This is a genomic window from Pseudomonas libanensis (assembly GCF_001439685.1).
GTDB lineage: Bacteria > Pseudomonadota > Gammaproteobacteria > Pseudomonadales > Pseudomonadaceae > Aquipseudomonas > Aquipseudomonas libanensis.
On record NZ_JYLH01000013.1, the window covers coordinates 1 to 114,632 of the forward strand.

Sequence of the window (114,632 nt, forward strand, 5' to 3'; positions counted from 1 at the left end):
CTGACTCCACAAGCACCCACACGAATTGCTTGATTCAGTTGTTAAAGAGCGGTTGGTTAAGATCTTTCGTCTCAACCGAGGCGCGCATTCTACAGCAGCCTCATTTGCTGTCAAGTGATTATTTTCAGAAGCTTTCGAAGATTTCTTCAACAACTTCAACCACTTGCGCTTCTGATCTCTCATCAGCGGGAGGCGAATTCTACAGGTATCAGCATGTGCGTCAAGCCATTAAATCAAAAAAGATGAAATTCCTTCGGCACTGTTAATTTGCCCCCGATTTCCTAGCCCTTCCCTATAGAGGAAAACAGGTGCGCTTCGGTGAAGTGCCAGAATCGTCCGATCATCCACCTGCGAAAACCTGACAGCCCCCCCTTCAACTACCTGACAGCCGATAGAAAGCGACTTCAGGCTTGTAATAAACCAAAGCTATATAGAAGGAATGTCTGAGTGGCGAAATCGGCGAATACCGACAACAGAAGGAGCTAGCAACAAGGAGCTAGCAACATGGATGGTGTCCCAGGGCCGGTTCGAACGGCCAACCTTCCCCTTAGGAGGGGGATGCTCTATCCAATTGAGCTACTGGGACGAATACTGCCGTCAGCGCAAAAAGCCTGCCATGCGTTGATCGGCGAGCATGTTAACGGCCAAGGCTGGTTTTGTCATGTCGTCCGCAGGCTTTTTGATTGTAGGCAGATACTTTGTGGCATTGCCAACTGCAACCCGACCTCCCGCCACCACGCATCGGTCGTGCAAATTGCACTGCCTTCAAAATGCCATACTTGCAAACTGCAAGCCCAAGAGACCGAACCTAAAGTTAACCTATTGATTTTATTGGCATAAAATATTGGCACGGCATCTGCAATGGTTCTATTACAAAAAACCAATTGATCCAGGCATCCACGGAGTAGACCACCATGAACAGCGCCCTTCTGCTAGGCCTTAATACAGTGGCATTAACTGCCTTGGTGATGCTCCAATTCCAATCGCCTACCGAAGACACTTCGCAAATCAGCCAAGCGACCCCGCATTACCTTCAACAGCAACAACGCCCTCAACTCGCAGTGATGAACTCCACGCCGCAGTCACCTGTCAGATTGGTCCAGGACGCACAAGGCGCGCCAGCCTCCGAACACTGGGTTTTCTGAGAACGCTGCTCATGTCCAAGCTTGCCTGGCTATTACTTTGCCTCACTTTCGCCGCCACACTGCTCGGCTTGGCCTCAACGACCCAGGATGATCAAACCCCTGCCTTTATCGCCAGCGCTGTGTTTGGCACCCTGCTACTCCTGACGCTCATCGTAGGCCGTCGAATCAAATTCGACCCTGTCCTGCGCTGATATCCCTACCTTATGTCGCCTGACATTAGCAAATAAGCAAACTGCCACTAGTCTTAAGCTTACGGGCAAAAGGCCATATTCCTTAGGGTGTGCGCCCTTCGAATCGGACGCGGGACAGTCATGGGCGAAGATCCGCCACCCTCAGCTGATTGCGAAAAGTTTTCTAACCAGTCCGCAAAAACGCAAATCAGTGCTGGCATAAAGCCTGTAGGCAGTTCAATATTTGTCACAGAATTGACGCCAATGAAATGTCAAATCTGAGGCATGATGCGGCCTCTTTGCAATTCGGGTTGAACTTTGGTCGTGAGCCTTGTCTTAACACTCATCTTGCGGCCAATTCCAAAAACCGCTCCCCTGAACTAACCGGTTAAATATATGCGCCCATTGAAACAGGCAATTTATTCCAGCCGTACGGCTGACAAGTTCGTCGTACGTCTGCCAGACGGAATGCGGGAACGCATTGCCGAGGTGGCTCGCAATCATCATCGCAGCATGAACTCCGAAATCATCGCACGCCTGGAACAGAGCCTTATTCAGGAAGGTGCCTTGGGTGAAGAGTTGAGCATGCGCCTGGACAGCCCCGAGCTGTCACTGCACGAACGCGAACTGCTGCAGCGTTTTCGTCAGCTCTCCCATCGCCAGCAAAACGCCCTGGTCTCGCTGATCGCACACGACGTCGAGGCAGCCGCAGAAGCCAATTGATTGACACCAGAAAGCCGAAGCCAGCCATGTGCTGGCTTTTTTTTGCGCGGAATTTGGAAGGGCATGACGTGGACGGGGGCAGATTTGCCCCCGCCGGAAGGAATCAGAGCAGGAAGATAGTCGCCAGCCCCAGGAAGATAAAGAAGCCACCACTGTCAGTCATCGCCGTGATCATCACACTGGCCCCCATCGCCGGGTCACGCCCAAGACGTGCCAAAGTCATAGGAATCAGAACGCCCATGAGCGCTGCCAGGAGGAGGTTTAGAGTCATCGCAGCGGTCATGACCACACCCAGGGACCAACTGTCGTACAGCAGGTAGGCGACGATACCAATCACCCCACCCCAGACGACGCCATTGATCAGCGCCACTGCCAGTTCTTTGCGCATCAGGCGTGAGGTGTTGCCGGTATTTACCTGATCAAGGGCCATGGCACGCACGATCATGGTAATGGTCTGGTTGCCGGAGTTACCGCCGATACCCGCTACGATCGGCATCAGCGCCGCCAGCGCCACCAGTTTTTCGATGGAACCCTCGAACAGACCGATCACTCGCGAGGCGATAAACGCAGTGATCAAGTTGACCGCCAACCAGGCCCAACGGTTACGCAGCGAGCGCCATACCGAGGCAAATATATCTTCCTCTTCACGCAGGCCCGCCATGTTGAGGACTTCTGTTTCGCTTTCCTCACGAATCAGGTCGACCATCTCATCGATAGTCAGACGACCAATCAGCTTCCCGTTCTTGTCGACAACCGGCGCGGAGATCAAGTCATAACGCTCAAACGCTTGGGCGGCATCATAAGCATCCTCATCCGGATGGAAGCTCACCGGATCACTGGCCATTACGTCTGCGACTTTCTTTTCCGGATCGTTGACCAGCAGACGCTTGATCGGCAGTACGCCCTTGAGAATCCCCTCGTAGTCGACCACAAACAATTTGTCGGTATGACCTGGCAGTTCCTTGAGACGGCGCAGGTAACGGAGCACCACTTCCAGGCTGACGTCTTCACGGATGGTGACCATCTCGAAGTCCATCAGCGCGCCAACCTGATCCTCGTCGTAAGACAGCGCCGAACGCACGCGCTCACGCTGCTGCGAGTCGAGCGCCTCCATTAACTCATGGACGACGTCACGGGGCAGCTCAGGGGCCAGGTCGGCAAGTTCGTCCGCATCCATCTCCCGGGCAGCAGCCAGGAGCTCATGATCGTCCATGTCGGCGATCAGGGTTTCACGAACGGAATCAGAGACTTCTAGAAGGATATCGCCGTCGCGATCAGCCTTGACCAACTGCCAAAGGGTCAGTCGATCATCCAGTGGCAGGGCTTCGAGAATATAGGCAACGTCGGCGGAGTGCAGGTCATCGAGCTTGCGTTGCAACTCGACCAGGTTTTGCCGGTGAACCAGGTTTTCAACGCGGTCGTGATTCGGACCTTCCTGGCGGTGCGTAAGGTCTTCGACCACGCGCTGGCGCTGTAGCAGCTCGATCACTTGAGCCAGGCGATCCTGCAGGCTTTCTTGTGTTTTCTTTACTTCTACTTCGGTCATAGGCGAACTCCACTCCCAGCAGCGGGGCACGCCGGAAGGATCAATCAGTCAATTCATGATTGGTAAAACGGGGTACTGAGTAACTACTGGGTAAGTCCATGGAGGTATTCCACAAGCCCCGGCGGAGCTGACGGGCGCATGATACACCGCCCGGAAGTTTTAAACGTTAAAAAACTGGAAAGAACAAGTGCTTGCGCGTCAAAGCTCAGCATTGGCTAACGTCCATGATCTGCGACGCCACAGACGGAGGGGAAAACACATGGGCAGGAGAAAAAGATTGAATCGAGGGATAAAACCTACACAAACCCCAGACGGCAAAAAGCCCGCACTAGGCGGGCTTTTTGTTTGTATGGTGCACTCGACAGGATTCGAACCTGTGACCGCTCGGTTCGTAGCCGAGTACTCTATCCAGCTGAGCTACGAGTGCAGATTGTGTTTTTAGACCAGATCACAACTGGTTAAAACCGAATCACCTGCATTACTGCAGCTGACTCTTAAATGGTGCACTCGACAGGATTCGAACCTGTGACCGCTCGGTTCGTAGCCGAGTACTCTATCCAGCTGAGCTACGAGTGCATTTGTTGCCGCGCATTATAGGCCGTTCAATCTCTATGTAAAGCTATTTTTTCGAGTATTTTCAACAACTTACCGAAAAAACCAGATTGCAACGTACTAAGCAAATAATGGCGGAGAACGGGGGATTCGAACCCCCGACACCCTTTTGAGGTGTACTCCCTTAGCAGGGGAGCGCCTTCGGCCACTCGGCCAGCTCTCCGCAACACGGGGCGTATATTAACCACGTTCTTCCCCGTTTGCAAACATAAAAAACGATAAAAATTAAAGGCTTGGTTCTTCGTCCTTCTCTTTCTTGATCCGCAGGTAGATTTCCTCGCGATGGACCGCTACCTCTTTCGGAGCGTTAACCCCGATACGTACTTGATTGCCTTTGACGCCGAGCACGGTCACGGTGATTTCGCCATCACCGATAATCAGGCTTTCTGCGCAACGACGAGTCAGAATCAGCATGCCTTTCTCCTCACGCATTTCAGTTCAGGAACAACAGTCTGCAAAAAAAAGGCATTCGACCTACAACCGAAAGGCCATAGCCCTACCTGCCTAAGTATTGTCGAGCCCACGCAAAAGAGCACGCGCCCCACAAAAAATGAAAGGCGCGGTAAAACCGCGCCTTTCTGGCTATACATCACTCGCCCTGTCGGGCCGGTGCGTCCAGCTCAAAAGCGGTGTGCAGCGCACGCACAGCCAGCTCGAGGTATTTCTCTTCGATCACTACAGACACCTTGATCTCCGACGTGGAGATCATCTGGATATTGATGCTCTCCTTGGCCAACGCCTCGAACATGCGGCTGGCAACGCCAGCATGGGAACGCATGCCCACGCCCACGATCGACACTTTGGCGATCTTGGTATCACCCACCACCTCACGGGCGCCAATCTCGCTCGCGGTGTTCTGCAGGATCCGCTCCGCAGCATCGTACTCGTTGCGATGCACGGTGAAGGTGAAATCGGTGGTGTTATCGTGCGAAACGTTCTGCACGATCATGTCGACTTCGATGTTCGCGCCGCTGATAGGGCCGAGAATCTTGAAAGCCACGCCCGGAGTGTCTGGCACGCCACGGATCGTCAGCTTGGCTTCATCGCGATTGAAAGCGATGCCGGAAATGATCGGCTGTTCCATGGATTCCTCTTCATCAATAGTAATGAGGGTGCCCGGACCCTCCTTGAAGCTGTGCAATACGCGCAGCGGAACGTTGTACTTGCCGGCGAACTCCACCGCACGAATCTGCAACACCTTGGAACCCAGGCTGGCCATTTCCAGCATTTCTTCAAAGGTAATCTTGTCCAGGCGCTGGGCCACTGGCACAACCCGCGGGTCAGTGGTGTAGACGCCATCCACATCGGTATAGATCTGGCATTCGTCAGCCTTGAGCGCTGCCGCCAGCGCCACACCCGTGGTGTCCGAACCGCCACGGCCAAGGGTAGTGATGTTGCCTTGCTCGTCCACGCCCTGGAAACCCGCTACAACTACCACGCGCCCTGCTTTCAGATCAGTACGAATTTTCTGATCGTCAATCTGCAGAATACGCGCCTTGGTATGTGCGCTGTCCGTAAGGATGCGTACCTGGCTGCCAGTGTAGGACACCGCAGGCACGCCACGTTTGTTCAGCGCCATGGCCAACAGCCCAATGGTTACCTGCTCGCCCGTGGACACGATCACATCCAGCTCACGCGGCAGCGGCTGTTGATCCCCGCTGATGGCCTTGGCCAGTTCGATCAGCCGATTGGTCTCGCCACTCATGGCCGACAGCACCACCACCAGGTCATCGCCGGCATCGCGGAACTTCTTAACCTTGTCGGCGACCTGCTCGATTCTTTCGACAGAACCGACCGAGGTGCCTCCAAATTTCTGTACGATCAAAGCCATTTCCAAGCCGCCTCAGCCCGTAAAGGGGCGCCTAATATCCAATCCACCCGCACTGAACAAGCCCGTGACTAGACCACGGGCCGATTAACAGTGCCTTAAATACCTGCCTCGACAAACGGCACGGCCAAGGCGAGGGCCGCGTCCAGGGCCCCAGCGTCTACACCACCGCCTTGGGCCATGTCCGGACGACCACCACCCTTGCCGCCCACTGCCGCAGCGGCTTGCTTCATTAAATCACCGGCTTTGAGTTGGCCAGTCAGGTCCTTGGTTACACCGGCAACCAGAACGACCTTATCCTCATGGACACTGCCGAGCAGGATCACTGCGCGGCCGAGCTTGTTCTTCAACTGATCGACCAGGGCCAACAGCGCTTTGCCGTCCTGACCGTCCAGGCGCGCCGCCAGGACTTTTACATCCTTGACGTCCACGGCCGAGGCTGACAGGTCGTCGCCCGCAGCACTAGCCGCCTTGGCCTGCAACTGCTCCAGCTGTTTCTCCAGCGCACGGTTGCGCTCCAGCACGGCGGACAGCTTGTCGATCAGGTTGTCGCGGCTGCCCTTGACCAAGGTGGCCGCTTCCTTGAGTTGTTCTTCAGCCGCATTGAGATAGGCCAGGGCCGCAGCGCCGGTGACCGCTTCAATGCGACGTACACCGGACGCCACACCGCCTTCGCTGACAATTTTCAGCAGGGCAATATCGCCGGTACGGTTGGCGTGGATACCGCCACACAGCTCCACCGAGAAGTCACCACCCATACTCAGTACGCGCACGCTGTCGCCGTACTTCTCGCCGAACAGTGCCATGGCGCCCTTGGCCTTGGCAGTCTCGATATCGGTCTCTTCGGTTTGCACCGCAGTGTTCTTGCGAATCTCAGCGTTGACGATGTCTTCCAGGGCCTTGATCTGCTCAGGCTTGATCGCTTCGAAGTGACTGAAGTCGAAACGCAGGCGCTGGCTGTCGACCAATGACCCTTTTTGCTGGACGTGCTCGCCCAACACCTGGCGCAGTGCCGCGTGCAGCAAGTGGGTGGCCGAATGGTTCAGCGAGGTGGCATGGCGCACATCCGCATCTACTTGGGTTTCCACTGGGGAACCTACGGTGAGACTGCCCGACGCTAATACACCGTGGTGCAGGAACGCACCGCCGGTCTTGGTAGTGTCACGCACGTCGAAGCGACCGGAGCTCGCCTTGAGGAAACCACAGTCACCGATCTGGCCACCGGACTCGGCATAGAACGGCGTCTGGTCCAGCACCACCACGCCATCGTCGCCTTCATTCAAGACGTCGACGGACTGACCGTTCTTATACAGTGCAACCACCTTGGCCGAACCGCTGGTGGCCTTGTAGCCAGTGAATTCGGTGGCCACATCGACTTTGACCAGGCTGTTGTAATCCATGCCGAAAGAGCTGGCGGAACGCGCACGCACACGCTGGGCTTCCATCTCGAGCTCGAAACCTTCCTCGTCGAGGGTCAGGTCACGCTCACGGGCGATGTCGCCGGTCAAGTCCATCGGGAAGCCGTAGGTGTCATAGAGCTTGAATACCACGTCGCCTGGCACCACGGTGCCTTGCAGGTTGGCGAGGTCTTGCTCGAGGATTTTCAGGCCCTGTTCCAGGGTCTTGGCGAACTGCTCTTCTTCGGCCTTGAGCACGCGCTCGATGTGCGCCTGGTTCTGCTTGAGTTCAGGGAAGGCTTCGCCCATCTCGGCGACCAGGGCCGCCACGATCTGGTAGAAGAAGCTGCCATTGGCGCCCAGCTTGTTACCGTGACGACAGGCGCGACGGATGATGCGACGCAGCACGTAGCCACGGCCTTCGTTGGACGGTAATACGCCGTCGGCAATCAGGAAGCCGCAGGAACGGATGTGGTCAGCCACCACTTTCAGCGACGCCTGGTCTTCATTGGCGCAGCCGATGGCCTTGGCCGCGGCAGCCAGCAGGCTCTGGAACAGGTCGATTTCATAATTGGAGTGCACGTGCTGCATCACCGCACTGATCCGCTCCAGGCCCATGCCAGTGTCTACCGACGGCGCCGGCAGCGGATGCAACACGCCATCGGCGGTGCGGTTGAACTGCATGAACACGTTGTTCCAGATTTCGATGTAGCGATCGCCGTCTTCTTCCGGCGAACCCGGTGGGCCGCCCCAGATGTCGGCGCCGTGATCGTAGAAGATCTCGGTGCAGGGGCCGCATGGGCCGGTGTCACCCATGGTCCAGAAGTTGTCGGACGCGTACGGTGCGCCTTTGTTGTCGCCGATACGCACCATGCGCTCAGGCGGCACACCGACTTGCTTGGTCCAGATGTCGTAGGCCTCGTCGTCAGTGGCGTAGACGGTGACCCAGAGTTTTTCCTTCGGCAGTTTCAATACGCCGGTCAGGAAGGTCCAGGCAAAGTTGATCGCGTCCTGCTTGAAATAATCGCCAAAGCTGAAGTTGCCGAGCATTTCGAAAAAGGTGTGGTGACGGGCGGTGTAGCCGACATTTTCCAGATCGTTGTGCTTACCACCGGCGCGTACGCACTTCTGGCTGCTGACTGCGCGGGTATAAGCGCGTTTTTCCTGGCCCAGGAAACAGTCCTTGAACTGGTTCATCCCCGCGTTAGTGAACAGCAGGGTTGGGTCATTGCTTGGGATCAATGAGCTGGAGGCTACACGGGTGTGGCCTTGCTCTTCGAAGAAGCGAAGGAAGGCTTCACGGATTTCTGCGCTTTTCATTAGGTTCTTCCACGGAGGCTGCGGCCAAAGGCCAGTGCGCAACATCATCAGACGGAGCGACGGCAAAGGGCCGCATTATATCGGCCCTTTGCCGGTGGTACAGCGTGTTTATGTGATAGAAACACTCAATTAGACGGCCTGCACTGTCATTTTCGCGAAAACTCGACGAATGTCTGCACCACTTGCTCGATCTGAGCCCGACTGACGTCCAGGTGCGTGACCATGCGCAGACGCGGTGCGGCGCTCAACTTGACTCCGCGCTCGGCGGCAAAGGCTTTCAGGGCCTGCGACCGGTCACCGACCTGCACATACACCATATTGGTCTGCACCGGCTCCACGGTGTAACCGACCTTGCGCAGCTCATCCCCCAGCCATTGCGCGTTGGCATGGTCGTCAGCCAGGCGCTGCACCTGATGATCCAGGGCATACAGCCCCGCCGCCGCCAGGGAGCCGGCCTGGCGCATGCCACCGCCGACCATCTTGCGCAAGCGCCGCGCCTTGGCGATCAAGGCCGTAGAGCCGCATAACACCGAGCCGACCGGCGCACCGAGGCCCTTGGACAGGCACACCGACACCGAATCGAAATGCTGGGCAATTTCCCGCGCATCGACGCCCAGCTTGACCGCAGCGTTGTAGATCCGCGCACCGTCCAAGTGCAAGGCCAAGCCGTGCTCACGAGTGAAGGCGCGGGCTTTGGCCAGGTACTCCAGCGGCAGCACCTTGCCCTGCATAGTGTTTTCCAGCGCCAGCAGGCGCGTGCGGGCAAAGTGGAAGTCGTCGGGTTTGATGGCTGCGAGCACATGATCCAGATCGAGCGAGCCGTCTGCCTGTACTTCCAAGGGCTGTGGCTGAATCGAGCCCAGCACGGCCGCGCCACCGCCCTCGTATTTGTAGGTGTGGGCTTGCTGGCCGACGATGTATTCCTCGCCACGCTCACAGTGGGCCATCAGCGCCAACAGGTTGCTCATGGTGCCAGTGGGCACGAACAACGCCGCAGCAAAACCAAGGCGCTTGGCCAACTCGGCTTCCAGACGGTTGACGCTGGGGTCCTCACCATAGACGTCATCACCACTGACGGCGCTGGCCATCGCGTCGAGCATGCCGGGGGTGGGTTGGGTCACGGTATCGCTGCGCAGGTCGATCACGGTCATGAAGGGGGCCTCTAACGGAGTGGATAAGTCCTTTTGTGTGTGATTACTGCGGGCAAAGCCACGGAATATCAAGCCCCTATTGCATTCATTCGAATACCAACCAAACAAACCGATATAAGTTATCGATACGGCAATCGTGCAGTTTTTGAAAAACCATGTTAAAAACTCTCCGCCGCCAGGGTTCTGGCGGCAACGTTCTCAGGGCGGGGTGCAATTCCCCACCGGCGGTAATTGCACGCAATGTGCATAGCCCGCGAGCGCTTGACGCCTCGAACCGCTCACGCGGGACAGCGACAAGGTCAGCAGACCCGGTGTGATCCCGGGGCCGACGGTCATAGTCCGGATGAAGAGAGAACGGGATTGGCACCTAAGGGCCGCACACTGACCTCATGCTTGCATGACGACGTTGTTCGTACCCTTAAATCCCATTCGATTCATAACGCCCTGTTTTTTTCTTAAACAGGAGTCAGAACATGCAACCCACCGCAATCGACAGCAAAAGCAAAAACCATCACGGCGAGCGCGTCGCATTTATCCAGGCCTGCTGGCACAAGGATATTGTCGATCAATCGCGCAAAGGCTTCCTCGCTGAAATGATCGCCCAGGGCTACCAGGAATCGGACATCGATTTCTTTGAAGTCGGCGGCGCCTTTGAACTGCCCCTGCACGCCAAGCTGCTGGCCAAGACCGGCCGTTACGCCGGCATCGTTGCCGCCGCCCTGGTGGTGGATGGCGGCATTTATCGTCACGAATTCGTCGCACAGTCGGTGGTCAGCGGGCTGATGCAGGTACAACTGGAAACCGAAGTGCCGGTGTTCTCGGTGTCCCTGACGCCGCATCACTTCCATGCCGGCAGCGAGCACACCACGTTCTTCTACGAGCACTTCGTGCACAAGGGCCAGGAAGCGGCGCGCACCTGCGCCGACACCCTGCACAAGGTGCGTGCGATCCGTCGTAGCGAGCCGCGCGCTGTAGCGGTCTAAATCCAAGCCTCACCGCAAACCAGTGTGGGAGCTGGCTTGCCTGCGATACAGACACCTGGGTGTATCAGTGATACCCAGGTGATGCTATCGCAGGCAAGCCAGCTCCCACATTTGATCGAGCCAGCCTTGGCTCTTAGGCCAGGCCGGCATCCGTGATTGGCACGATCAATATCCCGGCGCGCAAACCATTCTTCACCTTCGGGTTGGGGAAAATGATACGGGCGCCCTCCTCCTCGATCACCCAGCGGGTCTTGGCCACGTCTTCGGCCAGCAGGTAGCCCCGCTCCAGCGGCGAAAAGTTTTCCACGTCCGCCGGCAGGTGCATCAGGAAGGCATCGCTGTGCTTGATGACTTCACGGGAAACGGCAAACAGTTGCAAGCCATCCAGGGTGTCAGTCTCCGGCTCGCTGCCCTCAATCATCTGCTTCAGGCGAGTTTCCAGGCGTGACACGTCCACGCCTTCGTTCTGCCCGAACGGCCGCGCCTTGCCCAGTTCGAGGGTGAAGGCCTCGGCTTCCAACTGCTCGTAGGTATAGGCGGTGAAGGTGATCGAGGTTTTGTTCTGCAACAACACCGCTTGCATCCCGGCTGCGCTCAGGCGTGCCAGTTCACGACGTGAATGCTGGCGCCCCTCCTTCCACGGGTAAAGGGCAAACTGCTCGATCTTTGAGCCACGAATCGCGGTGTGCAGGTCGTAGTGCAGGCGTGAACGACCTGGCAGGCTGAAAAAGCTTCGGGCCAGTTGTTCAAGCTCGGCGGCGCGCATGGCTTCGGGGCCGATGTTTTTTTCATGCCGGCCGTTGAACAACCGGTTGACGTCCAGTTCGAGGTAACGCTCACCGCGACGCATGGCCTCGGGGTTGCCGAACAGGAACAGAATACGGGTGCGGGGCTTGATCTCCCCGCGGGCAATACCATGCAACAGGCGGTCGAGCAACTCGATCGGAGCGGTCTCGTTGCCATGGATGCCGGACGACAGCAGCAGGTCGCTGCCATTGTCACGCGCCTCAGGTGGGCGCACTTCAAGCGCGCCCTCACTGAGCCAGCGCATCTGCACGCCGTCGACAGTCAGTTGAATTTTTTGCGCCGGTTCACGACCGGCGAGGGTCAGTTCAAGCAGTTTGCCGAGGGCGAGCATAAGCAGCTTCCTTAGTGGTTGCAGCCTGGGCCATGGACGTGATCGTCGTCATCACCTTCAACGTCGGCCGGTTCCATTTCCAGTTGCAGGCTCATCAGGTTGGTGGCCAATGGGCGCATCAGCAGGTTGGCGTACTCGGCGTCGCCCTCTTCCACATCCACACCGATCAGCAGTTGGCCACGACCGTCGTGCTGGATCCAGATCTCCTTGCCCTGCCACACCACGGCAACGCGAGTGCAGGACGTTTCCAGCTGGGTGCCGTCGGTATCTTCAAGGATCAGTTTCAGGGTGTCGGTGGTCATAAATAGTTCTCAGCCGTACGGCGTTAATTGATCTGGAAAGGATAAACCGAGCCCAGTTTAAGGATTTGCGTCAGTTCATCCAGTGCCGTCCGGCACTCAAGCAGCAACTGCGGGTCAGCCAGGTCGGTTTCGCGCAGGCTGTCGCGGTAGTGTTTGTCGACCCATTGGGTCAGCGTGTCGTACAACGGCGCCGTCATGATAACGCCTGGATTCACCGCTGCCAGTTCGGTTTCGTTCAATGCCACGCGCAGACGCAGGCATGCCGGTCCACCACCGTTCTGCATGCTTTGCTTGAGGTCGAAGACCTTGACCTCGCGGATCAGCCCTCCGGCGGCGGTCAAGCCCTGCAGGTATTGCCACACGCGCTCATTGGCGCGGCACTCTTCCGGCACAATCAGCAGCATCGAACCGTCAGGGCGGGTCAGCAACTGGCTGTTGAACAGGTAGGAGCGCACCGCGTCCTCGACACTGACCTGGGCACGGGGCACACAGACGGACTGGAAGTTGCCGCCCAGCTTGCCCAACTTGGCTTGCAGCTCGGCGAGCATCTGTTCGGTGTTGAGGAATGCGTCCTCGTGATAGAACAGCACCTCGCCGTTACCTACCGCGATGACATCGTTGTGGAACACGCCGGCATCGATCACCGCCGGGTTCTGCTGGGCGTAGACCACACCGTCATCCTTCAGGCCGTGCAGGCGCGCGACCGCCTGGGACGCTTCAAGGGTCTGGCGCGCCGGGTACTTCTGGGGGGCCGGGTAGCGGGGGTCGAAGGCACTGCGGCCGAACACGAAAAACTCGACGCCCGCCTCACCGTACTCACGGCAGAAACGCGTGTGGTTGGCCGCACCTTCATCGCCAAATTGCGCCACGGCCGGCAAGGCGGCGTGATGAGCGAAATGCTTGCCGTCGGCGAACATCGCCCCCAGCACGCGGCTGGTGGTGGGGTGCTCGATGCTGCGGTGGTATTTGCAATTGAGGTTGGCGGCAGTGAAATGCACACGGCCGTCTGCGGTGTCGGCGCTTGGGCTGACGGTGGCGGCGTTGGCTACCCACATGCTGGATGCCGAGCAACTAGCTACCAGCAACGGCATGGCCTGCTTGGCCGCCTGCTGAATCACCTGGGCGTCAGTGCCACTGAAACCGAGGTTGCGCAACGCGGCCACGTCCGGACGTTCCTGAGGGGCCAACACACCTTGCACAAACCCCATGTCCATCAGGGCTTTCATTTTCTGCAGGCCCTGCAACGCCGCTTCCTTCGGGTTGGAAGACTGCTGGCTGTTGCTTTGGGATGCGACGTTGCCGAAGGACAAACCGCCGTAGTTATGGGTCGGCCCCACTAGACCGTCAAAATTGACTTCACAGGATTTCATCGGCGAGGCTCCACGAACATCTGTTTTTATAGGCATCAACTACAGGTCTATATCTGTTAACCCGACCCGGTGTGGGAGCTGGCTTGCCTGCGATGCAGGCGACTCGGTCTTTCAGGCAAACCGAGGTGATGCCATCGCAGGCAAGCCAGCTCCCACATTAGATCGTGTCACCCTTACTTCAGCGTTATGCCGGGGGTCAGCGTGGCTGGCACGACCAGGCTTGGAGTCTCCAGCGACGCCACCGGGTACGCGCAATAATCCGCCGCGTAATATGCACTGGCGCGATGGTTGCCCGACGCCCCTACCCCACCAAATGGCGCGGTGCTGGCGGCGCCGGTCAGTTGCTTGTTCCAGTTGACGATGCCGGCGCGGCTTTCCAGCCAGAACTGCTGGTAACGCGCTTCGGAATCCGACAACAACCCAGCGGCCAAGCCGTATTGAGTGTTGTTGGCCTCGGCGATCGCTGCGGCAAAATCAGCGTAGCGGATCACCTGCAACAGCGGGCCAAACAGTTCTTCGTCTTCGCGCTCGGTCATGCCAGTCACGTCGATAATGCCTGGGGTGAGCAGAGCCGCTTGATCCTGTGGCTGGGTCATCTCCAGCAGCGCCACGGCGCCATTGGCCAGCATCAGTTCCTGCGCGTCCATCAGCGCTTTGGCCGCGGCAAGGGAAATCACCGAGCCCATGAACGGTGCCGGTTGCTGGTCGAATGCGCCCACTTCAATGGTCGCGCTGACCGCCACCAGCCGCGCCAGTAACGCATCGCCCCAGGCACCTTCCGGCACCAGCAAGCGACGGGCGCAGGTGCAACGTTGGCCCGCCGAGATAAACGCCGACTGGATGATGGTGTAGACCGCCGCATCCACATCGGCCACTTCGTCCACGACCAGCGGGTTGTTGCCGCCCATTTCCAGGGCCAGGATCTTGTCCGGGCGCCCAGAGAACTGCTGGTGCAGATGATTGCCGGTGCGGCTGGAGCCTGTGAAGAACAGGCCGTCGATGCCAGGGTTGGCCGCCAGGGCGATGCCGGTTTCCCGCGCGCCTTGCAGCAAGTTCAGCACGCCCGCCGGCAAGCCGGCCTCGACCCAGCATTGCACGGTCAGCTCGGCGACTTTCGGGGTCAGCTCACTTGGCTTGAACAGCACAGTATTGCCCGCCAGCAGCGCCGGGACGATATGGCCGTTGGGTAAATGCCCGGGAAAATTGTAAGGGCCAAACACCGCCACCACGCCGTGAGGCTTGTGGCGCAACACGGCGGTGGCGTCGCCCAGCGGGCCGCTCTTCTCGCCGGTACGTTCGCGGTAGCTCTGTACCGAGATCGCGATTTTGTTGGCCATGCTGGTGACTTCAGTCGCCGACTCCCACAGCGGCTTGCCGGTTTCCTCGCCGATGCAACGGGCGATTTCATCGGCGCGGCTTTTCAGCGTGGCGGCGAACGTTTCCAGCACACGGATGCGTTCTTCCAGCGGGCGCCTGGCCCAGGCCGGGAATGCCTGGCGCGCGGCCTGCACGGCGGACTCGACCTGTTCGAGGGTGGCGCCATTGCCGGCCCACAGCACCTGCTGGGTCACCGGGTTGCGCGATTCAAACAGTTCACCCTGGCCGGCCAGCCAGCTACCTGCGATATACAACGAATTCATTATTTCGACTCCCGAGCAGCGGACAACGGAACAGCACGTACTTGATCCCCCACCACCAGTTGCAGGCGCTTGGCGGTCTGCGGATCGACCACCAGGGTGCCTGCGGCCAGGCGAGCTGGAGCGGCGGTAATACGGCACTCTTCACGCTTGCGGTTATGAATCAGGAACGGCGTGGCATCGTCCCCCGGCGTGCCGATGGCCAATACCAGTGACTGGCTGTCGCGCACCGCGCGGATTTTGCTGGTCTCACACTCCACCGCCGGGCCGGCGTCAAAAATGTCGACATAGCCCTGGTAGCTGAAGCCTTCGCTCTTGAGCATGCTCAGCGCCGGTTCGGTGTCCGGATGCACCTTACCGATGACATTGCGCGCGTCCTCGGAAAGAAAGCAGCTGTACAACGGAAACTTCGGCATCAGCTCGGCGATAAACGCTTTGTTGCCCACCCCAGTGAGGTAGTCGGCCTGGCTGAACTCCATCTTGAAGAAGTGCCGGCCCAGGCTTTCCCAGAACGGCGAACGTCCGGCGTCGTTGGACACTCCGCGCATCTCGGCAATGATCTTGTTGCCGAACAGTTGCGGGAATTCGGCAATAAACAACATGCGCGCCTTGGCCAGCATTCGACCGTTGAGGCCATTGCGGTAATCGGCGTGCAGGAACAACGAGCACAATTCGGAATTGCCGGTGAGGTCGTTGGCCAGGAACAGCGTCGGTATCTCACGGTAGATATTCAGTTCCTGGGACGCGCTGACGGTCAGCCCGACCCGGAAGTTGTACCAGGGCTCACGCAGGCCAACGGCACCCGCAATGGCGGAAATCCCCACCACGCGGCCTTCGTCGTTTTCCAGCACGAACAGGTAGTCGGCATCGCCGCGCCCGGCTTCGCCGCGAAAGGTTTTTTCCGCCCAGCCAACCCGGTGGGTCAGGCGCTCTTCGTTGGCCGGCAAGGTGGTGAGGCCGGTGCCGGTGCTGCGCGCCAGATCAATCAGGGCTGGTAAATCGCTGCTGCGTACGGGACGAACGATCATGCTATCTCCTCGAACGGGTCGCTTTACAGCCACCCGCGAAACTCTGTTTATACCGGCGCTTAAACTGCAACCAGACGCACACTCGCGCCTTCGCCGACGCCCAGGGCTTCAGCGGTTGCAAGGTCCAGGATCACCGGTTTGCCCGGCGCGTAGTCCAGTTCCAACATCACCGCACGGTAGTCCTGCAACTGCGCGTTGCTCACCAGGTACTGGCGGCCGACGCCCTTGATCATCTCGCCGACTTTCACCGGCACCACGCGGCTCTGGGCAATCGAGCGAATGCCCGAAACCTTTGCGTGCAAGGTCGGGCCACCGTCGAAGATGTCGATGTAGTGATCGGTCTCGAAGCCTTCACGCATGAGGATATCGAAGGTGATCTGTGCACGCGGGTGTACCTGGCCCATGGCTTCCTGCGCTGCGTCCGGCAGCAGCGGCACGTAGATCGGGTAATGGGGCATCAGCTCGGCGAGGAAGGTACGGCTTTTCAGCCCGCACAGGCGCTCGGCGGCGGCATAGTTGAGGTCGAAGAAGTTGCGCCCGATGGCGTCCCAGAACGGCGAATCACCGTTCTCGTCGCTGTAGCCGACAATCTCGGTCACCACCGAGTCGGCAAAGCGCTCGGGGTGGCTGGCGACAAACAACAGGCGACCACGGGAATTGAGCTCCGACCACGGCGAACCGACCAGTTCCGGCACCACATAGAAACTGGTGAGCAGGCTGTTGCCGGTGAGGTCATGGCACTGGGAAAGCACGTGGATCTTGTTGTGGATCTTCAGCTCGCGGGAGGCATGCACGAAGGTTTCGTTACGGAAACTGTAGAACGGCTCGGAGTAACCCGCCGAGGCGACGATCGCCGAACAACCGGCGAGCTTGCCGGTCTCGGTATCTTCAAGCACGAAGAAATAACTCTCTTCACCGTTGAAGCTTACCTCGGCCGCGAAGGAGGCTTCGCTGGCGGCGATCTTGTCGCTCAGGCGTTCCACATCATCGGGCAAGGAGGTGACACCAATCGGGCTGTCCGCAGCCAGACGCTGTACCTCGCCCAGATCAGCCATTTGCGCGGGGCGCATCACCAGCATGGTGTCACTCCTTAACTCGAAAAACTCATAGGAAAAAATACCGGGCAGGCCTGAAAACAACACCTATCCCCATGTAGGGCCAACTCCAATGTGGGAGGGGGCTTGCCCCCGATAGCAGTGTGTCAGTTGATGAATCAAGTGACTGACCCACCGCTATCGGGGGCAAGCCCCCTCCCACATTTGACCCGGTCAAGCCAATCAGGCTTGCGTCAATGCTTTTACAGCACGTTCGAAGCGATCCAGGCCTTCGTTGATGTCCGCCTCTTCCACCACCAGGCTCGGCGCGAAACGCACCACGTCCGGGCCGGCTTGCAGAATCATCAGGTTCTCTTTCTCGGCGGCGTTGAACACGTCCTTGGCCTTGCCCTTGAACGCATCGCTGAGTACACAACCGATCAACAGGCCCATGCCGCGCACCTCGGTGAAGATGCCGTACTGCTTGCCGATCTGCTCCAGGCGCGCCTTGAACAGGTCGTGCTTGGCGTTGACGCCAGCCAGCACCTCGGGGGTGTTGATCACGTCGATCACCGCTTCGGCCACCGCGCACGCCAGCGGGTTGCCGCCGTAGGTAGTGCCGTGGGTGCCGACCACCAGGTGCTTGGCCAGGTCTTCACGGGTGAGCATGGCCGCAATCGGGAAACCGCCGCCCAGGCTCTTGGCGCTGGTGAGGATGTCCGGCACCACGCCGTAGTGCTGGTAGGCAAACAGGTGGCCGCTGCGGCCCATGCCGGTCTGCACTTCGTCGAATACCAGCAGCGCGTTGTTGGCGTCGCACAGCTCACGGGCGCCTTGCAGGTAGGCCAGTTCGGCCGGCAGTACACCGCCCTCGCCCTGGATCGGCTCCAGCACCACGGCGCAGGTCTTGTCCGATACGGCGGCTTTCAACGCAGCCAGGTCGTTATAAGGAACGTGGGTGATCCCGGTAATTTTAGGCCCGAAGCCGTCAGAGTACTTCGACTGACCGCCGACGTTGACGGTGAACAGGGTACGGCCGTGGAAGCTGTTCAGCGCGGCGATGATCTCGTACTTTTCAGTGCCGAAACGATCGAACGCCACGCGACGGGCCAGCTTGAACGCGGCCTCGTTGGCCTCGGCGCCGGAGTTGCAGAAGAACACACGTTCGGCAAAGGTGGCGTCGATCAGCTTATGGGCCAGGCGCAGGGCCGGCTCATTGGTGAATACGTTGGAGACATGCCACAGCTTGTTGGCCTGTTCGGTCAATGCCCCGACCAGCGCCGGGTGGGCGTGGCCCAATACGTTAACCGCGATGCCGCCGGCAAAGTCGATCAGCTCGCGACCGGCCTGGTCCCAAACACGCGAACCTGCGCCACGCACGGGAATGAAGGCGGCAGGTGCATAGTTGGGCACCATGACCTGGTCGAAATCGGCACGTTGCACCGGGGCTTGCTCAACGGACATCGTAGTCTCCTGAAGAGGAACGCCTGCCTGGAACTGGCGGGCGATGCAGGGATTGTAAGGACAGTTTTCAGCGCGGCCTTGCCGCCAAGCGACAACTTCTTATAGCGCCAACCCGCGATTTTCCTGGGTTTACGCCAATGCGACAAATTGCGTCGCAATGGCGCAGTTTAAACGGTGTGTCGCCGGAGAGGCAGGGGCACGGACCGCTGATTTTGCCGTGGGCAATAACTATCTGCGCCTTAGTGCACGCTCAGGCTTGCTCTGATGACGTTGACTCGACTCATTGAAGGATCAGCCACGTGTCCACCCCCACTCTGCTCGCGCAACACCTCATACTCGCCACAAACAGTGCACCCGCCAGCCTCCCCGCGGCGTTGCCGCAATGGCTGGGCAACGCTTCAAGCGCCAGGCGCCAGGCCCTGAAAGAGACTACCCCCCTCTTCGTCGACTGGCATATCGACACCCGACGCCAGCAGCAGGCTCCGCTCAAACTGGCGGTGGCCGCAAGCTGGGAGGCACAGAACCGGGTGGACACCGCCCTGGCAACGCTGCAGACACCTGAGGAATTTGCCACACCCTTACTGCAACAAGCGCTCCGGCAGCGCTTTGGCGCAGAAGCCGATGTCGCGGCCACTTACCTGCGGCTCTACACGCCCTTGAATACGCCGCTGCTTGCCCTACCCACCGCAGCCGTCAAAACCTGGAACGTATCACTGGTACAGGCTGCCCTGCATAACTTCGACACCGCCGAAGCCGAAGAAAACGCCTACACCGTGGACTCGACGTTCATCACCCAAATCTCCGACTCCGGTCAATTCAGCACCCTACCGAAGGTGAAAGCCCAGATCGGCATTGCCCCCTTCATCAAGCTGTGCCGCGAACTGGACATCGGCAAACAATACCAACGCTATCTCAAACGTTTTTTCGGTTTCGAAGACGCCGTGCTCAAGGCCGCGCTGCGCAACAAAGTCACCCAGAACCTCAAAGCCGATGCGCGGGCCGCCTTGCATATGGCGCGATTGAAGAAGGATGTGAGTGACTCGGTGTTTCATTTGCTCGATCGCCAATTGGCTGGCCTGGAGGGCATGATGCTCGAGGGCAAACCACTGCTCAGTCATGACCTGAGCCTGATGGGCGCACCGCTCACCGGCATGGTGCTGTTCGCCGCCGACCTGGAGCTGCACCGCACTGCAGTTCCCATGGTCGCCTACATCCCCGGCGACCCTCAGAGCCCGTTCAAGTACTACCCCAATGGCATGGCGTTCATGCAGGACCTCACCGGCAAATTGCGCAGCGCCGACTACCAGCAGTTTTTCAGCCGTTTCGTCAGCCACGAGCATCGCGGCTACTTCCTGGCTGACCTCAATAGCCGGCTGTCCCAAGTGGTCTGGCATCAGCATGCCCCCGGCGACGCGCGACCGACCTGGCGCGACAAGCCCTCCGCCAAACCGAACCTGCAATTTTCAGCCGCGAAAACCCAGGGTGACCTGTTCGAGCACTTGTACGAGGCCAAACTCAACCAACTGCTCAATGACGCGCGCACCAGTGCCGTACCCACCGCCGACGCCGACAGCAAGGCGCGGTGGCAACGCTGGGAGAGCTTGAAGAAAATCGGTGAAACCCTGCTGGAAATCGCCGCGTTTATCGCAACACCCCTGGTTCCACCGCTGGGCGCGCTGATGCTCGGCTACACCGCCTATCAACTGCTCGATGATACCTTCGAAGGCATTGTCGACTGGGCCGAAGGGCTGAAGAAACAAGCGCTCGGGCACTTGATGTCGATCACCGAACAAATGCTCCAGCTGGGCATGTTCGTGGTCGGTGCGCCCATCGCGCAAGGGTTGCTGCGACAGGCATTGCCCAAAGAATTATGGGACTTCTTCGACAGACTTAAGCCCGTCACCTCTGATGACGGTAAAACTCGCCTGTGGAACCCTGATCTGCAACCCTACTCCCACGATATACAGCTGACCGCCGAATCACGTCCCAACGACAAGGGGTTGCACGGCCACCAGGACAAACAGCTGCTGCCACGCGACGGGCAGTATTTTGCCGTCGAGCAGCAAGAAGGTAGCGCTTTCCTGCGGCACCCCACGCGCGCCCACGCCTATCAGCCGCGCATCACCGGCAATGGCAAAGGTGCCTGGGTGACAGAGCTGGATCAGCCACTGACCTGGGACCGCACCACCCTGTTGCGCCGCCTCGGGCCGCCCGCCGACAGGCTCAGCGATGCACGCCTTGAGCAGGCTCTTGTTATCAGCGGCACCGATGAAGCCGCCCTGCGCAAGATGTATATGGATCGCGAGCCGGCGCCTCCTCTGCTGGCCGACACCCTCAAGCGCGTCAACATCGACCAGCAGTTGCAAGACTTCATCGACCAGATGAACAGCGATGATCCAACGCAATACCAGCAAGCCGATCACCAGACGCAGCTATGGCTGCTGAGCCAGACCGCCCTGTGGCCTGAATCCAAAACCCTGCGGCTGCTCAACGCCAAGGGCGAAACCGTATGGGAACACCAGGGCCGATCTGATGCCGCTGTGGCACAAATACATGAAGCGCAAGTAAAGAATGGCGACCTGCTGAAAACCCTGCTGGAAACCCTTGACGAAGCAGAACGCAAAACCCTGCTGGAAGAAGAGTTCGGCGGCCCCAGCCTGCAACTGCACGTGCGCGCCGCCACCTTGCGCAAAAAACTGGCGCGCCAGGCCCAGGAAAAACGCGCCTCGCTGTTTGACGCTCGCTACTGCGGACTGGAGTTGGCCCGGGATGCACGCGTGCAAAAAATCATCGACACCGCACCCGGCCTGCCCACCAGCGCGGCTGAAGAGGTCCTGCGCACAGCCACCGGCCAAGAGCTGTTGGACATCGACCAAGGCACCTTGCCAATGCAGCTGATCGATCGAGCCCGCTGGGCTGCCCATGAAGTCAGAGTCAATCGGGCGCTTGAGGGGTTGCATATGGACGCTCTGGAAAACAACGACACGCACCGGCTCGCCCTGCACTCATTGGAGAACCTGCCAGGCTGGTCCGCCCAAGTGCGCCTTGAAATAACCGACTTCAGCCGTACCGGCAAGGTACGCGACGCCATCGGCCGCCCTCAGGCCGCGATCCAGCGTGTACTGGTACGCACCATAGAAGGCGATTTCATTCCCGAAGGCGACAAGGGCGCACTGCTCGCAGAGACCGACTTCTACACGGCCGTTCTTCAGGCTCTTCCCGACGCGCAGCGAGACGCCCTGGGCATTCATATCGGTCAAGGCCCCCTGCTCAGACAAACGCTGCTCGAACATGCCCTGCCACGAGAAGCACTGGGCAAGCTGTTGGCCGAGGTTCCCGTGCGCAAACCCTCCTTTGACCCCAGGAAAATGCGCCTGCCTGGCGGTATGGAGGGCTATGAAGCGAGTCAATCCGCGCCGGGCAGCAGTGGGCAAGAGGCGTTGGAAAGCCAGTTGCTGCATGAGCTGTACCCCAACCTGCGTCCGGATCAGGTGGCCGAGGCGCTCGCGTTCCTGCGCACTCAGACCCCATCGACCTTGCGCAGGCTTCAGCACATGCAGCGGGAATTTTTACAAATGGAGACCAACCTGACGGCCTGGCACCTCAACCCGCCACGCACCCTGCTCGGTACCCAATTGCCGATAAACACAGACCTGATCATCGCCGAACAGCAAAATCGCTGGCATTGGAAACAACAACTGATCCGTGCCTGGCGCCACGAAACCCCGGTAGACCACTACAATCCCGACGCGCGCGGAAACATGTTGGACCTCACCTGGCCGGTCTATGGCGAGCTGCCGCCACTCAATGCCAACTTCCCCACCATCACCTACCTGGAACTGAGCGGCTATCCCGGCACCCAAGGCGTACCTGGCTTCCTGGCACGCTTTCCCAGCCTGCGCGGCGTGAGTATCCGTGACATCAAGCTCACAACACTGCCGAATGAACTCACGACACTGCCCAATCTCAACACACTGACACTACGCAACTGCGGCCTTCGCCTGATCGAGCAAAGCCGAGCCAGCCTTGGCGCCCTGCGGGAACTGAAAACCTTGGACCTGTCCAACAACCCACTGGAACTGGCCCCCAACGTTGAGCGCATGGCCCAGCTGCAGCGGTTGGACCTCAGCCAGACAGGTATCAGCCAGTTCCCCGCCGGCCTGGTTGACCGCCCTCAACTGGTGCATGCCAACCTCAGCGACAACGCCTTGCAGACCTTGCCCGATGCCCTGTTCGCCCTGAGCAGTGAAGACGCCAGGGCGTTTGACCTCACGGGTAACTCCACCATCACGCCTACGACCTTGAAGAAGGTAAAAACTTATTGCCAGAACACCGGCGAACATTTTGGCGTAGACGCCGACGTCGACGAACGCCGCCTGGTTCATCAGCTTTATCCGAGCTTCACCGACCGCGAAGCCAGCCGGTTCATTTTCGGACTCCCCGGCAGCCTGGACGAGTCCCTGCCGCAACTCGTGCACCTGAAGGCAGACTATGAGCGCCTGCAAACCGACCTTGAACAATGGGCCGTGGACGTACCGCAACAGCACCCACGCACCAACGCCCCGCTGGAGCAACAGGCACAAGCGCAACAACAGGTGCTGCGCCAACAGTTCAAGGCCTTGCTTGAGACGTGCTGGCGACGGGAAACGCCCCTGGATACCACGCGTACAACACCGGCAGACACACATGAACTGGTCTCGACACTGCCCGTTCTGGGCGATCTGCCGCAGTTGAATGCCAAGTTCAACCATGTTTCGAAACTGGACCTGAGGGGCGAAGAAACCACGTCCATCCCCGTCGGCTTCCTCAAATGCTTCCCCAATCTGGAGAGCCTGCTGATCCATCGCTATGCTTTGTCGGATATTCCATACGAAGTGTTCCAACTGCCGAAGCTCAAGACACTCAGTCTGTCGCGAAGTCATATCCGCTTGACACCCACCAGCGCTGATGCCTTGAGCGGCCTGGAAAACCTGGAATACCTGGACCTGAGTGACAACTCACTGGAAATCACCCCCGACGTCAGCAAGATGCCCAGGTTAACCACATTGCTGATCGAAAACTGCGGCCTCACCCAAGCGCCCCACGGAACCTTCAATCTGCGATCACTCAGTCAACTGAACTTGAGCGACAACCAGATTTCCATGCTCCCCAGCGATATCCTGGAAGTGAACCCTGACCTGGCTGACGGTTTCGACCTGAGTGGCAACCGTTTCACGCCGACGACGCTCATCATGTTGCACCGCTACTACAACCGCACGGCCGTAAGTTTCGGCGTGCCGGAGGCCATTCAACTCCCGGCGAACATTCACGACCCCGAGCTTTCGACCGAGTCGTCTGAAACAGACGTGGACGAGTAGAAATCAGCCGCGCTCGGAGGGCACCGAAGACAATTCGAACGGGCTGCTGCTGCGCCGCTGATTGCGGTCTTCACGAGGGGTCGCGCCGAAGAAGTTGCGGTAGGCACTGGAGAAGTGGGGCCCCGAGGAGAAGCCGCACGACAAGCCGATCTGGATGATCGACTTGCTGGTTTGCATCAACATCTGGCGTGCCTTGTTCAGGCGCAGTTCCAGGTAGTACTGGCTGGGGACGCGATTGAGGTACTGCTTGAAGATCCGTTCAAGTTGTCGTCGCGACACACAGACATGTTGGGCTATTTCGTCGGTGGTCAGCGGCTCTTCGATATTGGCTTCCATTAACAGCACCGCCTGGGTCAGCTTCGGATGGCTGGAACCCAGGCGGTTTTGCAACGGGATACGCTGGCGCTCGCCGCCTTCGCGGATACGCTCCACCACCAGTTCCTCGGAAACCGCGCCGGCCAGTTCAGCACCGTGGTCACGGGCCAGTACCGCCAGCAGCAGGTCGAGTACCGACATACCGCCACAGGCGGTGAGGCGATCGCGGTCCCAGTCAAATAGATGGCTGGTGGCGATGACCTTGGGGAAACGTTCGGCGAAATCGTCCTGCCAGCGCCAATGCACGGCGGCGCGGTAGCCGTCGAGCAGGCCCAATTGTGCCAGTGGATACACGCCGGCCGACAAGCCACCAATGACACATCCGGCCCGCACCAGTTGCTTGAGCGCCGTACTCAGCTGCGAGGCAATCACTGTCGGCGGCTCGTCGGCCAGCAGGAACAGTTTCTGAAAGCCTTCAAGCTTGCCGCCCCATGGCTCGCCCGGCAATTGCCAGGCCCCCTCGGTCTGCGGTTCGGCCTGCAGAAACGATAACTCGTAGACCACCTCCGGATGCACCCGCTGGGCAACGCGCAAGGCCTCCTCAGCCAGCGCAAGCGTGAGTGCTTTTGTGCTGGGCCAAATCAGGAAACCAATTTTGTGGGCGGTCATGGAGTGCTATCCGAAGCGAAAACAGTGAAAGAAGCGTGGGCCAATGCTAGCCCGTAAACCAACACAAATCTCAAAAACAATGACGATCCAATATGGGAGGGGGCTTGCCCCCGATAGCAGTACATCAGATACACATTTGCTGACTGATACACCGCTATCGGGAGCAAGCCCCCTCCCACATAAGGCACCAGCAATTTCAGCCGGGAATGACTATTTCAAGCTGCCTGAGAGAAATTGCTGAAGGCGCACAGACTGCGGGTTCACCAGCACTTCCCGCGGGTTGCCGCGCTCTTCAACAATGCCTTTATGCAAGAACACCAACTGGTTCGACACTTCACGGGCAAAGCCCATTTCGTGGGTGACGACCACCATGGTGCGGCCTTCCTGGGCCAGGTCCTGCATGACTTTGAGCACTTCGCCCACCAACTCGGGGTCCAGCGCCGAAGTAGGTTCGTCGAACAGCATCACCTCAGGTTCCATCGCCAGGGCACGGGCAATCGCCACGCGCTGCTGCTCGCCGCCGGACATATGCCCAGGGAACGCATCCTTGCGATGGCCCACACCGACCTTCGCCAGGTAGTGTTCGGCCTTCTCGCGGGCGTCTTTCTTCGACATGCCCAGCACGTGCACCGGCGCTTCCATCACGTTTTCAAGCGCGGTCATGTGCGACCACAGGTTGAAATGCTGGAACACCATGGACAGGCGCGAACGCATGCGCTGCAGTTGCTTGGGGTCGGCCGCCTTCATCGCGCCGTCCTTATTGGCCACCAGTTTCAGCTCTTCGTTATTGAGCAGAATCTTGCCGGCATGGGGCTGCTCCAGCAGGTTGATGCAGCGCAAAAAGGTACTTTTGCCCGAGCCACTGGAGCCGATGATGCTGATCACATCACCGGCCGCGGCGGCCAGGGACACTCCTTTGAGCACTTCATGACTGCCATAGCGTTTATGCAGGTCTTGGACTTCAAGTTTGTACATGCGGTCGGTTCTCACAAAAACAGGTGGTCAGTCGTTGAGCAAGCGCCCGTGACGCAGCGCTTCGCGCCCCGCCACCTTGGCCAGCCAGAAACCCGCTTGGGCATAACGCAGCCGTTCAACGGCAAACAATACCCCTGAGGTACCCGCGCAAATGATGCTGACGCGGTCTTCCAAGGGGTCAATCACTTCAAAAATCGGCTCGCCGCTTTCCACCCAGTCACCGGCCTTACGCAGGTAGCTGATCACCCCGGCGTGGGGTGCAAAGAGCAATTCGGTGCCTTCGAAGGGCACGCCTTCACAGGGTTCGTATTGCGGCGCAGGCCACTCTCCCTTGATCAGCCCCTGTTCGGCGAGAAACGCCAGGATGCCTTCGGCGTGGAAGATGGCTTCATCGCGGCCGGTGTCGGCCTGGCCGCCCAGTTCCAGGGTCGTGGCCAGGCACGCCAACGGAATCTGTGCCTCGGGGAACGCCCGGGACAAACGCAGCCAAGGCAGCGAGCACGCCTCATCAAACGAGCTGCCACCGGAATCTTCCGCCAGCAGGCCGACCTTTACATTCAAATGCGCCGACAACGAGCGCCACTGCGGCCAGTGCTGGGGCAGCGCGTACATGTGCAGCGCGGCTTCGGCATCGCAATGCAGGTCGAGCACTATGTCAGCGGTACAGGCGTGACTGAGCAGGATGCGCTGCATGCCCTGCAACTGGCTGCTCGGCTCGGGCAAGGCGCTGAGCGTATCGCTCATGGCCTGGCGGATCATGCGTACGTTGGCGTGGGGGTCGTCACCCAGTTTGCCTTGCAGCAACTCGGCCACCGGCTCGCTCAGCTCGACAAAATCGCGATTGAAATTCTTACCGCTGCCGACTTCGAAACGCCCTTGGTGGCTGCCCTGCAACAACTGGCCGAGGCCCATCGGGTTGGCGACCGGCACCAACTCGATTACGCCGTTGAGGGCGCCTTGCTGTTCCAGCTCCACAAGGCGCTTTTTCAGCTCCCAGGCGGCACGCATGCCCGGCAACTCATCGGCGTGCAGGCTGGCCTGGATATAGGCCTTGCGCTCGCCGCTGCCGAAGCGGAACACGCTCAACTGGCGTTCGCAGCCCAGGTGGCCCCAGGGCAACAGATGATCGATACGTTCCATATCAGTGCTTCCGTGGAGCCAGGTAGCTCAGCCAGCGGCGCTCGGCCAACTTGAACAGGCGCACCAGGATAAAGGTCAGGCACAGGTAGAACACACCAGCGGTGATATAGGCTTCGAACGGCAGGTAGTACTGCGCGTTCACCGTGCGCGCGGCACCGGTGATGTCGATCAAGGTCACGATGGAGGCCAGGCTGGTGGTCTGCAGCATCATGATCACTTCGTTGCTGTACTGCGGCAGCGCGCGGCGCAGGGCCGACGGCAGCAGGATGCGGCGGTACAGCTTATAGCGCGACATGCCCATGGCCTTGGCCGCTTCGATCTCACCGTTAGGCGTGGCCTTGAGACTGCCGGCAATGATCTCGGCAGTGTAGGCGCTGGTGTTGATCGCGAACGCCAGGCACGCACAGAACGTGGCGCTGGACAGCAGCGGCCACAGGAAGCTTTCGCGCACCACTTCGAACTGGGCCAGGCCGTAGTAGATCAAGAACAGCTGCACCAGCATCGGCGTGCCGCGGATCACATAGGTGTAGAGCCAGGCCACGCCGTTGACGATCGGCTGCTTGGACACCCGCATCAAGCCCAGGGGCAAGGCCGCGAGCAAACCGAAGAACAGCGAGATGGCGAGCAGTTTCAGGGTGGTCAGCAAACCGCCAAGGTACAGCGGCATGGCCTCCCAGATGACGTTGTAGTCGAAGATCATAGATCAGCCGCCCTTACGCCTACCGAGTAGCGCTTCTCAAGATGACGCAAGGCCAGCAACGACACGCTGGTGATCACCAGGTACATCGCCGCCACTGCGAGGAAGAAGGTAAAAGGCTCGCGGGTGGCATCGGCCGCCTGCTTGGCCTTGAACATCATGTCTTGCAGGCCCACCACCGAAATCAGCGCGGTGGCCTTGGTGAGTACCAGCCAGTTGTTGGTAAACCCGGGGATTGCCAGCCGAATCATCTGCGGCACCATCACCCGGAAGAACACCTGGAAACTGCTCATGCCATACGCAAGGCCTGCCTCGGCCTGGCCTTTGGGAATGGCCATGAAGGCGCCGCGGAAGGTTTCCGAGAGGTAGGCGCCGAAGATGAAACCCAGGGTGCCGATACCGGCCGCCAAGGGGTTCAAGTCGATATAGTCGTCGTAGCCGAGCATCGGCGCAACGCGGTTAAGCAAGTCCTGGCCGCCATAGAAAATCAACAGGATCAGCACCAGGTCGGGGATCCCGCGGATCACCGTGGAGTACAAGTCGCCCAGCCAGGCCAACCAGCGCACCGGCGACAGGCGCAACGCGACCCCGATCAGACCCAGAACAATGGCCAAGGCCATGGACGACAAGGCGAGCTGAAGCGTCAACCATGCGCCATCGAGGATGACGGCCCCGTAGCCTTTCAACATGATTCAGGTCCTCGAAAAGGGGGATGAAAAAATGGCGCAAACCGCAGGAATTCTGGTGCTTGCGCCATTCTGGACAGACAGCCGCGAGTCCTTACTTGGTTTCCGGGCCGTAGATATCGAAGTTGAAGTATTTGTCCTGGATGGCCTTGTACTTGCCGTTGGCGCGAATCGCGGCAATGGCAGCGTTGATGCGCTCCAGGTTTTCCTTGTCACCCTTGCGAACCGCGATGCCGATGCCGTCGCCGAAGTATTTGGCGTCGGTGAAGGACGGGCCGGTGAACCCGTAGCCTTTACCGGCTGGGGTATCGAGGAAACCTTCCTGCAGCAGGGTGGCATCGGCCACGGTACCGTCAAGGCGACCGGCTTCCACATCCAGATAGATCTCGTTCTGCGAGCTGTAAGGCACGACCGTGGCGCCTTTAGGGGCCAGGACTTCCTTGGCGAAACGGTCGTGGATCGAACCACGCTGCACGCCGATCTTCTTGCCCTTCAATTCATCCAGGCTTTCAGTGACGGCAGTGCCTTCCTTCATCACCAGACGCGCAGGGGTCAGGTAGTAGCGGTTGGTGAAGTCCACGGATTTCTTGCGGTCTTCGGTGATGGACATGGACGACAGGATCGCGTCGATCTTGCGCACTTTCAGCGCCGGGATCAGGCCATCGAATTCCTGTTCGACCCAGGTGCACTTGACCTTCATCTCTTCGCACAGGGCGTTGCCGATGTCGTAGTCAAAACCGACGATGCTGCCATCCGGCGCCTTCGAGGCAAACGGAGGGTAAGCCGCTTCGATACCAATTTTCAGTGGCTTGCCTTCGGCGAAAGCCTGCATGGACAGCACGGACAGCGCCAGGGCGCCCAACAGCACGAGTTTCTTCATCTTGGGACTCCATCGGTATGGGGCAAAACAGCAGTATGAGCCATGGCCCACGATGCGGCGAAGGTGTAACCGAATAGCGGTGCTGCGTCCTGCTCGGGCAACACCTGCGACGACGAGCGAGTGATCGGCATTCTAACGACAGCCCGGAAGCCGATATTTCCTCAATGCGACAACAATTTACAGAAGCACTGAGAAAGCGGTTCCAGCACATTGACAGCCTCTGGATTTTGTGCAGAGACAAAAGATATTAAACCCATTGGTGCTGCAAATTGCGGGCCTATTATTCGCAAACCCTTCTGGCACGGCAAGTGTGGCGTTTAATCTTATTTATCAGGGTGTCTAAAACACGGTTTTTAGGAGCGCAGGCGTGGTGCAATGCCTCAGGTTTGGGCGGAGGGTTACACATTTGCGCTTGGCGGTAACATTCTGAAACGTCCTACAGGAAAAACCGATATTTATTGGCTTAGTGGTTATGAGGTCTGCCATGCCACCTACGAGTCTCGACACGGAATGCATTCAAATGTGGGAGGGGGCTTGAAGAAAAAAGCCCCATCCGGCTCACACCGAATGGGGCTGTGTCCCACCAACTGCGCCTTACGCGACGTTCATGGTCTTGTGCGTCTCAATCAAATGCGCCACCACCCCTGGGTCTGCCAGGGTAGAGATATCCCCCAACCCGTCATATTCAGCCGTGGCGATCTTGCGCAGGATGCGCCGCATGATTTTCCCCGAACGCGTCTTCGGCAGCCCCGGCGCCCACTGGATCACATCCGGCGAAGCAATCGGGCCGATTTCCTTGCGCACCCAGTTCTTCAGTTCCAGGCGCAACTGCTCGCTCGGTTCCTCGCCACCGATCAAGGTGACGTACACATAGATGCCCTGCCCCTTGATGTCATGCGGCACACCCACCACCGCCGCCTCGGCGACTTTCGGGTGGGCGACCATGGCGCTTTCGATCTCGGCGGTGCCCATGCGATGGCCGGACACGTTCAATACGTCATCCACACGCCCGGTGATCCAGTAGTAACCATCCTCGTCACGACGGGCACCGTCACCGGTGAAGTACATGCCACGGAAGGTCTTGAAATAGGTATCGACGAAGCGGTCGTGGTCGCCGTACAGGGTACGCGCCTGGCCCGGCCACGAATCGAGGATCACCAGGTTGCCTTCGGCGGCGCCTTCGATCAGGTTGCCCAGGTTATCCACCAACGCCGGCACCACGCCAAAGAACGGGCGTGCCGCCGAACCCGGCTTGAGCGCATGGGCGCCCGGCAGCGGGCTCATCATGTTGCCGCCGGTTTCGGTCTGCCACCAGGTGTCGACGATCGGGCAACGGGATTGGCCGACGTTCTTGTAGTACCAGTCCCAGGCTTCCGGGTTGATGGGCTCGCCCACCGAACCCAGCAAACGCAGGCTGCTGCCATCGGCGCCTTCGCAGGCGGCAGTACCGGAGGCCATCATGGCGCGGATCGCGGTCGGCGCGGTGTAGAGGATATTGACCTTATGCTTGTCGACGATCTTCGCCACCCGGGTGATGTCCGGGTAGTTCGGCACGCCTTCGAACAACAAGGTAGTCGCGCCATTAGCCAACGGGCCATAGACGATGTAGGTGTGGCCGGTGACCCAGCCGACGTCGGCGGTGCACCAGTAGATTTCGCCTGGGCGGTAGTCGAACACACGCTCGTGGGTCAGGGCTGCATACAGCAAGTAGCCGCCGGTGGTGTGCTGTACGCCTTTAGGCTTGCCGGTTGAGCCAGAGGTATAGAGGATGAACAGCGCTTCTTCGGCGCCCATCTCTTTGGGCGCGCACACGGTGCCCGCCACTTTCATCAGGTCTTCGTACCAGATATCGCGATGCTGGTTCCACTTGATCGCACCGTTGGTGCGCTTGCACACGATGACCTTCTGGATGCTGCTGGTTTCCGGGTTGGTCAGGGCGTCGTCGACGTTGGCCTTGAGCGGAATCTTCTTACCGGCGCGAATGCCTTCGTCGGCGGTGATCACTACCTTCGACTTACAGTCGATAATGCGACCGGCCAGGGCTTCCGGGGAGAAACCGCCAAATACCACCGAATGGATCGCACCGATGCGGGTACAGGCCAGCATGGCGACCACGGCTTCGGGGATCATCGGCATATAGATAGTCACCACGTCGCCGCGATGCACATCCTGGCCACGCAGGGCGTTGGCAAACTTGCAGACTTCTTCATGCAACTCGCGGTAGGTGATATTGCGGCTCTCGGCAGGGTCATCGCCCTCCCAGATGATCGCGATCTGATCGCCACGCTCGGCCAGATGACGATCCAGGCAATTGTAGGAAACGTTCAAGGTGCCATCGGCGAACCACTTGATGTCGACATGGTGGTCGTCGAACGAGGTCTGCTTCACCGCGGTGAAAGGCTTGACCCAGTCAAGGCGCTTGGCTTGCTCACGCCAGAAACCATCGGGGTTGACCACCGACTGCTGGTACATGGCCTTGTAGGTTGCCTCGTCGGTCAGCGTGTTGGCTGCTACTTCGGGGCGAACGGGGTACAGGGAAGCCGCACTCATCTTTCTTACCTCGGTGACATAGTTGTTGTTGTATGGCCCCTGTTGTAGCCGGGGTGGGCCTATAGAACCATTCGACGATGGTAGTAACAAGACCCTACAAATTGCCCCCCTATGCCGGCTTACCGCTCTGGCCCGCGACCTGTGGCGCTTTGCGGGTGACTGAAAAAACTTTGATCGACGGATTGTTACAAAAACCGCCAAAGGTGTTTATCAAAAGCACGGGTATATGAATATAACGCGCAGGCTTAGAATCACTTCCGCCAACCAAGGCACTGTGATTAACAACGTAACAGCCCCCACGAAGGCACGTTAATCCGAACTTCCCAACTTTTAAGTTACACACGCGGCCTCACAAGGGCCCCGTGACCCCTTTCGCCCTGAAGAAGGTAATGAAGAAATGAAAGCTCTATTAGTTATGGCCCTCAGCAGCTTGTGCGCCACCGCCGCCCTGGCCGACGAGGCCCCGACTGAGCTGGCTGGCCAGAACGCACCGATCGTTGAGGACTACACCTATAGCACTCACTTGGATGTGGCCAAAGTATTATCCATGAGCAACATCCCGGAAGTATGCGAGGTTGTACCGGTGAAGATGGAATATGAAGATTCGCAAGGTCAGCGGCATATTCTTAATTATCACGTGATGGGTAATGGTTGCTCTAACGGGTAATTAGTTGGTTAGTGGTTTCTTAATCGCCGCAAGAAATCGTTCTTGCGGCAAAGAGCCGACCCCGACCGCGGCGTGCTTCAAATGTGGGAGCTGGCTTGCCTGCGATGGCGCCATCCGACGCACCAGTGCAACCTACTTCATGCACTCTACTCCGGCCTGAGACCTTCAATTACATCTTTCCGCTCTTGCAAGAAATTCTCATCCGCCTTGGGCAAATCGGCCAGCGACAACCAACTGGGCCCTACTGGTCGCAATATAATCGTGTCCCCCTCGCGGATAATTTCCAGTCCCCCCCTTCGTAAGCCATATCCTTGGGCAAATGGATCGTCTGCCCCTTGTTATCCCTAATGATTGAAACAGTGCGCAAAGCAGTCGCCCTCCTTCGTAGTTGATTGACCCAATTTAAAGGACTCCGTCATCGCGGAGCAACGCGAGTACGCATAATCTGACGACCACAAGCCGCTCAGTAAAATACCACCACCGCCCGTCAAAATTTCCTACCCCGCCAAACCCCCTGCAAACCCTCACCCCGGCCCAAATACCCGCCTTTTTGTCCGCTCACCGAGACAATCCGCCCCAACACAAACCCAATTTTTTCCCTATAATGCGCGGGTAAATCGGGCCTGCAATATCCCTTTACACAGGGATGAAGAGCCAGACCTGAGACATCCCGCGCGAGCTTGCACCTAGTGCTGCGCACCTCAAGCCTCACGCAGAGCACCCGTAGCCCTATTCCGTTTAATGCGTGCGCTAGCTGCAACAAACGATTCCTTAAGATCCACCGCGGCCTTTGGGCCGTGTGAACACCCAACCATCCGGTTTCACACGGGCACCTTTGAGCCCTCACGCAGGAGACGACACGTCATGCTGAGCTGGGACGAATTCGACAAAGAAGAAGAAGGCGAAGTAGCCGCTAAAGGCGCCAACGCCGGCCACGCCACCGAAGCCAACATGGACCGCCTCGACGGTGCCGGCGCCGCTGCCGCCATCGAAGCCCGCGCCGTCACCGCCAGTGATTCGGCCGCCATCGTGCGCGCCAAGGCCGCCCTGGACAAACTCGACGTCGCCGAAGGCCTCGCCGAACTCGAAGGCGCCTCCGCCCGCGTCGCCGTCGACGAAAAACGCATGATCAACTGCCGCGCCGACCTCAACCAACTCGTACCCTTCAAGTACGACTGGGCCTGGCAGAAATACCTCGACGGCTGTGCCAACCACTGGATGCCGCAAGAGGTCAACATGACCGCCGACATCGCCCTGTGGAAAAACCCCGAAGGCCTGACCGACGACGAACGCCGTATCGTCATGCGCAACCTCGGCTTCTTCTCCACCGCCGACTCCCTGGTCGCCAACAACCTGGTGCTGGCCGTGTACCGCCTGATCACCAACCCGGAGTGCCGCCAGTACATCCTGCGCCAGGCTTTCGAAGAAGCGATCCACACCCACGCCTACCAGTACTGCATCGAATCGTTGGCCATGGATGAAGGCGAGATCTTCAACATGTACCACGAGATTCCATCGGTCGCCAAAAAGGCAGCCTGGGGCCTCAAGTACACCCGCTCGATCTCCGATCCGAAGTTCGAAACCGGCACCGTCGACACCGACAAGGAACTGCTGCGCAACCTGGTCGCCTACTACTGCGTGCTGGAAGGCATCTTCTTCTATTGCGGCTTCACCCAGATTTTGTCCATGGGCCGTCGCAACAAAATGACCGGCGTCGCCGAGCAGTTCCAGTACATCCTGCGCGACGAGTCAATGCACCTGAACTTCGGTATCGATGTGATCAACCAGATCAAAATCGAAAACCCGCACTTGTGGGATGCCGAGATGAAGGAAGAAGCGACCCAGATGATTCTGCAGGGTACGCAGCTGGAGATTGAATATGCTCGCGACACCATGCCTCGCGGTGTGCTGGGTATGAACGCGGCGATGATGGAGGACTACCTCAAGTTTATTGCTAACCGTCGTTTGTCGCAGATTGGCTTGAAGGAAGAGTACCCAGGCACGACTAACCCGTTCCCTTGGATGAGTGAGATTATGGATTTGAAGAAAGAGAAGAACTTCTTCGAGACCCGTGTGATCGAGTATCAGACGGGTGGGGCGTTGAGCTGGGATTGATCCAGACAAGCACTAAAGGAAGCCCTGACATGTTCAGGGCTTTTTTTCGTCAGTGAGAAAGGAGTTTGCCATTTCTTGAAGTACATCACGTCGAGCACCTGGCCCAGAAGGGTTCGGATCGCATCACCAATGCTGTAGCCTTGTGCCCCAACTGCCATCAGCGTTGTCACCGATCGAGTGATCGGGAGGCTTTCACCGAAGGGCTTTACGCCAAAATCGGAAGATTGGCACGGGAGTAGACTCCTGCTGTCACACCTGATGCATGCACAAAAACACTAGATAGGATCGAGGCCAACCCGTGAACCCAGACATGCTCGAAGCCGGCCCCGCAGACGCCAAAGTACTTTCCGTCTTTGACTTCGACGGCACCCTCACCCACCACGACAGTTTCGTGCCCTTCCTCAAGTTTGCCTTTGGCCCCGGTGAGTTTTATGGCCGGATGGTCAAGCTGGCGGTACCGGGGCTGCGCTTTTTGGTGCGGCAGATCAGCCGGGATGAATTGAAGGCGCAGTTGATCCGCACCTTTATGACTGGGGTGGAGAAGACGTGGGTGCAGCAGAAGGCCGAGGAGTATTGCCAGCGCAATTGGGCGCGGTTGATGCGCCCGGCTGGGGTGTTGTCGGTGGAGCAGGAGTTGGGCTCGGGAGCGGTAGTGACGCTGTGTTCGGCGTCGCCGGCGTTGGTGTTGCAGCCGTTTGCCGATCGGCTTGGGATCCGCTTGATCGGGACTGAGCTTGAAGTGGTGGACGGGGTGCTGACCGGTAAGCTCACGGGGAATAATTGCCGCTGTGAGAATAAGGTGCTGCGGCTTGAGGCCGTGTATGGCGACCTGGGGGAGTATCGGCTCAGAGCCTGGGGCGATACGCGTGGGGATCGGGAGTTGCTGGCGGCGGCGCAGGATGCGCATTTTCGGCATTTTCATGCGAAGAAGAAAAAGCGGGCTCGGTTGCAGCGGTGATGCGGGTAATTGGGATCGGTGGAACACCGAGTCGATCCCTTCGCAGCCTCGCTGGGGCTCGACAGCTCCCACAGTTGAGCGGTTTAGGCTTGAGGGTCGCGCACTAGCATGGGGTGCTTGGGGTTGAGCGGTTAAACGAAGAGCTTTGCTTATCGGCTCTTGGCCGAAGCGTAGACAGTGCTACTGTTCCCGCTTGCCCACCGCTAATACGAGGATGACTATTCGATCGTCCTCAACACGGTAGACCAGCCGAAAGCCGGCACCACGTAATTTGATCTTGTAGCAATCCTTCATTCCATAAAGCGCGTCCGCTGGAACCCGCGGGTGATCTTGGCGCTCCTGAAGTTTGCGCAAAAACTGATGACGAATTGTACCGTCCAGTTTCTTGAGCTCTTTTAACGCCTTCGGATCCCACTCAATACTAAACTCAATGCCCATTGGCGATATCCGCCTCTGCCTCAGCAATCAGCTCATCAAGGGAAACCCGAATCGGTACCTCCTTGGCGTCCAACCTCTCCTTGACCAATTGCACCAGTTCCAGCTCATCAAGACGCTCAACCATCGCCTCGTATACGCTAGCCGGGACCATATAACCCATCACGCGATTATGGTTGAGGACAGCCACCGCCGAGCCGTTGGCTCCGTTCATGACGGATGAAGGGTTCTTTTTGAGTTCGGATACGCTGACGGCCACGTCAGCCAAAACAAGTTGCATGGAGATCTCTCCTTTTAAAACAGGTCGTTATTTTGGTCTTTTTTTCGCTTCCCCACAAGCTGCTGACGGGGAGGTTACTTGAAGTGATTTTTGTTTGATGCATAGGCACCCTCCTACGGGATGTTGAAGACAATAGGCTTGCCGCCTATGCAGAAAATATATCGATACAAATACCACGCTCGCCAGCTAGACCGCGGTGATCCCTTCGCAGCCTCGCTGGGGCTCGACAGCTCCCACATTTGACCTGTGTAGCTCGGGAGAGCTATGTCGTAGATTTGAGGTCCACGCCCAAGGTTGTGGCGAAGGCTTTGACCATCGGGCTTCGTGGCGCGTTGTGGCGCAGGATCAAGTTGAACGCGGTGCTCAAATGAACCTGCTCCGGGCACAGTGCGCGTAGACGCCCTTCCCTTACCAACGGCGCGGCGTAGTGTTCCGGCAGGAAGCCGATGAAGCGGCCGGTGAGGATCAGGATGGCGACGGCTTCAACCTGGGAGGCCGAGGCTGACTGGCTGTCGTAGTTGACGAAGGTGGCCTTGTCGCGATGGATCGCATACCGATGGTTCACCACCTCATAGTGGCGCAAGACTTCGGGCGTAATATCGCTCGCAGTGAACAGCGGGTGCCCTACGGCGCAGTAGGCGTGGGCCTTTTCTTCGTAGAGCGGGAAGTAGTCGAATTCTTCGCGACGCTGGTACACGGGGACGATGCCGACGATCAGGCGGCCTTCGACGACGCCGCGTTCAACTTCGTCCAATTGCGAGGCATGTAGGCGTAATCTTATTTTTGGCGACTGGCGATGTAAGTTACCCAAAGCGGTAATCAGCGGGGAATTAACGTCAGAAACGGTGTTATCAATAACGCCGACACTAAGGTCGCCAATAAGCTCATTTTGAGCTGAACTAAGCTTGTCGCGAAAACTGTCCACTGAGGTAAATAACTCGATGGACGCTTGATACACTAACTTGCCTTCTTCGGTCAGCCCAAACCCTTCCCGGCCCCGTGTGCACAGGCGCATGCCGATGCGAATCTCGAGGTCGGAGATCTGTTTGCTGATGGCCGCCAGGCCCACATTCAGCTCGTTTTGCGCAGCACTGAAACCACCGGCTTCGACCACGGCCATAAATACCCGCAGCAGTTTGAAGTCCAGCCCGCTCAGTTGCAGGGGCGGTCTAGTGCCGGGTTTGGGTGGCAGGTTTCCAGAAGTGGAAAGTGGAGTTTCCATAATACGCGTTGACCTCAAGTGCCATATTCAACAGGCTTCAACCCAATCCTTGAACATAGCCAGGCGGCGATAATGAACATAAACATCCGCCCTTGGCAACCTTGAATACGGCGCGTCAGACGCTGGTTCTGCATCGATGAAATTCTGTTGTTACTGCCTCCGACTCTTCTAAAAACAAGCGTGAGGAATACCCATGTCCCAGCCCACCGACCGCCTTTGGGGCGCTCGTTTCAAGACCGGTCCGTCTGCCGCATTGGCGGCGTTGTCGCGCTGTCCTGAGCGCTATTTTCGCCTGACGCCCTACGATTTGGCCGGCTCCCGTGCCCACGCCCGTGAGTTGCAGCGCGCCGGGTTGCTGGACGAGTCTGAGACACTGCGCACGCTGGAAGCTCTGGACCGGATCGGTGATGACTTCGCCGCCGGGCGCCTGCATCCAACCCTGGATGACGAAGATGTGCACACCTTTATCGAACGCGTATTGACCGAGCGCCTGGGCGCCCTGGGCGGCAAGTTGCGGGCTGGACGTTCGCGCAATGACCAGACGGCCAACGATTTGCGCCTTTTCCTACGCGACCATGCACGCACCATCACCACCGAGGTGCTGGGCTTGCAGCAGGCGCTGGTGGAGCAGGCCGAGCAGCATATCGGGAGTATCTGCCCCGGCTTTACCCACTTGCAGCAGGCGCAACCGATTGTATTCGCCCACCACTTGCTGGCCCATGCGCAGTCACTGTTGCGGGATGTGCAGCGCTTGGTGGACTGGGATGCGCGTACGGCATTGTCGCCGTTGGGTGCAGCGGCGATGGCAGGGTCAGCGATTGCCCGCCAGCCGGAGCATTCGGCCAAGGAAATGGGCTACACCGGGCCGTGCGAAAACTCCATCGACGCGGTCGCCAGCCGTGACCATGTGGCGGAGTTCCTGTTTGTGGCGAGCATGCTCGGGGTGAATATTTCACGGCTGTCGGAGGAGTTTTGCCTGTGGTCATCGCGCCAGTTTCGCTGGGTGGTACTGGACGATGCCTACGCCACCGGCAGTTCGATCATGCCGCAGAAGAAGAACCCGGATATTGCCGAGTTGGCGCGGGGCAAGGCTGGGCGCTTGATTGGCAACCTGACCGGGTTGATGTCGACACTCAAATCCTTGCCTCTGTCGTACAACCGCGATTTGAGTGAAGACAAGCACGGCGTGTTGGACAGTGTGGATACGTTGCTGCTGGTGTTGCCGGCAATGGCCGGGATGGTGGCGACCATGAAGGTGCAGGTCGAGGAGCTGAGGCGTCAGGCGCCGATGGGTTTTACCTTGGCGACTGAGGTGGCGGATTGGTTGGCGACCCGCGGCGTGCCGTTCAAGGAGGCGCACGAGATTACCGGCGCCTTGGTGCAAGCCTGTGAGAAGCATGAAATTGAGTTGTGGGAAGCCTCACCGGCGATGTTGGCTGAGGTAGATGCGCGGCTCACGCCCGAGGTGCGCGACTGCTTGACCCTGGAAGCGGCGATTGCGGCGCGCAGTGGCTGGGGTGGGACGGCGCCGGAGCGGGTCCGCGAGCAGATTGGGCGGCTGAAGGTGGCGTTGGCCGAGCAGCAGAAATGGGCTGAGAGTTACCTGGGGTTTCGGATTTAAGCCAGTGGAAGGTGGTGTCTGGACGAGCGTTTTCGCAGGCAAGCCAGCTCCCACATTTTGACCGCATTTCAACAGTTGCACCGAGTACAGCGGTAATCGCTTTTTTGGAGAATCACCATGAACCAAACCCCGGCCGAGCGCTTGGAAATAGAGCGCAAGTTGTCCGAGAACCAGTTCGATATCACCCAGTACGAACACGTACCGCGGCGTTATTACGGGCGGATGTTTTTTGCCACGTTGATCGTGATCGTGTTGGCGGCGCTGCTACGCGCATTCGCCAATGGCCAGATCGAATGGTCCTACATCGGGCAGTTCCTGACGTCTGAGGCGATCCTGTGGGGCTTGGCCAATACCATCATCATGTCGATCCTGGCGATGGCGCTGGGTGTGGTGATCGGCGTGATCACGGCAATCATGCGCATGTCGGCCAACCCGATCCTGCGCTATGTAGCCATCACCTACACCTGGCTGTTTCGCGGCACACCGCTGATTCTGCAGCTGTTGCTGTGGTTCAACCTGGCGCTGATTTTCCCGGTGATCGCGATTCCCGGCCTGTTCAGCATCGACACCGTCGACTTGATGACGCCGTTCGTGGCCGCCCTGCTCGGTTTGAGTATCAACCAGGGCGCGTATACAGCCGAGGTGGTGCGCGCCGGTTTGCTGTCGGTGGATACCGGCCAGTACGAAGCCGCCAAGTCCATCGGCATGCCGAGCCTGCAGGCGCTGCGTAGGATCATTCTGCCGCAGGCCATGCGGGTGATCATTCCTCCGGTAGGCAACGAGTTCATCAGCATGGTGAAAATGACCAGCCTGGCCAGCGTGATCCAGTACTCGGAGCTGCTGCACAACGCGCAAAACATCTACTACGCCAATGCGCGGGTCATGGAGCTGCTGATGGTGGCGGGTATCTGGTACTTGGCGGTGGTGACCGTTCTTTCATTTGGTCAAAGCCGCCTCGAGCGTCGTTTTGCCCGCGGCGCCGGCAAGCGTTCGTAAGTCTGGGTTGAGGAGATTTGCCCCATGAGAAGCATCGTCAAGGCCGTCAACCTGAACAAGTATTACGACCAGTATCACGCGCTGCGTGACATCAATATCGAAGTCGAGCAGGGCGAGGTGATGTGCATCATCGGCCCATCCGGCTCAGGTAAAAGCACGTTGCTGCGCTGCGTCAACCAGTTGGAAAAAATCGACAAGGGCGGCCTCTGGGTCGATGGCGAGCTGGTCGGTTACCGGGTGGTCGGCAACAAGCTGCATGAGATGAATGAAGTGCAGATCGCCCGCCAGCGCCTGGCGACCGGCATGGTGTTCCAGCGCTTCAATTTGTTCCCGCACATGACCGTGTTGCAGAACATCATCGAAGGTCCGTGCCAGGTGCTCAAGCGCTCACCCAAGGAAGCCATCGAAGATGCCCTGGAGCTGCTGGCCCGCGTCGGCCTGGCGGACAAGCGCAATGCCTACCCGGTGGAATTGTCCGGCGGGCAGCAGCAACGCGTGGCAATTGCCCGTGCGCTGGCGATGCGCCCCAAGCTGATGTTGTTTGACGAACCCACCTCAGCCCTCGACCCGGAACTGGTAGGCGAAGTGCTGTCGGTGATGCGCGACTTGGCCACCACCGGCATGACCATGATCGTGGTCACCCATGAGCTGGGTTTTGCCCGTGAAGTGTCCAACCGCATGGTGTTTATGGATGCCGGCCAGATTGTGGAAGCAGGCAGCCCCGAAGAAATTCTAATAAGCCCACAAAACCCGCGTACCCAAAGCTTTATTTCTGCCGTTCGCACTTAACTAAAAAACTAACGAGAACGCCCCCATGAAAAAAATGTTTATCCCCTCCTTGCTCGCAGGCCTGATGGCCTCCACCGTTGTTTTTGCGGCATTGCCGGCGGCCATCAAGGACAAGGGCGAGATCAGCGCGGCCATCGTGCCGAACTATCCGCCGATGGATTTCAAGGACCCGGCCACCAACAAACTCACCGGTCTCGACTTTGACCTGGGTAACGCTCTCGCCGAGCGACTGGGCGTGAAGATCAAGTGGCAGGAAACCGGCTTCGAGCAGATGCTTAGCGGTCTGACCACCAAGCGCGTGGACATCGTGCTATCGGGCATGACCGATACCGCCGAACGCCAGAAGGCGGTGACCTTCATCGACTACTTCACCAGCGGCCCGCAGCTCTACACACTGGCCAAACGTGAAGACCTCAAGGAACTGACCGACCTGTGCGGTAAAAAAGTCGGCACCAGCCGCCGTACGACCTGGCCGTCGGAAATTACCGCGTGGAGCAAGGCAAACTGCGAAGCAGCGGGTAAGCCGGCGATTGTAGTGATCGGCACTGAAGGCTCGGCGGATGCGCGGGCGCAGTTGCAGCAGAACCGTTTGGATGCGGCGATGCAGGGCAGCGAGACCATTCCTTATCTGATGTCACTGGATAAGGGTAAGTACAAGCCGGTGGGACAGGCGATCTCCAAGCAATTCACTGGGCTTGGGATTGAGAAGAGCAATACCGAGTTGGTCACGGCGATCAGTGAGGCGTTGCAGGGGATGATTGACGATGGGACCTACGGCAAGATCTTGAAGAAGTGGGATCTGGAGCAGGGTGCGGTGGAAAAAATCTCAATTAATGCCGGCCAGTAAAAACACAGACTAAAAATGTGGGAGGCGGGCTTGCCCCCGATCGCGGTGGGTCAGACACATATGCATTTACTGACACGCCCTCATCGGGGGCAAGCCCCCTCCCACATTGGATCTGTGTGGTCCTGGAAAAATGACAAGGAAACCCACCCCACCGTGGCCACCTACTCCCTGGTAATCCGTCGCCTGATGATCTGCTCGGTGACCATCGTGGTCAGCCGCGCCATGACCAGCCCGTTGCTGGCCCTCTGGCTGAGCACACGCCTGGGCCTCGACCAGCAGGACATCGGCCTGTTGATGGGCACCGCCGTGTTCATCGCCACACTGCTGGGTTTGTACGGCGGCTACATCATCGACCGCCTGGAAAAGCGCAAGCTGCTGATCCTGGCCATGCTCTCCAGCTCCATCGGTTTTCTATTGCTGACCTTTGCCAGCAACCTCTACCTCACCACCCTGACCCTGGTGATCACTGAAGCCGCGTCGGCGCTGTTCCTGATCGGCTCCAAGGCGATCATCAGCGAGAACCTGCCAGTGGGTGAGCGCGCCAAGGTATTTTCCCTGCGCTACACCCTGACCAATGTCGGCTACGCAACCGGCCCGATGCTGGGGGTGGTCATCGCCGGACAGTTACCCTGGGCGCCGTTCCTGATTGCCAGCGCCATTGCCTTTGGCAGCCTGTTCCTGATGATCGGCATTGCACCGACCCGACGGAATGACGGCCATAAACCCCAGAGTTTCCTCAGCACCCTGCGCACGTTGCGCAACGATCGCACATTGATATTGTTCACTGGCGGCAGCCTGTTGAGCACCATTGTCCATGGCCGCTACACCCTGTATCTGTCGCAGTTTTTGCTGGTGGCCTACAAACCTGCGCAAGCGTTGAAGATTCTGTCGGCGGTGCTGGCCTGCAACGCCATCACGGTGATTGTGATGCAGTACCAGATCGGTCGGTTCCTCAAGCGTGAGCAGTTGCGCCACTGGATCGTACTGGGCACCTTGCTGTTTATCGGCGGGTTGATGGGGTTCAGCCAGGCCGACAGCCTGGTCACCTGGTGCCTGGCGATGTTCGTGTTCACCTTGGGTGAGATGATTATCTACCCTTCTGAGTTCCTGTTTATCGACACCATTGCGCCGGATGCGCTACGGGGTAGTTACTACGGTGCTCAGAACCTGGCAGCGTTCGGCGGGGCGATGAGCCCGGTGATTTGTGGCTATCTGCTGATCAACGCTGCACCCACCAGCATGTTCTATGTGCTGGCCTCGCTCACCGCCATTGGCGGCACCCTGTGTTTCTTGAGTGGCCGACGCGTAGCAGGTTCTTGCTGATATTCAGCTAGGATCCCGCTATTAATAGCGAAACTTCTCACGGACCCGAGCCCATGAAATTCGACACGGCCTACAACCTGAGTCTCGATGACAAATTGTCGATCTACGATGTTCGAGACCTGAATTTCGACGAAACCGCCGATTTCGATTCCGACAAGGACAGCTTCCTCTGCCCCAACGATGCCTGCCGCGCCGTGTTCGATGCGAACAATGTGTTGAGTACCTTCAACGCCAAGAACGTCAACTACCTGCGCACGCCGCACTTCAAGAACAAACCCGGCACCCGGCATATCGACGGCTGCCGCTATGCCAGCAGCCAAAAGACCGCGAGCGGCGAAAATGACGACGAGCGCGAGGACAATTTCCCATCGGAATTTGTACTGACACGCCGTCAGTACGAACGTAAAACGCCTGTTATCGGCACCGATGAAAGCGTCCCACAAGAGCCAACGAAAGCGCCTTCAAACCGTTTTACGACATCCCACAACGACGGCGACACAACCCCGGACAAAACCAGCGTGTTCGCCCACCCGGTGGAATGTTATGTATCGAACATTGATGACAAGGACAAGCTCAAGGCCATGCCCTTGAAGATCGGTGAGCACACGGCCACCTACTGGGCGTTTTTCAAGAGGATCGAATATCTGCAAGACAACAAGGGCTTGATCTACTGGGGCAAGATCAAGGAAATCAAAGACTACACCAGCAGCTTTCGCATCGATTTCGAAAAGAAGGTGTGGCTCGACAAGAAGCCTTATTCGGTCAACGTCTACCTGAGCAAAAAGCTCATCGAGGGCTATCGCAAGCGCAGCGCATTCCTGGAGCAGATCAAGGCGGCGGCCAGCAGCGAACGGCCGCTGTACTGCTTCTTCTACGGGGTTACGCCGCAACTCAAGCAGGTGCCCAGCAAGAAAAACCCCGAGCAAACGTTCGGGGTATTCAGTGCAAATATCGAGAACCTGGATCACTTGATCATCCGGGAAGCGCCAGGGATGGAGTGACGGGGGGCTGGAACGCCCGGGAAATCATCCAGATGATGAGCGGTATAAACAACTGTACAAAAACACAGTATAGTTGCGCTTCAACCGTCGAACCTGGAGAACCCCATGTCCTCTCTGGCAATGAGCTCTTTCGTAGAACAGCAGATCGTGCTGCATCAATTCACCGCCAAACACTGCGCGCAGGCTCGCGTCATGCTGGGCTGGAGCCGGGAAGAACTGGCTCGCCAGGCTGGCGTGGCGGTGGAGGCGATTCAACAATTGGAGGGCCACGGCGACATCGACGATCAAACCCGTTTGATCCTGGCGTTTCGCCTCGAGGCTGAAGGGCTGGTATTTTTCCCGGGGTTCGCGCCGGGGTGGGGCATGACTGCGCGCCGGTTTGACACACCAGCAGCCGAACCCACATCCCAAGGCCTCATGTCTCGGTTGCTGGGCACAACAACGGCAACAATTGACTCAGCAACGCCTCAACCGAATGGTGCGTAGAGTCGAGCCGCAGCACCGGGCAACGCAATGGTTTCAACCAGGTTTCGTGCCGGCGCAGGCTACGTAGGCTGTGGTTGCCAGCATCGTAACGCGCCGCCCAGGCGAGGAATGCGACGCTGTTTTGGTGACGGCTGCCGCCTTCCAGTATCTGCTCGCCGTAGCGCTCCATCTCCCGCAAGCGCAGGCGGTGCAGGCGCACTTCGGGGTCCAGGCGCAGGAACACTACGTGGGTGAACTGCGGGATCATGGCGTCGCCCCAGCCACACAAAGAGCCAGACAGCACCCAGCTTTCATGGCCGGCAGTGTGTTCCTGCAGTAGCTGAATGCGTTCGTCCCGGGGACGGGCGATGGTGAAGGGTTCCGGGGTTTGCTGCCAGTAATAGAAATCCGAGTCGAAATAGGCAATGTTCAAATGTTCAGCCAAGGCCTTGCCCAAGGTAGTAGTGCCGGCTCCCGCAGCGCCGAGGATGTGGATTCTGTAACTGTCCATGGCTTTCCCCCCTGGCATGGAGTGTAGCCCGTGACCGCGTCATGCCTGCGATGGCGAGACGGAGAAATTAAAGTCACCCCTTAGGCAACCTCTGCGGGTATCAGCCAGCAGAGGTTGATACAGACTCACGCGTCAGCGGCGGAGATCTCAACCGTTTCATCTGCGCCTATCGGGGCCGGCGTGAAGGGAGCCCCTGGCAGAAAAGCCGGTTTCTGGATCGCTTGCGAGGCTAGCTCATAACCATAGGCGACTGAGAGCAAGGTGGCTTCGCTGTTGCCCGAACCATAAAAGTAGAGTGCGGTCGGCATGCCTTCATCATCCATTCCAGACGGAACCGACAGGCCTGGATAGCCGGCTGCCGCACTGAAGAAATAATTATGGGATAGGAAGTTCGACACCATGGCGTCGAGTTTGTGTTCCTTTATTGGGTCGTCGACGGTTTTCTGAAAGATGGGAAGGATCTCCTCCCACAACTTGTCGCGCTGTTCCGAAGTCGTTTCCAGACTGTTGATCAGTTCCAACAGCTTCTGATCAGGCTCACCGGGCTGCTGGTTGCGCTTGATAAAAGCAATCAGCTCCGAAAGTGATTTGACCGGCAAACCTTCTCGCCCAGCCAGGTAGTCTTCCAGTTGTTGCTTGACCTCTGCGAACAGCGCTTCGGTGTAACGCTCGTAGGTCTCGTCAGCGACACCCTCTTCCAACGGCCTCACCGGCACCAGGATCGCACCTTGGTCCTTCAACACATCGAGCGCCTTTTCGTAATGCTTGCGATCTGCGCGTTTGGCCGGGTCCTTGGCCTCCTCCTCGGACAATTCAGGCAAAGGCGTGTAGCCAATTCGCTTACCTTTCAGGGCGTCGGCATGCAGGCCATCGGTATAGGCATTGGTGCCGCTCATTGCGTTGAGCGCTTGCGCCGCATCACAGACATTACGGGTGAAAGTACCGACCGCATCCAGGCGTGTACTGGTCATGACGCCCTCGGTGCTGAGCAGTCCTACCGTAGTTTTCAAGCCAAAAACGCCGTTGTAGGCTGCTGGGCTGATAATCGACCCGTTGGTCTCCAACCCCAAGGCCAAAGGCACATGCCCCTGGGCAACAGCGACTGCTGAACCCGAACTAGAGCCCGCCACATGCCCTCCCAGGCGATGCGGGTTCAGCGTCTGGCCACCGCGGGAACTCCACCCATCAGCCGGTGATTCAGAGCGAAAGTTGGACAACTCGCTCATATTGGTTTTACCCACAATCACCACCCCGGCCTTCAACAAATTATCGACAACCTTGGCGTTTCTAGTTGCAGGCGCTCCAACCAACGCCTTCGAGCCTGCGCTGGTCTGCATGCGATCATTGGTTTCAAATACATCCTTGAGCGCTATCGGTATGCCGTGCAAATGCCCACGCACATGGCCGTTGGCACGCTCCTGATCACGCGCCTTCGCCTCACGGAGGGCATCCGGGTTTGTTTCCAAAAATGCGTTGCCGCCCTGTAGCCCACGATCAATGTTGGCTATTTGCTTGAGCGAATCCTTCAACAGCGACTGCGCGGTGACACCGCTTCCCTGGGCCATTTCCACTGACATTTGACAGGCGCTCTTAAAGCCTTGCGGCGGGTTTGAAAGCTCCTGGAACAAGCCTGTCCCCCATCCGCCTGTCGACACGGGTCCGATCATGAAGTGCCTCTCTACGTGACTGAGTGTGAGGGTTATCGGTCGATAACCTCACGCCAGTCTAAGCAGCGCCGCCGCCGCACTATTTCAGGCGAATCCTGCCACGCCGTCCTATCATTCCCCGCTTGACGTAGGCTTCAATACAACCTTTGGTCGTAGGTGGCGATAGGCACGCAACAGGGCCGTCAAGCGATCCCCCGCCCAACGGGCGCCGTAAAACCAGACTTTCGATCCATCCTCCAGCATTTCGCAGACACTGGGATACCCGCTTCTGCACGCGTTATGAAACCCAGCATCCGGATCGTCTGACACCAAGGCATCAAGGCGAAGGCCAGCCACCAGCTCGTCAATTTCGTGACCCGCCTGGCCGCTGTCGCTGCCGCGCTGCACGTCTACCGCCACCCATTGCGCACCGGCCTGGCGCAAGGTGTCGAAGACTCGGCGCAAGGCTGCACTGTGTTCGACGAGTTCAGCCTGCTTGCCCTGCACATAACGTTCGGCGTAGCCGAGACGATACCCCGCCAGCTCCAGTGAAGCGGTGAGTGTGGTGTTATTCAATACCAGGGGAACCTCCACCATCACCGGTTCGGTAGGGTCCATGCCACTGATGGCGATAAGGGATAGCGCGGGGTCACGCACCGGGTTTATCTGGGGGGCCAGGGCGTTATACCCTGGCACGGGTGCAGCGCCCGTGCGTTGCCCGGCACTAAAAATGATAGAAACCGGAGCGGCGTTGAACAATGGGGCAGGAACGTCGGCAGCGTTGACGGGCACGAGTGAAGGCTGGCCGATGGCGCAAGGCAAACCCATCTTCCAAAGTTTCTTACAATGGCTATCCATCGAAATATCCTCCCCGAAATAAAATTCCGGAGATCATCGCACTCTCGTCTGACGTTTGTCGCAGGGCTGAAATCCTCTGAAAAGCTCTTTTCCTTAATCCCCCTGGCTCAGCCTGGGGCCCGCTCGTGCACAAGTTGAGGCTCCACCTCCAACCACCAGGCACGTCCGCGCTCGGGCAGGTTCAAGCGGAACGCCTGCCCCATCGCCGGGGTGGTGATCGTTACGTTGCGTTCCCAGGCCAGGGCCATGATGCGGTCGAAGGGTTCGTGCCAAGCGTGGAATGCCAGGTCGAAGGTGCCGTTGTGGATCGGCAGCAGCCAGCGCCCCTTGAGGTCGATATGCGCCTGCAGCGTTTGCTCCGGCTGCATGTGTACGTGGGGCCAGTCGACGTTGTAAGCGCCGGTTTCCATCAGGGTCAGGTCAAACGGACCGTATTGCTCGCCGATGCGTTTGAAACCGTCGAAATAGCCGGTGTCGCCACTGAAAAAAATTCGACGCCCATCGTCGATCATTACCCAGGAGCACCACAGTGTCTGGTTGCTATCAAACAGGCCACGTCCGGAAAAGTGCTGCGCCGGGGTGGCGATAAAACGAATGCCGTCCACCTCGGTGCCCTGCCACCAATCCAGCTGGCGGACTTTGCTGGCGTCTACTCCCCATTTGATCAGCGTGTCGCCGACGCCCAGGGGCGCCAGGAAGTAGTTTGTCTTGTCGGCCAATTGGACCACAGCCTTATGGTCGAGATGGTCGTAATGGTTGTGGGAAAGAATTACCGCCTCCAGGGGTGGCAACTCTTCAAGGCTGATGGGCGGTTGATGGAAACGCTTGGGGCCGGCCCAACTGAATGGCGAGGCACGCTCGGCGAATACCGGGTCGGTGACCCAGAATTTACCGCGCATTTTCAGCAGTACGGTCGAATGCCCGAGGCGGTACACGCTGTGATCGGGTGCGGCCAACAACTGTTCACGGGTCAGGGGCTGCACCGGAATCTGCCCCACCGGCCGTGTAGTGCGCGGCTTGTTGAACAGCATGTTCCAGAAAATACGCAGGGTCTTGCCCAAGCCGCCGTGCTGCACCGGGGCGTCATTGCTGAAATGCCCCTGGCCCTGCCTGGCAGGCTTGAACGCCACAGGCGCAGGGTCGAGACGGTTTGAAATCGTGGCCATTACAGAGTGACTCCTACGGTCCGCTCAAGAATTACACTGCACAGTGTAGTTTCTAGATTGCAACAAAAGCCGGAGCAAGTAAACTGCCGAGTGTAATTTCCATTTTGAGTCGAATGCTATCCATGACTGCCCCCAAGCGCCTCACCGAGCGTAAACGCGAAGCCATCGTGGCTGCGGCGATCGCCGAATTTCGCGAGAACGGCTTCGAGGTCACCAGCATGGACAAAATCGCCGCCACTGCCGGCGTTTCCAAGCGTACGGTGTACAACCACTTCCCCAGCAAGGAAGAGCTGTTCGCCGAGATCCTCCATCAGCTATGGGCCAGCAGCGTTGCGCAACTGGACGTGAACTACGCCAGCGACCGCCCTTTGCGCGATCAACTGCGCAGGTTGCTGGAGGCAAAAATGAAGATGATGTCGGACACCAACTTCCTTGACCTGGCACGTGTGGCTATCGCTGCCACCATCCATTCGCCGGACCGCGCGCAAGACATGGTCAACCGCCTGAGCGCACGGGAGGAAGGCTTTACCCAATGGGTACGCGCCGCCCAGGAAGACGGCCGCCTCACCTGTACCGACCCGGCTTTCGCTGCCCACCAGATCCAGAGCCTGCTCAAGGCTTTTGCATTTTGGCCGCAGATAACCCTCGGCCAACCCACCCTCGACGCTGCCGCCCAGGCCTGTGTCATCGAATCGGCCATCGACCTGTTCCTCGCCGGCTACGAAGTCAGCACACCGCGCCCGCGATAACACTTGTTGCGTGGGCGACATTCCAGGTCGTTTTTGGCGCATTCACCCGCTGTTTTGCGCAAATGGCCTAGAAGGACACTGATTATTCCCACAGGAATAATCGACAATCGCTCCCATTTGCCGATCATCGGTTCCGCCCGCTGACGCATGCGACTGTACCCGCACAAAAACAGCTGACCCAGGACACTATGGAAAACAGACGAGGCAAAGGGCTTTCATTTGCCAAGCGTATCTACAAGCCAAGGATTATCGGCCTTGGCATCGGCAGTATCAGCGTGGTTGGCGCGTTGTACCCCTTGTCCATGCCCGCTTGGGTCTGGGCGTTGCTGTTGTTCAATGGCTTGGCCTGGGCGCATGTGGCGTACCAGCTCTCAACCCGCTCGCCGTTCCCCTACCAGGCCGAGCAACGCAACTTGTTTTATGACTCGTTGGCCGGCGGTTTCTGGGCGGCCGCCACCCAGTTCTCACCACTGACGACCGTCACCATTCTGTCGATGATGGCCATGAACAACGTCGCCGCCGGCGGCAAACGCCTGTTCCTGCTCGGGCTGCTGGCGCAGGCGGCCGGTATCGCGGTGGCCTGGGGCCTGTTCGGGATCAAGTTCGACCCCGGTGTCAGCCTCATCGAGGTCTACACCTGTTTGCCGATGCTGACGCTCTACCCGATGGCCATCGGCATGGTCTGCTATCAGCTGGCGATTAAACTGTCGGACCATAAACGCGCCCTCAGCGCCCTGAGCCGCATCGATAGCCTTACCGGCCTGCTCAACCATGGCTCGTGGAAAGACCTGCTCAATCTCAAGTTCCATAAATGCCAGCAGCAACAAGGCCAGGCGACCATCGCCTTGATCGATATCGATCATTTCAAAAACATCAATGACATCCACGGCCACACCGTCGGAGATACGGTACTGCGCCAGTTGAGCCATGAGCTGCGCCAACGCCTGCGGGAAGACGACCTGGCCGGCCGCTACGGAGGCGATGAGTTCTGTGTGATCCTTCCGAGGATGCCGCTGGAAGAAGCGGCGCAAGTCATGGAGCGGCTCCGCGAAACTTTCGGTAACTATCGCCATCCGCAAATCCCCGAGCTGCGCGTCAGCCTAAGCATCGGACTGGCGGACTTCCATCCGTCTTTCAACGATGCGGTCGCGTGGCTCAACGCCGCGGATCTCGCGCTGTACGCCGCCAAGGACAGCGGCCGCGACCGCGTCAAGACCAGCGACTGGATAGCCGCCTATCCAGCCTGAGTTAACCGATAACACCTCGTCCGAATCTAACGCCGCCCACCTGCCGCAGGTGGGCGCCAAACTCGGCGAGCGTTCGCAACAGATCACCACCATCGTCAATACCATCCGCGGCAGCCTGGGAGCTCGGTCTATAGTGTTGGCTGTCTTTACGCCAAGGATCCGAGCCCGCCATGACCCCAGACAAGCCAGACGCCGCCCCCACTGACCACCTGCGTTTCCACCGAGGTCACGCGCACCTGGCACCGACCTTCGGCAACGACACTTTTGCCCTCAAGGCCGAGGCCTTTGCGCGCTTTTTTGGCACCCCGACCTTCCTCGGCGCACAAACCGCGATCGTGGTGTTGTGGGTGGTGCTGAACATGACCGGCGTCACTCACTTTGACGTCTACCCCTTCATCCTGCTCAACCTGGCCTTCAGCCTGCAATCGGCCTACGCCGCACCGCTGATCCTGCTCGCCCAGACGCGCCAGGCCGCCCGGGACAAAGCCCAGTCCGACGCCGACGCGCAACACCGTGAAGCGCTCGCCACTGCCAATACCGAACGCCAGGCCCAGGCAGCACAAACCTCCAAACAGTTAATGGAACTGCTGGAGCAGAACACCCGGTTGACGGAAATGACCAAGCAACTGACCGAGCGCATCGAGACACTGACGTGTGAAATGCATGAACAGTTTGTGCGTAAAGCCTAAGGCCGCAACCCGCGCACATGCCGCCCCAACTCATCAAACAGCGTCACCACCGAACGCAACGCCCGGCAATCAGGGCGCGTCAACAGCCACAGCGCGGTGTCGTGCCCCGCCAACGCAGGGCCCAGTGGTTGCAAGTCATTGCCTATTAGAAAATCCGGCAACGCCGCCACGCCCAGCCCGGCGCGCACCAGTTCAGTCACCGACTGCATGCTGTTGCAGCGGTAACGGGGGCGCACGCCCGGCAAATGCTCACGGCGCCAGGCCACGGTGGGGTGGTCGGGCAAAAAGTCATCCGGTGCGATCCAGGCCAGGTCGACCAGATCCTGCCCTGCATGCCGACGGGCGTAGTCGGCGCTGGCACACACTTGGTACGTCACGGTCCCCAGGCAACGTCCGACCAAATGCTCCGGCGGCTTGCTGGTCAGGCGCAGGGCGATATCCGCATCACGCCGGCTGAGGTTGGCGAAGTCATTGGATGTGCTCAATTCCAGGGTCAACGCTGGATAGGCCGGCATGAACTGCGCCAGGGCCGGCAGCAGCAAGCCTTGCAATACCGCGTCGGTGCAGGTCAGACGCACGGTGCCGCTGATTACCTCGCCGCCCTGCTCCACCCCAATGCGCGCAGCCTCCAGTGCGAGTTCTGCCCGTTCGGCCTGTTGCGCCAGGTTGCTCGCCAGGCTGGTGGGCAAGTAACCGGCGCGGCTTTTTTCAAACAGGGTCTGGCCCAGTGCCGCCTCCAGCCGCCGCACCGCACGGAATACCGTGGACACGTCTACCCTCAACAACGCAGCCGCCCGCGCCAGGGTGCCGCCACGCACCAGGGCAAGGATCAATGACAGGTCGGGGTAGTCGATTTGATAGTGCGTGGCTGCATTGAGCATATGGGCAAACGCCAATATTGATTGCGTGAACGCCAATCTATAGTGCGTATCAGCCCACCACAAGCCAAGGGACGTACACGATGACAACCCCCGCTCTGCACCTCGCCCTGATCGGCGACTACAACCCAACGTTTGCCGAAGCGCTGCTGGCAGGCAACCTGATTCCCGGCGGTCATGATTCGGCGGGCGACCTGCGTGCGGTGGAGTTGCTCGACCATCCGTTCTTCGTCGCCACCCTGTTCCAGCCCGAACGCGCCGCGCTGAAGGGCATCACCCCACCCTTGGCACTGGCTTTGCTCAAGGCTTGCCGAGGGGTATCGGCATGATCGCCAAGACACCCGCCCCGCCTTATTACGCGGTGATTTTCAGTTCGCTGCGTACCGACGCCGACCAGGGTTATGGCGAGGCCGCCGCACGCATGCTGGAACTGGCACAGCAGCAACCGGGGTTTCTCGGCGTGGAGTCGGCGCGGGAAGAGGGGTTGGGCATCACCGTGTCCTACTGGGCCAGCGAGGCGGCGATCCTGGCGTGGAAGCAACAGGCTGAACATCGGCAGGTGCGTGAGCAAGGACGCGCCACCTGGTACACAGCGTTTCATACACGGGTGTGCAAGGTGGAGCGGGCCTACTCATTCTCAAATTGAGAGGTTTCCATCCGGTAGGATCGCCCGGGCAGGTTGATCGGTCAGCTCACCAAACTGCGCAACGCACTGATCTGCGGGATCTCCACCCGACGCATGTACACCCGCAACGGTTCGGTGATGTTGATGCGGTCATCGATATTCTGGTCCAGCAGCAACTGTATGCGTTCACGGCACAGGGTCATGGTGTGGTCGGCGGCGGGCAGCCAGACGAATTCGGCGGTGGGGATAATGCCGTCATCGGCCACGTCCATGCCAAAGGCATCTTCGCTGAAACGCACGATGTACTGGCCAGTCTTGCGATTGAGGCCGACAAAGCCATGGAGTTGGTCGGCGGCCTGGCAGATAAGCTCGGAAGTGATGCGCATGGTAAACCTCACTGAAAAGTCCCACAGGGACTGGAAAGATGGTTTACACGCGTGGCAAAAAATACCGTCCTCTAAACGGGGCAGCTACGGCCAAGAATACTGCAATGCCCCCAAAAAAAACCGACAAAATTGGACTGCGCGCACGTTAATGTCGGTTTGGTGATAGCGCCTTTCGCAATCAATTGTTAAAAAGGACATCTTCTCAAAGTTACCTCCACGAAAGGACTTCGCATATGCCTGTCACGTTTACCAAGAGCGCCTTGCTGCTGGCGTTGATGCTCGGCCTTGGCCAGGCTCAGGCTGCCGACCCAGTCAGCCCGGCTGAATTGGCGACAAACGAAGGCATTCCCTACCCTGCCGTGATCGCTCACCGTGGCGCTTCCTACGACGCGCCGGAGTCCACCGCCGCTGCCTACAAGGTTGCACGCGACCTGGGCGCCGACTATTTGGAACTGGACCTGCAACGCAGCAAGGACGGCGTGCTGTTTGCCCTGCACGACAACAACCTGCAGCGCACCACCGACGTGGCCACCAAGTTCCCCGAGCGCAAAGATGCGCCAGCCAACGAATTCACCTGGAAAGAACTGCAAAGCCTCGACGCCGGCAGCTGGTTCAACGCGGCCTACCCGGACCGCGCGCGCCCAGGCTTCGTCGGCCTGAAAATCCTCAGCCTGGACGACATCATCAAGATCGCCGAAGGCAACCCGTCGCACAAACCCGGGCTTTACATCGAGACCAAGGAGCCCAAGCAATTCCCGGGCATCGAAGCCGACCTGAAAAACAAGCTGCTGGACAAGGGCTGGCTGAGCTCCGCCGGCTCCAAGCTGGGCAAGAGCAACACCGGTGTCGGCCAGGGCAAGGGCCGCGTGGTACTGCAGACCTTCGAGGTTTCCAGCCTCAAGGAGCTGCAGAAGGAAATGCCAAACACGCCGAAGATCCTGCTGTTGTGGGTCGGCGAAGGCAGCATCGAACCCAAGTCCAAAGTGACCTTCGCCGAGTCCGGCGAACCGACCAAGGCCGCCTACTACGCCAAGCAAGAACCGAAGGATGCCGCCGAGTTCGAAAAATGGGTCGACCAAGCCAAGAGCCTGGGCGCCATCGGCACCGGCCCATCGGCTGAGCTGACCGACCACGGCGACCAGAGCTATACCGACCTGGTGAAACCTGAAATGAACAAGCTGACCCACGACAAGGGCCTGCTGGTGCATGTGTACACCGTGGATGAGCCGGTGGATTTCGAGAAAGTGATGAAGGCCGGCGTCGACGGCATCTTCACCAACCGCGCCGCCGAACTGCTGAAGTTCTACAAGCGCTGGCCGTCGTCCAGCGTGCAGGACCTGCTCAACGACCATAAGTACTGAGTGAAACCCGAATGGTCAGGCCGCCTGTGGTTGGGGCGTGACCACGGGCTGGTGCTCGGCGAGCTGGGGCGCACTGCGCCCCATGCGCACTACGCACACCAATTGATGTTCTGCCCCGGCGCGCCGATCACGGTCAGCCTTGGTGGTCATGTCACCACGGCCCATCGCCTGTTTATTCCTTCGCGTCACAACCACGCCATCCTTGAGACGGAAGGTGAAGTGTGGGCGCTGTATGCCGAGCCCATGATCTTTGACATCCACCCATTGCAGCAGCTGCTGGCAGACGGCGATCTATCCCCGCAGGCCCTGCTCAGGCTGCCCCGACGACGCCTTGACGATCCACGTATCGACCGCGCACTCGCCGCCCTTGATCAGCAACTGGTCGGCAAGGTATCGGCCCAGGCGTTGGCCGCAGCGGCGCACCTGTCATTGAGCCAACTGGAGCGTCTGTTCACCGATCGACTGGGTGTTCCCATACGCCGCCTCGTCGTGTGGCGACGGTTGCGCATTGCCCTGCAACTGGCCCTTGCCGGCAGCACGCTGACTGAGGCAGCCCACGGCGCGGGGTTTGCTGATTCGGCGCATTTTTCGCGGACTATGAAGCACTTGTTCGGGGTGACGGCGGGCGCGTCCTTGCGCCAACTGCAGGTGCAGTTTCTAGTGTAGGTCGTCAGGCAGCGGCGGCTCCTTGACCAGGCGAACCGCCAGGAACGGGTCACGTAACTGTGCCGCATAGGCCACGGGGAATTGCGGTCGACTGCCAATACCCAAATCCCTCGGCCCTATGCGATAGCCTTTGCGATAAAACGCCGTGCCCAACAGCCAATCCCACAAATTGAAGAACAGACCGAAATTCACATCCCCTGCGCGGCCGTATTTCATGTGGTGGAACCGATGCACCGGCGCCCAGGCGAATACCCAGCGCAGCGGCCCCAGGCGCATATCCACATTGGAATGTTGCAGCAGCAACTGAATGGCGATGGCCAGGGCCAACAATTGCGCGACCTCCAGCGGGATCCCCAGCAGGATCAGTGGCAGCAGGCCCGCCGTTGCTTCCAGCAACTGGTGCAAAGGATGCTTCATCAAACCATTGAAACCATAAAGCCGCTGCACGCTGTGATGCACCGCGTGCAACCGCCACAGGGGCGCGATGCGGTGGCTGGCGTAATGCATCAAGGTGATCCCGGCATCGGCCAGGAAGATCGCCATCAACAGTTGCTCCCACAGCGGCCAGCCTCGCGGCCAGAGCCCCTCGAATGCCAGCAGCGCCGTGAGCCACGGCAGGACCAACAAACCCAGAACATTCAAGCTTTCGTTGATCAACGCATGCAACGTATCGCGCCAGCGATCGCCCAGGCTGCGATTCCACTGCGGCTCGTAGGGCAGCCATAGTTCCACCACAAACGACACCGCCACCGCCACCGCGAATATCACCAGTAACCATCGGGGCTGGTAGAGCCCCCATCCGACAAACCCCAACAAGCATGCAGGCGCATAGAGCCAACTGACTAACCGTTTCATCCGAGTCTCCCTTTTTGGTGAGCCCTCAGCATGAAATCCTGCATGCGTCCTGGATTGAATAAACTGCGCAACTGTTTGAAATAATTAAGGGTGAGTTAAGTTGCGCGGGATAACCTGAGGCCACTTAAACAGCTCAACCCAGAAGGACACACACCATGAAAACTCTGACTGCCTTGTTCGCCGCCACTGCCCTGACCTTGACCGCCGGCCTGGCCCAGGCTGATGTTCGTCCGGATCATATCGAAGGCCTGCTCAAGTCCGGTGCGGTGATGCCTTTCGACAAACTCAACGCTGCCGCCGTGGCTAAACACGCCGGTGCCACAATCAACGACACCGAGCTGGACCACAACAACAGCGGCGTGCTGGTCTACGAAGTTGAACTGACCGATACCGCCGGCAAGCAATTTGAAGTGAAGCTCGACGCCAAGACCGCAGCCGTGCTGGAAGACAAGCTCGACACTTGAGACCACGCTCTACAAAACACACGCGCCACCTTCGGGTGGCGCGTTTTTTTGCGCAATACGAAACCGTCACATAACCGTCATCCCGCCTTGCAATGATTCGCGCCTGAGTGCCTGTGAAATGTCCTACAGGCCTTTTCTCTGCGAGCCGCCATGAACCACAGCATCGACCACGCCCATCAGGATCCCGACCTGTTTGGCCTGCTTTACGGTTTCCGTTTTCGCCCTGGCGAAAAAGGTCAGCAGATTGACTCAGCCGCCGCCCTCGCCGCCTTGCAGCAGCCGCAAGACCCGCAAGAGTTCCTGTGGCTGCACCTGAACTTGGCCCACGCCGCCTGCGAGCGCTGGATGCAGGCGCACCTGTCGCTGCCGGAGGAGTTTTTCGAAGCCCTGCATGAAGGCTCGCGCTCCACGCGCATTGAACATGTGGATTCGGCTTTGCTGGCGGTGGTCAACGACGTGGTGTTCAACTTCAGCAGCATGGTCTCGTCGGATATTTCCACGCTGTGGGTGTGTGCCCGCAGCCGCTTGCTGGTGAGTGCGCGCCTGCAACCGCTGCACTCAGTGGATAAATTGCGCTCGTCGGTAAAAGCCGGTGAACACTTTCGCTCGCCTCTGGAACTGCTGGTACACCTGCTGCGGGACCAAGGCGAAGTGCTGACCCAGATCGTGCGCAAGACCAGTATCAGCGTCGACCATATCGAAGATCAGTTGCTGTCTTCGCGCCTGTCCACCAACCGCGCCGAACTGGGTGCCGCACGCCGGGTGCTGGTACGCCTGCAACGCCTGCTGGCGCTGGAACCGGGTTCGCTGCTGCGCCTGCTCAACCGCCCGCCGCAATGGTTGCAAAAGGAAGACGTGAAGGAGTTGCGCAAATCCACCGAGGAGTTTGCGCTGATCATCAACGACCTGACGGCCCTGGGCGAACGCATCAAGCTGTTGCAGGAAGAGATCGCCGCCAACCTCAATGAGCAAAGCAACCGCACGCTGTTCACCCTCACGGTGGTGACGGTGCTGGCGTTGCCGATCAATATCATTGCCGGTTTTTTTGGCATGAACGTGGGAGGTGTGCCGCTGTCCCAGGACCCGGAAGGGTTTTGGATATTGGTGGCGCTGGTGGCGACTTTTACCCTGATTGCCGGGCGCTGGGCGTTCCGAAAACGCAAAGACTACTGACTTGAAATGCGGTCAAAATGTGGGAGGGGGCTCGCTCCCGATATATAGGTAGTCAGTCAATAATTTATTAACTGACTACCTATATATCGGGAGCGAGCCCCCTCCCACATTGGTTCTTCTGCGTTTGGTAGACCGGCGGTGCACTCGATTTCCGAAAACACTGACCTGCCGCAGCATCGCTGTAATATTTTGCAATGATCATTAAGGCCATCCTCCTCACACTGGATGCTCCGGCATGGCCACCCCTTCCCTGACTGCCTCCCCCCACGCTTCACCCTCCTCCCAACCCCGGTTGGACACAAAACCAGGCTTGTTGACGGTAATCCTGTTCTTCGCCGTACTTGCCATGGGCCTGTTGTTCACCGCCTACAGCCTGATGCACGACATGCACGAAATGGGCGCCCAGCTCACCACCTGGACGCCGTTCCTGCTGCTGGGCGTGGCGCTGTTGATCGCCCTGGGCTTTGAGTTCGTCAATGGTTTCCACGACACCGCCAATGCGGTGGCGACGGTGATCTACACCAATTCGCTGCCGCCGCAGTTTGCGGTGGTGTGGTCGGGCTTTTTCAATTTCCTCGGGGTTTTGCTGTCCAGTGGCGCGGTGGCGTTCGGCATCATTGCCCTGCTGCCGGTGGAGCTGATTTTGCAGGTGGGTTCATCGGCCGGTTTCGCCATGATCTTCGCCTTGCTGATCGCCGCGATCCTGTGGAACCTCGGCACCTGGTGGCTGGGGCTGCCGGCCTCGTCGTCCCACACCCTGATCGGCTCGATCATCGGCGTCGGCGTGGCCAATGCCTTGATGCACGGGCGTGACGGCACCAGCGGTGTGGATTGGAGCCAGGCGATCAAGATCGGCTATGCCTTGCTGCTGTCGCCGCTGATCGGCTTTGCATTTGCCGCCTTGCTGTTGCTGGCCCTGCGCGCCTTCGTGAAAAACCGCGCGCTGTACAAGGCCCCCAAAGGCGACACGCCGCCGCCCTGGTGGATCCGCGGCATGCTGATCGCCACCTGCACTGGTGTGTCGTTCGCCCACGGCTCCAACGATGGGCAAAAAGGCATGGGCCTGATCATGCTGATCCTGGTGGGCACTTTGCCGATGGCCTATGCGCTGAACCGCACCATGCCTGCCGACCAGTCGCTGCAGTTCGCGGCAGTTGCGCAAGTGACGCAGGTTGCCTTGGTCAAGGCAGCACCGCAGCCGGCACTGGGCGACCCTCGCGCCACCTTGTCGACCTACGTGAGCACCAAGGAAGCCACGCCGGAACTGGTGCCCGCCCTCGCCGCCATTACCGGCCATATCGGTGAAGAAGTGAAAAGCTATGGCTCCCTCGCCGCCGTACCGGCCGAAGCCGTCGGCAACGTGCGTAACGACATGTACCTGACCAGCGAAACCATTCGCCTGATGGACAAGGGCAAGGTCGGCAACTTCGACGCTGACACCCAGGGCAAGCTGCAACTGTTCAAGCAACAGATCGACAACGCCACACGCTTTATCCCGCTGTGGGTGAAGATTGTCGTGGCCATTGCTCTGGGCCTGGGCACCATGGTCGGCTGGCGGCGCATCGTGGTGACGGTGGGCGAGAAGATCGGCAAGACCCACCTGACTTACGCCCAGGGCGCATCAGCCGAGACGGTGGCGATGCTCACCATCGGCGCGGCGGATATGTTCGGGCTGCCGGTATCCACCACCCATGTGCTGTCCTCGGGGGTGGCCGGGACCATGGTGGCCAACGGCGGGGGTTTGCAGATGAAGACCATCCGCAACTTGCTGATGGCGTGGGTGCTGACCCTGCCGGCGGCGATTTTACTGTCGGGCAGCCTGTACTGGCTGTTCACCCAACTGTTCTGACATCGGGTAGCAACTGTCGGCGCGCCGTTAAAGATGGGCCAGCAGGGTCGCGGTCAACCAGTCCATGAACACCCGCACCCGCAGCGGCAAATGCCGTTGGCCGGCATACAGTAAATACACGTCCAGGGGCGGTGCCTGGTAATCCGGCAGCACCGCCACCAACTCGCCACTGGCCAATAGATCGCGGATCCCCAGTTGGGGCACCTGGGTAATGCCAAACCCACCCAGGCACGCCGACTGATACGCATCGGTGCTGTTGACGGTCACCCTTCCTGCCATCGGCAACCGTTGCACCTTGTTGCCCGCCATGTACTCAAACCCTGCCGAGCGTGCGCCCAGGGGACGTACGTAATGCACCAACTGATGATTCGCCAGGTCAGCCAGAGTCTGCGGCACGCCATAACGTTGCAGATACACCGGGCTCACGCAGTTGACCATCGGCATGCTGCACACCCGTCGCGCCACCACGGTTTGATCGGGCTGGGCACCGACGCGCACGACACAGTCGAAACCTTCGGCGATCAGGTCCACCTGGCGATCCGAGCCGCTGATCTCCATATCGATAAGAGGATGGCGTGCCATGAACGTGGGCAAGTTCGGCAGGATCAAGCCCCGCGCCATGACATTGGGCATGTCCACCCGTATGCGCCCGGCCAATTGGGCTTCGTCCTGGCGGAACAAACCTTCCAGTTCTTCCATATGCGCCAGCAGATCCTTGCTGCGCTCGTACAACACACGACCATCCTGGGTCGCCTGCACCTTGCGCGTGGTGCGTTGCAGCAGCCGCGCACCGAGCAGTTCCTCCAACGCCTGCACATGCTCGGACACTGTAGAGCGCGGCAAGCCCAGGCTTTGGCCGGCCTGGGTAAAACTGGATAATTCAGTGACGCGCACGAAGGTGCGCAGTAACTCAAGCTTGTTCATGGGATTGTTCGCCTTATCCGGCCAGTGATTCCGATATCAGCCTGTTTATCACGTTATGAACGGACAAATACACTCAGTCCCACTGACCCCACCTGAGGACTGCACCATGACCCGTAAAATCGCACTCATTACCGGCGCCAGCCGCGGCCTGGGCAAAAGCGCCGCGCTGCACCTGGCTGCGCAAGGCGTAGACATCATCGGCACTTACCACAGCGCAGAGAGCGAAGCCCAAGCGGTAATTGCCCAAGTACAGGCATTGGGTGGCCGCGCCGCCATGCTGCAACTGGACGTCAGCCAAAGCGCAGGCTTCGATGGGTTCGTCGGCCAGGTCGGCGCGCTGCTCAAGGAGGTTTTCGCCCAGGATCACTTCAACTTCCTGATCAACAACGCCGGGATCGGTGCCCACGCCAGTTTTGCCGAGACCACCGAAGCGCAGTTCGACCAGTTGGTGGCGATCCACTTGAAGGCGCCGTTTTTCCTCACGCAGAAACTGCTGCCGCTGATCAGCGATAGTGGGCGCATCATCAATATTTCCAGCGGCCTGGCGCGGTTCAGCCTGCCGGGCTATGCCGCGTACGCGTCGATGAAGGGCGCCATTGAAGTGCTGTCGCGCTACCAGGCCAAGGAGCTGGGCCCCCGCGGTATTACCGTGAACACCCTGGCACCGGGCGCGATTGCCACCGACTTCGGCGGCGGCGCCGTGCGCGATAACACCGATGTGAATGCGATGGTCGCCAACAATACCGCCCTGGGCCGTGTCGGCTTACCGGACGATATTGGCGGGGCGATTTCGAGCTTGCTGGCCGATGGCAGCAACTGGATCACCGGCCAGCGGATCGAGGCATCGGGGGGGATGTTCCTGTAGGCGACAGACGCCTACAGGGCGACTGGGGTTTTGTTGGCGATTTTTTCGCGCAGTACGTCATAACCCCAGTGGTACACATAGGTATACGGCAGGAAGAACAACAGCACGCCGATGTCGAGGATGAACGCCTCCAGCAGGCTGATCTTCATCAAGGCGGCAATCAACGGCACCGCCAGCAGAATCAGGCCGCCTTCGAACAGCAGCGCGTGCAGCACCCGGGTCCAACCGCCGTTGACCAGTTGCAGGCGTGTTTTGAGGCGGTCGAACAGGCTGTTGAAAATAACGTTCCAGGTCAGCGCCAGCAGGCTGATGCCCAAGGTCACGGCGCCCATCTCCAGCGCCGGCCTGCCGGTGACCCACATCAGCAACGGCGTACAGATCAACAAGGCCAGCCCTTCGAACCCGAGAGCTTGTAAAACACGTTCAGTAATGGATTTGGTAGGGTTCATGACCCGGCTCCGTGAGTGACGAGGGTTGCCATGATCAGGCTTTGTCTCGATACTTCATAACCAATAACCATCGATCAGGGCGATAGCCATGGCGTCCCATGAAGTGCTCCAGGCGTTCGTCCAGGCCGCTACCCAAGGTTCGTTTTCCGCCGCGGCGCGCAAGCTGGGCAAGAGTCAGTCCACCGTCAGCGCGGCGGTGGCCAGCCTTGAGATTGACTTGGATGTAGTGCTGTTTGACCGCAGCAGTCGCAAACCGACCTTGACCCCGGCAGGCCATGTACTGCTGCAACGCGCCGAGCAGGTGCTGGAGGCCAGCAGTCGCCTTGAATTGACGGCGAGCCTATTGGCCACGGGGTTGGAACCGAAGCTGACCATCGCCATGTCGGACACCTACCAGTCGCAGCGCTTCGAAACCACCATCATCGCGTTTGCCGAACGCTACCCGGACCTGGAACTGGAATGGCTGATTGCCGAATGCGATGACCTGATCGACCTTGTACAAAGCGGTCGGGCGCAAATCGCATTTATCGAACAACAGGAGGTGTATCCGCCGGACTTGACCCATTCGCCGGTCGAAGAACGTACCGAAACGGCCCTGTTCGTATCGCCGCAACACGCCTTGGCCAAGCTGGAAAAGGTTGACCAGCAGGCGTTGAAACAGCATCGGGAATTGCGCCTGGCGAGCATCGTCAAACCCTATGACAACCGCGCTGCAGGGCGGGTCTGGTCAGCAGCCAGTTACCTGATGCTGATGGAAATGGCGCAGTTGGGTTTCGGCTGGGCGCCCCTGCCACGCTGGCTGGTGGAACGTTTTGGCAATGGCAGCCTGCAGGAGCTGAGGGTGCGTGGCTGGCCGCGCTCGGTGACGGTGGATGCGTTGTGGTCGCGCCAGCATCCACCGGGGCCGGCGGGGAGTTGGTTGCTGGGGCAGATGCTCGAATGAGCCAGTGAGAACATTTGGAACTTCATTGTCTGGGGGGGTTGAGTTCGGCAAGGCGTCGCTCCAGGAAGCGTTTTTCCGGGGTTTGCTGGGTCAGGGACAGGGCTTTTTCGTAAGCTGCATGGGCCTCTTCAACCCGCCCTAACTGCCGGCAGAACTCCCCACGCGCCGAATGCGCCAAGTGGTAGTCCTGCAATTCACCGCGTTGCAAAATGCTGTCCACCAACGTCAATCCAGCCGTCGGTCCCTGTTCCATCGCCACCGCTACCGCACGGTTCAACTCGATCACCGGCGATGGCATGGCCCTGAGCAACACATCGTAAAGCCCCACAATCTGCCGCCAATCAGTCTCCTCGGCACTCGGCGCCTCGGCGTGCACGGCCGCAATCGCCGCTTGCAGACAATAGGGGCCGAACCGCCGAGTCATCAACGCCTGCTCCACCAGTGCACAGCCTTCAGCCATCAATGTCCTGTCCCACAGCCCACGGTCCTGAGCATCCAGCAGCACCAATTCACCGCCGGCCGAGGTGCGTGCCAGGCGGCGCGACTCGTGCAGCAACATCAACGCCAGCAAGCCCATGACTTCCGGCTCCGGTAGCAATTCCATCAGCAAGCGGCCCAGGCGAATGGCCTCCGCGGTCAAGTCTTCACGGGTGAGATCGGTGCCTGCGGAGGCCGAGTAGCCTTCGTTGAACACCAGGTAAATCACGCGCAGCACGCTGTCCAGGCGCTCGGGCAACTCGGCACGGGACGGCACTTGATAGGGGATTTTCGCTTCACGGATCTTGCCCTTGGCACGCACGATGCGCTGGGCGATGGTGGTGGGTGTGGCGAGAAACGCGTGGGCAATGGCCTCGGTACTCAGGTCGCAGATCTCGCGCAAGGTCAGCGCTGCCTGGGCATCGGGCGCCAACGCCGGGTGGCAGCAGGTGAAGATCAGGCGCAGGCGGTCGTCTTCCACGTCTTCATCGCTCCACTGGGCCGCTTCCAGTGTGTCGACCTGCTCTTGCAGCAATGGGGTAAACCGCGCCTGGCGACGTAGGCGGTCGATGGCTTTGAAGCGACCGGTTGATACCAGCCAGGCCCGTGGATTGTCCGGCACACCGTCCTCGGGCCAGCGCTGCACGGCGACGAAAAATGCCTCGTGCAGCGCCTCCTCGGCCAAGTCGAAATCACCCAGCACACGAATCAGCGTCGCAAGCACACGCCGTGACTCGCTGCGGTAAACCGCTTCGACCTGGCCATTGAGCGTCATTAAGCCAGGTTCAATTCACGTACGGGGCGTACTTCCACACTGCCGACCCGGGCCGCTGGAATGCCGCCGGCCACCTGTAACGCTTCATTGAGGTCCTTGGCCTCGATCAGGTAGAACCCGGCAAGCTGCTCCTTGGTTTCGGCAAACGGGCCGTCGGTGATCGACACCTTGCCATTGCGCATGCGCACGGTGGTGGCAGTATTGACCGGCTGCAGCGGCTCGGCGGCGAGCATGCGTCCGCTGGCCTGGATGGCCTCAGCGTAGGCAAAACACTCCGGGTCCTTGGGGCTGTCGGGCGAGGTGTGCAACAGCTGTTCGTCGCTGTAGATCAGGCACAGGTATTTCATGATGTTCTCCGCTTTCGGACTCCTGACTATAGTTCGCAGTGCTCAAGGTTTCAGGTCGAACAGCGCCGTGCCGCTTTGCATATCGAACGGCGCCGACCAGTGCTCATGCACGACCTTCCATTGGCCATCGATACGCTGGTAAGCGGCGGTGACGCGCATCCAGCAGGTCTTGAGTACACCATCCGGGCCGGTGCCACCGCAGTGCGCGAGCCAGTGGGCGAAGGCGCTGTCCTGGGCCTGGTTGATGCGCAACTCATGAAACTCGAAAACACCCGGGCCCGGGCAATGTTCCATGCACGCCTTCCAGTGCGCACGATAGGCCTCCCTGCCCTTGAATTGCAGCGCGCCAACCGCATCGAACGCGACGATATCGTCGGCGTAAAAGCTGACAATCTTGTCGATATCCTGGGATACCACGGCTTGTTTCCATTGCTCGATCAGGGTGTTGATTGCAGTGCTCATGGCGATGACTCCTTGGTTGAAAAACACGGAAGACACCCTTAGTCGAATGGCCGTGTGGCAAATCGACAGGCCATGGAAAAGTAATTTCCCCTGCCACAAACCCGATAGACTGCAGCCTTCATTGCAATCGTTCGGATAATCCGATGCAAACCCGCCTTGTTGCCTATGAGGCGCTGAATGCTGTGCAACAACAGCAGGTCGGCGCCATCGAAGTTCATCCTGAACAACTGCCGTTTTGCGGCGATATGTATTGCGCCCTCAATACGCTGCTGGTCAACCCGAGCCCTGGCGTCAAAGGTTTTGCGCTGTTGGCCGACGACATTCCCGTGGCCTTCCTCCTGCTCAAGCGTCCGCCCTGCCTGCCCCATTGGGCCAATGAACACAGTGCCACGCTGCATGCGCTGCAAGTAGATCGGCATCAGCAAGGGCGTGGGTTTGGCAAGGCGTGTCTACAGGCACTGCCGGCCATGGCGCTCGCTGCATGGCCGCAGATCAAAGGGTTGGAGTTGTCAGTGGACACAGACAACCTGGCGGCAATAGGGCTGTATCTGGGGGCTGGATGGGTGGACAGCGGCGAAGCGTACAAAGGACAGGTTGGGTATGAGCGCCGGTTGAGTCGGTTCTTCAATCCATAACGGTAATGTCACGCAAACACGACGTTGACGCGTGCCTGTCGTGTTTACGTGACATCGGCTCGTGTCAGCCCCGCTCCCCAACCGGCAACCAGATCTCCACCGCTCCCGTGCCCTTTCTCGCGTCAAAATCTGCGCTATAGCGCTCGAAATCCGCGCCCATCACCTTGTAGCCCGAATGCGGCAGCCATTCGAACATGATGCGCTCGTAGGTTTGCTCAAGCGCCTGTACCGGCCCGTAATGCGGGAACACCGCATAGTTGAGCGGCGGGATTTCGATGAACTCGAAGTTGCTCGGCACATCGCCCTTGCCTGGGACTTCTACCCCGGCCATGTAATCGAACTGGCCGTGGCTGGGGTTATGGCAAACCCCGTAGGTCACGCCGCCGACGCGTTTCTTGATGTCCTTGATGCACGTATCAAACAACGCCCACAATTTGGGAATATCGCCCACGGTGGCCTTCGAATAACGCCCTTGTACACCGGCGATCACCAGGGCCTTGCCGGCTTCCATGCGTGGCTCCAACGGTTGTTTTGTCTGCTGATCCATACGAACAGTCTCCTTCTTATGAGGGAACAAACCCGCATCGAGTATAGGGGCATATCCCGGCTGCGCTCCATGTACAAATTTTTCCCACTCCATCTGGACAACGCGCCATCATCGCCCGTATTGTCTGCCCCGCAGGCCACCGCAGTGGCCGACGTCGCTCGGACGGTTCCGGGCGCTTACGTACTCTCGAGGCAACAATGGCCGAACAAGGTTCGCCGCGCCGCTTTGCGCGCATAGATCGACTCCCCCCTTACGTTTTCAATATCACTGCCGAGCTGAAGATGGCTGCGCGTCGGCGCGGCGAAGACATCATCGACCTGAGCATGGGTAACCCCGACGGCGCCACGCCACCGCACATCGTGGAAAAAATGGTCACCGTCGCCCAGCGCGAAGACACCCACGGCTACTCCACCTCCAAAGGCATTCCGCGCCTGCGCCGGGCGATTTCGCGCTGGTACAAGGACCGCTATGAAGTGGATATCGACCCCGAGTCGGAAGCCATCGTCACCATCGGTTCCAAAGAGGGCCTGGCGCACCTGATGCTGGCTACCCTGGACCAGGGCGACACCGTGCTGGTGCCCAACCCCAGCTATCCGATTCATATCTACGGTGCCGTGATTGCCGGCGCCCAGGTGCGTTCGGTGCCGCTGGTGCCCGGCGTGGACTTCTTCGATGAGCTGGAACGGGCGATTCGCGGCTCGATCCCCAAGCCCAAAATGATGATCCTGGGTTTTCCGTCAAACCCTACCGCACAGTGCGTGGAGCTGGATTTTTTCGAGCGAGTGATCGCCCTGGCCAAGCAATACGACGTGCTGGTGGTTCACGACCTGGCCTATGCCGACATCGTCTACGACGGCTGGAAAGCCCCATCGATCATGCAAGTGCCGGGGGCCAAGGATATCGCGGTGGAGTTTTTCACCCTGTCCAAGAGCTACAACATGGCCGGCTGGCGCATCGGTTTCATGGTGGGCAACCCGGAACTGGTCAACGCCCTGGCGCGGATCAAGAGCTACCACGACTACGGCACCTTTACCCCGCTGCAAGTCGCAGCCATTGCCGCGCTGGAAGGCGACCAGCAGTGCGTCAAGGACATTGCCGAGCAGTACCGCCAGCGTCGCAATGTGCTGGTCAAGGGCCTGCATGAACTGGGCTGGATGGTGGAGAACCCGAAGGCGTCGATGTATGTCTGGGCGAAGATTCCCGAGCAGTACGCCGCCATGGGCTCGCTGGAATTTGCCAAGAAGTTGCTGCTGGAAGCGAAGGTGTGTGTATCGCCTGGGATTGGCTTTGGCGAGTATGGGGATGATCATGTGCGCTTTGCGCTGATCGAGAACCAGGACCGGATTCGTCAGGCAGTGCGGGGGATTCGCGGGATGTTCAGGGCCGATGGGCAGGCCCAGAAGGCCTGACCCCTCTATCTGAAGAAACCCTATCAGTGTGGGAGCTGGCTTGCCTGCGATGGCGATGGTGAATCCAACACCGCTATCGCAGGCAAGCCAGCTTCCACATTTGACCGAGTTCCCCCCCTTGCTTTGGGGTGTGGCTTACACTACCAACGACAGCAACATGATGAAGATCAGCGCCACGATCGACAGAATGGTCTCCATCGCCGTCCAGGTCTTGAACGTCTCGGCAACGGTCATGTTGAAGTACTGCTTGACCAGCCAGAACCCGGCATCGTTGACGTGCGACAGGATCAACGACCCCGCCCCCGTCGCCAGCACCAGTAACTCGCGGTTAACCCCCGGAATCATCCCCACCACCGGCACCACAATGCCCGCACCGGTAATGGTCGCGACCGTTGCTGAACCGGTGGCAATCCGAATCACCGCCGCCACCAGCCATGCCAGCAGGATCGGGTTGATCTGGGCGTTCACCGCCATATGGCCGATCACGTCACCTACGCCGCTCGTGACCAGCATCTGCTTGAAGCCACCACCGGCACCGATGATCAGGATGATCGCGGCGGTCGGCGCAAGGCTGGCGTCGAGCAGCTTGAGGATCTGCTTGGAATGGATGCCCTGGCGATGGCCAAAGGTGTACAGCGACAACAACAAGGCCAGCAACAGCGCGGTGATCGGGTGGCCGATCATGTCCATCCAGTTGCGCACCACGTTGCCTTCGGCAAAGGCGATGTCGGCGAAGGTTTTGAGCAGCATCAGGAACACCGGCAGCAGCACGGTGACCAGGGTAATGCTGAAGCTCGGCAGGTCTTTGTTTTCAGGCTCGCGGGCCAGTTGATCGACCAGTTCCTGGGACGGGTTGCCCGGGATGTACTTGGCGATAAAGGTGCCGAAGATCGGGCCGGCGATAATGGCCGTCGGCAGCGCAACGATCAGGCCGTACAGAATGGTTTTGCCGATGTCCGCGCCGAACACGCCAATGGCCAGCAACGGGCCCGGGTGCGGTGGCACCAGGCCGTGCACCGCCGAGAGGCCGGCGAGCAGCGGGATGCCGATCTTGATCAACGACACACCGGTACGCCGCGCGACGATAAACACCAGCGGGATCAGCAACACAAAGCCGATCTCGAAGAACAGCGGGATGCCCACCAGGAAGGCGGCGAACATCATGGCCCACTGGACCTTCTCTTTGCCGAAGGCGCGGATCAGGGTTTGGGCGATCTGGTCGGCGCCACCGGACTCGGCCATCATCTTGCCGAGCATCGTGCCCAGCGCGAGGATGATGCCGACAAAGCCGAGCACCCCGCCGAAGCCGTCCTGGAATGCCTTGATGATCTTGTCCACGGGCATGCCCGAGGTCAGGCCCAGGAAGCCGGCCGCGATGATCAGTGCAATGAACGGGTGCACCTTGAACTTGGTGATCAGAACGATCAACCCGATGATAGTGACCACTGCATCTAGCAGCAGGTAAGACTCGTGGGACATGCCAAACATGGGGGGTCTCTCCTGTTTGTTGTTGTTATTAAAGCGGGTGTTGAATTTCCTGCCGGGGATAGCGCTATCTTTTCCGGCAAAAAATTAATGAGTTGGTTCAAAGCCGTGCTTGCGCCACCAGGCGTTGGTCTGCTCGGCCAGCTCCTGGACGCTGTCTTCGCTGGCGTTGAGCGCCAGGGTCAGCGGTTCGCCCTTGGGCGATTCGAGGGTGGCGAACTGGCTGTCGATCAGGCTGGCCGGCATGAAATGGCCGGGGCGGTGGGAAACACGGTCAGCGGCAACTTCACGGGTCAGCTCCAGGAATACAAAGCCCAGGCCCGGCGCGGCTTCGCGCAGGTGGTCGCGGTATTTCTTTTTCAGGGCCGAGCAGGTGAGCACCGGGTGTTCACCGGCCGTGAGCGAGCGGCGCAGTTCATCGCACAGGATGTCGAGCCAGCCAGCGCGGTCGTCGTCGTCGAGGGGGTGGCCGGCGCTCATCTTTTTGATATTCGCGGCGGGGTGAAAGCTGTCGCCTTCAATGGCTGTGGCGCCGTTCAGACGGCACAGGGCTTGGCTGACGCTGGACTTGCCACAGCCGGAAACACCCATGATGACCAGGGCGGTAACAGGTTGACTCATGAAACACCTCAGGACGCAGATAGCGCTACCTTTGCACGCTATAAGGCTAGTGCAAAAGACAGGCTTTTCCCGCGCCGACTTGTCATTTTTATGGAGTGACGCGTGCATCCGTTCCAACTGACTGGCTTCAAAGTTGGACAGGATCAGGCAACCCTTTATCCAAGAATTTGCAGCCCTTTGGAGACAGCGCTACCTTAGTGCCTCGATTTTTGTTTGGCAAGCCGCCTGATGACCTCCAAGAACGATAAAAATACCCGCACGACGGGCCGCCCTACCCTCAATGAAGTTGCACGCCTGGCCGGGGTCAGCCCGATCACCGCCTCGCGCGCCCTGCGCGGTATCAGCACCGTCGCCACCGAACTGGTGGAAAAAGTCCAGCAGGCCGCCGCCGAACTCAGCTATGTGGTCAACCCCGCTGCCCGTGCCCTGGCGTCGGCCCAGAGCCATTCGGTGGTGGTGCTGGTGCCGTCCTTGTCCAACCTGCTGTTTATCGAAACCCTGGAAGCGATCCACCAGGTACTGCGGCCCAAGGGCTTTGAAGTGCTGATCGGCAACTCCCATTATTCGCGTGATGAAGAAGAAGACCTGCTGCGCAACTACATGGCCTACCAGCCAAGAGGGTTGCTGCTCACCGGGTTCGACCGCACCGAAAGCGCGCGACGGATGGTCGAGGCCAGCAAAGTGCCGTGCGTGTACATGATGGATCTGGACCCCAATGCCGGGGTGAACTGCGTGGGTTTCTCACAGTTGGCCGCAGGCGAGACGGCGGCGGCACATTTGCTCTCTCGTGGGCGCAAGCGTCTGGCCTATATCGGCGCGCAACTGGACCAGCGTACGCTGCTGCGCGGTGAAGGCTTTCGCCGTGCATTGCAGCAGGCGGGGATGTACGACCCGGCGCTGGAATTGCTGACGCCCCGCCCTTCTTCCGTGGGCCTGGGTGGCGAGCTGTTCTTGCAACTGCTGGCCGCCCATCCGGATGTGGATGCGATCTTCTTTGGCAACGACGACCTGGCCCAGGGCGCCCTGCTTGAAGCCCTGCGCCATGGCATCAAGGTGCCCGAGCAGGTGGCGGTGCTGGGCTTCAACGACTTGCCCGCCTCGTCATTCATGGTGCCGCGCCTGAGCAGCATCAGCACGCCACGGGAAGCCATTGGTCGACGGGCGGCGGAGCATTTGTTGACCATCATGGCGGGCAACAAGATCGCCAGGCCGGTGGTGGATATGGGGTTTGAGTTGCAGGTGCGGGAGAGCACCTGACCCGCTCGTTCCCACGCTCTGCGTGGGAATGATCAGACAAGTGTAGGACGCCCGTAGGAAGCGGCTGACATTGCGGTAAGCGCCTTGCTCCATTGCCTACGCGTACGTCAGAATCCGCCGGCTTGTGTGCCTGGGTGGCGGTCTCTAAGGTTTGCCGGTCGCTGAATTTCTCGGTGATCGGGTTTAGTAGCCTGAGATTGGTCACTCTCAAGTGCATAAGTCTGCCTGAGTTAATGGCGGCTGTGCGTAGGGCACTTTCGGGTGCGCCGGCTTTGAGTGTCCACCGGTCTACTAACCTGCGTACAGCTGCCACCCTCGTTTAGTAGCGATACGGCGGCGGCCCACTTCAGGATGCTCAAAATGATCAAAAAAACTGCAACCCCGCCAACCACTCTCTTTACACTCATCCCCGATGTCTCTAGCGAAACCCTGCTGATCAACAGCTACGAAACCGTGTGCTCCGTCAGCACCTTGCTGCTCGACCTGTCCGATGACCTCACCGGCAAACATCGCGATATAGCCCTGGCCATTCATCAATTGAGCGAGCTGAGCGTATTGCTGGTCGGCAAAGCCATGGACCAGCACACCCCGCGCTGCTGAGACCTTACTCGGTCCAAATGTGGGAGCGGGGTTTGCCCCTCCCACATTTTTTAACCGTGCCCACTTTGCCCCTGCTAGATTAACCACTCTCCATCGCCAGGGAAGCACCATGGGACATTCACTGAAAATCTTAGGCCGCACGTCCTCCATCAACGTGCGCAAAGTGTTGTGGACCTGCCAGGAACTGGGCATCGACTATGTGCGCGAGGACTGGGGCATCGGCTTCAAGCCCACGCAGTCCACCGAGTTCCTCGCCCTGAACCCCAACGCCCAAATCCCCGTCTTGATCGACGACCACGGCGTGCTGTGGGAATCCAACACCATCTGCCGCTACCTCGTCGGCCTTTACCAACGCCACGACCTGCTGCCTGTCGAACCGGCGCCACGGGCCCGCGTCGAGCAATGGATCGACTGGCAAGCGGTCGAACTCAACCGCGCCTGGGGCGACGCCTTTACTGCACTGGTACGCAACAACCCAGACGGCCTCGACGCGACGCAGATCGCCACCGCGGTGCAGGTATGGAATGACAAGATGGGCATTCTCGAACAACAGTTGACCAAGACGGGTGCCTACGTCGCCGGCGAGGAATTCACCCTCGCCGATATTCTGATCGGCCTTTCGGTACACCGCTGGCAGGCAACGCCCATGCAGCGTCCGCCCTACCCGGCCATTGCCGCCTACTATCAGCGGCTCAGCCAGCACGCCGGTTTCAAGACCTTCGCCCTCGACGGCCACAACTAAGCACAGGGATCACCACGTGAACGGACTCAACGTACTACTCACCGGCGCCTGCGGCAGAATCGGCAAGACATTTTTCCAAGCCTTGCAAGACCGCTACCGCTTCACCCTCACCGACCGCATCGCGCCGGATTTCGACCTGGGAGGACACCGCTTTGTACACGCCGACCTCAGCGATAAATCCTGCCTGGCGACCCTGCTCGAAGGCATCGACGTGATCGTGCACCTGTCGGGCATCCCCCACGCCAGTGCCTCGTTCGACGAATTGCTGCCCAACAACATACTCGCTACCACGTACCTCTTCGAAGCCGCCGTGGCTGCCGGCGTGCAGCGCCTGGTGTTCGCCAGCAGCGCGCAAACCATCGAAGGCTATCCGGTGGACCGGCAAATCACTCCCGGCATGCAGGTGATGCCAGCCAATATGTATGGCGTGAGCAAATGCTACGGCGAGGCGTTGTGTGGCTACTACGCGGCCAAGACGCCGCTGTCGACCATCGCCCTGCGCATCGGCGCTTTTGAATTCCCCGAAACCCACGACCTGAACAACGCCCGCGACCTCAGCGCGTGGCTCAGCCCGCGGGATGCCGTGCAGCTGCTGCAGCGTTCGGTCGAGGTTGAGGGCGTGAAGCATTTGATCGCCCATGGCATATCCAATAATCGCTTCAAGCGCCTGGACCTGAGCGAGACCACACGTGTGCTGGGCTACCAACCGTTGGATGACGCATTCACCACGTTCGACATACCTGATATCTACTGATAGGGCGAGTACGGCATCGGCATCACCGAACCGCCACGGGGCAACGCCGCATAGCTAAGTGGCGCAAGCGTCCACCACATCCGCCTGTCAGAAAAGAGCCCGACCTGTGAAACCTGACAGTAGACCCCCCCCTACCTTCCCCACACCATAAGTACACGCAATGCCGACGCATTGCTCATTCCCTGGATATGGAGAGACAACCATGGGTAAGGTACTTGGTGAAAACGATGAAATCTCGGGGGTAATCGCCGGCTGGCCGGAGCCCTTCAAGACAAACTTTGTCGCCCATTTGAATGGAGAGTCGGGTACTTTTAATTCGACGGTCGGGATCATGTCCGGCTTCGCACTGTTGAAAGTAAGCATCGACCAAGACATCCAGCCGGGCCAGACTTATGAGATTGGTGCACCGGGAAGTGACACTCACAAGGTCAGGCTTGAGTTCGACAATACGCGGCCCGGCGAGCAGGGAACCTACTTTGCAATCAGCGGAGAATTCACCGTACAACTGCAAGGCCAGGTCCTGAACGCATCCTTGCACTTCAAAGCGACAAAGACGGGCCACCGTCGGCAGGAAATGAGCTTCTCAAACGGCGCTTTTAAAGTTGAGAATTTCAAGCTCAGCTGATTGACCTTGTCGTGGGCTGGCAGGTTTACGCCGCCTGCGTGAACCTGCCAGCCCACGACAAGTCATTTCACAAGCCACGACTTCCGTTAGCCAGCTAAGATTCCAGGTCACTGCCCCTGGAATCGACACTATGACCACACACATCGCCTCAGCCACAGACGGCCTCGACCAGCTCCGCGCCGCCCATGTCAGCGCACGCATCGATCGCCTGCCCGCCGTGGCCACCGTCTGGCGCCTGGTGGCGCTGCTGTCCATCGGTGGTTTTTTCGAGCTGTATGACTTGTTCCAGACCGCCTATATCAGCCCCGGGCTGATCAGCGACGGAATTTTCCATACCGCCAGCCAAGGCGTGTTTGGCTTTTCGGACCAGGCCGCGTTCGCCTCGGCGACCTTCCTCGGCCTGTTCTTCGGCGCCAGCCTGCTCAGCCCCATCGCCGACCGTTTCGGGCGCCGGGCGATTTTTACCTTTGCATTGATCTGGTACACCGTCGCCACAGTGCTGATGGGTATTCAAACCTCCGCCCTGGGCATCATCTGCATGCGCTTTGTGGTGGGCATCGGCCTGGGCATCGAACTGGTGACCATCGATGCCTACCTCTCGGAACTGGTGCCCAAGCGCATGCGCAGTTCGGCGTTTGCCTTTGCGTTTTTCATTCAATTTCTATCGGTACCGGCGGTAGCCCTGATGTCTTGGTGGCTTGTGCCCCAGGCGCCATTCGGCGTCTCCGGGTGGCGCTGGGTAGTGCTGAGCAGTGCGGTGTTTGCGCTGTTTATCTGGCAACTGCGCAAACGCCTGCCGGAATCGCCGCGTTGGCTGGCGCAGAAGGGCCGTTTCGAAGAAGCCGGTGCGATCATGGACAAACTCGAAGCACGCTGCCTGAAAGATCACGGCAAGCCCTTGGATGAGCCGGAGCCCGAAGCCGTCAGCGTTCAAGGCAGCGACCGTTTTGCCGATATCTGGCAACCACCGTACCGGCGCCGCGCCTTGATGCTGATCGTGTTCCATGTGTTCCAGGCCATCGGTTTTTTCGGCTTTGGCAATTGGTTGCCGGCGCTGCTGTCGGGTCAGGGCGTGAGCGTGACCCACAGCTTGATGTACGCCTTTATCATCACCCTCGCTTACCCGCTCGGCCCCTTGCTGTTTGTAAAGGTGGCCAACCGCTTTGAAAACAAATGGCAGATTGTCGGTTCCGCCATGGGCGCGATGATCTTCGGCAGCCTGTTCGCCCTGCAAACCAGCGCACTAGGGCTGGTGCTCTGCGGAGTGATGATCACCTTCTGCAATGCCTGGCTAAGCTTCAGTTATCACTCGTACCAGAGCGAATTATTCCCCACCCATATCCGCGCCCGGGCGGTAGGGTTCTGCTATTCGTTCAGCCGCCTGTCCACGGTGTTCAGCAGCCTGTTGATCGGTTTTATCCTCGAACATTTAGGCACGCCGGGGGTGTTGGCGTTTATCGCCAGCAGCATGCTGATCGTGATGATTACCATCAGTTGGTTCGGGCCGCGCACGCGTAACCTGGCGCTGGAAAATATCGCCCACTGACGGCAACGCTTGGCCGCCAGCGGCAGCATGCTTGCCGCGCCAGCCATGCCATTCTCAGTAAACATTGGGGTTTGCACACACGGCACGCTATTTGCTCCAGCTGTGGTACCTACCCTTTGCACAGGTGACCGATCATGCTGGTTAACAACAACACCCAAGCCGTGTCGACCGTCCAACAGATCAAGCGACCCGACATGGACCCCGCCAACGCCGCCGCCAGCGCGTTGTACAGTGGTGCCCTTCAGACTGCGCAGCAGAACATCACAGTGCCAGCTGCGCAGAAGGAACTGGACAAGGCCAGCGATCGCATTGACGAAGCGTTTGCCAAGACTCGCGTGCAGTTGCAGGCCACGGCCTCGAACAGCGATGTGCCGGCTACCAGCGTCGCCGGTTCAGCACGCAGTGAGTTCACCGATTACATGACCAAGACCCCGGCCGAGCGCATTCGCGATCAGTTGCTCAAAGAACGGGGCCTGACATTGGAGCAACTGAACGCGCTGCCGGTGGAAGAGCAAAATGCCTTTGCCAAGGAAGTGTCCGAACGGCTCCAGCAGCAGCAACAACAGCAGGTAGCTGCGAAGACGGCTGACCCGCAGGCGCAGACGGTGAAAGAAACCCTGGCGGCGATCTAAGCCCCCCCACATTTGGATCTTCTTTCACATGGGATCAGCAGGGTTTTCAGTTAGTGCAATTGAAGCGTGGCGTTGAGCTGACTGATCGTATCCGCCTCCATGCCGCGAGCCTTCCTAGTCAGCCAGCATTGCCAGCAGGGCGCTGGCGGCGGCGGACTGGGTCATGCCCACGCGTTCGGCGGCGGCGGTGATGCTGCCGTGATCGGCCACGGCCACCAGCAGGCGCCAGTGCATCAGGTTCATCATGGCAGCTGGGAGCGCGTGCGCTTGCAGGAGTGGTTGAATTTCATTGCCAGCGAAGTGCATGGCGGGCTCGCGGTGTTTTTCAACGCCGCGATCCAGGGAGAGGTGAAAGCCCAGGCCCGCAGTGGTTGCGGCACTGGCTGCCGAACATTCCTGAGTTGAGATAGGAGTACCGCCGCCGGCGGTGCTGGCCTTGGGCACCGACAGCGGGTAACTCAGTGACCGAACAGACCGGTCTCGGACTTCTTGGCTTTCTTGTCCGCGCGTTTTTCATCGGCGGTCTTTGCCGGCTTTTTCTTCGCGGCTTTCTTTGAATCCATACCTTTGGCCATGATGCATGCTCAACTGAAAGGGGATGTAGCACTGGGTATACCACCTATTGCCCGGCAGAAGGCGCTTATAATCCCCGCCCCCTGACAATGCAGGCCCAAAACACCATGCCTGAACTGCACATCGAACCGCTGGCAGAGCCTCTGTGGCCACTGTTGAATAAGTTTTACCGCAGCCATAATTCCTCGATGAAAGCCCTCAAGGGTGGGCGCTTGTGGGTGGCACGCGACAGCGAGATCGTGGCCGGTTTGTGCTTGAGCCCGGTGGTGGGTGGGCAATGGCTGACAGGCGTATTTGTCGACCCGGCCTATCGCGGCCAGGGGTTGGCGGCGCGCTTGATTCAACAGGCGGTGGCCGAGGTGGAGGGTACGGTGTGGCTGCTGTGCCATCCGGATCTGGAGGGCTTGTATCAGCGTATGGGGTTCAGTCAGGACACGGTATTGCCGCAATCGCTCAGTGAGCGGTTGGTGCGCTACAAGCGGAACAAGCCGATGATTGCCATGGGGTTCTCAATCATCTGAATGATGCCGGGCAAGAATGTGGGAGGGGGCAAGCCCCCTCCCACATTGGGATCTCATGTAGCCTGTGTTTATTCGTCAGCTATTGGGGCCATTTCCGGGAACATCACTTCGATAAACCCGAATTTGCTGAAATCGGTGATCCGCGATGGGTACAACCGGCCGATCAAGTGATCGCACTCATGCTGTACCACTCGTGCGTGGAAGCCATCGGCAAATCGTACAATCGGTTCGCCTTTGGGGTCGAAACCTTCGTAGCGGATTTGCTGGTAACGGCTCACCGCCCCACGTAAACCAGGCACCGACAAACACCCCTCGTAGCCCTCTTCCAGCACGGGGCTCAATGGGGTAATCAGCGGGTTGATCAGGATGGTCTGCGCCACCGGCGGCGCGTCCGGGTAGCGTTCGCTGGCTTCGAAACCAAAGATCACCAGCTGCAGGTCGACGCCAATCTGCGGCGCGGCCAGGCCAACGCCACCCACGTGTTCCATGGTCTGGAACATGTCATCGATCAGTTGCCACAGCTGCGGGCTGTCGAACATTTCCGGCGGCACCGGCGAGGCGATACGCAGCAGGCGCTCGTCGCCCATTTTCAGGATTTCACGGATCATCGCTCTGGCACTTCATCAGGGGTGGGCTTGGAGTGGTCTCGGCCTAGGCCCGAGACGTGTTGTTTTTCACTGGTGTGACTGGGTCCGTCGAATTCCTTTTCACCTGGGTCCTTGCCTTCGGCCGACATATGTTCGATCACGGCATTCATCTCCGCCCCCAGCAGCAATACCGCGGCGGAAATATAGAAGTACAGGAGCAGGACAATGATCGCACCGATACTGCCATACATGGCGTTGTAGTCGGCGAAGGTCTTGACGTAATAGCCAAAGCCAAGGGAAGCCACGATCCACACCACCACGGCCAATACCGAACCTGGGGTAATAAAGCGAAACTCCTGCTCCACATCCGGCATCACGTAGTACATGAGGGCCACGGCGAACATCAGCAGGATCACGATCAGCGGCCAGCGCAGGATAGTCCACAGGGTGACGACGAATTCCTGCATGCCGATCTGCCCCGCGAGCCACTCCATGACCTGTGGGCCAAGCACCATCAGCGCCGCGGCGGCCAGCAACATGCCGGCGATGCCCACGGTGTAGAAAATCGACAGCGGGAAGCGCTTCCAGATCGGCCGGCCTTCGACCACGTCGTAGGCGGCGTTCATCGCGCTCATCATCAGGCGTACGCCCGCAGAAGCGGTCCACAGCGCGATGACGATACCCACCGAAAGCAGGCCGCCCTTGGACTGCTGCAACTGGTCGATCACCGGGTTGACCTGCTCCAGCGCCTGGGGCGGCAACACCAGTTCCGATTGCAGGCGCAGCCAGGTGAAGAAGTCCGGCAGGTGCAGGAAACCGATCAGGGCAATGAGGAACAGCAGGAAGGGAAACAGTGAGAACAGCATCTGGTAGGCCAGTGCCGAAGCGTAGGTAGGCATCTCGTCATCGACGAATTCCTTGACGGTGCGTACCAGCACCTTGTGCAGCTTGAGACCTTCGAGTACCGGAAAAATCATAGCGTCTCCTTTCGCCGCAAAGAGGTTGAGTTCGTGGGCGACTCAAGGGCCGTTTTCTACATCAAAGTAGCCCATTTGGCGACTTTGAAACAATTTCCAAAGTTTAGTTGCAACCGCTCACATAAAAACGGCCATCCGTGGATGGCCGCCATAATGCCGGGTAGAACCAGCACTACGCCTTATTCGGTGGCTTTTTTTACCGCGTCCTTGGTCTTGCCCACTGCTTGCTGCGCTTCGCCTTTTTTCTCTTGGACCACGCCTTCAGCACGCAGCTTGTCGTTATCTGTGGCCTTGCCGACGCCTTGCTTGACGTTACCGACCGCCTCGTTAGCCATGCCTTTTACCTTATCGGAAGTGCTGCCCATGGTATTACTCCTGATAACAATCAAATGGTTTTTGGTCACTACCAGAAGATTGACCCAAAGCCGTTTGGCAGAGTTTCAATTATTTTGCGCAGCCATTTCATCGGCCTTTGCAGGTTTGGCTTTATGTTTTGCCCCCAACCCACGAGAATGCGCGGCACATTCAGGCTACACGGCTGAATAACAGATCCCGTAGGAAGGTTATGAAACTCAATAAAGCGCAGGCCATTGCCCGTAGAAACCAGGAACTGGGCGGTGCCGTACTCGGCGTCAACAACTGCCATTTCACCGACCTGGACCGCAAACGCAACATCTGGTGGTTCGACCTGCCAGTGGCGCGGATTGCCGTGGGCCAGTACGAGTGGATCCACCTGTTGATGCACAACGCCGAGAATGACCAGTTGCTGCACCTCAAGGTGCCGACCGTGTTCCTGCGCGAAAAACTCGAAGGCCTGGTGGTACGCAATGCGGGCAAGCGCAAGCCGGAGATTACCCTGGAGCTGAGCGCCGACAAGGATTCGTTCCTCAAGGATGTGCGCCCGGCGGGTGCGGGTGTGAGCTTCGCGCAGTTCGCGCTGTAATCCACCAAGCAGGCAAAGGGCCGTGAGCGAGAGCGTTACGCTCTCGCACCTTCGCTCCTTTTCAGGCGGTTGCCACGGACCGGCTGGCAATACGCTGGGCCAGGGCGATGGCGAACAGGCAGAACAACGCCATGACCAAAATCCCCAGCATCAGTCCCATCGCCGTGCTGGTGTGCCCCTCAGAGAAAAAGTACAGCGCCAGTGCAGCGCCGGCCATCTTGATAGCCCCCTGCAGCGCACTCCCGGTGCCGGCATGTTTGGCCTGACCATGCAAACTGATCCCCAACAGCAGCGGTGAGGACAGCCCACAGCCAAGGGCGACCAAAAAGCCGTATACCACTATCGCCGGAGCCGTGACCAGGTTGAATGCCTGGAGCACCAGCGGCGCAAGCGCTGCCAACCCCGTCAGCGCAACCAGGGATGTCATCAGGATCCGCTCAGGCGAGTAGCGATTCAAGAAACGCTTGGTCAGGTAAGACCCCAGGACAATACCCGCAGAGTAGCCAACGAATAACAGGCCGTTCTCCTGGCTTTCCAGATGGAACTGCAGCTGATAAATAAACGGACTCGCGGTGAAATAGCCGATGGTGATCGCAAACAGCACCGCGGAAACCAGGCTGTAGACCATGAAGTTGAAGTCCCGCAGCAGCACCTTGAAGCCCTCGAGCCGCTTGGCAGGCACCCCCTGCAGTGGAGCCGTTTCAACCAATGTGGCTTTGATAAATACCGCGCCAAGCAGCGTGATCAAGGTGAGGGCGTAGAAGTTGTATTGCCAGGGTAGCGCTGCAGTAATAAAGCCACCCAGCACAGGCGCAATCGCTGGCGACACCTGGGACGCCATAGAAAAAACCGTCAGCGACTTGGACAGTTCGGTTTTATCCTTGAACGTATCGCTCAAGATTGCCCGGCTTATCACCGGGCAACCGCCAGCACCGATGCCGGTCAACAAACGAAATAGATAGAGCGCCTGGATACTGTCTGCCGTCGACGTCAAGTAATTACCCAAGGCGCCAAGGGCCAGGGACACCATAATCACCGGCACCCGCCCTTTTCTATCGGAGATCGGCCCATACACCAGTTGCGACAGTGCAAAGCCTGCAAGATAGAACACCACCAGGCTTTGGGACTGTGCGTCCGTCACCGAAAATACCCGTGCGATTTCCGGCAAGGCCGGGTTGTACAGGTCGATTGAAAACAATCCCAATACCAGGATCAGGCAGGAATTGGTGATGACCATTTTTGAATTCACAACAGGCTCCTCACAGTAAGGGGTGATCTTTCAGGCGTGAGCTGTATTCGCTGTTGGGCGTGGTATGTCGCCCGTCGCACTTGATTTCAATGAGATGAGGCCGAGCCGCGCTCATGATGCTTTCAATACAATCGTGCAATGCCTCTGGGGTACTGACGCATGTCGCGCTCACGCCCAGGCTCTGGGCAAACAGGCACCAGTTGTAGTCGGGGATTTGCGTCAGCGCGGGCAAGTTGTCTTTGTTATTGAAGTAACTTGCCGAATACGACCTGTTGTTGAAAACCACAAAGACGATATTCAACCCATGTTTCGCGGCGGTAGACAGTTCAAGCCCCTGCATCAACATGCAGCCATCGCCGGTAACCACCATGGTCTTGCCATGGGCGCGGGCGAAGCTTGCGCCTATGCCGGCGGGGATACTCCAGCCCATCGGGCCCAGGGTGGTTGCCGATAAATAAGCCGCAGGGCCGCGTGCGGTCCAATAGTGGCCAAAGAACGAGCGGTGCGATCCCGAGTCAACACACACCACGCCATCACGGGGGAAATACGCCTGCAGCACGGGGATGTAGGCCGCGGGGTGGTCTGCGATATTGCCTGTGACCTTGGCATCGATCGCATAATGCAAAGGCACCCGCTGAAGATCACTCGACCACCTGGAACGACTTTCCTGGGTCGCGGCCAGTTCCTCTGCGTGAACCTCGCATACCAGGCGCAAGAACCCATCCCCCGTGGCTACCACGCCGTGATCAATATCGAGAAAACGCCCCAGGTAATCCGGGCTCTCATCCACCTGGATAGCACCACATGTCGGCCTTAACTCATGGGACCACAGCATGGTGCTCCATTGAGTGGTGTCGAGCCCCAGTAGAATCACGCCATCCACACCGTTCTTGAAGGCTTCAATGGCGCGTTTATTTCCCGAGTAACCGTAAACCCCGAGTGCATTGGGGTGGTCTTCCGGAAACAGGCCTTTGGCGCTCAAGGTGGTGGCGACCGGGATCGAAAAACGTTCGGAAAACGCCACGAGCGCAGCTGCCACCTTGGCGTTCTTGCAACGCAGCCCCGCGAGAATGACGAGATTAGTCGAGCGCTTAAAGACTGCCTTGATCGCTGCACTTTTGATCTTTTCAACCGCAAGCGCTTGATTGCTCCACGACTCCAGTACGCTTGGAGCGATATCAACGCGAGTCATGGACCTTTCATACAGCGCTTCTTTGCTGACAGCCAGGTAAGTCGGGCCTTTTTCCACGCCCCTCAATAGCCGGACCGATTCGCGCAGAAAGGCCGGCAAAGGTTGCCCGGCCTTGACTTCAAGGGCGCTGCGGGTGATGGGTTTGAACACATCGCACAGATTGACGCCCGTTTGGCTGCCGTCCTGGAGCACGTTCTGCATTTCCAGGGAGGAAGCAATCTGGCCTGACAACAGCAAGACCGGTTGGTGATCGGTATAGGCAGACGCTATCCCGGTCAGCGCATTGGTAACGCCCGGGCCGCCGATGACCAGGCACACCCCGATCTTTTCACTGGCCCGGGCATAACCTTCCGCCATATAGGACGCTCCTGTTTCGCAGGCAGTGACGACCGGCTCAATCTCCAGCGTTCCGGAACCATCACTGGGATAACAACGCATAAAAGCATTGATCAGTTTGCCGGGCACCATGAAGAAGTGCGTGACGCCAAAAGACTGTAGTTGGCGAAGAATGTAATGTGCACCGGTTTCGCCAGTACTTTGCAAGTCCATTGCAATCCCCTGTTCAGATCTCAATAAAAGCGATGCTTTCGCGCTTCATCTTCAATACGGCATCCTGAGAAAAAGAGGATGGGTATCGCACATTGGGCATATCGGCAAAATACGGCTTGGGACTATTCGGCAAATAGTCGGACACGTGCAGACTGCGTTCGGCCCGTGCGCGCAAGTAGGTAATATAGGAGGCGTTATGTTTGGTCGAAGCGGAGACGGTCCACTGAATGGCCAACTTCGTTGCCACCGGTGTTTCATCGGGTGCGCTGCTGCGGTGAGTGACTCGATTATCCCAAATAACCAGGTCGCCGGCCTTACTCATGACGGTGCGCTCAAAGGCCGCCGGGTCGGCAAGCCTGAGTTTGACTTCATCCTTGCTGAGTTTATGGGAACCGGGTAATAACGTGATACCGCCACCCGAGACCGGGTCATTATCTTGAAGATAATAGGCACACTGCAAAAACTCAGGAGAGGCACTGGGCTCAATCACTGCTTCAGGCAGGAAATAGGCATCGTTATGCCAAGGTATATAAACACTTTCACGCACCGTAAAATTCGGCAACAAAGAGAAATCCGACTGGAATATCTCTTTGATAGCGTTGACGGCTCGAGGCTCGAACAGCGCGTTGATCATGTCACTGAATTGTAGAAAGGCCGTTGGCAGCAGCGTGCTTTGCTGAGTCTGCGCCAAACTGCGGGTATAAGTCTCACGCAATGTGGCCACTTGATCGCTGGAAAGGACTTGCGGAATAACGACATACCCTTCTTGTTGAAGCTTTTCTCGATAATTCATGCTTTATAGTCCGTTATAAAGAGGGGGACCCGGCCACCCTCACTTTAATTCATGGATGATCAATCAGACTTCAACATGTTTGGCGGCTGTCGAAGACTCTTCAAATGACACGCCCAGGCGTTCAAACTCCTGGAAGAAATCCGGAAAGGAGCAGTGGACATCCTGGTAGCCATCCAACTCGTTGATCTGTTGGCACCGCAGGGAGGCGACAAACAGCGACATGAAGATTCGATGGTCCCCCCAGGCCGACAACACCGCATCACCGGCGTAACTCGGTTCTCCGCGGATGACGAAACCGTCGTAAACGCCGTTTTTAAATAACGGCTCTATGGCCACGCCCATTTTTACCAGTTCGGTCACCATCGCTTCGATGCGTGGCGACTTGTGCAAGCGGGTAATGGAGCCGCCAGTAACCTTGAACTCGCCTTGCACATAAGCACCGATCGCCGCCAGCGTTGGCACAATATTAGGATAATCACTCGCATCAAAATGATATTCGCCTTTCAATTCGGCCAAGTTATTAATAATGCGCACTTCATTGGCAGCGTCATTGAATTCGACGTTTACCCCCAGCGCCTCGGCCACCTTAAGAATTGCACGCTCCCCCTGCAAACTCTTACTGTTCATATTTTTCAGGGTCAACGTACCGGGGAAGATTATTCCAGCTGCGATCAAGTAGGACGAGGACGTGTAATCACCGACAATCGTATAGTTTGCACTTTGGTACTGGCCTGGGTATACCGTGATTCGTGAATAGTCCGAGTTCACCTCAAAGGCAATCCCCGCTGTACCGAGCGTTTCCAGGGTTTGCTTGATATACGACAGCGACAGTATTTCACCGCGGATATTGACCACCGTAGGTTGTTTGGCCAGAGGCGCGCAGAAAAGAATAGCGGTGATGAATTGCGAACTGATGTTGCCGTCAATCGTGCACTCCCCACCCTGATAGCCACCCCAATTGACAATAGGCGCTTTGCCACTGTGGTTGATGCATGAAATGTGTGCGCCCAGCCCTTCCAGCGCAACAAACAAGGGCTCCATGACACGTCCGCGCAGTACATCATCCCCGGTAATAACGGCCGGAGTCGTTGTAAAGCAGGTCAGCGCGGCAAACACTCGAAATACCAACCCAGAACCTAGCGCGTCGATCACCTTCTTTTCGGGCTTGATCAAGCCGCCGGTGCCCGTCACCACTAACCGTCCTGGTTGTTCTTCAATCACTGCGCCGATACTACGACAGGCCTTTTTCATTGTTTCGGTTTCGAGACAACGGAGGTCGTTATAAATATAGGAAGTTCCTGATGCCAAGCTCGCGGCAATAATCGCCCGCTGCGTTTCAGGTTTTGAGGAGGGAATGGTAGCGATATTGCCGATCGATGCAGTAGGAAAGACTTTCAAGCGTTTTTGGGTCGACATGCGTTGCTCCCTAAGACAGTTGATCCAACGTGATCGGCGAGTGGGCATAACACTCACCGGCTAGGCTGAAACATCTTGTTACAACCGCTTAAAAACCTAACCTAGGGATTGGAACGTTTCAAATAACAAAAAGGAATAAGATTGGATCCAATCTATGACATGTTTTATTTTATTCTTTAATTTCATAGCATTACGAGCCATGAAAAAAGGTAAAACCCATAAAAAAACCGCCTTCGCAGGCGGTTTAAGATTGGAAACCCTGAATAAATCAGACGGCAAAACGACATATATCGCTATTGATTAGAAGATACCTGGGTATGCCCCGCCATCAATAAGGATGTTCTGACCCGTCATATAGGCAGCCTGATTACTGCATAAAAATGCGCATAATGCAGCGAACTCAGAGGGGTCACCAAAGCGCCCCATGGGAATGCTCGCCAGACGATTTTCAGTCACCGCGTCGAAGGTTTTTCCTGAGCCCTCTGCTGTCGCTTGAAGCGTGTGCTCCAGGCGTTGCGTCTTGAACGCCCCAGGTAAAATATTATTGATCGTGGTGTTTTTTGCAGCGAAGTCCTTTTGGCGTGCCAGGCCGGCAACAAAGCCCGTAAGACCACACCGCACCGAGGTTGAAAGCCCCAGGGCATCCAGGGGCGACTTGACCGCGCCAGACGTTATATTAATGATGCGGCCGAAGTTGCGACTCGCCATCGAGTCGATCACCAATTTGATCAGCTCGATAGGCGCCAACATATTTGTGTCAATTGCTGAACGCCACTCGTCACCTGTCCACTCGCGAAAGTTTCCTGGCTTAGGCCCCCCGGCATTATTGATCAAAATATCAACTTGCGGCGCGGCATCGACCAATGATTGGCGAATCGACGGATCCGTAATATCTCCGACAACCGAGATGACTTCGACCTCCGGATTTCTTTGCTTCAAGCGTTGCGTGGCGGCTTGCAAGTCAACCGACCCTCGCGCGTTGATCACGATGTTTACACCTTCGTCCGCAAGGGCCTGTGCACAGCTATAACCCAAGCCTTTACTGGCGGCACAGACGACTGCCCATTTGCCTCGAATCCCTAAGTCCATCATCAATCCTCGATCAGCCGTTCATCTTGCAAACCCGGGTATTAACCCGCACTTGTCCATTCGATATCACAGATGTCCGCAGAGAAACAAGCAGGGTATTAGGCCTATAGAGAAGCAAAAAAATACCCCTCAGTGAGGGGTATTGTTCAAGTGCGGCAGGACGCTTGACTGAGCTATTTTTTAACGCCCAGTTTTTTCAACTCTTCATCACGCAGTTCGCGACGCAGGATCTTGCCCACGTTAGTGGTCGGCAGCGCATCACGGAACTCCACAGCCTTGGGCACTTTATAGCCGGTGACATTGGCGCGCATGTGCTCCATGACTTGGTCCTTGGTCAGGGTGGCTCCTGGCTTGACCACGATGAAGATCTTGATGTGCTCGCCCGACTTCTCGTCCGGCACACCGATGGCCGCGCATTGCAGCACGCCCGGCAGGGTCGCCAGCACGTCTTCAAGCTCGTTGGGGTAGACGTTGAAACCGGAGACCAGAATCATGTCTTTTTTGCGGTCGACAATGCGCATGTAGCCGTCCTGCTGGATGATCGCGATGTCACCAGTCTTCAACCAGCCTTCACTGTCGAGCATCTCGGCCGTGGCGTCTTCGCGCTGCCAGTAGCCCTTCATCACTTGCGGGCCCTTGACGCACAGCTCGCCGGTTTCTCCCAGCGCCAGCTCGGTGCCGTCGTCGGCGATGACTTTGCACACCGTGGACGGCACCGGAATGCCGATGGTACCGATCTGGATATGCTGGATAGGGTTCACCGTGGCCACCGGGCTGGTTTCGGTCATGCCGTAACCTTCGCAGATGCTGCAGCCGGTCACCGCCTTCCAGCGCTCGGCCGCTGCCAGTTGCAAGGCCATGCCGCCCGACAGGGTGACTTTCAGGGCGGAGAAATCCAGCTTGCGGAAGCCTTCGTTGTTGCACAGCGCTACGAACAGCGTATTGAGGCCGACAAAACCGCTGAACTTCCACTTCGACAGTTCCTTGACCATCGCCGGCAGGTCACGCGGGTTGCTGATCAGGATGTTGTGGTTGCCGATCAGCATCATCGCCATGCAATGAAAGGTGAACGCATAGATGTGATACAGCGGCAGCGGCGTGATCAGGATCTCGCAACCTTCATTGAGGTTCGAGCCCATCAGCGCCTTGCACTGCAGCATATTGGCGACGAGGTTGCGATGGGTCAGCATCGCGCCCTTGGCCACGCCGGTGGTGCCGCCGGTGTATTGCAACACCGCCACGTCGCTGCTGGCCGGGCTGGCGTCGTTGACCGCCTGGCCATGCCCCTTGGCCAGCACGTCGTTGAACTTGATCGCCTGGGGCAAGTGATAGGCCGGGACCATTTTCTTCACATACTTGATGACACTGTTGATCAGCAGACGCTTGAACGGCGACAGCAGGTCAGCAACTTCAGTGACGATCACATGCTTGACGGCGGTCTTGGGCACGACTTTTTCAGCCAGGTGCGCCATGTTGGCCAGGCAAACCAGGGCCTTGGCCCCGGAATCATTGAATTGGTGTTCCATTTCCCGCGCGGTGTACAGCGGGTTGGTGTTGACCACGATCAGGCCGGCACGGATGGCACCGAACACGGCGACCGGGTATTGCAGGACGTTGGGCAGTTGCACGGCAATTCGATCGCCGGGCTTCAAGTCGGTATGCTGTTGCAGGTACGCGGCGAAGGCGCCGGACAATTCGTACAGTTCACCGTAGGTGATTGTCTTGCCCAGGTTGCTGAAAGCCGGTTTGTTGGCGAAGCGCTGGCAGGACTGCTTCAGTACCGCCTGAATATTCGGATACTCGTCTGGATTGATCTGTGCAGCAATCCCGGCGGGGTACTTATCCTTCCAAAAGTCTTCATTCATGGAAGCCCACTCCTCAGCGACGCGAATTCATCATCGCATTTGATGCGATTATTATTGGTGTATGTCTTTTTAAGGTGAATCTGGCGCTTTCAAGCAGGCCGAGACGTCACAAAGCGCGCCGAGAGTAGCAGCTTTGCCAAGGGCCGCCTAGAGCCAAAAGAGGGCCCTACAGTCATAAACATGACTCAAGAACATCTAATGGTCATTTTTAGAGCAAAGATTCTATATCACTGAAATCCGCTCTGGAATGGCCCTCACGGGCGACAAATACCAATTATGGGAGGGGGCTTGCTCCCGATAGCGGCGGGCCAGTCAATTAACCAGGTGACTGACCCTCCGCAATCGGGGGCAAGCCCCCTCCCACATTTTGAGCGTATTTCAATTCAGGCTATGTCGCGCAGCTCCCGCCGCAGAATCTTGCCCACTGGCGTCATCGGCAACGACTCCCTCAGCACAATATGCTTGGGCACCTTGTAGCCCGTGAAGTTGGCCTTGCAGTACGCCTTCAGCTCCTCAAGGCTCACCCCCTGGGCCCGCGCCACCACGAACAATTTCACCGCCTCCCCCGTACGCTCATCTGGCACGCCGATCACCGCGCAGTTGGCTACGGCCGGGTGGGCCATCACCACGTCTTCGATTTCGTTGGGGTACACGTTGAAACCCGAGACGATGATCAGATCCTTCTTGCGATCCACAATACTGACGTAGCCGTCGGTATCGATCACCGCAATGTCGCCGGTCTTGAGCCAGCCTTCGGCGTCCAGGGTCTCGGCGGTGGCGACCGGTTGCTGCCAATAGCCCTTCATCACCTGCGGACCCTGGATACACAGCTCGCCGCGTTCGCCCAGCGGCAGTTCGTGCCCCTCATCATCAATGACTTTCATCGCCGTACCCGGCACCGGAATACCCACGGTGCCCAGGCGTGCCAGGCCGCCGTAGGGGTTGGTGCTGGCCACCGGTGAGGTTTCGGTGAGGCCGTAGCCTTCGCCGATGGAGCAGCCGGTCAACGCCTTCCAGCGTTCAGCCGTGGCCTTGACCAGGGCGGTGCCGCCGGAATTGGTGATCTTGAGGTGGGAGAAATCCAGGGTCTTGAAGTCCGGGTGATCCATCAGCGCCACAAACAGGGTGTTGAGCCCCAAGAGGCAGGAGAACCGCCACTGCTTGAGTTCCTTGATAAAGCCGCCAATGTCCCGAGGGTTGGTAATCAGCACATTGTGGTTGCCGGACACCATCATGCACATGCAGTTCGCCGTGAATGCGTAAATGTGATACAGCGGCAGCGGGGCAATCATCACCTCCTGCCCTTCCTTGACCAGCGGGTGGCCGTCCTCGCCCAGTTGCGACATGCATGCGCGCACTTGCTGCATATTCGCCACCAGGTTGCCGTGGGTGAGCATCGCGCCCTTGGCAAGGCCAGTGGTGCCACCGGTGTATTGCAGCACGGCGATATCGTCCAGGCTCACCGGATGTCGCGTCACGCCAAGGCCCGCGCCCATGCGCAAGGCGCGCTTGAACGACACCGCCCGTGGCAGGTGGTAGGCCGGGACCATCTTCTTCACCTTGTCGACCACGGTGTTGACCAGCCAGCCCTTGGCGGCGGGCATGAAGTCGCCCATTCTGGCTTCGATCAGGTAGTCGATCTCGGTGTCGGTGCAAACCTCCTGCACCCGCGAACCGAACAGGTTGAGGTAGACCAGCGCCCGCACGCCCGCGTCCTTGAACTGGTGACGCATTTCGCGCGGAGTGTACAGCGGGTTGGTATTGACCACGATCAGCCCGGCGCGCAGAGCTCCGAATACCGCCACCGGGTAATGCAGCACGTTGGGCATCTGCACCGCGATACGCTCGCCAGGCTTGAGGTCGGTGTGCTGCTGCAGGTAACCGGCAAACGCCGCACTCTGGCGCTCAAGCTCAGCGTAGGTCAGGGTGATGCCCATGTTGCTGAACGCCGGACGGTCGGCAAAAGTCTTGCAGGAACGCTCGAAGACCTCGATCACCGACTTGTAGGTGCTGAGGTCGATGGCATTGGGGACGCCCGCCGCGCGTTTGTCATTCCAGAAATCAGGTTGCATTATTCTTGTCCTCTTACCTGAATGTGTCCGGCCGCTCTATCCATTTATAAGAAGCGGAGCCTTGGGGACGTTAGCAGCTATGACCAAACAGGCAAATATGCATGATCGTGTCATTGATTGTATGAATCTTGCGGCTAACGTGTAGGCAGATACTGCGTCCCTCTGCCAATGAGCGATACACTGCAATGATTCTGAGCAAATGGAGTCGCCATGAACCACAGCACCTTCTGGCTGACCGCGAACGACCGCAGCCGCCTGTACGTCAATCAATGGATGCCCGACGGGCTGCCCAGGGCCGTGGTGATGCTCGCCCATGGCATGGCCGAGCACAGTGGTCGTTATGCTCGCCTGGCCGAAGCCCTGTGCGGCGCAGGCTATGGCGTGTATGCGCTGGACCAGCGCGGCCATGGCCGTACTGCTGACGAGGGTACTTTGGGGCTCTACGCCGAAAAGGATGGCTGGAACAAGGTAGTGGGCGACCTGGCCAGCCTCAACCAGCATATTGGCCAGCAGCAACCGGGCCTGCCGATTATTTTGCTTGGCCACAGCATGGGCAGCTACATCGCCCAGGGTTATCTGCTGCACCACAGTGCCAGCCTGCATGGAGCGATTCTCAGCGGTTCGAATTTCCAGCCGGTGGCGCTGTACACCGCAGCACGGTTAATCGCGCGTATCGAACGCCTGCGCCAGGGTGCGCGCGGCCGCAGCGCGCTGATCGAGTTCCTGTCGTTCGGCTCGTTCAACAAAGCGTTCAAGCCCACCCGCACGGCATTCGACTGGCTCAGCCGCGACCCGGATGAAGTCGACAAGTACATCAACGACCCACTGTGCGGTTTGCGTTGCACCAACCAGCTGTGGATCGACCTGCTAGGCGGCTTGCAGCAGATCAGCAAAGCGTCCAATCTCGCCCAGATCGACCCGGGCCTGCCGATCCTGGTGATAGGCGGCGAATGTGATCCGGTGAGCGAAGGCAAGCGTCTCAAGGATCTGGCCCATGCCCTGCGTGAAGCCGGCTGCCAGAACGTGCAAGTGAATCTTTATCCGCAGGCGCGGCACGAAGTGTTCAACGAAACCAACCGCGCTGAAGTCACAGCGGATGTATTGACCTGGCTCGACCAGGCCCTGGCCCTGCGCAGGCCGACCCGCTGTGAATAATTTTTCGTTTAAAATCAGTTAATTAATTACCGCTTAGCCACAGGATGCAGCTTTAGATGACCCAGGTAACCAACACCCCGTATGAAGCCCTCGAAGTCGGCCAGACGGCCAGCTACAGCAAGTTGGTAGAAGAGCGCGATATCCAGCTGTTCGCCGCCATGTCCGGCGACCACAACCCCGTGCACCTGGATGCCGAATACGCCAAAGCGACCATGTTCAAGGAGCGTATTGCCCACGGCATGTTCAGCGGCGCGTTGATCAGTGCAGCCGTGGCCTGCGAGCTGCCTGGGCCGGGCACTATCTACATCGGCCAGCAGATGACCTTCCAGAAGCCGGTCAAGATTGGCGACACCCTCACCGTGCGCCTGGAAATCCTCGAAAAGCTGCCGAAGTTCCGTGTGCGCATTGCCACGCGGGTATTCAACCAGCGTGAAGAGTTGGTTGTGGATGGCGAAGCGGAGATTCTGGCACCGCGCAAGCAGCAGGTGGTGACCTTGACCGAGTTGCCGCCGATCAGCATCGGCTGAGGCTGACTGCAATCTTAAAATCTACACAATGCAAAATGTGGGAGGGGGCAAGCCCCCTCCCACATTCTTTACAGTGCAGGTCTTACGACTGAGCGCGAGCCTGGTTACGCAGGGCCTTCACCTGATCGTGGTTACGCTGTACGCCATGGTACTGACGCTCAACCAGGTCACGAATGCCCAGCAGGTTGTGCTTGTTGATCTTCTCGATCGCTTCACGGTAAGCCTTGAGTGCGTGGTCTTCACCGCGCTCGGCTTCGTTCAGCACAGCTTCTTCGTCCTTGCCGGTGACCATCGACTTCACGTCGACCCAGCCACGGTGCAGGGCGCCGGCCATGCTGCCGGAATCCTCCGGATCGCCGCCCAGGGCACGCACGGCTGTTTTCAGCTCTGCAGCAGCCGTCGCGCAGTCAGCAGAGCGCTTGGCAAACAAAGCTTTGAGTTCTGGGTGCTTGATGTCTTCAGCACATTCCTTGAAACCCTTTTGGCCGTCGATGCTGGTCTCGATCAGGTCGTTCAGTACAGAGATCGATTCTTTATTGATGTCAGTCATTTTTCAATTCCTTATACGGGTTAGAAGGTTGCCTGGGTTATTGCAGCGCCCGTGCCAGGTTTTGAAAAACAAAAATATCTTTAAATTTCAATAAGTTAATATTTATTGAACCATCTGTATTGACGTTATTTGCATGATCTGTCATTTGGCCTTCGTGCAGAATGCCTGTATTTTCGAAGACCTCGCCTCAATCGCACGAAGCTCATGAACCCCGAAAAACTCGAATTGCTGATCACCCGCGAAATGCCCTTCGGCAAATACAAGGGCCGGATCATCGCCGACCTGCCCGGGCCTTACCTGAACTGGTTCGCCCGCGAAGGGTTTCCCCACGGTGAATTAGGCGGTTTGCTGGCCCTGATGCAGGAAATCGACCACAACGGCTTGTCTGAATTGCTCGAACCGCTGCGCGTTAAACACGGTAAACCCGCCCCCCGCCATTAAGAGACTCGCCATGCCAAGGAATGCTGATAACGAACCCCACTGGCGCGCTATCGCCGAGCGCTTTGACCTGGAGCCTGGGCCGATCAATCTGGAAAATGGTTATTTCGGGCGCATGAGCCGCGCAGTACAGGCGCAGTACCTTGAACACATCAGCTATATCAACCGCAGCAACTCGGTGTATGTGCGCCAGCGCTTTGAGCAGGGTGAAAATATTCAGATCCGTCGTCAATTGGCCGAACTGATTGATGTCGATCCACAGGCGCTGGCCTTCACCCGCAACGCCACCGAAGCCTTGCAGTCACTGATCCGCAACTACAACCGCCTGCAACCAGGCGATCAGGTATTGATCAGTGATTTGGAGTACGACACGGTCAAGGGTGCCATGCGCTGGCTTGCAAGCGTTCGCGGCATGGAAGTGATTGAGGTATCACACGTCCACCCGGCCAGTTTCGACAGCCTGATGCAGACTTATCGCGACGCGTTCGTGCAGTACCCGCGCATCAAGCTGATGGCCCTGACCCATGTCACCCATCGCACTGGCCTGGTAATGCCCGTTGCAGCCATTGCCGGAGCCGCACGCGAACACGCTATCGACGTGATCCTCGACGGCGCCCACGCGCTGGGTCAGATCGAGTTCAACCTGGCCGAACTGGGCATTCAATTCGCCGGTTTCAACCTGCATAAATGGATCGGCGCGCCGCTGACCCTGGGCTTTATGTATATCGCCCCGGAGCGCCTGGCCGATATCGATCCGGACATGGGTGAGTTTCACTATCCGGCCACTGATGTGCGCGCGCGTACGTCCTACAGCACGCCGAATTTTCCCGCGCTGATGACCTTGCCTTTAGTGCTCGAAGAACATCGACAATTGGGTGGCGCTGCAACCAAAGGCGCACGGGTAAATTACCTGCGCGATCTGTGGGTAAGCCAGGTAAGGCCATTGCCGGGGATTGAAGTGCTGACGTCGGATGATCCGCGACTGTATTGCGGGATCACCGCGTTCAAGTTCATCGGGCGGGATCAGCAAGTGATGGTGGATAGGTTGCTCAAGGAGCACGACTTGTTTGCCACCACGCGCACGGGGGCTGCGTTTGGCACCTGTATCCGGGTGACGCCGGGGTTGGTGACCTCGGCAGCGGATATCGGCGTACTGGTCAACGCCATTACCGAGCTGGACAAGGATTAAAGTGTGGGAGGGAGTTACAGGCAAAAAAAAGCGGCGCACCGACCAAGTGCACCGCAAAAATGCCGTTAAAGCACAGCAACAACGATTCGGTAAATCAACTCAGTCCAGCAGCGCCAGGGCCTCGGCGGTGACTTCCTGAATGCGCGCCCAGTCGCCGTTCTTGATCCACTCAGGGTCAAGCATCCAGCTACCGCCCACGCACATCACGTTTTTCAACGCCATGTAGCTCTTGATATTGGCCGGGCCGACGCCGCCGGTCGGGCAGAACTTCACTTCGCCAAACGGGCCGCCGAGGGCCTTGATGGCCGCAACCCCGCCACTGACTTCGGCCGGGAACAGCTTGAAGCGGCGATACCCCAGGCCATAGCCTTCCATGATGCCGGAGGCGTTGCTGATTCCGGGCAGCAGCGGGATCGGGCTGTGTACCGAGGCTTCCAGCAGGTCACGGGTGATGCCGGGGGTAACGATAAATTGCGAGCCGGCCACTTCAGCCGCTTCGAGCATATGGCGGTCAAGCACGGTGCCGGCGCCGGTGCACAGCTCGGGACGCTGCTCACGCAAGACCTGAATGGCCTTGAGGCCGAACTCCGAACGCAGGGTCACTTCCAACGCGGTCAAACCACCGGCTGCCAGGGCGTCGGCCAACGGCAGGATGTCCTGTTCGCGGGCGATGGTGATCACCGGCAGGATCCGCGCTTTGGCGCAGAGGCTGTCGATCAAGGCAACTTTATCCGCCATGGACACGGTCGGTTGAGGGCTTTTCATAGCGGCTGATCCTTGGCTCATGGGCACCAGTAAATCTCTAGAGTAGGTTGCAAAAACGCGCGAATCGGCATGGCAGCAACATCGTTACTGGCCAGCGCGGCGCTCAAGGTGGTCAATTTCGAACTGCCGGAAATCGACAGCACGGTGTAGTTGGCCGTGGCCAGCAAGGCGCGGCTCATGGTCAGGCGCTGATGTGGCACGGTGGGCGCCAGCATCGGCCAGCAACGGCGGGTTCCGTCGGCCTTAAGCGCCTCGCCCAGGTTCGGGCTGTTGGGGAACAACGATGCGGTGTGGCCGTCATCGCCCATGCCCAACACCAGCACATCGATGGCCGGCAGTTCGGCCAGCAGGCGATCAGCCTGCTCGGCAGCGTCTTCAAGATTAGCGGCAGCGCTGTACAGGCTGAGGAACCGGGCCTTGGCCGCCGGGCCTTGCAGCAGGTGCTGCTTTAACAGGCCGGCGTTGCTGTCGGCGTGCTCCACCGGCACCCAGCGTTCATCAGCCAGGGTGATGGTGACCTTGGACCAGTCCAGGCCCTGCTTGGCCAGGTTCTGGAAAAACGCCACGGGGCTGCGGCCACCGGACACCACCAAGGTCGCCTCGCCACGGGCACTGATGGCTGCGCGCAGCTGTTCGGCCACGTCATTGGCCAGGCCATCGGCCAGCAGCGCGGGCGTACGGTACTCATGGGCAGTCACGCCCTGAGGCAGTTTCAATTCAGATATCGCCATACCACGACCTCCCATCCCGCGTGATCAGTGCAATCGAGCTCATCGGCCCCCAGGACCCTGCCGCATACGGCTTGGGCGCATCGCCGGACTTCTTCCAGCCCGCGATCAACTGGTCGCACCACTTCCACGCGGCTTCGATTTCATCTTTGCGAACAAACAGGTTCTGATTGCCGCGCATTACTTCCAACAGCAAACGCTCGTAGGCATCGGGGATGCGTGCGCTGCGATAGGTGTCGGAAAAATTCAGTTGCAGTGGCCCGCTGCGCAGTTGCATGCCCTTGTCCAGGCCCTGCTCCTTGGTCATCACCCGTAAGGAAATGCCTTCGTCCGGCTGCAGGCGGATGATCAGCTTGTTGCTGATCTGCAAGCGCTGCTCGGGAGCGAAGATGTAGTGGGACGGTTCCTTGAAGTGGATGACGATCTGCGACAGCTTTTGCGGCATGCGCTTGCCGGTGCGCAGGTAGAACGGCACCCCGGCCCAACGCCAGTTACGAATATCGGCACGCAGGGCGACAAAAGTCTCGGTGTCGCTCTGGGTGTTGGAATTGTCTTCTTCCAGGTATCCCGGCACGGCTTTGCCGGCACTGTAGCCGGCGATGTATTGGCCGCGCACCACCTGGGTGGTCAGGCCCTCGGGACTGATCGGCGCCAGGGCCTTGAGCACCTTGACCTTCTCGTCACGGATGCTGTCGGCGGACAGGTCGGCCGGCGGGTCCATGGCAATCAGGCAAAGCAGTTGCAACAAGTGGTTCTGGATCATGTCCCGCAGCTGGCCGGCCTTGTCGAAGTAACCCCAACGGCCTTCGATGCCGACCTGCTCGGCCACGGTAATTTCCACATGGGAGATGTAGTTCTGGTTCCACTGGGTTTCGAACAGGCTATTGGCAAAACGCAGGGCGATCAGGTTCTGGACGGTCTCTTTGCCCAGGTAGTGGTCGATGCGATAGGTGCGGTTTTCCGGGAAAAACTGCGCCACGGCGTCGTTGACCTTGCGCGAGGATTCCAGGTCCGAACCGATGGGCTTTTCCAGCACCACACGGGTGTTGTCCGCCAGGCCGACCTTGGCCAGGTTCTCGCAGATCGCGCCGTAAACCGCCGCCGGGGTGGCGAAATAGGCAATCAGGCGTTGTTCGCTGCCGACGTTCTCGGCCAGGGCGACGTAATCGTCAGCCTTCATGAAGTCGACATGCACATAGGCCAGGCGTGCGAGGAAGCGTGTGGTCACGGCTTCGTCGAGCTCCTTGCCGACGTACTTACGTAATTGTGTTTCGATATGGGCCAAGTGTTGCTGCTCGCTACCGGCTTCACGGGCCAGGGCGAGGATGCGCGTGTCGTCGTGCAGCAACCCGGCGCCATCGAGTTGATAGAGAGCAGGAAATAACTTGCGCAGCGCCAGATCACCCAAGGCGCCAAACAGGGCAAAGGTGCAGGGTTCTACGGTTATCGAAGGCATGATGTTTGTTCTTTTATCAAGTTAAGCTACAAATACCTTTTTTCAAGGCATCACTCAAGGAAAAATGTAGTAATAACCACAACATTTTGCCGAAATACGCATTCCGAGTGGTGGTGTTCAGCTACCCTCAGTAGGATAGGCCACCGCAAAGCGCCACTCATCGATTGGTCACTGCCCCTTATTTGCATCGTCGCCCGAAGGAAAGACTGAATGGACCGCGTGCGAAATCTTCTGGAACAGATCCGGAACCGCCTCGAAGAATTGAACAAGGCCGAGCGCAAAGTCGCTGAAGTCATCCTGCTCAACCCGCAGCAGGCCACACGCTTCTCGATCGCCGCCCTCGCCCAGGCCGCCTCGGTCAGTGAACCGACGGTCAATCGCTTCTGCCGTTCGTTCGGTGTCAGCGGTTACCCTGAACTTAAATTGCAGCTGGCGCAAAGCCTGGCCAGCGGCGCTGCGTATGTCAGCCGGGCCGTGGAGGCTGATGATAACCCCGAAGCCTACACCCAGAAGATCTTTGGCAGCGCCATTGCGTCCCTGGACAGCGCCTGCCAGGCCCTGGACCCGGCCCTGATCAGCAAGGCGGTGGACTTGTTGATCCAGGCGCGGCAGATCCACTTCTTCGGCCTCGGGGCCTCGGCGCCGGTGGCGATGGATGCGCTGCACAAGTTTTTCCGTTTCAACCTGGCGGTGACCGCTCATGCGGATGTGCTGATGCAGCGCATGATCGCTTCGGTGGCCCACACCGGCGAGTTGTTCGTGATCATTTCCTACACCGGACGTACCCGTGAGCTGGTGGAAGTAGCGCGTATTGCCCGGGAAAACGGTGCTTCAGTACTGGGCGTGACCGCCGAGAACTCACCGCTGGCCAAGGCCAGCACGGTAAGCCTGAACATTCCGCTGCCGGAAGACACCGACATCTATATGCCGATGACGTCACGCATCATCCAGCTGACGGTGCTGGATGTGCTGGCAACCGGCATGACCCTGCGCCGCGGGGTGGATTTCCAGCCGCATTTGCGCAAGATCAAGGAGAGCTTGAACGACAGCCGGTATCCGGTGGGGGATGAGTTCAACTAGCAGGAATCTTTGCCAGCAGTACCGGCCCTATCGCAGGCAAGCCAGCTCCCACAGGGGAATGCATTCCAAATGTGGGAGCTGGCTTGCCTGCGATAGAGCCATCGGCCACACCGCTAAGCTCCAGCCCTGGCCTGCAAACTCAAATGGGCCCTCTCCCCCGGCGCCAGGCTGGCCCCGGCCATCGCCGATTCCACGCACACAAACCCCGACGCCTCGTTAAAGCTCACACCCAACAACGGCCGGCTACCCGGATGCCACACCACCGTGTCGGCGCTGTCGCCAGTGTCGATGCACAGCTCACGCTGCCAGGCGCGGTCCTTGAGCTGCAATTCGCCCTCATGCTGGAACACCCGCTGGCAACCGCCATCGACCCTTAGTTCGCCTTCCTGCTGGCAAACCTGGCGATTGAGCTGGTCGTAGCCCTGCGCTCCCTCAAGCCCAGACAGCGCTACCTCATCAACGTGACCAATACGCCAGTAAGCGTGCAACGCATGGCTCAACTGGCACGGCAGTTCATCCTGATGCTCGGTGCTCAGGCGCAGGTCCAGGGTTTCGCCCAAGTGCGCATGCAAATCCACCTGCCAGTCACACAGCTGCAATTGCCAGTGCAGGCGCACGCCGTCGTCGTCGGTGCTGCTGTCGAGCAGCTTCCAGTCGATCAAGCGTGCCCAACCATGGGAAGGCCAGGCGTTTTCGCTGGGATGGCGGCCATACCAGGGCCAGCATACCGGCACGCCACCACGAATGGCGCCGACTTGCGGCCATTTGGCGGCGCACCACAGCCAGGGTTTCTGGCCCGTGGGCTGAAAGTGCAGCAATTGCGCGCCCTGGCGACTGAACACTGCCTGGCACAGGGGATGGTCGATCACCAACACGTCGCGCATCTGAAAGCGCTCCCAGGCGAACACCGGACGTTCGCGCAGGGATTTGAAAAAGCGTTGCAGCGGTTGCTCATGCATGTGCCCAGGTCCCGAATATCACAGTGCAACCCAAAAAAAAGCGGATAGCCATGGCTACCCGCAAATGCGCACAGAGAGAGGAGCTTATCGCAACAGCGTTAGAACGTAGACTGAATTTTCAGGCCAGCGACCAAGGCGTTGTCGACTTTATCCACGCCGCCAGGCTGGACAACGTATTGCAGGTTGGGACGCACGGTCAGCCAGTTGGTGACGTGGAAACCGTAGTTGAGTTCGACGTTGTACTCGGTCTCACGAATGGGCGTGTACAGCGGATTGTCATAGTCGCTCACACCATTGGCGGCGTTGAGCAGCTGAGAGTTCTTCTTCACGTCATCGTTGACATGCAGGCGAGCGACGCCAATGCCGACATCATCTTTTGGACGCGCGTCGAATGGGCCCTTGTACACCAGCATCAACGACTGGTAGTTGTCGACCAGGTTGGTTTCCTTGTCATGGAAGGTCGCGTTGGCAGCGATGTTCAAGCCACGGGAAGCGTCACCGTTATGCGTGGTCAGTTGCTGTTGCGCAACGAACCAGTAACCTTTCTTGCTGCTACGGGTACGGAAGTCTGCGCCAGAAAGGACAGCATCGCCGCCGTTGACGTCTTCACGGACATCCGGGGCATCGGCGGCGCTCTTGTAGAAGCCCACACGGTATTCGCCCGGCAGGTTATTAACCTTCGGCGACCAGACCAATTCCACCGGAATCACAGTACCCTTGGTACCGCTACCGCTGAGTTTGAAGCCGTTGCCGTGCTCCAGTTGCGATGGGTTCTGGTTGTAGGCGCCGATTTGCGCATACAGCTCAGGCGTGATGTTGTATTTCACACGGATCGCGGCCTGGGCCACCGGCCAGTTGTACCAGGTGTTGACGTAGTTACCCACCTGGGAGCCACAGAACGACAGGTTCTGGAAGTCGCACGGGAAGGTGTTGAAGTCTTCGCCTTCACCGAAGTAACCGAGTTTCACGTCCAGCTTGTTGTCGAACATCTGGTGCTGAATCCAGAACTGGGTCAGACGTACCATGTGACCACGACCGTAGACTTCCTGGGACGAGCTCAAGGTGCCGGCACGCGGGTCACCAATACGGTCATTGGAGATGTTCTGGCCATTACGATTGGTCAACTGGATTTTGGCCTGGGTGTTATCCCAGCCCCAGAGTTTTTGCAGGTCCAGTGCCACGCCCAGACCGAACTGGTCAGAGTAGCGACCAGTCTTGTCGTCGTTGTAGCCGCCGTGGGCGTTGTAGCCCATTTCCCCAACGTAGTCGGCCTTGATGTCGATACCTTGCTCGATCAGCTTGGTACGCTCACCACCCCAATCGCCGGTCATCCACTTGGAATCGGCGCTGAACGCATCGGCCGCCATCGCATTGGCGGACAATACAAGGGCTGCTGCTGCTGACAGTTGGCAGATCAGCCGAGTGTTGTTGTGTTGCTTTTTCATCCCTACATCCTCGTCTTTATTGTTATTAAACTGTTTTTATCTAACGCGGGTTACATTTTTTAACTAAAACAACTGCTTATCTGCTTCAGCGACCCTTGAATTGGGTCACGTTGTCGGCATGCCCCTGTGCCGGCAGCGAAGCAGCGGTACCCAGTCGCTCACCGGTCTTTGCGTCAAACAGCAACACCTTGGCCGGGTCGAATTGCAGGGTCAGGGTCTCGCCTACCTGCGGCGCCACGTCTGGCGCCAGGCGGCAGCAGACCTTGGTGTCGTTGAGCTGCACAAATACCAGGGTGTCCGGGCCGGTTGGCTCGGTGACCTGGACTTCGGCACGAATGCTCGATGCGCTGTTGCCCTCGCCCGCCGCCAACATGATTTGCTCCGGGCGCAGGCCCAGGATCACATCGCGGTCCTCAAGGCCGGCGTCCGTCATGTTAAGCGCAAGCTCGCAACGGGCCTGGCCGCTGTCGAGCAGCGCCACCAGGCGGCCGTCCTTGCGTTGCAGGCGCAGGGGTACGAAGTTCATTGGCGGCGAACCGATAAAGCTCGCTACGAACTGGTTGGCCGGGTTGTTGTAGATCTCTTTCGGCGTGCCGAACTGCTGGATGATGCCATCCTTCATCACCGCCACTTTGTCGCCCAGGGTCATCGCTTCGATCTGATCGTGGGTGACATAGACGGTGGTGGTTTTCAGGCGCTGGTGCATCAGTTTCATTTCGGTGCGCATCTCGACGCGCAGCTTGGCGTCGAGGTTGGACAGTGGTTCGTCGAACAGGTAGATCTTCGGCCGACGCGCCAGGGCACGGCCCATGGCCACACGCTGTTGCTGGCCGCCGGACAACTGGCCGGGCTTGCGGTTGAGCAGGTGTTCGATCTGCAGCAACTTGGCTACCCGTGCTACTTCGGTATCGATATCGGCCTGGGGCATCTTGCGGATCTTCAGGCCGAACTCGATGTTCTCGCGCACGCTCATGGTCGGGTACAACGCGTAGGACTGGAACACCATGGCGATGTCACGGTCCTTGGGGCTCATGCCGCTGACGTCCTGGTCGCCGATCATGATTGCGCCGCCGCTGATGGTCTCAAGGCCGGCGATGCAGTTCATCAGCGTGGATTTGCCACAGCCCGACGGGCCGACCAGGATCAGGAACTCGCCTTCCTTGATCGACAGCTCGATGTTCTTCAAGGTGTCGGGCAGGCCGGCGCCATAGGTCTTGTTTACATTGCGAAGTTCAAGCGTAGCCATGATTACCCCTTGACCGCGCCGGCCGTAAGGCCGCGCACGAAATACTTGCCTGCGATCACATAGACCAGCAGGGTCGGCAGCCCGGCGATCATCGCCGCCGCCATATCCACGTTATATTCCTTGGCCCCGGTGCTGGTGTTGACCAGGTTGTTCAGCGCCACCGTAATGGGCTGGGAGTCGCCGCTGGAGAACACCACGCCGAACAGGAAGTCGTTCCATATCTGGGTGAACTGCCAGATCAGGCAGACCATGATGATCGGCGTCGACATCGGCAGGATGATCTGGCGGAAGATAGTGAAGAACCCCGCGCCATCCAGGCGTGCCGCCTTGATCAGCGCATCCGGAATGCTCACGTAGTAGTTACGGAAGAACAGCGTGGTGAACGCCAGGCCATAGACCACGTGCACAAACACCAGGCCGGTGGTGGTGCTGGCCAGGCCCATCTTGCCGAGGGTGAACGATGCCGGCAGCAGCACGGTCTGGAATGGCAGGAAGCAGCCGAACAGCAACAGCCCGAAGAACAGCTGCGAACCCCGGAAACGCCAGAACGACAGCACATAACCGTTCAAGGCACCGATGGCGGTGGAAATCAGTACCGCTGGCACGGTGATCTTGATCGAGTTCCAGAAGTAGCCATCCACCGTGGCCCAGGCCTTGACCCAGCCGATGCCGCTGACCACGGTCGGCCAGCTCAGCAGGTTGCCGGTGCTGATGTCTTCCGGGGTCTTGAAGCTGGTGAGCAGCATCACCACCAGCGGTACCAGGTACAGCAGCACCGCCAGGATCAGCACCGCGTAGATCGCGATGCGGCTCAGGCTGATGGCAGGTTTGGCAACGAGACTAGTCATTACGCTTGGTCCTCAGCTCGGAATACAGGTACGGCACGATGATCGCGAGGATCGCACCGAGCATCAGGATCGCACTGGCCGAGCCCATGCCCATCTGGCCACGACTGAAGGTGAACGAGTACATGAACATCGCCGGCAGGTCGGACGAATAGCCAGGGCCACCGGCAGTCATGGCGGCCACCAGGTCAAAGCTCTTGATCGCAATGTGCGCCAGGATCATTACCGCACTGAAAAACACCGGACGCAGGCTGGGCAGCACCACGCTCCAGTAGATGCGCGGCAGGCTGGCACCGTCGATCTGGGCGGCGCGGATGATCGACTGGTCGACGCCGCGCAGGCCGGCGAGGAACATCGCCATGATGAAACCGGAGGCTTGCCACACGGCGGCAATCACCAGGCAATAGACCACGCGGTCCGGGTCGATCAGCCAGTCGAGACGGAAGCCTTCCCAGCCCCAGTCACGCAGGAGTTTGTCCAGGCCCATGCCCGGGTTGAGCAGCCATTTCCAGGCGGTACCGGTGACGATCATCGAGAGCGCCATCGGGTACAGGTAAATGGTACGGATAAAACCTTCACGGCGGATTTTCTGGTCGAGGAAAATCGCCAGCGTCACCCCGATCACCAGGGTGATGCCAATGAACATGCCGCCGAATACGGCCAGGTTCTTGCTCGCGACCCACCAACGGTCGTTGTCGAACAACCGCTCATACTGCGCCAGGCCCGCCCATTTGTAGCTGGGCAGGAACGTCGAGGTGGTGAACGACAGCACGAACGTCCACAGGATGTAGCCATAAAAGCCCACCAACACGATGAACATGCTCGGCGCCAGCACCAGTTTGGGCAGCCAGCGTTGCAGTGCATCGAACGGCGAGGCCTTGCTGAACACAGCAACAGAACTCATGGGGAAATCCAGTACAGGGAAAAAGAACTACAGGAGCATGCCTTGTGAGGGGGCAGGGGGTTTCCCCTCACAAGGACCAGCAGTGCTAACTGTTACTTGGCCGACTTGATCGCCGCGCCAAGCTTCTTGGCGGTGTCGGCCGGGTCGGCTTTCGGGTCGTTGATGTAGTTGGTCACCACGTCAAAGAACGCACCTTGCACCGCCAGGGTAGTGGCCATGTTGTGCGCCATGCTTGGCTGCAGGCCACCGGTCTTGGCGTCGGTCAGGAAGTCCTTGGCGGCGGTCTGGGCGCAGGTGTCGAAACCGTAGGAATCCATTTTATTCAGCATGTCGTTACGCACAGGGATCGAGCCCTTGTTGATGCTGAACACTTTCTGGAAGTTCTCACCCAGCACGACTTTGGCGATGTCCTGCTGACCCGCGGCAGTGCCTTTGTCTTTCTGCTTGAACACCGCCAGGGAGTCGATGTTGTAGGTAAAGGCTTTGTCGGTGCCCGGGAAGGCTACGCACTCGTAATCCTTGCCGGCGACTTTCTTGGCCGCAGTCCACTCGGACTTGGCCCAGTCACCCATGATTTGCATGCCGGCCTTGCCGTTGATGACCTTGCCGGCCTCGAGGTTCCAGTCCTGGCCTTTGCCATCGACGTCCATGTAGGTCGCGACTTTTTTCAGTTCGGTGAGGGCCTTGACCATTTCCGGTCCGGTCAGTGCGCCGTTATCCAGGTCGACCAGGGCTTTCTTGTAGCCATCGGCACCCATCACCGACAGCACCACCGCTTCGAACACGGTGCTGTCCTGCCAAGGCTGGCCGCCGTGGGCGAGCGCAATGAAGCCCGCAGCCTTGAGCTTGTCGCCGGCTGCGTAGAATTCTTCAAGGGTGGTGGGGTTCTTGGCGATACCGGCTTTCTTGAAGACTTCCGGGTTGATCCACAGCCAGTTCACGCGGTGGATGTTGACCGGTACGGCAACGTAGTCACCGTCGTACTTGACGGTGTCGGAGACTTTCTTGTCGAGCAAAGAATCCCATTTTTCTGCTTTGGCGACGTCCTTGAGCACGTCGGTGTCGAGCAGGCCGGTGGACGCCCATTCCTGGATGTCGGGGCCCTTGATCTGGGCAACGCCTGGTGGGTTGCCGGCGACCGCACGGCTTTTCAGCACGGTCATGGCGGTGGCGCCACCGCCACCTGCTACGGCACCGTCTTTCCAGGTGAAGCCGTCTTTCTCAACTTGGGCCTTCAGCACATCCACAGCCGCTTTCTCACCGCCTGAGGTCCACCAATGCACCACTTCAACCGTACCTTTGGAGTCGGCGGCAAATGCACTGAGGGGAAACAACGAGGCAATGGAAATAGCGACGGCGAGGCGATTAATCGCGTTCATCTGAGTACCTTTTCTTGTTGTTATGCATGCAAGTCTAGAGCTTGCGCTGCACGGAGTTTAAACATGGATTTCCAGGGTGCAGGTAACAAAGGGACGTACAAATGTCACCACTTGGTGACATAACCACCCTGGGCTAAAGCGCTGGTCAGGCTGGGTGACAAGGGTAGCGCCGGCAGCATCACCGCTTGCCAGGCATGGTACAGGTCCGGTTTGCCACCCCAGATCTTGCTGCTGGGCTGGTTGTGGGGGCTGAGCTCGTGGTGCCAGCTGCCGTTGATGCGGTCGATAAAGTGGGTTTCGCAGAACTCCCAGAATCGGCGGTACCAGGTTTCGTAATGCAGCTCACCGGTACGCTTGAGCAAAGCTTGCGCGGCGGCACTGGCTTCGGCGTGGGTCCAGTGCAGACGCTCGCGCACCACCGGGCGATGGTTCCAGTCCAGGGTGTAGACGATGCCGGCAGCGCCATCCACCGCCCAGGCGTATTCACAGGCACTGGCAAACAGGTTTTTCGCGTCGCTTACCAGCCAGTCTGGCGTGCTGAGCCCTGCCTGCAAGCGCGAGGCTTCAAGGTGCAACACCAGCCGGGCCCATTCGAAACCGTGGCCGGGGGTGATGCCATAAGGGCGAAAGCCATCGGCGGGGTTGTCCTGGTTGTAGCCCGGCAGCGGCTTCCACTGCGCGTCGAAATGCTCGATCACCATGAACTGGCTGCCGGCGGCGTGGGTATGGATCACCCGTTCGACGATGCGCAGCGCGCGATCCAGCCAACGGGTATCTGCGGTGACGTCGGCCAGGGCCAGGAAGGCTTCCGTCGCGTGCATGTTGCTGTTCGCGCCGCGATAGGCTTCGACGCCGCTCCAGTCCTGGGCGAAGGATTCGAGCATGACGCCCTCCTCCTCGCTCCAGAAGAACTGGTCGATGATATGGATAGCGTCGGCCAATAAGGCCTGTGCACCGGGCGCGCCGGCCACTGCGGCAGAGCTGGCGGCCAGGGCGACGAAGGCATGCAGGTAAGCAGCCTTGCCGGTGTTGCCATCAAGGGCTTCAGGTGCGGCGAACCAGCCACCGTGCTCACTGTCGCGCAGCGGGCCGCTGAGGGCCGTCACACCATGCGCCACCCACTCGGCGTAACCAGGCAGCCCCATGGCATGGGCCATGGAGAAGCTGTGGGTCATACGGGCGGTGTTCATGGTTTCGGCGTGGGCATTGGCCAGCAGTTGGCCTTTATCGTCCAGGTTGCCGAAACCTTCCGGCAGCCGCGATGCCTTGGCAAACGCCAGCAGGCGCTGGCCTTCGGCGGCAAGCCAGGCGTGATGGGCAGGTGCGTTCAGCCAACTGCTGGCAGGCAGTGGTTGGGTGGTCATGGGTGGCCCTTATTGTTTTTTGTGGGATGACCGGAGTCTAAACAAGGACGCGGGAGGGGCAAGTAACGAAGGGGAAAAGAAATGTCACTACTTGGTGACAATCAATTTCCAAGTGAAAATCCAAAATGTGGGAGAGGGCTTGCTCCCTCCCACATTTGGATATCACTCACAGCCTATAACTGTGGTCATTGACCCAACGGAGTAATCGCCGCAGGCGCATTCAGGCGCTGGTTCAGATTCTGCACCTGACTCTGCAAGGTAGTGATATTACGGGTGGTCTGGATGCGGAACACGTCGAACTCCTTGTTGGTCGGCGCATCGAGGTTGGCAGGCTGGTTTTCCTGGGCGCTCTTGAGTACCAGCATGTCCTGCTCGAGGCGGGTGATGGCCGCGCTTGGGTTGCCCTGCTTTTTCAAGGCCGCCACCTCGGTAGACAGGTCCTTGATCTCGCCTTGCGCCGCCTTGAGCGTAGCAACGGCATCGGTCAGGGCCTGCACCTCGCCTTGCAACTTGGCGTTCGCCGCCGTCAGTTCGGCGGTGCTGGCGGTCATCTGGGCCAGGCGGCTATCCAGTTCGGTAGCTTGGCCAGCCACGCCCAGCTGTTGCTTGCCCTGCTCCTGCAACTGGTCCTGCAACTGCTTGATCTGCAGTTTCAACGCTTCGCTGCCGTTGTTCACGTTGGCTTCGCTGGCTACCACCTTGCCGGAGATAGCCTGCAGGCGCCCCGCCGCCTCCTCGCTGATCCTTGCAAAGCTTTCCTGGGTAGCGACCAACTGCTGCCCCATCAGCGAAATCTGCTGGAAGCTCCACCAGGCGAGGCCAGCAAAGGCGATCAGCAATGCGCCGACCAACGCCCACAACGGGCCGGTGCTGGCGCTCTTGACCTTGACCACGGGCGTCGCTCGCGAGCGCACCGACGTGGCGGGCGTCGGCACGAAATCATCGTCGTCCCCATGGTCGGCCCGCAGGGTGGGAACGTTGTCGAGATCATCGTTTGCATCGTTACGCATGAATCTACCCTGAATCAATGAGATGGCTGGCTGCAAAGCCGAGCGGCAGGAGTATAAACCGTACTCCCGGCGCATGGATCGACCCGGAACCTGGAATTCGGTTCCCGGTGTGTTGCTGGTTATGAGCTTATTTGAAGCCCGGGTCCTGAGCCTTCCACCAGCTGCAGAACTCGTCGAGCGCGGCCCACAGGCTGACCTTGGGCTCGTAGTCGAGATAATGCCTGGCGCGGCTGATATCGAGGGTGAAATCCTTGTTCATCACCTGCATGCCCAGGCGCGATAACGCCGGCTCCGGCCGCCCCGGCCACATGGCGCAAAATGCCTCATTCATGGCTGCCACGCTGTAGGACAAACCATAGGATCGATACCGGGTCACTTGGGGCAGCTCCATTTGTCGCATCACGTAGTTGACTACATCCCACACTGGCACCGGCGCACCGTTGCTGATGTTGTAGGCCTTGCCCAACGCCGAGCCGGGGGCGAGCAGGCTGCTGAGCAACGCTTCATTGAGATTATGCACGCTGGTGAAGTCGACCTTGTTCAGGCCGTCGCCCACAATAGCCAGGCGATTTTTGTGCTGCATTTTCAACAGGCGCGGGAAGATGCTCATGTCGCCGGCACCGGTAACGAAACGCGGACGCAGGGCCAGCACTTCAAGGCCAAACTCCTGGGCCCCGAAGACTTTCTGCTCGGCCAGGTACTTGGTGGCGGCATAGGGATGCTTGAAGCGCTTGGGCACTTGCTCTTCAGTGAGCCCCAGGTGATCGCGACCATCGAAGTAGATCGATGGCGACGACAGGTGCACCAGGCGCCCGACACGCTGCTTGAGGCAGGCTTCGACCACGTTTTCGGTGACCAGCACATTGCCCTGGTGGAAGTCCTGGTATTTGCCCCACAGCCCGACGGCGCCGGCACAATGCACCACGGCTTCGACATCGCGGCACAGGTCGCGTACCAGGTCGGCATCATTCAAATCACCCTGGATAAACTCGGCACCACGCCGTACCAGGTGTTCCACACCTTCGGCGCGCCGCCCGTTGACCCGCACATCCAGGCCCTGCTCAAGGGCGAAACGCGCAAAGCGCCCGCCGATGAAGCCGCTTGCGCCGGTGACCAGAATTTTCATGTAGTACTCCGTGTTCTTTCGTTTTTCATCGCTGTTGCCTTGACGCCTGCCGCTACTCCAACGGCACCAACCATTGGCCACACGCCTGGGCCAGATGGTCTGTCAACAGGCCCAACAGCTGCCCGCCACTGCGCCAATGATGCCAGTACAGCGGCACGTCGATGGGCTTATCTGGCAATAACTCGACCAATGCGCCGGTTTCCAGCTGGTCACGCACCTGCAATTCAGGCACCAGGCCCCAGCCCAGACCGGCTTCCGTCAGGCGGATAAAGCCTTCGGATGACGGGCATAGATGGTGTTCGAAACCACCATTCACCCCGAGAGAAGCCAGGTAGCGGTGTTGCAGGAAATCATCCGGGCCAAACACCAGCGCAGGAGTGCGCGCCAATTGATCGGCCCGCACGCCCTCGGGAAAATGCCTGGCAATAAAGGCTGGGCTCGCCAGCGCGCGATAACGCATGGCACCCAGCAATAGACTACGGGCACCGGCCACCGGGCGCTCGCTGGCGCAGATACAGGCTGCCACTTCACCGGCACGCATGCGCTTGAGGCCTACCGTCTGGTCTTCCACCACCAGGTCCAGCAGCAAGTGCTGTTCGGCGCAGAAGTCGCTGACGGCCTCTGCCCACCAGGTGGCGAGGCTGTCGGCATTCAGGGCGATGCGCAGGCGTTCGGGCATGCCCTCCTCGTCGAGGGCCGGCACCTGGCTTTGCAGGTCGCGCTCGAGCAAGCGCACCTGTTGCACATGGTTGAGCAAGCGCCGACCGATATCGGTGGGCGTCGGCGGCGAAGCGCGCACCAGCACCGGCTGGCCGATACGCGCTTCCAGCAACTTGATGCGCTGGGAGATGGCCGACTGCGACAGCCCCAATACATGGGCGCCACGTTCAAAGCCGGCCTGTTCCACCACTGCCGCCAGGGCAGACAACAATTTATAGTCGAACATCAGTTTCTCTAATGAGCGATCAGCAATATTGGTTTTTCTTATACAGGCACGATCCGCATCATAGCCAGCATCGTTTGAGCATTAACAAGGATCTTTCAGTATGTGGCAGAGCTATATGAATGGATTGCTGGTGGCCCTCGGGCTGATCATGGCAATCGGAACGCAGAACGCATTCGTCCTCGCGCAGAGCCTGCGCCGCGAGCACCATTTGCCCGTCGCGGCCTTGTGCGTGATCTGCGATGCGCTGCTGGTGGCCGCCGGAGTGTTCGGCCTGGCCACTGTCCTGGCCCAGAGCCCGATACTGCTGGCGGTGGCGCGCTGGGGCGGTGCGGCGTTCCTGCTCTGGTATGGCGCGTGCGCGCTGCGCAGGGCCTGTTCGAAGCAAAGCCTGGACCAGGGAGCCAACCTTAAGACCCGCTCGTTGCGCGCCGTCCTGTTGAGCGCGCTGGCGGTGACCCTGCTTAACCCCCATGTGTACCTGGACACCGTTCTGCTGATCGGCTCCCTGGGCGCGCAACAAACAGAGCCGGGCGCCTACGTGGCCGGCGCAGCCAGTGCATCGTTCCTGTGGTTCACCACCCTGGCGCTCGGCGCGGCGTGGCTGGCGCCCTGGCTGGCACGCCCGGCCACCTGGCGCCTGCTAGACTTGCTGGTCGCGGTGATGATGTTCACTGTGGCCTATCAATTGATCAGCGCCTGACAAATATTCCAAAACGCTCTGGAACCTCTATCCCACACAGTTGTTGCGTGGTTATGCCGCACCCCCGGTGCTATGATCGGACTCCTGCGCCGCAAAGAGTACAAACTCCCCGGCGCATGTCTGGCCGCCCGTGATCGGCCTTGCGCTCACCGCAACTGACCTGATTAGGAGAATCATCATGGCTTTCGAATTGCCGCCGCTGCCCTACGCACACGATGCCCTGCAGCCGCACATCTCCAAGGAAACCTTGGAATACCACCACGACAAGCACCACAACACCTATGTCGTGAACCTGAACAACCTGGTGCCAGGCACCGAGTTCGAGGGCAAAACCCTGGAAGAGATCGTCAAGTCTTCCTCGGGTGGCATCTTCAACAACGCCGCTCAAGTCTGGAACCACACCTTCTACTGGAACTGCCTGGCGCCAAACGCCGGCGGCCAACCGACCGGCGCATTGGCTGAAGCCATCAACGCAGCGTTCGGTTCGTTCGACAAGTTCAAGGAAGAATTCACCAAGACGTCCGTGGGCACCTTCGGTTCCGGCTGGGGCTGGCTGGTGAAAAAGGCTGACGGCTCCCTGGCCCTGGCCAGCACCATCGGCGCCGGCAACCCGCTGACCAGCGGCGACACCCCGCTGCTGACCTGCGACGTGTGGGAACACGCTTACTACATTGACTACCGCAACGTACGTCCAAAGTATGTGGAAGCGTTCTGGAACCTGGTCAACTGGAAGTTCGTGGCTGAGCAGTTCGAAGGCAAGGCCTTCACTGCCTAAACAGCGCGTTCAGTAAAGAAAGCCCGGCGATTGCCGGGCTTTTTTGTGCTCGTCAGACAGACCGCCCAAAAATACCGGAACCCAACAGTAACAATTCACCACACATGCAGCAGGAGGAATAAACCTCCTGATTAATTTTCAATGTGGAGAATGTCGATGGATCCTATTTCGATGGCGGCAGGTGCTGCGGGTGCAGTCCCACTGGTAGCGGGCATTGTTGATAAAGGTCTGGACGCGGCAAACGGCGCGATGGACCTTTGCAACAAAGCCATGGACATGGCCGGTGAAGGCTCGAAGATCGGTGGGGAAGAACAACAGCCCGAGGGCCAGGTCAACTTTTAATCGTCCCCAACTCGAAGGCGGATCTTCTCCGCCTTCTCCCCTGCCAGGCTTTCAGCCCCTCCCCTTCCTATAAGTTTGTCCAGCCAAAACCTCAATTGAGCCCAGTCCCCAATGTCCCTTTGACTGCCATCATCAGATTGCCAATACTCATGGCATATTGAAGGCCACCCGCATGAGACAAGGAATGCCCCTTTGAAGCTGGAACTCAAGAACAGCTTGTCGGTGAAGTTGCTACGGGTTGCGCTGCTGTCGGCCTTAATCGTGGGCGTGGCGCTGAGCGTGGCGCAGATCGTTTTCGATGCCTACAAGACACGCCAGGCCGTGGCCGGCGACGCCCAACGGATTCTAGACATGTTTCGCGACCCCTCGACCCAGGCCGTCTACAGCCTGGATCGCGAAATGGGCATGCAGGTGATTGAGGGCCTGTTCCAGGATGACGCGGTGCGCATGGCTTCCATCGGCCATCCCAACGAGACCATGCTCGCGGAAAAAAGCCGCGCCTTGCAGCAGTCCCCCAGCCGTTGGTTGACCGACCTGATTCTCGGCCAGGAACGCACGTTCACCACTGCATTGGTCGGCAAGGGTCCTTACAGCGAGTATTACGGCGACCTGAGTATCACGCTCGATACGGCCACCTACGGCAACGGCTTTATTGTCAGTTCGGTGATTATCTTTATTTCCGGCGTCCTGCGCGCGCTGGCCATGGGCCTGGTGCTGTATCTGGTCTATCACTGGCTGCTGACCAAGCCACTGTCACGGATAATCGAGCATCTGACCTCGATCAATCCCGACCGCCCCAGCGAGCACAAGATCCCTCAGCTCAAGGGGCACGAACGCAACGAGCTGGGGCTGTGGATAAATACCGCCAACCAGTTGCTCGAATCCATCGAGCGCAATACCCACCTGCGCCACGAGGCGGAGTCGAGCCTGTTGCGCATGGCCCAGTACGACTTCCTCACCGGCCTGCCAAACCGCCAGAAGCTGCAGGAGCAACTGGACAAGATCCTCACCGACGCTGGCCGCCGGCAACGACGTGTAGCTGTACTGTGCGTGGGGCTCGATGATTTCAAGAGCGTCAATGAACAATTTACCTACCAGGCCGGCGACAAACTACTGCTGGCCCTGGCCGACCGCTTGCGCGCCCACAGCGGCCGCCTTGGCACGCTCGCCCGCCTGGGCGGCGACCAATTCGCCCTGGTACAAGCCGATATCGACCAGCCCTACGAAGCCGCCGAACTGGCGCAAAGCATTCTCGATGACCTGGAAGCGGAATTCGCACTCGACCATGACCTGATTCGCCTGCGCGCCACCATCGGCATTACGCTGTTCCCGGAAGATGGGGACACGACCGAGAAGCTGCTGCAAAAAGCCGAGCAGACCATGACCCTGGCCAAGAGCCGCTCGCGCAATCGCTATCAGTTCTATATCGCCAGTGTCGACAGCGAAATGCGCCGACGCCGCGAACTGGAAAAGGATCTGCGCGAGGCCCTCGGCCGTGAGCAGTTCCACTTGGTATACCAGCCGCAGATCAGCTACCGCGATCATCGAGTGGTCGGCGTGGAAGCCCTGCTGCGCTGGCACCACCCTGAACACGGCCTGGTACCGCCGGATTTGTTTATTCCGCTGGCGGAACAAAACGGCACCATTATTCCGATTGGCGAATGGGTGCTGGACCAGGCGTGCCGGCAACTGCGCGAATGGCATGACCTGGGCTTCACTGAACTGCGCATGGCCGTCAACCTGTCCACCGTGCAATTGCACCACACCGAGTTACCGCGGGTGGTCAACAACCTGATGCAGATCTACCGCCTGCCACCACGCAGCCTGGAGCTTGAAGTGACCGAGACCGGCCTGATGGAAGACATCAGCACCGCCGCCCAGCACCTGCTGAGCCTGCGCCGCTCCGGGGCGCTGATCGCCATCGACGACTTCGGCACTGGTTATTCATCCCTGAGCTATCTGAAAAGCCTGCCGCTGGACAAGATCAAGATCGACAAGAGCTTCGTCCAGGACCTTCAGGATGACGACGACGACGCCACGATCGTGCGCGCCATTATCCAACTGGGCAAAAGCCTGGGCATGCAGGTGATTGCCGAAGGCGTGGAGACCGCCGAGCAAGAGGCCTACATCATCTCCGAGGGCTGCCATGAGGGCCAGGGCTATCACTACAGCAAACCCCTGCCGGCACGGGAGTTGGCCGCTTATTTGAAACAGTCCGAGCGCAATAACGCAGTGAGTCTCTGACCGCGAAAAACGATACTGAATATTTCCCACGCATAAGCCTTTACACAAAATGCAAATCTTTCGCATTATGTCGCAGCTTTTGCGCTCACTGCGCGCCCTATTCACCACCGAAGCAGGATGTTCGCCATGATTCGTATGCCCCTGGCCACCGCCAGTCTGCTGGCCATTGCCATTTCTCTCGCCGGCTGCGGCGAAGGTAAAGACAAGGCCGCCGCGCCTCAAGCTCCCGCAGCCGCCAGCGCTACCGCACCTGCAGCTGCCCCGGCAGGCCAGGTCGACGAAGCGGCTGCCAAAGCCGTGGTCGCGCACTACGCAGACATGGTGTTTGCGGTGTACAGCGATGCCGAATCCACCGCAAAGACCCTGCAGACCGCAGTCGATACGTTCCTCGCCAACCCGAACGACGAAACCCTCAAAGCGGCCCGTACCGCCTGGATCGCCGCCCGCGTACCTTACCTGCAGAGCGAAGTGTTCCGCTTCGGCAACACGATCATCGACGACTGGGAAGGCCAGGTGAACGCCTGGCCCCTGGACGAGGGCTTGATCGACTACGTCGACAAATCCTATGAGCACGCGCTGGGTAACCCAGGCGCCAACGCCAACATCATCGCCAATAACGAGATCCAGGTCGGCGAAGACAAGGTCGACGTCAAGGACATCACCCCGGAAAAGCTCGCCAGCCTCAATGAGCTGGGCGGTTCCGAAGCCAACGTTGCCACCGGCTACCACGCCATCGAATTCCTGCTCTGGGGCCAGGACCTCAACGGCACCGGCCCTGGCGCGGGCAACCGCCCGGCCTCGGACTACCTGACCGGTGACGGTGCAACCGGCGGTCATAACGAGCGTCGCCGCACTTACCTGCGCGCCGTGACCCAGCTGCTGGTCAGCGACCTGGAAGAAATGGTCGGCAACTGGAAACCCAACGTCGAAGACAACTACCGCGCCACCCTGGAGTCGGAACCTGCCACCGACGGCCTGCGCAAAATGCTGTTCGGCATGGGCAGCCTGTCCCTGGGCGAGCTGGCCGGTGAGCGCATGAAGGTGTCCCTGGAAGCCAACTCGCCGGAAGACGAGCAGGACTGCTTCAGCGACAACACCCACTACTCGCACTTCTACGATGCCAAGGGCATCCGTAACGTCTACCTGGGCGAATACACTCGCGTTGACGGCACCAAGATGAGCGGTGCCAGCCTGTCATCCCTGGTAGCCAAGGCCGACCCGGCAGCCGATTCGGCCCTCAAGGCTGACCTGGCGGCGACCGAAGCGAAAATCCAGGTCATGGTCGACCACGCCGAGAAAGGCGAGCACTACGACCAACTGATCGCCGCTGGCAACGACGCGGGCAACCAGATCGTACGTGACGCCATCGCCGCACTGGTCAAGCAGACCGGTTCGATCGAAGCCGCTGCGGGCAAGCTGGGCATCAGCGACTTGAACCCGGACAGCGCTGATCACGAGTTCTGATCCGTACGCTGTTGAAAAAGGCGACCTGCGGGTCGCTTTTTTTATACCTGTTTCAAACACCGCAGATCCCCCTCCCACATTTTGCTCCGTGTAACCTCAAGCACTCTGGTTTACA

107 protein-coding genes, 4 tRNA genes, 5 pseudogenes and 1 riboswitch are annotated in these 114,632 nt (G+C 59.0%); of the genes and pseudogenes, 50 read left to right on the forward strand and 66 right to left on the reverse strand.

What is annotated here, in order from left to right; genetic code table 11:
• Positions 1-509: 509 nt before the first annotated feature.
• Positions 510-586 (reverse strand) — tRNA-Arg (locus TU73_RS19460).
• A 328-nt stretch (positions 587-914) separates the two neighbouring features.
• On the opposite strand from TU73_RS19460, the gene TU73_RS29380 reads away from it, so the two are divergent.
• The 3 genes from TU73_RS29380 to TU73_RS19475 all read left to right on the forward strand — a co-directional run bounded on the left by TU73_RS29380 (position 915) and on the right by TU73_RS19475 (position 2,038).
• Complete coding sequence (locus TU73_RS29380; RefSeq protein ID WP_057013599.1) at positions 915-1,145, forward strand: hypothetical protein; 231 nt, start codon at positions 915-917, stop codon at positions 1,143-1,145.
• A gap of 11 nt (positions 1,146-1,156) precedes the next feature.
• The gene (locus TU73_RS19470) at positions 1,157-1,336 is read left to right on the forward strand and encodes a PA3371 family protein (protein WP_057013600.1); all 180 of its coding nucleotides are present in this window, start codon (positions 1,157-1,159) and stop codon (positions 1,334-1,336) included.
• 375 nt (positions 1,337-1,711) lie between these two features.
• Positions 1,712-2,038: an Arc family DNA-binding protein gene (locus TU73_RS19475; RefSeq protein ID WP_003193592.1), complete on the forward strand. Its 327-nt coding sequence runs from the start codon at positions 1,712-1,714 to the stop codon at positions 2,036-2,038.
• Positions 2,039-2,141: 103 nt separating this feature from the next.
• On the opposite strand, the gene mgtE is transcribed toward TU73_RS19475, so the two are convergent.
• The 8 genes from mgtE to ltaE form a co-directional block, all read right to left on the reverse strand.
• On the reverse strand, positions 2,142-3,584 hold the full coding sequence (mgtE, locus tag TU73_RS19480; RefSeq protein WP_043050354.1) for a magnesium transporter: 1,443 nt from the start codon (positions 3,582-3,584) through the stop codon (positions 2,142-2,144).
• A gap of 350 nt (positions 3,585-3,934) precedes the next feature.
• A tRNA-Arg gene (locus TU73_RS19485) sits at positions 3,935-4,011 on the reverse strand.
• A 72-nt stretch (positions 4,012-4,083) separates the two neighbouring features.
• A tRNA-Arg gene (locus TU73_RS19490) sits at positions 4,084-4,160 on the reverse strand.
• A 108-nt stretch (positions 4,161-4,268) separates the two neighbouring features.
• Positions 4,269-4,359 (reverse strand) — tRNA-Ser (locus TU73_RS19495).
• Between the two features lie 62 nt (positions 4,360-4,421).
• Positions 4,422-4,610, reverse strand: a complete 189-nt coding sequence (gene csrA / locus TU73_RS19500; protein ID WP_003175645.1) for a carbon storage regulator CsrA — start codon at positions 4,608-4,610, stop codon at positions 4,422-4,424.
• A 175-nt stretch (positions 4,611-4,785) separates the two neighbouring features.
• A complete protein-coding gene (locus TU73_RS19505) occupies positions 4,786-6,027 on the reverse strand; it encodes an aspartate kinase (RefSeq protein ID WP_057013601.1) in 1,242 nt (413 codons plus the stop codon).
• A 95-nt stretch (positions 6,028-6,122) separates the two neighbouring features.
• The gene (gene alaS / locus TU73_RS19510; protein WP_057013602.1) at positions 6,123-8,741 is read right to left on the reverse strand and encodes an alanine--tRNA ligase; all 2,619 of its coding nucleotides are present in this window, start codon (positions 8,739-8,741) and stop codon (positions 6,123-6,125) included.
• 146 nt (positions 8,742-8,887) lie between these two features.
• Positions 8,888-9,892 (reverse strand): low-specificity L-threonine aldolase, encoded by a 1,005-nt coding sequence (gene ltaE, locus TU73_RS19515; protein WP_057013603.1) that lies wholly within the window; start codon positions 9,890-9,892, stop codon positions 8,888-8,890.
• 190 nt (positions 9,893-10,082) lie between these two features.
• A riboswitch (FMN riboswitch) is annotated at positions 10,083-10,252 on the forward strand.
• Between the two features lie 113 nt (positions 10,253-10,365).
• Between ltaE and TU73_RS19520 the strand changes: the two genes are divergently transcribed.
• Positions 10,366-10,875 carry a 6,7-dimethyl-8-ribityllumazine synthase gene (locus TU73_RS19520; RefSeq protein WP_032879834.1) on the forward strand — a complete coding sequence of 170 codons (510 nt, stop codon included), beginning with the start codon at positions 10,366-10,368 and terminating at the stop codon, positions 10,873-10,875.
• 133 nt (positions 10,876-11,008) lie between these two features.
• On the opposite strand, the gene astE is transcribed toward TU73_RS19520, so the two are convergent.
• From astE to TU73_RS19555, 7 genes are all read right to left on the reverse strand, one after another.
• Positions 11,009-12,013: a succinylglutamate desuccinylase gene (gene astE, locus TU73_RS19525; protein WP_057013604.1), complete on the reverse strand. Its 1,005-nt coding sequence runs from the start codon at positions 12,011-12,013 to the stop codon at positions 11,009-11,011.
• An 11-nt stretch (positions 12,014-12,024) separates the two neighbouring features.
• On the reverse strand, positions 12,025-12,315 hold the full coding sequence (locus tag TU73_RS19530; protein WP_003214319.1) for a hypothetical protein: 291 nt from the start codon (positions 12,313-12,315) through the stop codon (positions 12,025-12,027).
• A gap of 23 nt (positions 12,316-12,338) precedes the next feature.
• Positions 12,339-13,685, reverse strand: a complete 1,347-nt coding sequence (gene astB / locus TU73_RS19535) for an N-succinylarginine dihydrolase (RefSeq protein WP_057013605.1) — start codon at positions 13,683-13,685, stop codon at positions 12,339-12,341.
• Positions 13,686-13,858: 173 nt separating this feature from the next.
• Positions 13,859-15,328 (reverse strand): succinylglutamate-semialdehyde dehydrogenase, encoded by a 1,470-nt coding sequence (gene astD / locus TU73_RS19540; protein ID WP_162276341.1) that lies wholly within the window; start codon positions 15,326-15,328, stop codon positions 13,859-13,861.
• On the reverse strand, positions 15,325-16,350 hold the full coding sequence (gene astA, locus TU73_RS19545) for an arginine N-succinyltransferase (protein ID WP_005790626.1): 1,026 nt from the start codon (positions 16,348-16,350) through the stop codon (positions 15,325-15,327). Before astA ends, astD begins: the two co-directional genes overlap by 4 nt.
• 59 nt (positions 16,351-16,409) lie before the next feature.
• Positions 16,410-17,429: an arginine/ornithine succinyltransferase subunit alpha gene (aruF, locus tag TU73_RS19550; protein WP_043050346.1), complete on the reverse strand. Its 1,020-nt coding sequence runs from the start codon at positions 17,427-17,429 to the stop codon at positions 16,410-16,412.
• Between the two features lie 198 nt (positions 17,430-17,627).
• On the reverse strand, positions 17,628-18,848 hold the full coding sequence (locus TU73_RS19555; protein WP_057013607.1) for an aspartate aminotransferase family protein: 1,221 nt from the start codon (positions 18,846-18,848) through the stop codon (positions 17,628-17,630).
• Positions 18,849-19,147: 299 nt separating this feature from the next.
• Between TU73_RS19555 and TU73_RS19560 the strand changes: the two genes are divergently transcribed.
• Positions 19,148-24,205 (forward strand): leucine-rich repeat domain-containing protein, encoded by a 5,058-nt coding sequence (locus TU73_RS19560; RefSeq protein ID WP_057013608.1) that lies wholly within the window; start codon positions 19,148-19,150, stop codon positions 24,203-24,205.
• A gap of 3 nt (positions 24,206-24,208) precedes the next feature.
• Here TU73_RS19560 and TU73_RS19565 read toward each other — a convergent pair whose 3' ends face one another.
• From TU73_RS19565 to acs, 7 genes are all read right to left on the reverse strand, one after another.
• Positions 24,209-25,189, reverse strand: a complete 981-nt coding sequence (locus TU73_RS19565; protein WP_057013609.1) for a GlxA family transcriptional regulator — start codon at positions 25,187-25,189, stop codon at positions 24,209-24,211.
• Between the two features lie 210 nt (positions 25,190-25,399).
• Positions 25,400-26,164: an ABC transporter ATP-binding protein gene (locus TU73_RS19570; protein WP_046069190.1), complete on the reverse strand. Its 765-nt coding sequence runs from the start codon at positions 26,162-26,164 to the stop codon at positions 25,400-25,402.
• Positions 26,165-26,191: 27 nt separating this feature from the next.
• Positions 26,192-27,304: a succinylglutamate desuccinylase/aspartoacylase family protein gene (locus tag TU73_RS19575; protein WP_057013610.1), complete on the reverse strand. Its 1,113-nt coding sequence runs from the start codon at positions 27,302-27,304 to the stop codon at positions 26,192-26,194.
• 1 nt (position 27,305) lies between these two features.
• Entirely contained in the window at positions 27,306-28,004 is a 699-nt protein-coding gene (locus TU73_RS19580) for an ABC transporter permease (protein WP_003193625.1), read from the reverse strand.
• On the reverse strand, positions 28,001-28,690 hold the full coding sequence (locus tag TU73_RS19585) for an ABC transporter permease (protein WP_010208305.1): 690 nt from the start codon (positions 28,688-28,690) through the stop codon (positions 28,001-28,003). The genes TU73_RS19580 and TU73_RS19585 overlap by 4 nt, the downstream gene beginning before the upstream one ends.
• Positions 28,691-28,781: 91 nt before the next feature.
• The gene (locus TU73_RS19590; RefSeq protein ID WP_057013611.1) at positions 28,782-29,567 is read right to left on the reverse strand and encodes an ABC transporter substrate-binding protein; all 786 of its coding nucleotides are present in this window, start codon (positions 29,565-29,567) and stop codon (positions 28,782-28,784) included.
• 594 nt (positions 29,568-30,161) lie between these two features.
• Positions 30,162-32,117, reverse strand: coding sequence for an acetate--CoA ligase (gene acs / locus TU73_RS19595; protein WP_043050340.1), 1,956 nt, complete (start codon positions 32,115-32,117; stop codon positions 30,162-30,164).
• Between the two features lie 397 nt (positions 32,118-32,514).
• On the opposite strand from acs, the gene TU73_RS19600 reads away from it, so the two are divergent.
• From TU73_RS19600 to TU73_RS19610, 4 genes and pseudogenes are all read left to right on the forward strand, one after another.
• Positions 32,515-32,784: a DUF2790 domain-containing protein gene (locus TU73_RS19600; protein WP_046069194.1), complete on the forward strand. Its 270-nt coding sequence runs from the start codon at positions 32,515-32,517 to the stop codon at positions 32,782-32,784.
• A gap of 864 nt (positions 32,785-33,648) precedes the next feature.
• Positions 33,649-34,899, forward strand: a complete 1,251-nt coding sequence (locus TU73_RS19605) for a ribonucleotide-diphosphate reductase subunit beta (protein WP_046069195.1) — start codon at positions 33,649-33,651, stop codon at positions 34,897-34,899.
• Positions 34,900-34,964: 65 nt separating this feature from the next.
• Positions 34,965-35,138: pseudogene (locus TU73_RS28510) on the forward strand (HNH endonuclease); the annotation flags it as partial.
• A 71-nt stretch (positions 35,139-35,209) separates the two neighbouring features.
• The gene (locus TU73_RS19610) at positions 35,210-35,857 is read left to right on the forward strand and encodes an HAD-IB family hydrolase (protein ID WP_057013612.1); all 648 of its coding nucleotides are present in this window, start codon (positions 35,210-35,212) and stop codon (positions 35,855-35,857) included.
• 149 nt (positions 35,858-36,006) lie between these two features.
• On the opposite strand, the pseudogene TU73_RS19615 reads toward TU73_RS19610, so the two are convergent.
• The 3 genes and pseudogenes from TU73_RS19615 to TU73_RS19625 all read right to left on the reverse strand — a co-directional run bounded on the left by TU73_RS19615 (position 36,007) and on the right by TU73_RS19625 (position 37,794).
• Positions 36,007-36,295 (reverse strand): annotated as a pseudogene (locus tag TU73_RS19615) (type II toxin-antitoxin system RelE family toxin).
• Entirely contained in the window at positions 36,285-36,572 is a 288-nt protein-coding gene (locus TU73_RS19620) for a type II toxin-antitoxin system Phd/YefM family antitoxin (RefSeq protein WP_057013613.1), read from the reverse strand. Before TU73_RS19620 ends, TU73_RS19615 begins: the two are co-directional and overlap by 11 nt.
• A gap of 262 nt (positions 36,573-36,834) precedes the next feature.
• A complete protein-coding gene (locus TU73_RS19625; protein ID WP_057013614.1) occupies positions 36,835-37,794 on the reverse strand; it encodes a LysR family transcriptional regulator in 960 nt (319 codons plus the stop codon).
• Between the two features lie 193 nt (positions 37,795-37,987).
• Here TU73_RS19625 and argH point away from each other — a divergent pair, with 193 nt between their 5' ends.
• From argH to TU73_RS28515, 7 genes are all read left to right on the forward strand, one after another.
• Complete coding sequence (gene argH, locus TU73_RS19630) at positions 37,988-39,415, forward strand: argininosuccinate lyase (RefSeq protein ID WP_057013615.1); 1,428 nt, start codon at positions 37,988-37,990, stop codon at positions 39,413-39,415.
• Positions 39,416-39,532: 117 nt separating this feature from the next.
• Positions 39,533-40,411 carry an amino acid ABC transporter permease gene (locus TU73_RS19635; protein WP_057013616.1) on the forward strand — a complete coding sequence of 293 codons (879 nt, stop codon included), beginning with the start codon at positions 39,533-39,535 and terminating at the stop codon, positions 40,409-40,411.
• Between the two features lie 24 nt (positions 40,412-40,435).
• Positions 40,436-41,200: an amino acid ABC transporter ATP-binding protein gene (locus TU73_RS19640; RefSeq protein ID WP_034108897.1), complete on the forward strand. Its 765-nt coding sequence runs from the start codon at positions 40,436-40,438 to the stop codon at positions 41,198-41,200.
• 25 nt (positions 41,201-41,225) lie between these two features.
• Complete coding sequence (locus TU73_RS19645) at positions 41,226-42,047, forward strand: ABC transporter substrate-binding protein (RefSeq protein WP_057013617.1); 822 nt, start codon at positions 41,226-41,228, stop codon at positions 42,045-42,047.
• A 153-nt stretch (positions 42,048-42,200) separates the two neighbouring features.
• A complete protein-coding gene (locus tag TU73_RS19650) occupies positions 42,201-43,370 on the forward strand; it encodes an MFS transporter (protein WP_057013618.1) in 1,170 nt (389 codons plus the stop codon).
• Positions 43,371-43,423: 53 nt separating this feature from the next.
• Positions 43,424-44,371: a hypothetical protein gene (locus TU73_RS19655; protein WP_057013619.1), complete on the forward strand. Its 948-nt coding sequence runs from the start codon at positions 43,424-43,426 to the stop codon at positions 44,369-44,371.
• A 105-nt stretch (positions 44,372-44,476) separates the two neighbouring features.
• Positions 44,477-44,857: a helix-turn-helix domain-containing protein gene (locus TU73_RS28515; RefSeq protein WP_082642640.1), complete on the forward strand. Its 381-nt coding sequence runs from the start codon at positions 44,477-44,479 to the stop codon at positions 44,855-44,857.
• Here TU73_RS28515 and TU73_RS19660 read toward each other — a convergent pair.
• From TU73_RS19660 to TU73_RS19675, 4 genes are all read right to left on the reverse strand, one after another.
• Positions 44,787-45,347, reverse strand: a complete 561-nt coding sequence (locus TU73_RS19660) for an AAA family ATPase (protein ID WP_057013620.1) — start codon at positions 45,345-45,347, stop codon at positions 44,787-44,789. The two genes, TU73_RS28515 and TU73_RS19660, sit on opposite strands and share 71 nt — an antisense overlap.
• A 125-nt stretch (positions 45,348-45,472) precedes the next feature.
• The gene (locus tag TU73_RS19665) at positions 45,473-46,924 is read right to left on the reverse strand and encodes an amidase family protein (protein WP_057013621.1); all 1,452 of its coding nucleotides are present in this window, start codon (positions 46,922-46,924) and stop codon (positions 45,473-45,475) included.
• Between the two features lie 201 nt (positions 46,925-47,125).
• Entirely contained in the window at positions 47,126-47,851 is a 726-nt protein-coding gene (locus TU73_RS19670) for a hypothetical protein (RefSeq protein WP_231984770.1), read from the reverse strand.
• A 107-nt stretch (positions 47,852-47,958) separates the two neighbouring features.
• The gene (locus TU73_RS19675) at positions 47,959-49,017 is read right to left on the reverse strand and encodes an MBL fold metallo-hydrolase (protein ID WP_057013622.1); all 1,059 of its coding nucleotides are present in this window, start codon (positions 49,015-49,017) and stop codon (positions 47,959-47,961) included.
• Between the two features lie 122 nt (positions 49,018-49,139).
• Between TU73_RS19675 and TU73_RS19680 the strand changes: the two genes are divergently transcribed.
• The 3 genes from TU73_RS19680 to TU73_RS19690 all read left to right on the forward strand — a co-directional run bounded on the left by TU73_RS19680 (position 49,140) and on the right by TU73_RS19690 (position 51,702).
• Positions 49,140-49,766, forward strand: coding sequence for a TetR/AcrR family transcriptional regulator (locus tag TU73_RS19680; protein ID WP_057013623.1), 627 nt, complete (start codon positions 49,140-49,142; stop codon positions 49,764-49,766).
• Between the two features lie 188 nt (positions 49,767-49,954).
• Entirely contained in the window at positions 49,955-51,013 is a 1,059-nt protein-coding gene (locus TU73_RS19685; RefSeq protein WP_057013624.1) for a diguanylate cyclase, read from the forward strand.
• A gap of 170 nt (positions 51,014-51,183) precedes the next feature.
• Positions 51,184-51,702 carry a DUF1003 domain-containing protein gene (locus TU73_RS19690; RefSeq protein ID WP_057013625.1) on the forward strand — a complete coding sequence of 173 codons (519 nt, stop codon included), beginning with the start codon at positions 51,184-51,186 and terminating at the stop codon, positions 51,700-51,702.
• On the opposite strand, the gene TU73_RS19695 is transcribed toward TU73_RS19690, so the two are convergent.
• Entirely contained in the window at positions 51,699-52,583 is an 885-nt protein-coding gene (locus TU73_RS19695) for a LysR family transcriptional regulator (RefSeq protein WP_057013626.1), read from the reverse strand. The genes TU73_RS19690 and TU73_RS19695 overlap by 4 nt on opposite strands.
• A 122-nt stretch (positions 52,584-52,705) precedes the next feature.
• Here TU73_RS19695 and TU73_RS19700 point away from each other — a divergent pair.
• Both TU73_RS19700 and TU73_RS19705 read left to right on the forward strand, forming a co-directional pair.
• Positions 52,706-52,909, forward strand: a pseudogene (locus TU73_RS19700) (hypothetical protein); the annotation flags it as partial.
• Positions 52,906-53,226 (forward strand): antibiotic biosynthesis monooxygenase family protein, encoded by a 321-nt coding sequence (locus TU73_RS19705; protein ID WP_057013628.1) that lies wholly within the window; start codon positions 52,906-52,908, stop codon positions 53,224-53,226. The pseudogene TU73_RS19700 and the gene TU73_RS19705, both read left to right, overlap by 4 nt.
• A gap of 41 nt (positions 53,227-53,267) precedes the next feature.
• On the opposite strand, the gene TU73_RS19710 is transcribed toward TU73_RS19705, so the two are convergent.
• Positions 53,268-53,591, reverse strand: a complete 324-nt coding sequence (locus TU73_RS19710) for a DUF2025 family protein (protein WP_057013629.1) — start codon at positions 53,589-53,591, stop codon at positions 53,268-53,270.
• 233 nt (positions 53,592-53,824) lie between these two features.
• Between TU73_RS19710 and TU73_RS19715 the strand changes: the two genes are divergently transcribed.
• The gene (locus TU73_RS19715; protein ID WP_057013630.1) at positions 53,825-54,952 is read left to right on the forward strand and encodes a glycerophosphodiester phosphodiesterase family protein; all 1,128 of its coding nucleotides are present in this window, start codon (positions 53,825-53,827) and stop codon (positions 54,950-54,952) included.
• Entirely contained in the window at positions 54,953-55,618 is a 666-nt protein-coding gene (locus tag TU73_RS19720; RefSeq protein ID WP_057013631.1) for a helix-turn-helix domain-containing protein, read from the forward strand.
• Here TU73_RS19720 and TU73_RS19725 read toward each other — a convergent pair.
• Positions 55,610-56,473: a sterol desaturase family protein gene (locus TU73_RS19725; protein WP_057013632.1), complete on the reverse strand. Its 864-nt coding sequence runs from the start codon at positions 56,471-56,473 to the stop codon at positions 55,610-55,612. The two genes, TU73_RS19720 and TU73_RS19725, sit on opposite strands and share 9 nt — an antisense overlap.
• A gap of 155 nt (positions 56,474-56,628) precedes the next feature.
• Between TU73_RS19725 and TU73_RS19730 the strand changes: the two genes are divergently transcribed.
• The 3 genes from TU73_RS19730 (at position 56,629) to TU73_RS19740 (ending at position 59,959) form a co-directional block, all read left to right on the forward strand.
• Positions 56,629-56,937, forward strand: a complete 309-nt coding sequence (locus TU73_RS19730; RefSeq protein WP_057013633.1) for a PepSY domain-containing protein — start codon at positions 56,629-56,631, stop codon at positions 56,935-56,937.
• Positions 56,938-57,087: 150 nt separating this feature from the next.
• Positions 57,088-58,110 (forward strand): transporter, encoded by a 1,023-nt coding sequence (locus TU73_RS19735; RefSeq protein ID WP_057013634.1) that lies wholly within the window; start codon positions 57,088-57,090, stop codon positions 58,108-58,110.
• Between the two features lie 235 nt (positions 58,111-58,345).
• A complete protein-coding gene (locus TU73_RS19740) occupies positions 58,346-59,959 on the forward strand; it encodes an inorganic phosphate transporter (protein ID WP_057013635.1) in 1,614 nt (537 codons plus the stop codon).
• 27 nt (positions 59,960-59,986) lie between these two features.
• Here the strand turns inward: TU73_RS19740 and TU73_RS19745 are convergent, their stop codons facing one another.
• The gene (locus TU73_RS19745) at positions 59,987-60,883 is read right to left on the reverse strand and encodes a LysR family transcriptional regulator (protein WP_057013636.1); all 897 of its coding nucleotides are present in this window, start codon (positions 60,881-60,883) and stop codon (positions 59,987-59,989) included.
• Between the two features lie 106 nt (positions 60,884-60,989).
• Here TU73_RS19745 and TU73_RS19750 point away from each other — a divergent pair, with 106 nt between their 5' ends.
• Entirely contained in the window at positions 60,990-61,748 is a 759-nt protein-coding gene (locus tag TU73_RS19750; RefSeq protein WP_057013637.1) for an SDR family NAD(P)-dependent oxidoreductase, read from the forward strand.
• An 11-nt stretch (positions 61,749-61,759) separates the two neighbouring features.
• Here TU73_RS19750 and TU73_RS19755 read toward each other — a convergent pair whose 3' ends face one another.
• Positions 61,760-62,197, reverse strand: a complete 438-nt coding sequence (locus tag TU73_RS19755) for a multidrug/biocide efflux PACE transporter (RefSeq protein WP_057013638.1) — start codon at positions 62,195-62,197, stop codon at positions 61,760-61,762.
• An 88-nt stretch (positions 62,198-62,285) separates the two neighbouring features.
• On the opposite strand from TU73_RS19755, the gene TU73_RS19760 reads away from it, so the two are divergent.
• Entirely contained in the window at positions 62,286-63,140 is an 855-nt protein-coding gene (locus tag TU73_RS19760; protein ID WP_057013639.1) for a LysR family transcriptional regulator, read from the forward strand.
• A 22-nt stretch (positions 63,141-63,162) separates the two neighbouring features.
• Here the strand turns inward: TU73_RS19760 and TU73_RS19765 are convergent, their stop codons facing one another.
• Genes TU73_RS19765 through TU73_RS19775 form a run of 3 tightly spaced genes read right to left on the reverse strand, consistent with a single transcriptional unit; the run spans position 63,163 to position 65,201 of the window.
• Positions 63,163-64,392 carry an RNA polymerase sigma factor gene (locus tag TU73_RS19765; RefSeq protein WP_057013640.1) on the reverse strand — a complete coding sequence of 410 codons (1,230 nt, stop codon included), beginning with the start codon at positions 64,390-64,392 and terminating at the stop codon, positions 63,163-63,165.
• Entirely contained in the window at positions 64,392-64,739 is a 348-nt protein-coding gene (locus tag TU73_RS19770; RefSeq protein WP_057013641.1) for a YciI family protein, read from the reverse strand. Before TU73_RS19770 ends, TU73_RS19765 begins: the two co-directional genes overlap by 1 nt.
• A 42-nt stretch (positions 64,740-64,781) precedes the next feature.
• Positions 64,782-65,201 (reverse strand): YybH family protein, encoded by a 420-nt coding sequence (locus tag TU73_RS19775; RefSeq protein WP_043051286.1) that lies wholly within the window; start codon positions 65,199-65,201, stop codon positions 64,782-64,784.
• Between the two features lie 143 nt (positions 65,202-65,344).
• Between TU73_RS19775 and TU73_RS19780 the strand changes: the two genes are divergently transcribed.
• Positions 65,345-65,836: a GNAT family N-acetyltransferase gene (locus TU73_RS19780; RefSeq protein ID WP_057013642.1), complete on the forward strand. Its 492-nt coding sequence runs from the start codon at positions 65,345-65,347 to the stop codon at positions 65,834-65,836.
• Positions 65,837-65,900: 64 nt separating this feature from the next.
• Here TU73_RS19780 and TU73_RS19785 read toward each other — a convergent pair whose 3' ends face one another.
• Positions 65,901-66,383: a GyrI-like domain-containing protein gene (locus TU73_RS19785; protein WP_057013643.1), complete on the reverse strand. Its 483-nt coding sequence runs from the start codon at positions 66,381-66,383 to the stop codon at positions 65,901-65,903.
• 197 nt (positions 66,384-66,580) lie between these two features.
• Here TU73_RS19785 and alaC point away from each other — a divergent pair, with 197 nt between their 5' ends.
• Positions 66,581-67,792 (forward strand): alanine transaminase, encoded by a 1,212-nt coding sequence (gene alaC / locus TU73_RS19790; protein ID WP_057013644.1) that lies wholly within the window; start codon positions 66,581-66,583, stop codon positions 67,790-67,792.
• A gap of 135 nt (positions 67,793-67,927) precedes the next feature.
• On the opposite strand, the gene TU73_RS19795 is transcribed toward alaC, so the two are convergent.
• Both TU73_RS19795 and TU73_RS19800 read right to left on the reverse strand, forming a co-directional pair.
• Positions 67,928-69,280, reverse strand: a complete 1,353-nt coding sequence (locus tag TU73_RS19795) for a GntP family permease (RefSeq protein ID WP_032902782.1) — start codon at positions 69,278-69,280, stop codon at positions 67,928-67,930.
• A gap of 84 nt (positions 69,281-69,364) precedes the next feature.
• Complete coding sequence (locus TU73_RS19800) at positions 69,365-69,898, reverse strand: gluconokinase (protein ID WP_057013645.1); 534 nt, start codon at positions 69,896-69,898, stop codon at positions 69,365-69,367.
• Between the two features lie 225 nt (positions 69,899-70,123).
• On the opposite strand from TU73_RS19800, the gene gntR reads away from it, so the two are divergent.
• The 7 genes from gntR (at position 70,124) to TU73_RS19835 (ending at position 76,054) form a co-directional block, all read left to right on the forward strand.
• Positions 70,124-71,155 (forward strand): HTH-type transcriptional regulator GntR, encoded by a 1,032-nt coding sequence (gene gntR / locus TU73_RS19805; protein WP_162276340.1) that lies wholly within the window; start codon positions 70,124-70,126, stop codon positions 71,153-71,155.
• Positions 71,156-71,515: 360 nt separating this feature from the next.
• Positions 71,516-71,755 (forward strand): DUF6124 family protein, encoded by a 240-nt coding sequence (locus tag TU73_RS19810; protein WP_057013647.1) that lies wholly within the window; start codon positions 71,516-71,518, stop codon positions 71,753-71,755.
• Positions 71,756-71,864: 109 nt separating this feature from the next.
• Positions 71,865-72,497 carry a glutathione S-transferase family protein gene (locus TU73_RS19815; RefSeq protein WP_057013648.1) on the forward strand — a complete coding sequence of 211 codons (633 nt, stop codon included), beginning with the start codon at positions 71,865-71,867 and terminating at the stop codon, positions 72,495-72,497.
• Positions 72,498-72,513: 16 nt separating this feature from the next.
• Positions 72,514-73,251 (forward strand): NAD-dependent epimerase/dehydratase family protein, encoded by a 738-nt coding sequence (locus TU73_RS19820; protein WP_057013649.1) that lies wholly within the window; start codon positions 72,514-72,516, stop codon positions 73,249-73,251.
• A 202-nt stretch (positions 73,252-73,453) separates the two neighbouring features.
• Positions 73,454-73,876: a hypothetical protein gene (locus TU73_RS19825; RefSeq protein WP_057013650.1), complete on the forward strand. Its 423-nt coding sequence runs from the start codon at positions 73,454-73,456 to the stop codon at positions 73,874-73,876.
• 130 nt (positions 73,877-74,006) lie between these two features.
• Complete coding sequence (locus TU73_RS19830; RefSeq protein WP_057013651.1) at positions 74,007-75,422, forward strand: MFS transporter; 1,416 nt, start codon at positions 74,007-74,009, stop codon at positions 75,420-75,422.
• Between the two features lie 134 nt (positions 75,423-75,556).
• Positions 75,557-76,054, forward strand: a complete 498-nt coding sequence (locus TU73_RS19835) for a hypothetical protein (protein WP_057013652.1) — start codon at positions 75,557-75,559, stop codon at positions 76,052-76,054.
• A gap of 117 nt (positions 76,055-76,171) precedes the next feature.
• Here TU73_RS19835 and TU73_RS28520 read toward each other — a convergent pair.
• Positions 76,172-76,300: pseudogene (locus TU73_RS28520) on the reverse strand (helix-turn-helix domain-containing protein); the annotation flags it as partial.
• Here TU73_RS28520 and TU73_RS29030 point away from each other — a divergent pair.
• Positions 76,298-76,411 (forward strand): annotated as a pseudogene (locus TU73_RS29030) (glutathione transferase GstA); the annotation flags it as partial. The pseudogenes TU73_RS28520 and TU73_RS29030 sit on opposite strands and share 3 nt — an antisense overlap.
• 323 nt (positions 76,412-76,734) lie before the next feature.
• Positions 76,735-77,148, forward strand: coding sequence for a GNAT family N-acetyltransferase (locus TU73_RS19845; RefSeq protein ID WP_057013756.1), 414 nt, complete (start codon positions 76,735-76,737; stop codon positions 77,146-77,148).
• 68 nt (positions 77,149-77,216) lie between these two features.
• Here TU73_RS19845 and def read toward each other — a convergent pair whose 3' ends face one another.
• The 3 genes from def to TU73_RS19860 all read right to left on the reverse strand — a co-directional run bounded on the left by def (position 77,217) and on the right by TU73_RS19860 (position 79,077).
• Positions 77,217-77,756, reverse strand: coding sequence for a peptide deformylase (gene def, locus TU73_RS19850; RefSeq protein WP_057013654.1), 540 nt, complete (start codon positions 77,754-77,756; stop codon positions 77,217-77,219).
• Positions 77,753-78,712, reverse strand: a complete 960-nt coding sequence (locus TU73_RS19855) for a YihY/virulence factor BrkB family protein (RefSeq protein WP_057013655.1) — start codon at positions 78,710-78,712, stop codon at positions 77,753-77,755. Before TU73_RS19855 ends, def begins: the two co-directional genes overlap by 4 nt.
• 179 nt (positions 78,713-78,891) lie before the next feature.
• Complete coding sequence (locus tag TU73_RS19860) at positions 78,892-79,077, reverse strand: CsbD family protein (RefSeq protein ID WP_043051227.1); 186 nt, start codon at positions 79,075-79,077, stop codon at positions 78,892-78,894.
• A 200-nt stretch (positions 79,078-79,277) separates the two neighbouring features.
• Between TU73_RS19860 and TU73_RS19865 the strand changes: the two genes are divergently transcribed.
• A complete protein-coding gene (locus TU73_RS19865) occupies positions 79,278-79,655 on the forward strand; it encodes a hypothetical protein (protein WP_057013656.1) in 378 nt (125 codons plus the stop codon).
• A gap of 61 nt (positions 79,656-79,716) precedes the next feature.
• Here the strand turns inward: TU73_RS19865 and TU73_RS19870 are convergent, their stop codons facing one another.
• From TU73_RS19870 to fadD2, 7 genes are all read right to left on the reverse strand, one after another.
• On the reverse strand, positions 79,717-80,904 hold the full coding sequence (locus TU73_RS19870) for a multidrug effflux MFS transporter (RefSeq protein WP_057013657.1): 1,188 nt from the start codon (positions 80,902-80,904) through the stop codon (positions 79,717-79,719).
• A 10-nt stretch (positions 80,905-80,914) separates the two neighbouring features.
• On the reverse strand, positions 80,915-82,645 hold the full coding sequence (locus TU73_RS19875; protein WP_057013658.1) for a thiamine pyrophosphate-binding protein: 1,731 nt from the start codon (positions 82,643-82,645) through the stop codon (positions 80,915-80,917).
• Positions 82,646-82,658: 13 nt separating this feature from the next.
• Entirely contained in the window at positions 82,659-83,438 is a 780-nt protein-coding gene (locus TU73_RS19880; protein ID WP_057013659.1) for a phytanoyl-CoA dioxygenase family protein, read from the reverse strand.
• Between the two features lie 63 nt (positions 83,439-83,501).
• The gene (gene aroA / locus TU73_RS19885; protein ID WP_057013660.1) at positions 83,502-84,854 is read right to left on the reverse strand and encodes a 3-phosphoshikimate 1-carboxyvinyltransferase; all 1,353 of its coding nucleotides are present in this window, start codon (positions 84,852-84,854) and stop codon (positions 83,502-83,504) included.
• A 300-nt stretch (positions 84,855-85,154) separates the two neighbouring features.
• Entirely contained in the window at positions 85,155-85,943 is a 789-nt protein-coding gene (locus TU73_RS19890) for an SDR family oxidoreductase (protein WP_057013661.1), read from the reverse strand.
• 173 nt (positions 85,944-86,116) lie between these two features.
• Positions 86,117-87,808, reverse strand: a complete 1,692-nt coding sequence (gene fadD1, locus TU73_RS19895; RefSeq protein ID WP_057013662.1) for a long-chain-fatty-acid--CoA ligase FadD1 — start codon at positions 87,806-87,808, stop codon at positions 86,117-86,119.
• Between the two features lie 383 nt (positions 87,809-88,191).
• The gene (fadD2, locus tag TU73_RS19900; protein WP_057013663.1) at positions 88,192-89,880 is read right to left on the reverse strand and encodes a long-chain-fatty-acid--CoA ligase FadD2; all 1,689 of its coding nucleotides are present in this window, start codon (positions 89,878-89,880) and stop codon (positions 88,192-88,194) included.
• A gap of 210 nt (positions 89,881-90,090) precedes the next feature.
• Here fadD2 and TU73_RS19905 point away from each other — a divergent pair, with 210 nt between their 5' ends.
• Both TU73_RS19905 and TU73_RS19910 read left to right on the forward strand, forming a co-directional pair.
• Positions 90,091-91,035, forward strand: a complete 945-nt coding sequence (locus TU73_RS19905) for an alpha/beta hydrolase (protein WP_057013664.1) — start codon at positions 90,091-90,093, stop codon at positions 91,033-91,035.
• A 56-nt stretch (positions 91,036-91,091) separates the two neighbouring features.
• Positions 91,092-91,562 (forward strand): MaoC family dehydratase, encoded by a 471-nt coding sequence (locus TU73_RS19910; protein WP_057013665.1) that lies wholly within the window; start codon positions 91,092-91,094, stop codon positions 91,560-91,562.
• Between the two features lie 82 nt (positions 91,563-91,644).
• On the opposite strand, the gene TU73_RS19915 is transcribed toward TU73_RS19910, so the two are convergent.
• Positions 91,645-92,112: a ferritin-like domain-containing protein gene (locus TU73_RS19915; protein ID WP_034139096.1), complete on the reverse strand. Its 468-nt coding sequence runs from the start codon at positions 92,110-92,112 to the stop codon at positions 91,645-91,647.
• Between the two features lie 204 nt (positions 92,113-92,316).
• On the opposite strand from TU73_RS19915, the gene TU73_RS19920 reads away from it, so the two are divergent.
• Together TU73_RS19920 and TU73_RS19925 are read left to right on the forward strand one after the other, a co-directional pair.
• Entirely contained in the window at positions 92,317-92,553 is a 237-nt protein-coding gene (locus TU73_RS19920; RefSeq protein ID WP_017139191.1) for a DUF3820 family protein, read from the forward strand.
• A 10-nt stretch (positions 92,554-92,563) separates the two neighbouring features.
• Positions 92,564-93,739 (forward strand): aminotransferase class V-fold PLP-dependent enzyme, encoded by a 1,176-nt coding sequence (locus TU73_RS19925; RefSeq protein WP_057013666.1) that lies wholly within the window; start codon positions 92,564-92,566, stop codon positions 93,737-93,739.
• A gap of 99 nt (positions 93,740-93,838) precedes the next feature.
• On the opposite strand, the gene TU73_RS19930 is transcribed toward TU73_RS19925, so the two are convergent.
• Genes TU73_RS19930 through zwf form a run of 3 tightly spaced genes read right to left on the reverse strand, consistent with a single transcriptional unit; the run spans position 93,839 to position 96,688 of the window.
• On the reverse strand, positions 93,839-94,504 hold the full coding sequence (locus TU73_RS19930) for a bifunctional 4-hydroxy-2-oxoglutarate aldolase/2-dehydro-3-deoxy-phosphogluconate aldolase (RefSeq protein ID WP_017735662.1): 666 nt from the start codon (positions 94,502-94,504) through the stop codon (positions 93,839-93,841).
• A 17-nt stretch (positions 94,505-94,521) separates the two neighbouring features.
• Positions 94,522-95,235 carry a 6-phosphogluconolactonase gene (gene pgl, locus TU73_RS19935; RefSeq protein ID WP_057013667.1) on the reverse strand — a complete coding sequence of 238 codons (714 nt, stop codon included), beginning with the start codon at positions 95,233-95,235 and terminating at the stop codon, positions 94,522-94,524.
• The gene (gene zwf, locus TU73_RS19940; protein WP_046069259.1) at positions 95,222-96,688 is read right to left on the reverse strand and encodes a glucose-6-phosphate dehydrogenase; all 1,467 of its coding nucleotides are present in this window, start codon (positions 96,686-96,688) and stop codon (positions 95,222-95,224) included. Before zwf ends, pgl begins: the two co-directional genes overlap by 14 nt.
• Positions 96,689-96,907: 219 nt before the next feature.
• Here zwf and TU73_RS19945 point away from each other — a divergent pair, with 219 nt between their 5' ends.
• Positions 96,908-97,768, forward strand: coding sequence for a MurR/RpiR family transcriptional regulator (locus TU73_RS19945; RefSeq protein ID WP_169856377.1), 861 nt, complete (start codon positions 96,908-96,910; stop codon positions 97,766-97,768).
• 113 nt (positions 97,769-97,881) lie between these two features.
• On the opposite strand, the gene TU73_RS19950 is transcribed toward TU73_RS19945, so the two are convergent.
• From TU73_RS19950 to TU73_RS19995, 10 genes are all read right to left on the reverse strand, one after another.
• Positions 97,882-98,727, reverse strand: coding sequence for a D-hexose-6-phosphate mutarotase (locus tag TU73_RS19950; RefSeq protein ID WP_057013668.1), 846 nt, complete (start codon positions 98,725-98,727; stop codon positions 97,882-97,884).
• A 98-nt stretch (positions 98,728-98,825) separates the two neighbouring features.
• On the reverse strand, positions 98,826-100,172 hold the full coding sequence (locus tag TU73_RS19955; RefSeq protein WP_043049030.1) for a carbohydrate porin: 1,347 nt from the start codon (positions 100,170-100,172) through the stop codon (positions 98,826-98,828).
• A gap of 85 nt (positions 100,173-100,257) precedes the next feature.
• Positions 100,258-101,418 carry an ABC transporter ATP-binding protein gene (locus TU73_RS19960; protein WP_043049032.1) on the reverse strand — a complete coding sequence of 387 codons (1,161 nt, stop codon included), beginning with the start codon at positions 101,416-101,418 and terminating at the stop codon, positions 100,258-100,260.
• A gap of 2 nt (positions 101,419-101,420) precedes the next feature.
• Positions 101,421-102,266, reverse strand: coding sequence for a carbohydrate ABC transporter permease (locus TU73_RS19965; RefSeq protein WP_056847651.1), 846 nt, complete (start codon positions 102,264-102,266; stop codon positions 101,421-101,423).
• Positions 102,259-103,167 (reverse strand): carbohydrate ABC transporter permease, encoded by a 909-nt coding sequence (locus TU73_RS19970; protein ID WP_034115703.1) that lies wholly within the window; start codon positions 103,165-103,167, stop codon positions 102,259-102,261. Before TU73_RS19970 ends, TU73_RS19965 begins: the two co-directional genes overlap by 8 nt.
• Before the next feature lie 92 nt (positions 103,168-103,259).
• On the reverse strand, positions 103,260-104,546 hold the full coding sequence (locus tag TU73_RS19975) for an ABC transporter substrate-binding protein (RefSeq protein WP_057013669.1): 1,287 nt from the start codon (positions 104,544-104,546) through the stop codon (positions 103,260-103,262).
• A gap of 104 nt (positions 104,547-104,650) precedes the next feature.
• Positions 104,651-105,910: a D-mannose isomerase gene (locus TU73_RS19980; protein ID WP_057013670.1), complete on the reverse strand. Its 1,260-nt coding sequence runs from the start codon at positions 105,908-105,910 to the stop codon at positions 104,651-104,653.
• A 185-nt stretch (positions 105,911-106,095) separates the two neighbouring features.
• Complete coding sequence (locus TU73_RS19985) at positions 106,096-106,920, reverse strand: hypothetical protein (protein WP_057013671.1); 825 nt, start codon at positions 106,918-106,920, stop codon at positions 106,096-106,098.
• A gap of 127 nt (positions 106,921-107,047) precedes the next feature.
• The gene (locus TU73_RS19990; protein WP_057013672.1) at positions 107,048-108,046 is read right to left on the reverse strand and encodes an NAD-dependent epimerase/dehydratase family protein; all 999 of its coding nucleotides are present in this window, start codon (positions 108,044-108,046) and stop codon (positions 107,048-107,050) included.
• 52 nt (positions 108,047-108,098) lie between these two features.
• A complete protein-coding gene (locus TU73_RS19995; protein ID WP_057013673.1) occupies positions 108,099-108,992 on the reverse strand; it encodes a LysR family transcriptional regulator ArgP in 894 nt (297 codons plus the stop codon).
• Positions 108,993-109,092: 100 nt separating this feature from the next.
• On the opposite strand from TU73_RS19995, the gene TU73_RS20000 reads away from it, so the two are divergent.
• The 5 genes from TU73_RS20000 to TU73_RS20020 all read left to right on the forward strand — a co-directional run bounded on the left by TU73_RS20000 (position 109,093) and on the right by TU73_RS20020 (position 114,517).
• Positions 109,093-109,692, forward strand: a complete 600-nt coding sequence (locus tag TU73_RS20000; protein ID WP_057013674.1) for a LysE/ArgO family amino acid transporter — start codon at positions 109,093-109,095, stop codon at positions 109,690-109,692.
• Between the two features lie 178 nt (positions 109,693-109,870).
• Positions 109,871-110,467: a superoxide dismutase gene (locus tag TU73_RS20005; RefSeq protein ID WP_043049045.1), complete on the forward strand. Its 597-nt coding sequence runs from the start codon at positions 109,871-109,873 to the stop codon at positions 110,465-110,467.
• A 156-nt stretch (positions 110,468-110,623) separates the two neighbouring features.
• Complete coding sequence (locus TU73_RS20010) at positions 110,624-110,809, forward strand: hypothetical protein (RefSeq protein WP_156421242.1); 186 nt, start codon at positions 110,624-110,626, stop codon at positions 110,807-110,809.
• Positions 110,810-111,001: 192 nt separating this feature from the next.
• The gene (locus tag TU73_RS20015) at positions 111,002-113,053 is read left to right on the forward strand and encodes a putative bifunctional diguanylate cyclase/phosphodiesterase (protein WP_057013676.1); all 2,052 of its coding nucleotides are present in this window, start codon (positions 111,002-111,004) and stop codon (positions 113,051-113,053) included.
• Between the two features lie 126 nt (positions 113,054-113,179).
• A complete protein-coding gene (locus tag TU73_RS20020) occupies positions 113,180-114,517 on the forward strand; it encodes an imelysin family protein (protein ID WP_057013677.1) in 1,338 nt (445 codons plus the stop codon).
• Positions 114,518-114,632: the final 115 nt, after the last annotated feature.

Coding starts and splice junctions, on each gene's coding strand:
- TU73_RS29380 (WP_057013599.1), top strand. CDS start 915: ATGAACAGCGCCCTTCTGCTAGGCCTTAATACAGTGGCATTAACTGCC.
- TU73_RS19470 (WP_057013600.1), top strand. CDS start 1,157: ATGTCCAAGCTTGCCTGGCTATTACTTTGCCTCACTTTCGCCGCCACA.
- TU73_RS19475 (WP_003193592.1), top strand. CDS start 1,712: ATGCGCCCATTGAAACAGGCAATTTATTCCAGCCGTACGGCTGACAAG.
- mgtE (WP_043050354.1), bottom strand. CDS start 3,584: ATGACCGAAGTAGAAGTAAAGAAAACACAAGAAAGCCTGCAGGATCGC.
- csrA (WP_003175645.1), bottom strand. CDS start 4,610: ATGCTGATTCTGACTCGTCGTTGCGCAGAAAGCCTGATTATCGGTGAT.
- TU73_RS19505 (WP_057013601.1), bottom strand. CDS start 6,027: ATGGCTTTGATCGTACAGAAATTTGGAGGCACCTCGGTCGGTTCTGTC.
- alaS (WP_057013602.1), bottom strand. CDS start 8,741: ATGAAAAGCGCAGAAATCCGTGAAGCCTTCCTTCGCTTCTTCGAAGAG.
- ltaE (WP_057013603.1), bottom strand. CDS start 9,892: ATGACCGTGATCGACCTGCGCAGCGATACCGTGACCCAACCCACCCCC.
- TU73_RS19520 (WP_032879834.1), top strand. CDS start 10,366: ATGCAACCCACCGCAATCGACAGCAAAAGCAAAAACCATCACGGCGAG.
- astE (WP_057013604.1), bottom strand. CDS start 12,013: ATGCTCGCCCTCGGCAAACTGCTTGAACTGACCCTCGCCGGTCGTGAA.
- TU73_RS19530 (WP_003214319.1), bottom strand. CDS start 12,315: ATGACCACCGACACCCTGAAACTGATCCTTGAAGATACCGACGGCACC.
- astB (WP_057013605.1), bottom strand. CDS start 13,685: ATGAAATCCTGTGAAGTCAATTTTGACGGTCTAGTGGGGCCGACCCAT.
- astA (WP_005790626.1), bottom strand. CDS start 16,350: ATGATCGTTCGTCCCGTACGCAGCAGCGATTTACCAGCCCTGATTGAT.
- aruF (WP_043050346.1), bottom strand. CDS start 17,429: ATGCTGGTGATGCGCCCCGCGCAAATGGCTGATCTGGGCGAGGTACAG.
- TU73_RS19555 (WP_057013607.1), bottom strand. CDS start 18,848: ATGTCCGTTGAGCAAGCCCCGGTGCAACGTGCCGATTTCGACCAGGTC.
- TU73_RS19565 (WP_057013609.1), bottom strand. CDS start 25,189: ATGACCGCCCACAAAATTGGTTTCCTGATTTGGCCCAGCACAAAAGCA.
- TU73_RS19570 (WP_046069190.1), bottom strand. CDS start 26,164: ATGTACAAACTTGAAGTCCAAGACCTGCATAAACGCTATGGCAGTCAT.
- TU73_RS19575 (WP_057013610.1), bottom strand. CDS start 27,304: ATGGAACGTATCGATCATCTGTTGCCCTGGGGCCACCTGGGCTGCGAA.
- TU73_RS19580 (WP_003193625.1), bottom strand. CDS start 28,004: ATGATCTTCGACTACAACGTCATCTGGGAGGCCATGCCGCTGTACCTT.
- TU73_RS19585 (WP_010208305.1), bottom strand. CDS start 28,690: ATGTTGAAAGGCTACGGGGCCGTCATCCTCGATGGCGCATGGTTGACG.
- TU73_RS19590 (WP_057013611.1), bottom strand. CDS start 29,567: ATGAAGAAACTCGTGCTGTTGGGCGCCCTGGCGCTGTCCGTGCTGTCC.
- acs (WP_043050340.1), bottom strand. CDS start 32,117: ATGAGTGCGGCTTCCCTGTACCCCGTTCGCCCCGAAGTAGCAGCCAAC.
- TU73_RS19600 (WP_046069194.1), top strand. CDS start 32,515: ATGAAAGCTCTATTAGTTATGGCCCTCAGCAGCTTGTGCGCCACCGCC.
- TU73_RS19605 (WP_046069195.1), top strand. CDS start 33,649: ATGCTGAGCTGGGACGAATTCGACAAAGAAGAAGAAGGCGAAGTAGCC.
- TU73_RS19610 (WP_057013612.1), top strand. CDS start 35,210: ATGCTCGAAGCCGGCCCCGCAGACGCCAAAGTACTTTCCGTCTTTGAC.
- TU73_RS19620 (WP_057013613.1), bottom strand. CDS start 36,572: ATGCAACTTGTTTTGGCTGACGTGGCCGTCAGCGTATCCGAACTCAAA.
- TU73_RS19625 (WP_057013614.1), bottom strand. CDS start 37,794: ATGGAAACTCCACTTTCCACTTCTGGAAACCTGCCACCCAAACCCGGC.
- argH (WP_057013615.1), top strand. CDS start 37,988: ATGTCCCAGCCCACCGACCGCCTTTGGGGCGCTCGTTTCAAGACCGGT.
- TU73_RS19635 (WP_057013616.1), top strand. CDS start 39,533: ATGAACCAAACCCCGGCCGAGCGCTTGGAAATAGAGCGCAAGTTGTCC.
- TU73_RS19640 (WP_034108897.1), top strand. CDS start 40,436: ATGAGAAGCATCGTCAAGGCCGTCAACCTGAACAAGTATTACGACCAG.
- TU73_RS19645 (WP_057013617.1), top strand. CDS start 41,226: ATGAAAAAAATGTTTATCCCCTCCTTGCTCGCAGGCCTGATGGCCTCC.
- TU73_RS19655 (WP_057013619.1), top strand. CDS start 43,424: ATGAAATTCGACACGGCCTACAACCTGAGTCTCGATGACAAATTGTCG.
- TU73_RS28515 (WP_082642640.1), top strand. CDS start 44,477: ATGTCCTCTCTGGCAATGAGCTCTTTCGTAGAACAGCAGATCGTGCTG.
- TU73_RS19660 (WP_057013620.1), bottom strand. CDS start 45,347: ATGGACAGTTACAGAATCCACATCCTCGGCGCTGCGGGAGCCGGCACT.
- TU73_RS19665 (WP_057013621.1), bottom strand. CDS start 46,924: ATGTCAGTGGAAATGGCCCAGGGAAGCGGTGTCACCGCGCAGTCGCTG.
- TU73_RS19670 (WP_231984770.1), bottom strand. CDS start 47,851: ATGGATAGCCATTGTAAGAAACTTTGGAAGATGGGTTTGCCTTGCGCC.
- TU73_RS19675 (WP_057013622.1), bottom strand. CDS start 49,017: ATGGCCACGATTTCAAACCGTCTCGACCCTGCGCCTGTGGCGTTCAAG.
- TU73_RS19680 (WP_057013623.1), top strand. CDS start 49,140: ATGACTGCCCCCAAGCGCCTCACCGAGCGTAAACGCGAAGCCATCGTG.
- TU73_RS19685 (WP_057013624.1), top strand. CDS start 49,955: ATGGAAAACAGACGAGGCAAAGGGCTTTCATTTGCCAAGCGTATCTAC.
- TU73_RS19690 (WP_057013625.1), top strand. CDS start 51,184: ATGACCCCAGACAAGCCAGACGCCGCCCCCACTGACCACCTGCGTTTC.
- TU73_RS19695 (WP_057013626.1), bottom strand. CDS start 52,583: ATGCTCAATGCAGCCACGCACTATCAAATCGACTACCCCGACCTGTCA.
- TU73_RS19705 (WP_057013628.1), top strand. CDS start 52,906: ATGATCGCCAAGACACCCGCCCCGCCTTATTACGCGGTGATTTTCAGT.
- TU73_RS19710 (WP_057013629.1), bottom strand. CDS start 53,591: ATGCGCATCACTTCCGAGCTTATCTGCCAGGCCGCCGACCAACTCCAT.
- TU73_RS19715 (WP_057013630.1), top strand. CDS start 53,825: ATGCCTGTCACGTTTACCAAGAGCGCCTTGCTGCTGGCGTTGATGCTC.
- TU73_RS19725 (WP_057013632.1), bottom strand. CDS start 56,473: ATGAAACGGTTAGTCAGTTGGCTCTATGCGCCTGCATGCTTGTTGGGG.
- TU73_RS19730 (WP_057013633.1), top strand. CDS start 56,629: ATGAAAACTCTGACTGCCTTGTTCGCCGCCACTGCCCTGACCTTGACC.
- TU73_RS19735 (WP_057013634.1), top strand. CDS start 57,088: ATGAACCACAGCATCGACCACGCCCATCAGGATCCCGACCTGTTTGGC.
- TU73_RS19740 (WP_057013635.1), top strand. CDS start 58,346: ATGGCCACCCCTTCCCTGACTGCCTCCCCCCACGCTTCACCCTCCTCC.
- TU73_RS19745 (WP_057013636.1), bottom strand. CDS start 60,883: ATGAACAAGCTTGAGTTACTGCGCACCTTCGTGCGCGTCACTGAATTA.
- TU73_RS19750 (WP_057013637.1), top strand. CDS start 60,990: ATGACCCGTAAAATCGCACTCATTACCGGCGCCAGCCGCGGCCTGGGC.
- TU73_RS19755 (WP_057013638.1), bottom strand. CDS start 62,197: ATGAACCCTACCAAATCCATTACTGAACGTGTTTTACAAGCTCTCGGG.
- TU73_RS19760 (WP_057013639.1), top strand. CDS start 62,286: ATGGCGTCCCATGAAGTGCTCCAGGCGTTCGTCCAGGCCGCTACCCAA.
- TU73_RS19765 (WP_057013640.1), bottom strand. CDS start 64,392: ATGACGCTCAATGGCCAGGTCGAAGCGGTTTACCGCAGCGAGTCACGG.
- TU73_RS19770 (WP_057013641.1), bottom strand. CDS start 64,739: ATGAAATACCTGTGCCTGATCTACAGCGACGAACAGCTGTTGCACACC.
- TU73_RS19775 (WP_043051286.1), bottom strand. CDS start 65,201: ATGAGCACTGCAATCAACACCCTGATCGAGCAATGGAAACAAGCCGTG.
- TU73_RS19780 (WP_057013642.1), top strand. CDS start 65,345: ATGCAAACCCGCCTTGTTGCCTATGAGGCGCTGAATGCTGTGCAACAA.
- TU73_RS19785 (WP_057013643.1), bottom strand. CDS start 66,383: ATGGATCAGCAGACAAAACAACCGTTGGAGCCACGCATGGAAGCCGGC.
- alaC (WP_057013644.1), top strand. CDS start 66,581: ATGGCCGAACAAGGTTCGCCGCGCCGCTTTGCGCGCATAGATCGACTC.
- TU73_RS19795 (WP_032902782.1), bottom strand. CDS start 69,280: ATGTTTGGCATGTCCCACGAGTCTTACCTGCTGCTAGATGCAGTGGTC.
- TU73_RS19800 (WP_057013645.1), bottom strand. CDS start 69,898: ATGAGTCAACCTGTTACCGCCCTGGTCATCATGGGTGTTTCCGGCTGT.
- TU73_RS19810 (WP_057013647.1), top strand. CDS start 71,516: ATGATCAAAAAAACTGCAACCCCGCCAACCACTCTCTTTACACTCATC.
- TU73_RS19815 (WP_057013648.1), top strand. CDS start 71,865: ATGGGACATTCACTGAAAATCTTAGGCCGCACGTCCTCCATCAACGTG.
- TU73_RS19825 (WP_057013650.1), top strand. CDS start 73,454: ATGGGTAAGGTACTTGGTGAAAACGATGAAATCTCGGGGGTAATCGCC.
- TU73_RS19830 (WP_057013651.1), top strand. CDS start 74,007: ATGACCACACACATCGCCTCAGCCACAGACGGCCTCGACCAGCTCCGC.
- TU73_RS19835 (WP_057013652.1), top strand. CDS start 75,557: ATGCTGGTTAACAACAACACCCAAGCCGTGTCGACCGTCCAACAGATC.
- TU73_RS19845 (WP_057013756.1), top strand. CDS start 76,735: ATGCCTGAACTGCACATCGAACCGCTGGCAGAGCCTCTGTGGCCACTG.
- def (WP_057013654.1), bottom strand. CDS start 77,756: ATGATCCGTGAAATCCTGAAAATGGGCGACGAGCGCCTGCTGCGTATC.
- TU73_RS19855 (WP_057013655.1), bottom strand. CDS start 78,712: ATGATTTTTCCGGTACTCGAAGGTCTCAAGCTGCACAAGGTGCTGGTA.
- TU73_RS19860 (WP_043051227.1), bottom strand. CDS start 79,077: ATGGGCAGCACTTCCGATAAGGTAAAAGGCATGGCTAACGAGGCGGTC.
- TU73_RS19865 (WP_057013656.1), top strand. CDS start 79,278: ATGAAACTCAATAAAGCGCAGGCCATTGCCCGTAGAAACCAGGAACTG.
- TU73_RS19875 (WP_057013658.1), bottom strand. CDS start 82,645: ATGGACTTGCAAAGTACTGGCGAAACCGGTGCACATTACATTCTTCGC.
- TU73_RS19880 (WP_057013659.1), bottom strand. CDS start 83,438: ATGAATTATCGAGAAAAGCTTCAACAAGAAGGGTATGTCGTTATTCCG.
- aroA (WP_057013660.1), bottom strand. CDS start 84,854: ATGTCGACCCAAAAACGCTTGAAAGTCTTTCCTACTGCATCGATCGGC.
- TU73_RS19890 (WP_057013661.1), bottom strand. CDS start 85,943: ATGGACTTAGGGATTCGAGGCAAATGGGCAGTCGTCTGTGCCGCCAGT.
- fadD1 (WP_057013662.1), bottom strand. CDS start 87,808: ATGAATGAAGACTTTTGGAAGGATAAGTACCCCGCCGGGATTGCTGCA.
- fadD2 (WP_057013663.1), bottom strand. CDS start 89,880: ATGCAACCTGATTTCTGGAATGACAAACGCGCGGCGGGCGTCCCCAAT.
- TU73_RS19905 (WP_057013664.1), top strand. CDS start 90,091: ATGAACCACAGCACCTTCTGGCTGACCGCGAACGACCGCAGCCGCCTG.
- TU73_RS19910 (WP_057013665.1), top strand. CDS start 91,092: ATGACCCAGGTAACCAACACCCCGTATGAAGCCCTCGAAGTCGGCCAG.
- TU73_RS19915 (WP_034139096.1), bottom strand. CDS start 92,112: ATGACTGACATCAATAAAGAATCGATCTCTGTACTGAACGACCTGATC.
- TU73_RS19920 (WP_017139191.1), top strand. CDS start 92,317: ATGAACCCCGAAAAACTCGAATTGCTGATCACCCGCGAAATGCCCTTC.
- TU73_RS19925 (WP_057013666.1), top strand. CDS start 92,564: ATGCCAAGGAATGCTGATAACGAACCCCACTGGCGCGCTATCGCCGAG.
- TU73_RS19930 (WP_017735662.1), bottom strand. CDS start 94,504: ATGAAAAGCCCTCAACCGACCGTGTCCATGGCGGATAAAGTTGCCTTG.
- pgl (WP_057013667.1), bottom strand. CDS start 95,235: ATGGCGATATCTGAATTGAAACTGCCTCAGGGCGTGACTGCCCATGAG.
- zwf (WP_046069259.1), bottom strand. CDS start 96,688: ATGCCTTCGATAACCGTAGAACCCTGCACCTTTGCCCTGTTTGGCGCC.
- TU73_RS19950 (WP_057013668.1), bottom strand. CDS start 98,727: ATGCATGAGCAACCGCTGCAACGCTTTTTCAAATCCCTGCGCGAACGT.
- TU73_RS19955 (WP_043049030.1), bottom strand. CDS start 100,172: ATGAAAAAGCAACACAACAACACTCGGCTGATCTGCCAACTGTCAGCA.
- TU73_RS19960 (WP_043049032.1), bottom strand. CDS start 101,418: ATGGCTACGCTTGAACTTCGCAATGTAAACAAGACCTATGGCGCCGGC.
- TU73_RS19965 (WP_056847651.1), bottom strand. CDS start 102,266: ATGACTAGTCTCGTTGCCAAACCTGCCATCAGCCTGAGCCGCATCGCG.
- TU73_RS19970 (WP_034115703.1), bottom strand. CDS start 103,167: ATGAGTTCTGTTGCTGTGTTCAGCAAGGCCTCGCCGTTCGATGCACTG.
- TU73_RS19975 (WP_057013669.1), bottom strand. CDS start 104,546: ATGAACGCGATTAATCGCCTCGCCGTCGCTATTTCCATTGCCTCGTTG.
- TU73_RS19980 (WP_057013670.1), bottom strand. CDS start 105,910: ATGACCACCCAACCACTGCCTGCCAGCAGTTGGCTGAACGCACCTGCC.
- TU73_RS19985 (WP_057013671.1), bottom strand. CDS start 106,920: ATGCGTAACGATGCAAACGATGATCTCGACAACGTTCCCACCCTGCGG.
- TU73_RS19990 (WP_057013672.1), bottom strand. CDS start 108,046: ATGAAAATTCTGGTCACCGGCGCAAGCGGCTTCATCGGCGGGCGCTTT.
- TU73_RS19995 (WP_057013673.1), bottom strand. CDS start 108,992: ATGTTCGACTATAAATTGTTGTCTGCCCTGGCGGCAGTGGTGGAACAG.
- TU73_RS20000 (WP_057013674.1), top strand. CDS start 109,093: ATGTGGCAGAGCTATATGAATGGATTGCTGGTGGCCCTCGGGCTGATC.
- TU73_RS20005 (WP_043049045.1), top strand. CDS start 109,871: ATGGCTTTCGAATTGCCGCCGCTGCCCTACGCACACGATGCCCTGCAG.
- TU73_RS20010 (WP_156421242.1), top strand. CDS start 110,624: ATGGATCCTATTTCGATGGCGGCAGGTGCTGCGGGTGCAGTCCCACTG.
- TU73_RS20020 (WP_057013677.1), top strand. CDS start 113,180: ATGATTCGTATGCCCCTGGCCACCGCCAGTCTGCTGGCCATTGCCATT.